The following is a 100,585-nucleotide window of genomic DNA, read 5'->3' on the forward strand; positions in this document are numbered from 1 at the left end:
TTTCCGTTCTCGGCACCGTTTCCGTTACCATTGCCGTTTCCGTTCTCGGCACCGTTTCCGTTACCATTGCCGTTTCCGTTCTCGGCACCGTTTCCATTGCCATTCCCGTTCCCTTTATCAGCGCCATTTCCATTCAGGCTGGCATTCCGAGCATTGGTTGCGGCGGCGAAGGCTGCGGCTGCCGCGTTGGCATTCGGTCCGCCAGCGTGCTCGTCTGAACTCCCCTCAGAAGCGGTGTTCGCCACAGAGTTTCCGAGCCCCTGATTGCCATTCGACCGGTCTTGCGCGGCTTCGACGCCAGCTTCGACAGGCTCAAGCAGGTTTTCCGAGGCTTCTGCGTAATCGATTGGAGGTACATTCAAGCCTTCGACACCGTTGGATGCGTCCTTCGGACCACGCACGGTGATTTCGTCAGGCGCACTGCGAACGATGGACGCCGTTTCGCCGGGGTGTACGTCTACAGAGTTACCTGCGCCTTGCGAGCGCACTTCTACCAAGCCATTTGACACGTGTACCCTACCGGCTTCCGGGCTGGCTGAGACCGTGAAGACCGTACCCTTCACCACAGCTGCGATGAGCGCAGTGTCAACGCGAAAGTGTTTCGACTTGCGGCGATCGACTTCATATGCAGCTGAACCAGCATCCTGACGGATACGGGTCATTGCGTCGGAGTTTTCCGACAGGACCAGCCGGCTCTCGGAGGCGATATTGATGCGCTGGTCATTTCGTACGAGTGTGGCCGTGCCTGTCTTGCCGGTCGTGACCAATGTTCCGGTGGGAAGCTCCATGCCCGACCGCGCCTTGGCGATAGCCGTTCCAGGCACCATGACGCGAACGACACCATGACTTTCCGCGAGTTGCCAGGAGTCTGAATCCGCACACGCGAACTGAAAACTTGCCGCTAGGCACGCGCTGAGAATACTGGCAACCAGAAATCGAAACATCTTATATAAACCCCATATATATCAGGGTATTATTAGACATCACGGCTCTAAATACCGAGTTAATATGAAACGCAGGTATTTAAGATGGCATTCACAAATTCCGAATAGGAACGAGTCTCATACTCTAATAAATGGAACACGGTCTTGCGAGCTGCGCGCACGAAAAATCTTCGCTTTCGCCTGCTCGCAGTTGCGTCGATGATAACGGTATCATCTGTAATGGCCAGTCCAGCACACGCGTTGTCGAGCTTGCTGCGGGGGCGTCTCGAAAGTCCGGAAAAAGTTGCGCCATCATGTCAGCTTGGCGACGAAGGATGCTTCACTCTTCTGGGTGTATCGGTCGTCGGTGCAGTAACGATTTCGCCTGAGCAACTGTCATTTTCTTACGACAAGCAGTTGGCCAAGCCGACTCAAATGTCAGATCTGGTGATCATCGCGGATCGTATTACCCAGGCCTACCGGGACGAAGGCTACTTCCTGTCGCAAGCGGTGGTTGACCGGCAGGCGCTCGAGGCGGGCATCGCCACGATCACGGTCATTGAAGGTCACATCTCACAGGTTGAGTTCGATGGCACACGTACTGACCTGGCGTCGCCCATCATGAAGGGCTTCACCGACGCACCGATTGCGCATCTCCCAGACCTTGACCGTCGACTGGCCCGGATCAAGGCGATCCGAGGCATGTCTGTCACCTCGCGTATCCGGCCCGACCCGGAGGATCCTTCCCGCCACGAATTGGTGCTGACGACAGATTTCGATCCGGTGGAAGGCTATGCAGGGCTGAGCAATCGGGGGTCTGAACGCGTTGGCCCATTGCAGGCATATGGAGGAGTGGCGTTCAACTCCGTCCTCGCAGATCGCGACCAATTCCGGCTGAACGTGTTCACAACGCCCGTTGACCCGGGCGAGTATGCCAGGGTGAGCGCCAATTATCGCTACTCGTTCCAGCCGGGCGACAGCCTGCTTTTTGGGGCCGCAACGGCTTTGTCGCAGGACGGGCACAATCCGAACAGTCCCGAAATTGGCGGAGAGTCCCTGTCACTCTGGATGAAGTATGAGCGTCCCCTCATTCAGCGGCGGACGCACCGTTTGTATGCGAGCGTGCAATTCGACGCGGCACATTTGGAGAATGACTGGACGTCAGGGGGCGGGTATCGAGACGAATTGCGAGTTGCACGTGTGGCGCTTCGCGGTCTCCAGACGGATGATGGATCAAAAACCTACTTTTTCGTCGAACTCTCATCCGGGTTGGACATTCTCGGCGCGTCTGGCGAGTCCGTTGAGTTCCGATCCCGCTACGATGCAGACGCGAGTTTTACCAAGCTCTACGCAAAGACATCCTACTATCACGACATTGGGAAGTATTTTGGCATCTACGCTTTGCTGTCGGGGCAGGTTTCCGATGGGCCATTGTTGTCCGCAGAGGAATTCTCTGTGGGCGGATCGGTAATGGGACGCGGGTACGGCTATGGTGAAATATCCGGTGATGAGGGCATCGCTGGCCTGTTGGAATTGCGCGCAGGCTTTTCGCCTGAGAGCGATCTGATCTCGTTTGCGCAAGGCTATGTTTCATACGACGCCGCGATGGTCTGGAATGACACGCCGACCGGGGTCCGACAGAAGGACATGGAGTCCGCTGCGCTGGGATTGCGGATCAACATTCTTGACCGACTATCGGCAGGAATCGAACTTGCCAAGCCTCTCACCCGTACGCCGTATGATGAAGACAACCGCGACTGGCAGCAGTTCTTCCAGATGTCGGTGACCTATTAGGCCAGCAGCCGGTCAACCCAGCACATAGTCGGCCTCAGCCACATAGCGGCTGGGTCCATCGCCCAAATGGCTCGAGTACAGATGGAAGCCCTCGGCCCAGAACACAGTGCTGCGATAGGCATGATGGCGTTCGACCCATGCCGCGGCTTCGTCGAGCAGAGTGCCGTGCAGGTAGGCGAGGGTAACGTGCGGCGTGAACGGGCGCCGGTCCGGCGCAAGGCCCAGGCGACGGGCGGCGCGTTCGCATTGCGCGGACAGCGCACGCAAGGCATCGCTCTCGCGCACTCGTGCCCAGACGGCGGAAGGTTCCCGCCGGCCGAACCATCCCATGCCTTCCAATGACACCTCGAACGGCGCACAGGATATCTCGACAAGCAATTCGTCGAGGTCGCGAGCGTCGGCGTGTGAGACGTCTCCAAAGAAACGTAATGTAATATGAAAATTCCGGGGCGGTCGCCAACGGGCACCGGACAGGCCGGTTTGCGTCTGGATCAGGCCCGGATGAATTTCTTCCGGAACAGGGAGGGCGGCAAACAAGCGATACATGGACCGGTTGAACAGGTTTCCGAAGCAAAAGAAAACCCGGTACAGCGACCGGGTTTTCAGAAACTTTTGCTTTTCGCCCAGTTCAGCTGGCGAGTGCGTCCAGCTTACCGAAGTGTTCTGCCAGCAAATAGTAGAACGTCACGCGTGACTTTGAGCCACCTTCGGCGCTCATCTGGTCGCAAACTGCCTTGATGGCTGCGTCCAGCTCGCCTTGAGTGTGCGGCAGACCCAGCTTGCCGCGGCACCACTTCTCGCGAATGCGATCAAGTTCAACAGAATCGCTGCAGGCGACAATGGAACTGTCCCGATTGCGCAAGGCAATCCCCAGTCGTCCCACGATCTTTTCTGCTGCGGCCTGATTGTAGCCTTTCGCATATTTCTTGATGTTTTCGGCATATTCAGATGCGTCTGCCATTTTTGTCCCCTTCATTCTTGGCGTCCCCACTGTTGGAATTACGCCAGAACACGAAAATTAACCTTGGGTAATTTCAAGTCAATCCATAAGACCTGTCTGATTGCAGCAGGAAAGGGCCTGATCCTTCTCCCAAATGAGTTTTCAGGACAACACATCGCGCCGGAGGTCAGGATTCATGGCAGGTTCTGCTAATTCGACATAGGCTCAGATGCCTGATCGCCTGCAGGCATTGCGAACGGAGGCGGTCGCATTTACCGCTGGTTTAACTTGCTAAACTTAACTGTCAGCACCATATTCGAAATCAGTTTGGCGGGTGATAAATCCCCGCCTTTCAACCAGAAAGGGTATTGCACCTATGAATGACTTCAATCGTGCCTATTCGCCGGGGCCATCGGGCCAGACGATGGACATGTCGGTCAATGAAGGTCTGCGCAGCTTCATGCTGGGCGTCTACAACAAGATGGCGCTTGGCCTGCTGCTGACCGCAGCATTGGCTTATGCCTTTGGCGCGCTGGTGCCGGAAAGCGTCACACTGACCCTCCTGACCCCACCAATCGGTCTTGTCATCATGTTTGCTCCATTGGCGATCCTGCTTCTGTCAGGCTTCGTCATGAAGAACCCGTCGCCCACAGCGGCGAACCTTGTTTATTGGTCGGTCGTCTCCCTGATCGGTGTCGGCATGGGCGCCATCGTGTATGTCTATGCCCGCCAGCCGGACGGCATGCTGATCGTGTCGAAGGCCTTCCTGACAACGGCCATCGCGTTCGGTGGCCTGTCGCTCTACGGGTATACCACAAAGCGCGACATGTCCGGTTGGGGCGTTTTCCTGATCATGGGCGTCGTTGGCATCATCGTCGCGTCAATCCTGAACATGCTGATCTTCCAGTCGAGCATGATGCACATGGTGATCTCGGTAGTCGGCCTTCTGGTGTTTGCTGGCCTGACCGCATATGACACCCAGCGCCTGAAGAACATGTATTTCCAGATTGCCGGCAATGCCCGGGCCATGGCGGTTGCCACAACCTTTGGTGCGCTCAGCCTTTACCTGGACTTTGTGAACATGTTCCAGTTCCTGCTGGCCATCATGTCGGGTCGCGACTAGCGTCGCTGGTTTGACAAGAGTAGACAAAGCCCCGCTCGCAAGGCGGGGCTTTCTTATGTGTGGTAGGCGGGGGGTGTCATCATGGCCATAGGTCCGACAATCGAGACCGAACGATTACTCCTGCGTCCGCCTCGCGCAGAAGACATCCCCGCGTGGAACGCCTTTCATGCCGATGAAGACGTGATGCGCCACCTCGGCGGCGTTCAGGGGCCGGAGCTGACTTGGCGATCAATATGCACAATGACCGGTGCGTGGACGATTGAGGGCTTCTCCATGTTTTCTGTGATCGAGAAATCTACTGGAGAATGGGTGGGCCGGCTCGGCCCTTGGAGACCAAACGGCTGGCCGGGTACGGAGATCGGCTGGGGACTCGTGCGGTCGTCCTGGGGCAGGGGATACGCGACCGAAGGCGCGACGGCGGCAATGGACTATGCGGTGGATATTCTGGGCTGGAGTGAGGTGATCCATACGATCCTGCCAGAGAACGCAGCTTCTGTTCGCGTAGCCGAGCGTCTGGGTAGCCGCTTCATGAGAAAACAGGAAACGCCGCCGCCGTTTGAGGGCATGATGTGGGATGTCTACGGCCAGACGGCCGATGAATGGCGGGCCCGCCGCAACTGATAACGACCGATCAAGCCTGTGTGAGGTGTGCCGTTTACGCCTCGCCACTGATCCTGCATGCGGGTAAGGCTGGTGCACAGACTTCAGAGGAGACGCCCCATGATCCGTACGCTTACTCTTGCCTCCGTGCTTGCCATGCTGCCAGCGGCGGCGAACGCCCAGGAGACGGCCGACACAATCACTGCCTCGCCGGATACGGCTGCCATGATGCAAGCACCTGAGATTGGTCTGGCGCTCGGTCAATCTGCGCCTTCGGTCAATCTGGTGAGACACACTGGAGAGGCTGCGAGCCTGTCTGAACTCATGGGAGAGAAGGGGATTGCGGTTGCCTTCGTGCGTTCTGCGGACTGGTGCCCTTACTGCCAAAAACAGCTGAAGCAGATTGATGATATCTCGGCCAACCTCAACGACCTGGGCTGGCCTCTTGTCGCAATTTCGTATGACGATCCCGAGATTCTGTCGAAGTTTGCCCGCAAGAACAGTCTTGGATTTGAACTCCTGTCCGATCCCGGTTCGGAAGCTATTTCGGCGTTTAATTTGCTGAATGAAGAGATGAAGCCTGGCTCGCGCTATTTCGGCATTCCCCACCCGGCGATCATGTTTATCGGCACAGATGAGACGGTCCGGGCAGTATTGCGCGAGGAAGGTTACAAGGACCGCCCATCGCTCGACCTTATCCTGCAGATTGCTGAACAACTTTAGGCAACGGGGCTATTCACTCTGCTCGAAGGACATGTAGTCTTGCGCTGCATAGATCATTGAGAGGCACAGCGGATGAGACAGATCAGGCATATTGCAGGATTATTGGCTGGCATGGCCATATTGGTCGGTGCGCCGTCCTTCGCGCAGGATGCCGATCTGTCGCCGGAAATCGCGGCAACGACGGATCAACTGATCGCGGATGCCCTGCTGGATGAGGTTGGCCTGCAATTTGTCGAAGACCTGACGACAGAAGTCGGGGCCCGCCTTGGCGGCTCGCCGGATGAGGCGCGGGCGCGTGTTTGGGCGATGAACGCGCTCAAGGAGCTGAATTTTGACCGCACGCGCGTTGAGGATTTCACGATCCCGTATTGGGCGCGGACCCGTGAATCGGCCCGCGTGATTGGCGCGAATGCGCAAGATCTCGTGATCACGGCGCTCGGCGGCAGTCGTGCGACGCCTGAAGGTGGACTGGAGGCTGATATCGTCCGGTTTGAAACCCTTTCCGATCTGAAGGCGGCTGATGCTGACAGCCTTGCGGGAAAAATCGCGTTTATTGATGAGCGCATGTACAAGACCCAAGATGGCTCGGGCTACGGGCTTGCCGTGCGCAAGCGGGGCGGGTGTGCCAATGCAGCCGCAGAGAAGGGGGCAGTTGCCTGCCTGATCCGTTCTGTCGGTACACAGCCACACCGCATGCCGCACACAGGTGGCATGTTCCGGGAAGGGGCGCTCGGCGCGCTCCCCGCAGCGGCCTTGTCTGGCCCTGACGCTGATCAGCTGACACGATTGTTGGACAGGGGCCCGGTCCGCGTGAATCTCGATATTGGCGTTGAGTATGCCGATGCTGCGCCGTCCGGAAATGTGATCGCTGAAGTCGAAGGATCTGATCTGGAAGACGAAATCATCCTGATCGGATGCCATCTCGACAGTTGGGATCTTGGTACCGGCGCACTGGATGATGGCGCGGGCTGCGGAATCGTCGTCGGGGCCGCCAAGCTGATTGCGGACTTGCCGGGAAAACCTCGCAGAACGATCCGTGTCGTTCTCTACGGCTCTGAGGAAGTCGGCCTGTTTGGAGCGAATGCTTACGCTCGGCAACATGGGGATGATCTCGACAAGCATATGCTTGCGGCTGAGAGCGATTTTGGCGCCGGCCGCATCTGGCGTTTCCAGACCAATTTTGGTGAGGCTGCAATATCCTATGCGGATGTCATGAAGCAGGTATTGACCCCACTGGGTGTGTCAGAAGGCGACAATGCAGCCGGCGGTGGGCCTGATATCGGCGTCCTCCGCAGGGCAGGGGTGCCTGTCGTAACGCCCGCGCAGGATGGCCGGGACTATTTTGACTACCATCACACCCCAGACGATACATTCGACAAGATTGATCCGGAGGCATTCCGTCAGAATGTTGCGGTGTACGCGGCGTTCACATACATTGCGGCCCAGACAGGATGGGATTTCCGGAAGTCGGAGCCGACATCGATGGGTTCGGACTGACGTCCTCGTATGTCGGCGTCTGAAAAAGTGGGGCCAGCCCTCGCGGCCGCGCTCGAGGGGCTGAAACTGGCCCACCGGGAACTGGATCATGTGGATCAGGATCCCGAACGTTGGCGCTGGGTTGCAGTTGGTCTCGTCACGGCGATTAATTGCGCGATCATTGCTGCCCTCTCCGGATATGAGACCGCTTTGGAGGAAGATACAGCTGATCTGAAAATGCCTGGAAGAGTTGCACCTCTGAAATTGTTGCTGCGACGCGCGCGATCAGATCGATATCTCCTGCCTCCGGAGCAGCTTCCCGCAACGTCGGGGCAGTCCGACGCCGTCCTTCGGCTCGCTGGATACCGGAACGAGGTCGTGCACGGCGTTCTTGCCGGACGGCCGAGCACAATTATTCGAGACGGGCAGATCGTCGTGGAGATGGTCACGCATCTGGTTTGCCTTGCTCCGGCCTTCGATAGGTCAAATCATGCTGTCTATTGCGCACTGATTTCTGATCAGGTTTCTGCGATCAGCGAGCGACTTGCCTTGATTGGTTAATATTGAAGTCATGACCGACTGCAATAAGGGAGAGATGAGCGCATTCTGGCGACCCCTGACGGTATCGATTGCGGCGTTTGTCTTGACGGCGGCAGCGCCGGATACGTTTTCGCGGGAAGAGTTGCAGGCACTCGAAGCTGAGCGGCAGGCCGCCGAGCAAAAGCTTGAAGCGCTGCAGGCCGCCGGTGAAAATACGCTGAGCGACATAAAGAATATCGACAGCCAGTTGATTTCGGCGGCTATGGAGTCCCAGCGCCGTGAAGAACAGGCTTCGAACGCCGAGAAATCCCTGATCGATCTTGGTGCGCGTCGAGTATCGGCGCAGATGAGCCTGCTCGAGAACCGCCAGGCTCTGGAAGACCTGCTTGCAGCGCTTGCCGCATCCAATCGCCGGAAGCCGCCTGCCTTGATCGTGTCCCCGAGCAAAGCGAACACGGCTGTGCGCCGGGCCATCCTGATGAGCGAGACAACTCCGCGCCTTGCGATGGAATCGGAAGAATTGTCGCGGGAAATCGATACGCTGAACGAGCTTGAGCGCCGTATCCGCGGCGAAAAAGCCAAACTCGACGCTGCCGAAGCGACACTAGCTTTGAAACAGGTCGAGATTGAGCGGCTCGCCGCTGCCAAGCGTGGGAATTTCGAGGATTTGTCCGGCGATATCGCGTTGTTGAAGGCACACGCGGCAGAGATTGGTGCCAGGGAAGAAGATTTGAGATCATTGCTGGCATCGCTCGAGGCTCAGGCGCCGTCTGCGCCCGGCGCCAAACCGGACCTCAGACCGCGCCTTGTGTCCAATTCGCCTTCGTCGAAACCGTCAGCCACGTCCGCTGTTGCGCGTACACCAGCTTCGCGACCACTGGGGCGTGCTGTCATCGGGGCGCTGAAGCCCCCCGTTGCAGGTTCGCTTGCGCGGGCCTTTGGCGAAAAGTTGCCCACTGGTGGCAAGTCGGAATGGGTCGCCTTTGCCACGCGGGCAAATGCCCAAGTGGTCGCACCGGTTGGCGGTACGGTTGAGTATGCGCGGCCATTTCGAACGTATGGATCAATGTTAATTTTGCGGACGAGTGACGGTTACCATGTTATTCTTACAGGCATGAGCCGGATCTATGTCACTGAAGGCCAAGGCGTTTCTGTGGGCGAGCCTGTTGGACGCATGCCTGATCGAGCCGAGCCGGTTCCCGAGCTGAATATGGAATTAAGGCTTGGCGACAAGGTTATGAATCCGGCAGACTGGCTGCCAGGCCGGAGCTAAGGTCAAAAGGATTATGGAGGACTGGAATATGCGTTCACTACTGACAGGGGCTGCCCTTGGTGTCGTTCTGGGTGGCGCGGCTGTCGGATTTTCCGCCTTCGCCTCTCCTGAGGACCGGGCTGAAGATCCGCGCATGGTCACCTACCAGCAGTTGGACCTGTTCGCAGAAATCCTCGCCCGCGCCCGCCAGGATTATGTAACGGAAGTCGACGAAAAGGCCGCCATGAAAGCCGCCATCAACGGCATGCTTACCTCACTCGACCCGCATTCGAGCTATCTCGATCCGGATGATTTTCGTTCGATGCAGGTTCAGACCAGCGGAGAATATGGTGGTCTCGGGATTGAAGTCACAATGGAAGATGGTTTCGTCAAAGTCATCTCTCCGATGGATGATACACCTGCGAGCCGTGCAGGTATCCAGCCGGGTGACCTGATCACATCCATCAATGGGAAGCCGATCATCGGCCAGACACTGAACGAAGCCGTCAAGGAAATGCGCGGCGAAAAGGGCACCGATATCGATGTCACGATCCTGCGCGAAGGCGAGGATCCCTTTGACGTCACTTTGACCCGGGAAGTAATTCAGCAGAAATCCGTTACCTGGAAAATGCAGGAAAGCGATATTGGATATATCCGTATTTCAACCTTCAACGAGCGCACGACTCTGCTGCTTGAAGAGGCAGTCGAAGGCATCGCCAAAGAAACCGGCTCGCGTCCACGCGGCTTGATTGTGGACTTGCGCAACAATGGCGGCGGTCTGCTGGATCAGGCTGTTTCGGTCTCCGACATGTTTCTCTCTGGCGGTGAGGTTGTGTCGACGCAGGGCCGACGCATTTCCGACATGGAGCGCTATAACGCCCGTTCCGGGGAAGTCTTTAAGGGCGTCCCGATGATCGTGCTGATCAATGGCGGCTCAGCCTCGGCTTCCGAGATTGTCGCTGGCGCTTTGCAGGATCGGCATCGGGCCACCGTTTTGGGTACGACCAGCTTTGGCAAGGGGTCGGTGCAAACCGTCATTCCACTTGGCGCAGATCGCGGCGCAGTCCGCCTGACGACGGCGCGCTATTACACGCCAGCGGGTCGCTCCATTCAGGCGCTCGGCATCGACCCGGACATCGAGATCACCCAGGCACGCCTGTCTGAAGAAGAGCTTGCCCAGATCAATCGCTGGTCCGAGGCCGACCTGCCGCACGCATTGGCCAATGAAGACGGTGAAGCGCGCAAAGATGTTTCCTTGCCTGATGAGCAGCCGCCTGAAGATTGGGATGGTGAGGATTTTCAGCTCAAGAGAGCGATTGAAATGCTCAAGGAAGGCACTGTCACGGCCAGTGCAATGAGGCGCGCAGGTTAACCGGATGTTTGCAACCTGTTAACCAGTTGGATGCAATTCTGATTGTTCAGAATTCTTTTAAACTGGTTTGACGAGGTCCATCGATGGCTAGCCGCAGGGATGCCGACCCATCTCCTTTGCGCACGGGTCTGACCCATGCTGCTATGAGCCTGCTTGTATTTGGTGGAGTGGGTGCCAGTCTTGGCGCCGCGATCCATTATTCCGGCAATCCCGCAGATTCCGGACCGAGCGAAGTGCTGGCCTTGTTTGAGACCAGCCAAGGGTCTACCGCCGCACTCAAATCCCGGCTGAAGGCGGAGACGCCCCAGGATCTGGGCGCGCGTGTTGTTTTGGCAGAAGATGATGCGGTTTCTGATCAGCCAAGCTTGGGCGTGGAATATGCTGAGGCTTCATCCCCCCGTCCGTCGGAAGTCCCGACCGGGCAGGGGGATGAAGAGTCCTCAGGTGAGGGCATTCGGATCAATGGAAAGCTGGTGCGTCCCGGCGAGTCCTATGGCGAGGTCACGCGTGTAGCGTCGCTCGATACAGCGCCTGTTCCGGGCCTGACGGAGCGGATCAACGGACTGTCCCTGCCGCGCATTTCTGCTGACGGCCAGGCACCGTCCGATGTGTATGCTCGCCCCTTTGCCAATCCCGGCAACCAGCCGATCGTGGCGGTCGTCATTGGCGGACTTGGCATCAATGCGACCCATACCAAGGCAGCAATCGAAGAGTTGCCGCCTGAAGTGACCCTGTCCTTCGCGCCAGACGCGGGCAATCTACAGTACTGGGTCAACAAGGCGCGCGAAAAAGGACACGAAGTCCTGATCGAAGTGCCAATGGAATCCTTCGAGTATGGTCGCATGAAGATGCATCCGCAAACCCTGTTGGCCGGCGACACCGGTGAACGCAATTTGCCGCGTCTCGAAAAGCTGCTCAGCCGGGCAAGCGGATATTTTGGGATCATCAATTATCAGGGTGCCAAATTCGCCGAAGATCCCGGCGCTGTCGGCCCCGTCCTTCAAGCCCTGCATGATCGCGGCATCGCCCTCGTCGAGGATGGCAGCTTCCAGACCGGGGCCTTCGACCGCGCCGCCGGACGCACACAAATGAAATTTGCACGCGCCGCAGCCACAATTGACGCAAAGCTGACCGCAGATGACATCCGGACCGAGTTGCTGGGCCTCGAAACGCTCGCGAAGGAAAACGGCGCGTCCATGGGAACTGGGTATGCCTTCCCGCTGACAATCGAGATCGCCAAGGACTGGACGAAGGACATGCAGAAACGTGGGGTCGTTCTGGCACCGGCGTCTGCCCTGATTTCGGTGTCTGCAAAAACTTCCCAACCGAAGCGCGTCCAGACTGGAAGCTTGTCTCAGGCTCCGGTAAACCCGGAAGGGTGACGATACACGCGCCCGATCCCGACCTCTACAGACCCAATGTCGGTCTCGCCCTGTTTTCAAAAGCAGGCTATGTTTTTATTGGGCGGCGCATCAATGGCCGGGGAGCGTTCCAATGGCAGATGCCGCAGGGTGGCATCGACAAGGGCGAGACGCCCTTGGTCGGCGCACTCCGCGAACTCGAAGAAGAAGTCGGCGTACCGGAAAAACTGGTGGATGTTCTCGAGGAGACGTCGGACTGGTTGTTCTACGATTTCCCACCTGATTTGAAGAAGCGTTTGCCCGGGCCTTATATTGGTCAGCGGCAGAAATGGTTCGCTTTCCGGTTCAAGGGGGCCGATAGCGATGTTCGCCTCGACCGGCATACGCCGGAATTCGATGCTTGGCGTTGGGCGCGGCTCGAGGAAGTTCCTTCGCTGGTCGTGCCGTTCAAGCGCATGGTGTATTCTGAAGTTTCCCAGCGGTTCACCAGTTGGGCCGAACCGGTCCCCGGCCACAAGGAAGTTCAGGGTTGAAACCCTCCAAGCAATAGAGGCGTAAACCGATGACAAAATCCTTGCTGATGATCCATGGGATCGGGTGTGGCGGTGAGGTCTGGGATCGGATGCGCGTGGGGTTCGAGGCGGCAGGCTGGAACTGCGACGCTCCAACACTGTTTCCGGACCAGCGGGTGCCTGACTCTCCTCCAGCTTCGCTGTCTGATCTCGGCCTGGATGACTATGTGAAATCCATGGCGGATACGGTTCGCCGGATTGAGAGTGAAACTGGCAGCCCGCCTGCCGTGATTGGCCATTCGATGGGGGGCTTGATTGCCCAATGCCTGGTCGAGCAGGGGCTCGTGAGTCAGGCGGTCTTCCTGACGCCGGCTCAGCCCAAGGATTGCAGCGCGGTGACCCTGTCGGTCGCCTATACATTTCTTAACATCCTTATCAGCCGGAATCGTTCGAAAGCTTACAAAGTTTGGGAGTCAGGATTTCGTTATGGCGTGCTCAACAAGGTGCCGTCGCGTCGTCATGCTGAGATCTACGCTGATGCGCTGTACGACTCCGGGAAGGTTTACGGCGACATCGCAGATGGAATCGAGATCGACGAGACCTTGTTTACAATTCCAACACTGACGATCGCTGCTGGTGCAGACCGTGCGACGCCTGCCAAGGCCGTCCGCAAGGTGGGGCAAAAATACGCAAAAAGCCCAGTAGCGGGTGACTTTCTGGAATATCCGAACAATGCCCATTGGATCGTGGATGAGCCGGGTACTGACAAGGTGGTTTCGGACATTGTTACCTGGCTTGCAAAGACGAGACCTGCTGCTTGAGGCGGTCATGAAAAGAGGCACCCGCCGATTGGCGAATGCCTCTAAACCCGTTTAGTCCTTCCAGCCGATCAGTCGGCGGCTGTGATTGTTGCCGTGCCGGATTGGCCCGCAGTGTTTGTAAAGCCAGTCGAGAAGCCGACATCTTCGCCCAGTTCGTCGAAGGTTGCACAAATATCACCTTCGGGTGTCTGGCCACAGATTGTCTTGGATTCTTCATCCATCGTGTACGGAATGGGATCGCCTCCATCCATGGAGGCCGTGCCGTTTTCGTAGAATACAACAAGGGCGGTCGTACCATCGCTGCTTGCGAATTCGACCGTGGTGGATTGTGCCATTGCAGGCAGAGCGAACAGCGTAATTGCCGCACTCGCCGCTAAAAAGAGTTTCATGGAAGTCTCCTCCGTCTTTCAGGTTTGTTCTTTTGCACTCTACCTCGGTTTCGAGGCTATCAATGCTGGGGACGGAGTCCATAAAAAACCCCGGCATTGAGGGCCGGGGTTGATCAATTCTGAGAGAAAGTCGGCTCAGCCCTTGCCGGCCATGCGCAGGAAGCGGTTGCGCAAATCGGCGTCCGATTTGAACACGCCTGTGAACTGCGTCGTGATCGTGCTGACATCCTTGTGGTGGACGCCCCGTGTCGACATGCATTCATGTACGGCGTCGATCAGGACCGCCGTGCCCATCGGGGCAAGGCTGTCGGTAATCGCATCACAGATTTGCGCGGTCATGGTTTCCTGCGTTTGCAGGCGCTTCGAGAAGATCTCTACGACGCGTGCCAGCTTGGAAATACCAACAACGGCTGCCGACGGCATGTAGGCGACATAGGCCTTGCCAAGGAAGGGCGCCATGTGGTGCTCGCAATGGCTCTCCACGTCGATGTTGCGCAGCATGACGATGTCATCATAGCCCTGCACGTCCTCAAAGGTACGCGACAGGTATTTGACGGGATCTTCCTCATAGCCGGAAAACCATTCCTTGTAGGCGTTGACAACGCGCTTTGGCGTGTCGAGCAGGCCTTCGCGACGCGGATCGTCGCCAGCCCACGCGATGAGCGTGCGCACGGCTTCTTCGGCCTCTTGAACGGTAGGGCGCTTGATGGGCTCTGCGCGTGCCTTGTCTTTATTGGGAGTGATGGCATCCATGGCCATGATTGAAGTTTCCTTCGACTGAGGGACGAGGGTCGAGCCGAGGCTTGGTCTGGGAAAGCGTAAAAATGCTCCCCTGCCCGGACTTAACGCCCGCCCGGAGTTGATACCCTCAGGGCGATATGAGGAACATAAGGGTGCGATGGCCTTGTTTCCAGCCCTTTCTACGCTGACGTCGCGCGACTGGATGACTCCATTCTTGGCTTTTCTGCGCGCCGATGATATCGCCGTCTACATGGAACGTGTTCGATTTTGTTGTCGTCCTGCCTGCCGGTGTTGCTGTTAACGCATCAACACGCCATTAGGGCTGGCCAGCTACCCGTAGCGCCAGCGACACGTCCAGACTTCCGAAATCGAGCCCAAAAACCATGACAATCCGCATCTACGACACCGCCGCGCGCAAGAGGCGCGTTTTCCAGCCGCAGGATCCGGCGCGCGTGACGATGTATGTCTGCGGCCCGACTGTCTACAATTACGCCCATATCGGCAATGCGCGTCCGCCCATTGCATTCGATGTGCTGCGGCGCCTGCTGATGAGGGTGTATGGTGAGGATGCGGTGATCTACGCGCGCAACATCACCGATATTGAAGACAAGATCATCAAGGCCAGCGTCAAGACCGGCGAACCGATTGAGATGATTACGAAGAAATTCGCCCAAATCTACAATGCCGACACGGCCGCACTGAACGTGCTCGCGCCCAGCATTGAGCCTTGGGCGACCGATCATGTCGGCGAAATGATCGAGATGATTGAGAAGCTCGTCCGCAAACGCTATGCCTATGTCGGCAAGGAAGGCGTCTGGTTCTCGGTCAATTCCATGCCGGATTATGGAAAGCTGTCTGGTCGCAAGCTCGAAGACAATGAAGCCGGCGCACGCGTTGCTGTCGACGAAGACAAACGCGACCCAGCCGACTTCGCGCTCTGGAAATTCGCCAAGGAAGGCGAACCAGAAGATGCGATCTGGGACAGCCCGTGGGGCAGGGGACGTCCCGGCTGGCATATCGAATGCTCGGCCATGGCCGCAAAGCATCTCGGCAAGACAATCGACATTCATGGTGGCGGGATTGATCTTCAGTTTCCGCATCATGAAAACGAAATTGCCCAGTCCGAATGCGCGCATGGCGAGATCATGGCGAACTATTGGATGCACAATGGCTTCCTGGATATGGGCGGCGAGAAGATGTCGAAATCGCTCGGCAATGTCGTTCTGGTGCACGAGCTATTGAAGCAATGGCATGGTGAGGTGCTGCGCTTTGCCATGCTGAGCGGGCATTACCGTGCGCCGCTCGACTGGACGGAAGACTTGCTGAAACAGGCCAAGACAACGCTCGACCGGATTTATGGCGCGTTGCGCCGTGTGTGGGACGCTGAAGGCGGTGAAGTCGATGACCGGGGCGTCTTCGACGCCCTTTGTGATGATCTGAATACACCCGAAGCGCTCGCTTCGCTCTCGCGTATTGCCGGCGAAGCGAACATGGCGGCGGACAAGGGAGATACGGATGCTATGGCGACGGCCCGCGCAAATTTGCTCGATGCCGGCGAAATGCTTGGGCTTCTGACCCTGACTCCCAAAGCCTGGGAACAGGGCGGGGATGATGATGGCAATGACCGCATAAATGGGCTTGTTCAGGCGCGTATCGATGCGCGTGCAGCCAAGGACTGGGCTGAGGCTGACCGCATTCGTGATCAACTTGCTGCCGAAGGTATTGAGATCATGGATGGGGCCGGTGGCTCGACTTGGCGACGTATCTGATTTTTCAGGCCGACTGCAATTGCCCCGATGACGGAAGCTTTAATTGACCTTAACAGGCCGCTCCTGTGTGTTCGGGCCACGGCCTGAGCGCCCCGTTTTCAATGCACGACACGCCTTTGCCGCCTGCCTCGCGTTCGCGCCTGAGTCAGGCGGCATTTTTTTGTCACCGTGCCTCAGCCTTGCGCCGTGCGCCAGCGAAGGCCATGTTTCAGGCGATGAGCGAACTGTACCATAATCGTGTTCTCGAACTCGCAGCGGACATCCAGCATGTGGGTGATCTGACAGATCCTGACGGGTCTGTCCTGAAGGTATCGCGTGTGTGCGGTTCGACCGTGAAGGTTGATCTGAAATTGGACGAAGCGGGCGCGCGCATCACGGCCATCGCAGTGGATCCAAAGGCTTGCGCTCTCGGCCAGGCGGCTACCTCGATCCTTACAGAACACGCCATTGGTGCAACGATCGAAGAGGTGATCACGGCACGGGACGCTTTGAAAGACATGCTGAAAGGCAATGGACCTCCGCCGGAAGGCCGCTTCTGGGAGCTGCGCCATCTGGAACCCGTGGCCGATTATCCCCCTCGCCATACGTCCACGCTGCTAGCTTTTGAAGCGGCGGTTGCTGCCATCGAGGAGGCATTGGCAAGCCGCGGTCTCGCGCGCGAGACGGCAGGCTGAGATGGCCGGTTTGCGGCGCCGGTCAGCGAATGGTCTGCTTTGGGTCTACAAGCATGGCCCAAGCCAGGTGTTCTACGCGTTCGGCGCGCGCTGCCAGCACACGCCCACCTGCAGTGAATATGGCGCCGAATGTGTTGCGCGGTTTGGATGGTGGCCGGGCATCTGGATGGCGCTGGCGCGTTTCATCCGGTGTCGACCGGGCGGCAGTCTCGGCAAGGACCCGGTGCCGGAAACCCTGCCAGATGTGCCGGTCTGGCAGCCTTGGCGGTATGGCGCATGGTCGGCGCGCAAGGCCATGGAACGAATTGAAAACCGCCCGTCGTCATGCCATATGAAACCCGATGAGTGATATTCGTTGCTTTCTCGGCCCCGTTGGCCTGACCACACGAACTCGCCGGGGTGCCTGACGCGCCCCTTGGCTGCGCCTTTGTGCGCGCCCGCTTCATGTACCCATAAACAGCCCAAAAGAAGCCCGGATAGGGTCCGAAAACCCCGCCACTGCGCGAGAAATGCGTATGGGGTGGGAAATCTGGTGAAGTCGCGTTAAGCAGACGCCGGATAAAGGGCCTGACCGGAACCGAATTTGCCGCGCTGTACAGAGCGCAAGAATGCACGAAAAGATTAGACCATGATCAAAGTATCCCTGCCAGACGGCTCCGTCCGCGAATATGAAGAGGGCGCTTCGTCCTTTGACGTCGCCAAATCGATTTCCAATTCCCTCGCCAAGAAGGCGCTCGCCGCCCGGGTGGACGGCGAGCTGAGAGATTTGATGCGCCCGCTCGACGGCGACGCAAAGGTCGAACTCGTTACGGCGAATGATGCCGAAGGCCTCGAACTGATACGCCACGACGCTGCCCACGTGCTGGCGCAGGCAGTGCAGGAACTCTATCCCGACGCGCAGGTCACGATTGGCCCAGTCATCGATGATGGCTTCTATTACGACTTTGCTCGCGAAGAGCCGTTCTCGACGGAAGATTTCGAGAAGATCGAAAAGAAAATGCGCGAGATTGTCGATGCGGACTATCCGATTGTCCGCGAGGTCTGGGACAAGGACCAGGCCATCGAGACGTTCAAGAAGATCGGCGAGGACTACAAGGCGCAGATCATCGACGACATCATCCCTCCGGGCGAAGCGATCACCGTCTACAAGCAAGGCGACTGGTTCGACCTTTGCCGCGGCCCGCACCTGCCCAGCACGGGCAAGTTGCCGAAGGCCTTCAAGCTGATGAAGCTGGCGGGCGCCTATTGGCGTGGCGACTCCAAGAACGAAATGCTTCAGCGCATGTACGGCACGGCTTGGGCCAATGAGAAAGACCTCAAGGCGCATCTGCTACGCCTCGAAGAGGCCGAAAAGCGTGACCATCGCAAACTCGCGACGCAGCTCGACCTGTTCCATCTCGACGGCCTGGCGGCGGCCGGGTCCATCTTCTGGCACCCGAAAGGCTACCAGATCTGGTTGCAGATCGAATCCTATATGCGCCGGCGTCTCGATGCGGCCGGCTATGAAGAGATCAAGACGCCGCAATTGATGGATTCGGTTCAGTGGGAGAAATCCGGTCACTGGGGCAAGTATCGCGAGAACATGTTCATCGTGCCGGACTTCATTCCTGAAGGTGATGAAGGCGTGGACATTTCGGTGCCTGACGATGCCAAACTGATGGCGTTGAAACCCATGAACTGTCCGGCGCATGTCGAAGTCTTCAAACAGGGCCAGAAATCCTATCGCGACCTGCCGCTGCGCTTGGCGGAATTCGGGTGTTGCCACCGCAACGAGCCGCATGGCGCGCTGCATGGCATCATGCGGGTCCGTCAATTCACGCAGGACGATGCGCACATCTTCTGCCGTGAAGACCAGATCGTCGAAGAGTCTATCCGCTTCTGTCGCCTGCTCGAAAACGTGTACCGGGATTTCGGCTTTGAGAATATCGCCGTGAAACTCTCCACACGTCCGGATGTCCGGGCCGGGGATGACGCAACCTGGGACCGGGCCGAGAAAGGCCTGCAGGACGCCGTTGATGCAGCGGGCCTGCCATGTGAGATCATGCCCGGGGAAGGGGCCTTCTACGGACCCAAGCTTGAATTCCAACTCACGGACGCGATCGGCCGGGTTTGGCAATGTGGTACGTTGCAGCTGGACTATGTTCTGCCAGAGCGTCTCGGCGCTGAATATACGGCGTCGGACGGTTCAAAGCAGCGCCCGGTCATGTTGCACCGCGCCATCCTTGGCTCGATGGAGCGCTATATCGGTATCTTGATCGAGGAGTTTTCCGGCGCTTTCCCTATGTGGCTGTCACCGGTGCAAGTTGTCGTTGCGGCGATCACAGACGCAGCGAACGAGTACGCTGAGGAAGCAGCGGCTGCTCTGCGCAAGGCCGGACTGCGCGTCGAGACCGATCTTCGCAATGAGAAGATTAACTACAAGGTTCGCGAGCATTCGGTTCAGAAAGTGCCAATCATTGCGGTGGTTGGTGGTCGTGAGGCTGAGGACCGTACACTGGCGTTGCGTCGGCTTGGCAGCAATGGTCAGCAAATGATCTCGCTGGAGGATGCCTGCCGCGATCTCGCCCAAGAAGCCCTCGCACCAGACCTGAAGTCCGACTAGTCCGGATCAACAGGTGACAGGTACTGCGGAACACGAAAAGATGCGCAGCATGAGCTACGCACCTTTTCTCGCCGCGGCCTTCCTGTTGTGGCCTTTGACCTCCATCGCAGGGACGCAAGGTAACGTCCTGCTGCTCGCGCTGGCTGCGATTCCTGCATTACTTGTTGCACGGCCCGGTATCCGTCCCGCCCACTACCTGCTGGCGGGCATGGCCTTTCTGGTCTGGGCCGTTGCGAGTGAGTCCTGGTCTCCGGTCTCGCGGGGAATCATCAGTGGGACATTGATGGGCGGCGACTTTGCCATTCGGTCCGCCGGGCTGCGCATCATATTGACGCTTTTCTTCACCACGCTCTTGATAGCCGGTGCATTGCGAACTGCGCCCGGGCGCGCACAGATCTCGTCCCGCCTGATATTGGGAAGCCTCTCCATACATGGTCTGCTGATCCTGCTCAGCCCGGTCTTCGCGACTTCAGTGATGCCCGTCTTCTACGGGGATGATCCGCTCAATCATTCCTCAGGCTTTCAGAACCTTGATCGGGGTGCGAACGCTTTTGCGCTCGTACTGCCTATACTTGTAGCATATGTTGGGGCCCGGCCAGGCTTGGCATGGAAGGGGCTCGCACTGATGATTGCGCTGGCCAGCCTTGTCAGCTTCGGCGTTCTCGGATCGTCAGCCGCCATGTTTGGCGCGGCTTTGACGCTCGTCGCTTTCGTTATTGTTCGGGTCTTCCCAAAGTATGGCCTGCGCGGCCTGTTCACGGCTGTCGCTGCCTATATTGCGCTAGCGCCGATCTTGATGAGTGGGCTGCTCTACATGCTGGAGCGAAGTGGTGTGAACTTGCCGGGGTCTTTCCAGTCTCGCGCCTGGTCGTGGGAAGTCGTGATCGGGAAGATTCAGGAGGCACCGCTGATGGGGCATGGTATCGAAGCATCAAAATCCTGGCAGGACACGTATGCAGCCTATCCGGAATGGATGGCGCAGTTGCCGGATTTCTGGGCGCGGTATCCGGTCGTTCCGGGACATCCGCACAATATGGCCTTGCAGATATGGGCCGAGACGGGCGCAGTTGGTGCATTTGTTGCGGCACTTGCCGTTCTGCTGATCGGATGGCGACTGCCAATTGGGCACAATTTACGCGCGGATATTCACTACGCGATTGGCGGCATGCTGGCGGCGGCGTTCTGCCTGTTCAGTTTTTCCTATAGTGTCTGGAATGAAGCTTTCTGGTCTACCTTGGCGCTCGCTGTCGTTGCGCTGATTGTTCTGTCTCGCCGTGTGAGAGGATCGCTTGGATGACTCTCCCGACAATTACGGCGATCGTTGTGACCTATCATACCGGCCCTCGCTTGCATGAATGTCTCTATGCCCTGAAGTCCGATCCGGACATTTCTGAAATTATCATTGTCGACAACGGAAATCGGCCAGAGGAACAGTCCTGGATCGATGAGTTCGAGGCAAATTCAGATAAAGTCCACATCGTCCGTGATGGCACGAATCCCGGTTTTGGGGCCGGGGTGAACAAGGGTGCGGCGGGGGCGCTCGGCAATCTGCTTCTCGTCATCAATCCGGATGCGGTTCTGCGCCGCGGTTCGCTTGCAAGACTTGTGGCGGCAATGGAGAAGCGTGCTGAACCCGTCCTGGTCGGCGGCAAGATTTTTGATATCCACGGTCGTGAGGAGCGAGGCGCACGACGCAACACGCTGACGCTCTTGCGTGCGATGGGGTTTGGGAAGTGGACGTTGGAAAATGACCCGCCGCCCCGAAACTCCATCGAAGTTGGTGCAGTGTCAGGTGCCTTTTTCATGATGGATCGTCAGGCCTTTCGCAAGATGGGAGGGTTCGACGAGGGCTATTTTCTGCACGTCGAAGATGTCGACCTTTGTCGCCGGGTCCTGAAGTCTGGCGGTAGCGTAGTCTATCAACCTCATGCGGGCGCGTTGCATTATGGGTCGACGTCGGACGTTCCCTCTGAGGCTGTGGTCGAGCACAAGGCGCGCAGCCTTGTGAAGTATTTCAGGAAATTTGCGAACGGCCCGTTGGAGCGTCTGATGGTGACGCTGATTTCACCAGTCATGGTGCGCGCCCTCAAGGCTCGTCGCTAGACGGTTGGACGCCAATCATGGGGGGCCATTTCAAACCCGCTAAATTCGAAGCCCGGGGCAACAATACAACTGACCAGTGTCCATGCGCCCAGCGTTTCCGCTGTCTGCCAGTGTTGCGAAGGGACGACAAGTTGCGGGCGATGCCCAGCCCGCAGGTCAGGACCGAGCGTCACCGCACTTGCCCCTTGGCCGTCGGGTGGCGATAGCGTGAGGGAAAGAGGGCCGCCCGCATGCCATAGCCAGAATTCGTCAGCATCTACCCTATGCCATGCCGAGACTTCGTCAGCTTGCAGCAGATAGTAGATCATCGTGGAACTGGCGCGGCTGCCGTCCGATGTCGGCGCGCGATACGTTTCCCGGAAGTGTCCTCCCTCTGGGTGAGGGGTCAGATCCAGCATGCGGATGATCTCTCGGGCGCCGAGATCTCCGGAAATACCCCGCATCAGAAGCGGTCCTTGCGTCCACGTATTTCGGCGAAGGTTTCGACGGTGTTGCCGGGATGACCCATCGCCGCCTGGAGTACAGGATCGTCGGCACGCAAGAATGGGTTCGTGGCAAGTTCTTTGTCCAACCTCGTTGGAACAGTTGGAAGGCCCTCTGCACGACGCTCGTCAATCCAGAGCGCGTAATCCGTCAGTGCTTTATTCTGCGGGTCGACCGTGACGGCAAACCTTGCATTGGCCTGTGTATATTCATGCGCGCAGTAGAGCTGGGTTTCTGGCGGCAGAGCTTTCAGCTTGGTCAGGCTGTTCCACATCATCTCCATCGTGCCTTCAAAAACACGGCCGCAACCTAGTGCAAAGACAGCGTCTCCGACAAATGCGACGTCTTGATCTGAGAAATGATAGGCGATGTGGCCTAGCGTATGCCCGGGCACATCCATCACGCGCGCGTTCGTACGCCCAAATTCGACGATATCGCCTTCGGATAGTTTCACATCAATGCCGGGAATTTTTTCCGCTTCACCGGCTGGTCCGTAAATGGTGCATCCCGTGACTTCCTTGATCCGCAAGTTCCCGCCCGCATGGTCGGGGTGCCAGTGCGTGTTCAGGATGTGCGTAACCGTCCAGCCTCTACGATCGGCCTCGGCAAGGTACTTTTCGGCATCCGGCGTATCGATTGCCGCAGTCTTTCCTGAGACAGGTTCATGAACCAGATAGCCGTAATTATCGTTCAGGCAGGGAAATTTGTGTATGTCGAGGGTGATTTTCGTCATTAGCGTCTCCTGCAGACCAGACTAGCACAGGCCACTTCATGCGTCAGGATGCCGTCACCTTGCAACGTTTCTATGCCTCGCCTTTGGGGCAGGCAGCGACGCGCATCCTGTCCGGCAAGCTGACGGATCTCTGGGGAGATGCGCGCGGCCTCTCTCTGCTGGGGCTGGGATACGCCATTCCGGTGCTCGAGGCCTTTGGTGCTGCGCCGGGGCGCAGCGTGGCAGGTATCCCGCTCGATCATGGACCCGTCTCATGGGACCCGTTCGGTCGCGGCAATGCGGCGGTCGCCATAGGCGATGTTCGGCTACCCTTTCCGGACGGCATGTTTGATCGTGTGATCGTGCTGCATGGGCTCGAGGAATCGGGCAATCCGCGCGCCTACTTGCGGGAAATCTGGCGGATAACGGCTCCGGAGGGGCGTATTGTATTGGCGGCGTCCAACCGGTCCGGCTTGTGGTCGCGCGCGACCAAGACGCCGTTTGGTCAGGGCCGCCCCTGGACACGCGCCCAGCTCATGAATCTGCTCTCGATCGGGCTGTTTCAGGTTACAGCGTCCAGTAGTGCGCTTTACATGCCGCCAATGGCGACACCTTTGGTGAGTTCGGCTGCCGAAGGCTGGGAAGTGATGGGCCGAATGCTTGCGCCGGGGCTTGGTGGTGTGGTGTTGGTGGAGGCAGTGAAACGCCTTTATGCCTCTCCTGGAGGCGGCGCTACAGCACCAGTGACCGAAAAAGTGCGTCTGGCGCGGCCTGCGACAAGCAATGGTCGCGAAAGCCATTGACGCCGCTACGCGCGCCTCGGTAGTTTAGAAACTCCTAATTCGCATTACAGATCAAAGGATTGCGTGCCATGAAACTCGTAACAGCCATCTTCAAGCCGAGCCGATTGGATGCGGTGATTGACGCGCTGTCCGAAGCTGGCGCGACAGGACTGACCGTATCGGAAGTGCGCGGCTATGGTCGCCAGCTTGGCAAAACCGAAGTTTATCGCGGCGCGGAATACGAAGTGCGCCTCCTGCCCAAGGTCAAAGTGGAAGTCGCCTGCCCTGACGCCTCGGCCGAGCGCTACGCCGAAGCGATAACGCAGGCTGCCAATACGGGCACAATCGGTGACGGCAAGATCTTCATCTATGATCTCGACAGCATTATCCGGATTCGCACCGGTGAGCGCGACGAACAGGCTGTGTCCGGCTAGTTCTGGTCTTCGGACTTGAAGCTTGCCTGTTCGGCGCCATGGTGGAGCTGAAGGTTCAGCAGCACGCCTTTTGCAACCGGTAACAACCACAAGCACAGTCCAATCACGGCCGCACATAGCGCGATGAAGGCAATGACCATCGGCACCAGGGGCAGCGGACTCATCGGCAACAGGAACAGAAACGGCGCCAGCAATAGCAGCACACCGAAACCTACGAAAAAGGCCGGGCCGTCTGCTGTATCGGCCGCCGTCATGTCCCGCCCGCAAACGGGGCAGGATTCGTTGAGCTTCAGGTAGGAGCTATACAATTTGCCTTCGCCGCACTGGCCGCATCGCTGACGGATACCGGAAATGATGGGGGAGGGGTTGCTCATGATTCTGGACCTCTTTGAGCCGGATGCGTGGTCAGACCTTTACCGGCACTTTCCATACCCATGTAAGGACCGCTTGGCTGGTGTCATCTGCGGTAGATGGTTGCAGGGGCATGAAGGCCTTGACGTTGGTCGCCGTATTCCGCACCAGAACGGGCGAAATCTGACTGCAGGAACACCATGACCGAACCCGTCTTCAACAAGATCGCCATTATTGGCGCCGGCCTCATCGGCGCGTCCATTGCGAGGGCGGCTGTGGAGTACGGCGCGGCTGGGACTGTGAGCCTTTATGATTCCAGCGAAGATGTGCGCCAGCGCGCCGCTGGAATTGCGTTGGGGGATGTCGCGGACAATCTTGCCACTGCCGTGGCAGAGGCAGATTGCGTGTTCCTTTGTGTCCCCGTCGGCGCCTTGCAGGCCGTTGCTGCAGACGCTGTGCCGCTGATGATGGCAGGAGCCGTCCTGACCGATGTGGGCTCAGTGAAAGGCCAAGCCACCGAAGCGCTTGCGGCCGCCGCCGATGGCCGCGTGCACATTATCCCGGGCCACCCCATTGCCGGTACGGAGCAATCCGGTCCGGAGGCGGGCTTTCCGACCCTGTTCCGGAATGCCTGGCACATTCTGACACCCCTGGCAGACGGGGACGACAATTACGGCGCTGCTGTATCGATGCTGGAGGCGTTCTGGACGCAACTTGGTGCAACGGTTGAAACGATGGACGCAGCGCGACACGACCGGGTCCTCGCGATCACTTCGCACCTGCCACACCTGATTGCGTTCAATATCGTTGCAACCGCGTTCGATATGGAGACCGTCGAGCAGGGTGAGGTCGTGAAGTATTCTGCTGGTGGTTTCAGGGATTTCACCCGTATCGCCGCCTCCGACCCTGTCATGTGGCGCGATGTTTTCCTGAACAACAAGGACGCCGTACTTGAGTGCCTTGGCCGGTTTTCCGAGGATCTTGCCGCGCTGCAACGCGCGATCCGTTGGGGCGACGGAGAAACGCTTTTCAACGAGTTCAATCGCGCCCGTTCAATCCGCAAGGCCATCATTGATGCGGGCCAGGATTCTGGGGCAGTTAACTTCGGGCGGAACCTGCCCAAGGGAGATGAGGATGAAGGCGCTTGAACTGACCGAGGAGCGTCGCGCGACGTTGCGTGGCCATTTGCAAACTCTGTTTGCAACCGAATTTGACGAGCGCCTCAGCGATTTTCGGGCAGATGACATCGTCGACCTGATGCTGACGACGCTCGGTCCGGCCGTCTACAATCAGGCTGTCGCAGATGTCCGCGCTCACCTGCAGGGCAAGCTGGAGGACCTCGACGGTGAAGTCTGGGTCGAGGAAGCTGGCTGACATGATGCTCACGCGCTTGTGTGTCGTGCGGGACTGAACCTTTCGGTATGGTCCCGCGTATGAACCGCATGACCCACACGATTTCCCGACGCTCGCTGCTCCTGTCCGGCGCCGCTTCACTGGGCCTTGCCGCCTGTTCCATCAATTCTACATCGGAAGCAGCAGACGCTGAAAACGCCGATAATGAGGAGCAATATGCTGATTCCGAATGGCGCCAGCTTACCGATGATGACTGGCGTGCGCGCCTGAGCGCGGTCGCCTACGGCGTTATGCGGGAAGAGGGTACCGAGCGTCCCTTTACATCGGACCTGAACAAGGAGGCCCGCACAGGTACCTATCATTGCGCCGGGTGTGACCTCGCCCTGTTTTCATCGGACACCAAATTTGATTCCGGCACGGGCTGGCCGAGCTTCTACGATGTCTTGCCGGGCGCCATGGGAACCAAACCTGATCGCAAGCTGATTTATGTGCGCACGGAATACCACTGCGCCCAATGCCTGGGCCATCAGGGGCATGTATTCGAGGATGGGCCGGAACCCACCGGCTTGCGGTATTGCAACAATGGCGTTGCGCTGACCTTCAAGCCGGCCTGATTCCGGATCACTCGATGATTTCCATGCCCTCGGGGATTACGAATGGCGTGGTAGCGACACCGACATTTCCGGCTTCAACTACCTCACCAGGACCGCCTTCCCGACGCTCATAAGCCTGAGCCAGCGAGAGATATGGCGGGACGTGAACCCAGCCCGCACCACCATCATTTTGTGTGATTTCGAAATGAAGGTGAAACGTTGTGGGCGTGCCGCCGAAATCATTCGAGACATACCCAATATGCTGGCCGGCCTCGACTGGGTCCCCCGCCTTTACCTGCAGCTTGTCCATGTTCATGTGCATGTATTTGAAGATACGTCCGCCTGCGCGCAGATTCACGCTGTAAGTGCCAACGTGTGAGATGACACCATCAGACACCGCGACAACCTTGTGCAGGGTGCGGTCACTGGCAGCTGTCCTGCGCAGTGTATTGCATTCCTGTGGTGTGCCGACCCGAATGTCCTGCCCCTGGTGGACCTTGGGTTGGGGGCAGTAAGGAGAGGTCCGATTGGCGCTGCGTACTTCGCAGAAATTGTCCCGCCATGGATAGGCGTAGTTGCGGGAATCGCACTGGTCGCCCCCCGCGACACCCCCGCCAAAGCTGAACACTTGGGACTGTAGGTAAGTTGGTGCATCCGCGATAGGAAATACAAGATCAGGTGCGTATGCAATCTGCTCCGGTGCACCTTGGCCTGAGCCAGGCAGAAGCGCTCCGGCTTCAAAATAGCTGAAGGTTGGTTCGACCGGCTCAATAGGGTCGGGCAGGCTGGCAGCGTCGTCGCCATCATCATCACTGATATCTTCAGCCGGAATATCTGTGTCATCAAGCGTGTCGCCCGGTGTTTCGGTATCCGTGTCCGTAGCGGTGTTAGCATCCATTTCAGGGTTGGTGTCCTGGTCCGAAGCGTCCTCATCTTCAGGAGTTGTCGCGGGATCGGTATCTGGTGTGTCGACGTCGGGAATGTCTTCGGTGGGGGTGTCGACATCAATCGGATCGGTAGCGGGGTTGTCGGCGTCTACTGGATCAGGTCCGTCCCCGAGATCATCCGTATCAGGCGAGTTGGCTGTATCTTCCGCATCATCCGCAGGGTCCGTTGGCGTGTCCTCACCGTCTGCCCCATAGGGATTGTCGACCGGCGCAGACGGCGGCGGAGGTCCGGGCGCTCCGGGCGGTACAGCAGGCCCCGCATCCGGCGTTGTCGGACTTGGTCCGCCATCTCCCGGAAATCTGACAAAGTCGCAGGCGGACAGCATGAGGGCTGCGCTCGCCAGCAGCAGCAATCGTGTTGGTTTCATCAACGCGTCCCCGCAATTACTAGCTTGTTGGTCACATCGAGAGCTTCTTGCTCCGTGATGCAGTCGGCTTCACCTCCCTTGATGGATTTGCATTCAAATTCCACGAGGTAGTCTGCGCCATAACGAGAGAACGAGACTTGTGCACCACTCATCGTTGGCGTGTAGGTCAGGACGGGCGTATCGTCTTGGGCATTGGTGGTATCAACTCCAATGACTTCATTCGTGCCATTGACGACAATGTCATAGTCTATGCCGGGATAGGCAGCGAAATAGCCGTCCGACATGGGCTGAAAGCGGATGCCACTCTCGGCGCCCTGTGGCACGACGATGCCGGTTGGAAGCAAGACCGGTACGGGCGGCGCGGTGCCGCCGGATTCCACCTGGAAACTCGTCTCGCGCTGCTCGCTGGGTGTGGCAGCAAGATCTGCTCGTGCAGCGTCCCAGTCGATTGTTGCAGTGCTGGCGACCATCACCGGACCGTCAGGTTGATCTGGAACGAGCGTAGCTTCTTCTGCAGGAGCAATTTCCGGCTCTTGGGTTTCAACCGGTGCTGGTTCGTCGCGGTCTCTCGCAATCAAGAAGTCGCATGCGGTAAGCGAGAGCGCGCACCCACCGACAATCAGGATGGTACGGATAGATGTCATTTGCGTTTGTCCTCTCCGGGATGAGCTACGAAGTCAGGGTCTGCATAGGCGACGCCATCAATTGACAATATCTGTTGGCGGATTTCTTCAATTCGCCCGCGTGTCGCCTCGACACCGGCGGGCAGTTGGTACACCAGATTGATTTCGCCGGAATAGCTGGCGCCCACGAGACGGAAATCCTTCAGGATGGGGATGTCTTCTACGAGATCCGAATATGCCGCATCAGCGGTCTCGCGATCGCGTTTGAAATTGCGCGCAATCGTATCAACTTCAGACCGCCCTTTGAGGCGGACGATAAAGGTGACTTCCGCACCGCTCGAACTGGACGAGCTGCTGCCACTGACGGCAGCAGGCTTGACCTGTTCTACACCCACGGTGCCGATTGGCGGACGTGGGTCGGTCGCCGCCTGTGTGGCGGGGCTGTCCTGTTCAGGCCGAGAGTGGGAGCTATTGCGGTCATCACTCCCCACGATAACCAACCCCACCGCGCTGGCCAGCAGGGTGACCCCTGCAAGGCCAAGCGGCCCGCCGAGATGGACGGGAGAAGGGCGCCGTTTTGGCATCAGTCTCCGCCACCGCCGGTCGGCCGTTCCGGTACCATGGCGAGGTCGAGCAAGCCTTGACCGCATGGACGTGTGCACATGTCGGGGCTTCCCTCAATCGGAGTGGTGCCCGGGTAGAGTGCACATGAGCCAGAGCATTGCATCGCAGATCGCGGGCTGGATGCAGCGAGCAGGGTGGCTTTCAGCTCTTCCGGCGTGGCGTCAGGATCGCGTGCCTTGAGGAGGGCAAGTGCTGCTGAGACATGCGGCGCTGCCATCGATGTGCCCTGTTCAAAAGCGTAGAAGCAGTCTTCGACGGCTTCACCCGTGACCGGGTCATAGCAATTCGTTGCAGCCTTGGTGGACAGGACGCCATCTGGACGACCGTCCCCATTGTCGTCCCGTGTCAGGTCTCCACCAGGGGCGAGGAGATCTACTTCCGGTCCGAAATTGGAATAGGGGGCTATATGTCCGCGGGCATCGCCGGCGGCGACTGTGATCACATTCGCGCAGCCACCCGGCGCATAATACTGCGTCGCAACGCGGGCATTGCCGGCTGCCGAGACGACCAGCACACCACGCTCAGTGACCGAATCAATCGCATCCTGCAGCGATGCAGGACAGTATTCGAACAGCCCGATGGAGAGGTTGACTACGTCAGCCGGATTGTCGTTCCAGATCTCGTTGCCTTCCTCATCCTCGGCCGGGATCAGGCCGCCTGCCCACCGGATGGCATCATTGATGTCGGAGAGACGCCCACCACATTTGCCGAGCGCGCGCACTGGAACGATTTTGACGTTCCACGCCCCGCCCGCGACCCCTGAGGCATTGTTGGTCGCGGCTGCGCCAATCGTTCCCGCCACATGTGTGCCGTGAAATGTGTCTTCTGCAAATGGGACCGACGGATCACAGAGATCGCCCGGATCGTTCGGATCGCCGTCACGGCCGTCGCCATCATTTCCCATACGTGGATCGGAGACCATATCCCAACCCGGTGCGATGTTGGGGGAATCCTTGATGTCGGGGTGTTCTAGTTGCAGGCCGGTGTCTACAACAGCCACGACAACATCTGCTGATCCATCTGTGCCCTGACGGGTCCAGAATTCTTGGAAGCTTGAGCCCCCTACGGACTCGCCTTCGCCTGTACCATTGTTCTGGAAATGCCATTGAAGTTCCCAAAGCGGGTCATTCGGGGTGATGGTTGTGTCGGTGATGACGTCCGGGGTCACATCGGTTCCGGTGGCCGGTGTGTCGGGGCGTGGTTTACGAGCGAACTGGTTTTCGAAAATATAGTCTTTCTCGACATATTCGAACTGACCAGACGCTTTCAGGTCTTTCACGATACATTCTGTCGCGAGCACCGGGCTCGACTGAACGGTGACCATATCAGGATTGTCTGGGCATTCGAGTTTCGCATCGACGGCGAGGAAATTCTGCATCGTGTTGCGAGGGGATCCGGCTGGCGTGAACCGAGTGGGGCTGCCACCATCCTCGCCGATTTGTATGACCATCTGCCCCTCGCGAGACAGGGCCACTTCGCCGCCCATTCCATACTTCGACAATGTGTCCAGCATTACGGAATTGGCATCGCGTTGCGCTGTAATGGCATCACGACTGATAACAGAACGACGCGCAAGCTTGCGCGCTGCGACTTTTTCCTGAACCGGTGCAGATTCCAAGGAACGGGGATTGAGGGACCGGGTGCGCGCCGTTGGCGATGGTTCTTTCGCGGCGGTCTGTTCCAGTTGCCTGGATGCCTTGTCAATTTCCTGCAGAGTTTTTTCTCGTGCTTTTGGGTCGAGCTTCACCTTGGGCATGACGCGTGCAGGCTGAACCGACAGGCTGCGTGACGGGGCAGGCGCAGAAGTGATCGGTGCGGTGGCATCGGACTCTGCAGCAGGGGCGCTTTCAGCCTCGACCGGGTCGTCGGAAAATTCGTCAAAGGCTTCCGGATCTTCCAGGAAGACTTCATCGTCTTCCACGACCGCCATGGCTTCAGCAGGGGGGATGTCCCGTGGCTTGGCAATGATCGATCCGACCGCAAACATCGGGCTCGCGCTTGCCGTTTCGAAATTCATGTCATTGCGCAGCGTACCGGCAATGGCTCGGTCCATGACGTCAGCTGCTTCCAGCGGTTTCGGAGCGTCCGGTTCAACAATGGTCCGACCGCTCAACTGGTCCATAGTTGCCTCGGCGAGATCACGAGCGCGTTCGAGCCTTGTGTCTTGCTGGTCGCATGAGGACAGCACGAGCAGGCTGGCCAAAGCAGTTCCGAGCGCGAGGCGGCCCGGCGTCGATATCAGTTTCCGCAGCATGTGAGATATCCCCGTGTGTTTCCCAAGATACTCCCAGCTCCTTAGATTAACCCTTTAGCAAGATTATGACGAGGGTGGGGCATTGTCCAATGCAAACGCTTTTCAACCTGACACTTGTTGACGTGAAATCGGAAGCCCGGCTTTCCTTACGGCACCATTTTCTTGTTGCTGGACATTTCCAGAAGACCGGCCGATGACATGAGAATGAGCGAGGGGCAGACGATTCCACCAGACGTGTCCAGACCGGACCGGCGCAACGCTTTCTTCCTGTTGTTCTTCTCATTGATGGCGATCGGGGCTGGCAATACGATGCTGATTGCCGCCGTATTGCCGCCACTGACGCGAGAGATTGGTCTTCCGGACTGGATGGCCGGGGCTATCTTTGGATTGTCGGCGCTGTGCTGGTCGTTGATGTCGCCGTTTTGGGGTGGTCGGTCCAACCGCTGGGGAAGGCGGCCTGTCGCCGCCTTGGGACTTGCGGGATATGGCATCTCCATGCTCCTGCTGTTCCTGACCGGCTGGCTTACCATGACTGGCGTACTGACCGGCACGTTCATGATGTTTGCCTGCCTTGCCATGTCGCGTTCGATTTTTGGGTTGCTGGGCTCTGGCACGAACCCGGCTGCGCAAGCTTATGTTGCTGATCGCACGAGTCAGGCCGAGCGACAGTCCGAAATCGCGTTCATCACATCGGGTTTCAGCGTTGGCACGGTGATTGGCCCCGCTTTTGCCGCGGCGCTGGTGGCAACGCTTGGCCTGCTGAGCCCCTTGCTACTGACGGCGGTTATTGCCTTTACCATGTCGGCCTTGATCTGGTTCCGCCTCCCGGAAGAGCGCGAGCCGGTAACGGATGCGACCCAGTTTGAAGAAATTCCCGGTGCGCGGGGTCTTTGGCGATCCGGGCCGGTATTGCCCTTCCTTGTGTTCGCCGTGTGCCTGTCGCTGACGACCGGTGTATTGACGCAGGTTTTTGTCTTTTCAGTAATGGACAAACTGGGCGTTTCCGGAAAGGAAGCGGCGCAATTTACCGGGCCGGCCTTTACCGTTGGCGCACTCGCCGTACTGCTGGCCCAGCTTGTGTTGATCCCTCGCCTCAAGCTCAAGAACAAGACACTCATGTGGGGAGGCTGCCTGCCTTTGCTGGCTGGGGCGTTGCTGATGGTCTTCGCAAATGACTATGCAAACTTGATCCTGGCGCAGTTCTGCATTGGCCTCGGGCAGGGGCTCGCGCGGCCGGGATTTTCAAGCGGGGCATCACTGGCCGTCTCACCTCAGCTTCAAGGCAACGTCGCAGGTCTCGTAATCTCGGCGAATGGAATGGGTTTCATCATCACGCCCTTCTTCGGCTTGTTCATCTATGAGTATGTGAACCCGCATCTTCCGTTCATATTCTGCGCGGGCCTGCTGAGTTTCATGATCCTGTATGCCCGGTTCGGGTTGAAGGATGGCGTCGGCGAACCGGATGAGGAAGCCGACGCAGTTTGATCAATTTGTGCCGGACGGGCTGGATGCGACACCAACATTCGCTTCGCCAGTGACCAATGCCAGGGCCTGCTTTGTCGGGTAGCCGTCCGCAACGAGGCCCCTGGATTTTTGGAATCCTTGCAACGCGCCCTTGGTCTTGCGACCGGGAATGCCGTCCACGCCGCCAGCGTCAAAACCCTGGGCGTTGAGCGCTGCCTGAAGGATCTTGATCTCGCTAACGGTGAGAGGTGTCAGATGTGTTGGCCAAGACGCGATGGGCCCATTCTGGCCTCCCATCGCATCGCCGGACAGGCCCACGGCGAACGCGTAGGAATCGGCATTGTTGTAGGTCTTGAACGCCTTGAAATTGTTGAACAGCAAGTATTTCGGGCCTTCCGCACCGGCTGGCAGCCAGAGTTCAGCATAATTGGCTCCGCCTGTTTCGAAGGTGCCGCCGCGTGCAGGTACCAGGCCTTCAGTTGCCCATGTTTCGATCCGGCGTTCATTGCCATCTGCCAGTCCGAAATCGAACCCGGTGCGGGCCAGCACTTCAATTCCCCAAGGCTGATTCAGTGTGTAGCCGGAATTTGCCAGATAATTGGCGGTCGAGGCGAGGGCATCAGCCTCACTCTCCCAGACATCCTTCTTGCCGTCGCCGTCAAAATCTTCGGCATAGGCGATGAAGGTCGATGGCATGAATTGGGTATGGCCCATCGCGCCGGCCCACCCGGCGATCAGGTCGTCGCGCTCTGCATCGCCTTGTTCGAGAATGTTGATCAGGGAGAGCAGTTCACGCTCAGCGAGGCTCTTGCGTCGACCTTCCACAGCCATGTTGGCCAGGACGTTTGGCGCGTCGAAATTGCCTTTCACGGCACCAAAGCTCGTTTCCATGCCCCAGATCGCGACGATGGCTTCGCGGTCTACGCCATAGGCGGCTTCAAGAGAGTCGAAAAGTGCCGGGTTTTCAGCAAGGCGCGAAGCACCTGTGCTTACGCGGCTATTGCTCATCGGCACGCGCAGATAATCCCAGATCGGCTTGGCGAATTCGGCTTGGTCTTCGATCCCTGTCTTAGCGGGTTGGAAAGACGATCCAAGCCAGAGTTCTAGCGGAGATATGTCGGTAAGGACAGATTTGACGACCTCGCGATCATGACCAGCGGCGAGTGCTTTTTCAGAGAACGCTACGCGCCAAATGTCCATTCCGGCATGGCCGGAGGAGGCGTAGGTGATCGCGCCTGTCTCGGGAGCGGGTACTGGCGCGGCGATCGGTGGAGGCGCAGCCTGGCCCGGACTATGGGCACAGGAGGCAACCAGCGCGGTCATCGCCGCAGCCGCGATGATATGTGAGCGCCGCAGCGCAATCTGTGCCATTCTTCCAGCTCCTGAAACCGCACGTTCATGACAGCGTGCAACCTTGACTCTTCTTACCGGATTCATTACCCGCTCCGCTTTCCAATTCCTTATGATCCACAGGCTAGGCCCATGAAAGTCCGCTCGTCTCTCAAATCGCTCAAGTCGCGCCACCGCGACTGTAAGATCGTGCGCCGCAAGGGCCGCGTTTACGTCATCAATAAAACTGACCCCCGCTTCAAAGCAAAGCAGGGCTGACGTGAACATGAACAGGCAATAAGGCGGCACTATGGCTGCTGAAATTGCCCTGTTCGACCTTGGGCATGTGGTCCTCGACTGGGACCCTGCACGACTTTACGCGAAGATCATCGATACGCCGCAGGAACGTCAAATGTTCCTGGCGGATATCTGTAACATGGCGTGGCATACACGGCATGATGCTGGTGCAAGCTTTGCCGAGAATGCCGTTGATTTGATCCGGCAATATCCTCAGTACGAAACTGAAATCCTCGCCTGGGGTCGGCGATGGATGGAAATGTTCGATGGCTATGTGGAAGGTACGGCCGAACTGATCCGGCGCCTGGATGCCCGCCAGGTGCCGCTCTATGCCCTGACGAACATGCCAGCCGATCCTTGGGACGAAATGCTCCAGGAGTTCGAGATCCTGCGACGGTTCCGCGATGTGATCGTGTCTGGCCGGATCGGCCTGATCAAGCCCGGCACCGAAATCTATCATGTCGCCCTGGAGGTCATGGACCATCCGGAGCCAGCAAACGTGCTGTTTATTGACAACAGCCTGCCCAATGTTGAAGCGGCTGACGCGCTTGGCTTCCGGACACATCATTTCAAGCATGCAGAGGGCCTGGAGACCGCTTTGTTGTGTGAAGGCCTGCTGTGACAGCAAGTTGTGGTTGCCCCGCCCGGCGCGCGGCATAATATCGGACTGATGATAAGAGCGCTCCTTCTGGCCGTCCTGTTCCTCGTGGGCGCGGCGCATGCGGAACCATCCGATGAGATGTTCGAGAAGCTGCGGACTGCGCCCAGTGACAGCGAAGCCAATGACGTGGCCATGGATATCTGGGCCTCCTGGATGGAATCCGGCTCACCGACGGTGGATGTCATCATGGAGCGGGGCGTCGATGCGCAGACCGCAGGAGATTTCGAGACGGCGCGCGCCTTCTTTGATCGGGCCATCCTGATCAAGCCAGACTATCCCGAGGCGTGGAACCGGCGAGCTGCCCTGTTCCTGATGGATGAAAATTACACCGAGGCATTGCGCGACCTGAACGAGACCTTGCAACTCGAGCCGCGCCATTTCGGCGCGTGGTCCGGGTTGGGCATGATGTTCGAAAGCATGGGATCTCCCAAGCATGCGCTCGAAGCCTATCGCGAGGCCATTGAAATCTATCCGCGCATGCAGCAGGCACTGGCCGCAGAAAAGCGGTTGTCCAAGCTTGCTGAGGGCCAGGGTCTTTGAGGGGCGTGATTACGGCAACAGCCCTCGGCATATGCGTGCTCGGTACGGGGGCTTGCGTGACCAGTGCAGCCTACAAGAACAAGGTGGAAGCCACCCACCCACCAATTGGCCGGCCCGTATCGGTAGGAACTGAGACTGTGCATGTCATTCAGCGTGGAGAGGCAGGTCCACCTGTCCTGATGATTCATGGTGCCAGTGCCAATGCTCGTGAGTTCACATGGACGCTCGCGCCTCGGCTGGAGGGCGCTTACCGCGTTCTGATGGCAGATCGGCCCGGGCACGGTTATTCCAGCCGCCCGGAAGACGCGCAGGATCTTGGCGTGCAAGCGACACAAATGGCGGGCGTGTTGGACCAACTCGCACCGGACGAAAAAGCCATTTTGGTCGGCCATTCCTTTGGTGGGGCCGTTGCCCTGCGCGTGGCGCTGGACCGGCCTGATCTTGTAAAAGGGCTCGTCCTGCTCGCGCCGGTGACCCATGATTGGGGCGGAGGCGGTCAGGCATGGTACAACTCGTTCGCTGCTCGGCCAGTCGTTGGTCCTGTGTTCAGCCAGCTCTTGCCATTGGTTGGCCCTGGCCAACTTGCCCGTGGGATTGACGGCGTCTTCGAGCCAGCACCTGTGCCGGACAATTACTCTGAAAATTCTGCCATCGGACTTCTGTTTCGCCCGCCAAACTTCCGGGCCAATGCCCGTGATGTGAAGGCGCTGGAAGATCAGCTGGCCGCGCAGTCCAGACGCTATGGTGAACTGGAAGTGCCAATCACGGTGTTCTCTGGCAGCGGCGATACCGTGATTTCCCCAAGACTTCATGTAGGTGAATTGAAGAAACAGGTGCCAGTGGATCTCGTGATCCTGCCGCATGAGGGGCACATGCCACACCATGGCGAAGGTGCAGCTGTTGCTGATGCCATTCGCCGTCTGGCCAGCGAGTGAAACTCCCGCTAAGACGCGCCTTCTTTTCCGATCCCGATTCCCAAGGAGCCTCTCATGGACGACGAAGCCTCGATCACCCATCTCACCGAAGCGACCCGCGAGAAACTCCGCCAGACCGTCGCCAAGATCGAGCGTCTGGAAGAGGAGAAGAAGGAAGTTGCCGAGCAGATCAAGGAAATCTACGCTGAGGCGAAGGCTTTCGGTTTTGATACCAAGGCACTGCGTCAGGTGATCAAGCTGCGCAAGGTCGACCGGGCCGAGCGCGAAGAGCAGGAAATGGTGCTCGACACCTACCTGCTGGCACTTGGCGAAGCCTGACCCGGTTTGCCTCCGGCACAATAATCACCATATTCTCTGCCAATGGGCCGAGATGTTGACGAACGCAAGAAACGCGCCGCGCTCCGTAAACTACGGAAGGCAGCGGCATTGGCTGAGCAGGGGCTTGGTCCGCCCCTGTCTGACTGGGAAAAGCAATTCCTTGAAGAGGTCGAGGAGCGCATCGAGACCTATGGGTCTGCGTTTGCAGATCCTTTGAAAGGGAGCGACGGCGAAGCCCTTTCCAGCCTGCAGCAGATGAAGCTGAAGGAAATTGACAAGAAAGCTCGTGGAAAGGCCAAGACTGGCTTCGGCGCAAAGAAGAAGCCCGGTGGCTTCAACAAGCGGCCGACGCCGCGAGTGCGCCAGTTGGATGATGATCTGACGGAAGACCCGGCCGCTCGACATTCTGAGCCGCCCACCCGGAGCTTGCCGAAATTGGTCCGTGCGTCGGAGTTGACGCCTGTGGAGCCCACCTCTCCTGTCCCGGGATCTCCCGAAGATGAACCGCCGAAGAAACGTCCCGCCTTCCGGGTCATTGAAGGTGGAAAGCAGACCGAGTAAACCCGAACACGAGTTTGATGCGTATAGTTTCCATATTCCCCGAATTGGAAGGACGACCCGCATGAAGACCGTTGTAATCACAGGTGCATCGACCGGTATTGGCGAAGCGACCGCGCTCTACCTCGCAAAGCATGGGTGGCGCGTCTATGCCGGGGTCAGAAAGCAGTCCGATGCCGATGCGCTATCCGCGAGCTCCGAAGGGGATATTCGCCCGCTTATTCTGGATGTGACGAGGCAGGAGCATTTGGAGACCGCTGTGCGGACTGTGTCCGAAACCCTGAAGGGCGAGACGCTCACGGGTTTGGTCAACAATGCGGGTATCGCAAATATGGGGCCGCTCGCGATTCAACCGCTTGATGATTTCAAGGCCCATTTCGAGGTCAATGTTTTCGGCCTGTTGCGCGCATCTCAAGCCTTCGCGCCACTTCTTGGGATGGACAAGACTCGCACCGGTGCTCCCGGTCGGATTGTCAACATCACCAGCGTGGGTGGTCGCATTTCGGCACCCTTCCTTGGGGCCTACACGGCCACTAAGCATGCCGTTGAAGCGATGACAGACACGTTGCGCCGGGAACTGGTGATCTTCGGCATTGATGCAATTGCCGTAGGGCCAGGATCAGTGAAAACGCCGATATGGGATAAGGCAGAGGAAGCCAATTCAGATGGCCCCTATTCTGGAAGTGCCTGGTCGGACGCGTTGAAGCAATTTGAGCAGGTGATGCTGAAGGGGGGGCGCGACGGCTTGCCGCCTGAACAAATTGCGAAAGTCATCGAAATTGCGTTGGAGGACGCCACTCCCAGGGCGCGCTATTCCCCTGTGCCGAACAAGCTGACGAATTGGTACATTCCGACGCTGCTGCCCAAGCGTGTTCTGGATGGGGTCTTCCGCAAGCGATTCGGCATGACGAAGCCCGGCAAGTAAATTTTCCTGCGGGCATTGACGAACCGCGGGGAAGGGGCGCGCATTCTCCTGAAAAATGAAAACGGGAGGAATACGCACATGGCCAATCTTGACGGCAAAGTCGCCATCATCACGGGAGGGGCGAGCGGCATCGGTCTTGCGGGAGTCGAGACGTTTGTTGCGGCTGGCGCGAAAGTTGTTGCTGGAGACATTCAGGACGAGAAGGGCATGGCGCTTCAGACGCGCTTTGGCGACGACAAGGTCCTGTTTGTCCATTGCGACGTGACGGACATGGCCGAACTGGAAGGTATCATGGGCAAGGCCGTCGACCATTTCGGACGGTTGGACATTCTCTGGAATAATGCGGGGCATGGTGGCACGCCGGATTCGGTGGAGGAACTGGATCTTGATGCCTATGACCAAACCATGTCTCTCCTTCTGAAACAGGTCTTTGCCGGAACCAAGTTTGCTGTTCCACACATGAAGGAAAATGGCGGCGCTATTATCAACACGTCTTCAATCAGCGCCGTATGCGCCGGATATGCGCCAATCACCTACTCTGTTGCCAAGAAGGGCGTAGCACATTTCTCTAAACTGGCGGCTGCAGAGCTCTCCAAGTATGGCATTCGCGTGAATGCGGTCCTGCCGGGCTTTATCGCGACCTCGATCTTCGGCGCGTCGCTCGGCTTGCCGCGCGAGCAGGCAGACCAGATGGCGGCCATGCTGGTCGAAGCAGGTGGCAGCATGCAGCCAGCTGGCCGGGTTGGCAAAGGTGAAGACATTGCCGAAATGGCAGCCTTCCTCGCCTCCGACGCAGCGAGCTTCATTACGGGCGGCGAATTCCTCGTGGATGGCGGCATGACGGTCGGTCCACGTCATTCTTGGGACGAGGCCGCCGGCGGTCCACTCCTGGATGCGCTTGGCATCACGCCGGAACAAGCCGAACAGATGCGGGAACAGATGAACAGCTAGGTCGTTGGTGAGGCGCTACGGGTCTTCCGTCAGCGCCTCAAGGCCTGGGATCAGCTTCACTTTTTGGAGCAAGGCAGGGAGTGTTTTTGCACGAGCGACCGGACGACCTCGCTCGTCGGCTATAACAAAGCCGGTTTTTGACTTAGTGAGCGGGAACCGGCGCCAATGTGCGCGGGTCCTGAATATCCAGACTTGGTCTGGTTCGCTTCCTGAAGCGGCCCAACCGGTCCACATGTGACCGGCCGGAAGTTCCCGCCACAGGCGATCAATCTCGTCAATTTCGGAAGGCGTAAAGCAGCCCATGGATTCTCGCCCCGATCAGACTCAGCAGACAGACCTAGAGGTGGGGCCCGCACCGCGCAATATTGAAGGCGCGCTCTGGATGCTGGCCTCCGGGGCCACCTTCACCGTGTTCCTCACGCTTTCCAAGGTCCAGTCTGCAACCTTCGATCCAGGCTTCCTTGCCTTCTGGCGCTCTGGCGTTGCGTTGATCGTCGTCATTCCGGTTATCCTGCAACAGGGCTGGAGTGTGATGAAAATTCACCAGCCGGGTCTTATCTTGCTGCGCAGCCTGTTCGGGACGCTTGGCTTTGCCCTCGGCTTCTATGCCGTGTCGGACGCGGTTGGCCTGCCGCTCTCCGAATTCAATGCGATCAGTTTTTCCCGGGCCATGTTCGTCACCTTTCTCGCGGCCTTCATCCTGAAGGAACGGGTCGGTGTGCATCGTTGGGGCGCCACAATCGCCGGATGTGTCGGGGTCATGATCATGATGCAGCCCCAACTCGGTATTAGTCTGGGCATGGTCCTCGCCGTATCGGCGGCGTTCTGTCTGGCTGGGGCGATCACACTTGTGAAATCTCTGACGCGCCTGCACAGGCCGGTGACCCTGTTAATCTGGGCAAACCTTCTGTCGTCGATCCTGTTATTGCCGCTCGCCATCCTGACGTGGCCGGACGTGGCGCCCTCTGTCATCGACTGGTCCTGGATCGGTCTGATGGGCGTATGCGGTGTGACCGGCCAGTACTTCTACATTCGCGGCATGAGCGTTGGCGATGCATCTTTCCTGTCGCCGATCGACTATATGCGTCTGCCGATGGCAGCACTGGTCGATTGGGGTCTGTTCCACATGCTGCCGGGCTTCTGGACCTGGGTGGGCACTGCAATCATCATTGGAGCCACCCTGTACATCACAATCCGGGAACAGCGCCTGCGCCGGCTGGCCGCGCCGCCGCTCTAGGTCAGGCGACTTCGGGTGAATGAACGGCGCCGCGGAACGTCGCGCCTGCCGCGATGAAGCTGAACAGCGCCATGATGGCAGAGACCACGCCATTCCAGCCCGCCATGGAAAGGCCGAGAATGTAGAAAGGCGCATCCGTGCAGGACGGCACATGCATCGGCTTGCTGAAGTCCTGAATCGCCATTGGATCGATCACCCCTTCACCGGAACAACCATCTGGTGGCGGCAGCAGGCCCCACTCGACACCGGAATGGTAGAAGGCAACCACAACACCGACGACAAAGACGAGTCCGATCATCATGTTGAGTGCGACCAGGAACCGGCGTTTCGGGATCCATCGCCAGAGCACAAGGCCCGTCAGCGTCATCGCGATCAGCGCCCAATAGACTTCCCGCTGCCGCAGGCAGAGTGGGCAGGGAGGCAGGCCGCCAAAAGTCTCAAACGCGTGGGCGGCTGCCAACATGAAGGCGGACACCGCCACGGCCACCGCGGGCCACTTCCAGTCTTTCAGGAGAGATCGCATGAAATCCATGCTTCAGCTAAAACCGGACTGCGTCGTGACCACAATGCGGCGCAAGGTCACTTTGCCGTTATTTATCATCCAAACAGGCTGACCGCACCGAGCATCACAGCGCCTATCAGACCGCTGACCCAGGCTGTTCCTATGATCAGGCCGCCAATCACCATCAAGCCGTCTTTCTGCATGAGACCAAAAGACGCTATGGCCACGGCAAAGCCCGGCACCGTGTTGGTCATCGGCAACGGCACGAGGATTGACGCGCAGAATATGCATAGAAACAGGCCAATGACGCGTTCCGACCGCTTGCCGGTAATGACGGTCAGGCGCGGGCGTACAATGTGCTCGATCCAGCCGAGCCATTTGCGGCCGCCAGACGCCATCTGGGTAAGGCCATTGCGATCAATGTGGCGATTGGCGAGCTTGTCCGGCATCCAGGGCTGCTCGCGGCCCATCGCCATTTGGGCCGCCAGGGCCATCATGGGCAAGGATACGACCTGCGGCACCCCATAAAGAAACGGAATGCAACAAGGCAGGGCAAGCAGGAACAGGCCAGCGCCAAATGCACTCTCATCCAGTTGATCAAAGATTTCCCGCAGCGAGAACCCGTTCTCGGGCGCACCTGCGGCAAGCGCTTCGATGGTCTGCAACAGGGTTTTTTCGGTCGGAATCTCGGTGGAAGACATGCCTAAGCTGTTAGATGTCTTTGATCGCTACGTCGAGTAGATTGACAGGAGGCCCAGCTATGCGGCAGGAGAAGCGCTCCCTGCAAAGGGCCTCTGTGGCGGAACTGGTAGACGCGACGGATTCAAAATCCGTTTCTGGTGACAGAGTGCCGGTTCGAGTCCGGCCAGAGGTACCAATTGCATAGGACGCGCGCTGATCCTTTCATGGGTAACTGGTCTGGCTTGCGAACATCACATTTTGACAGCGACCCTAAAATTTCTCTGTGAACGAAATTCGCTTGGTTCCAACGCAAGATGACGGGTGCTTACTCGACTGAGGGCGGTCCATCGCAAACCGTAGTAAATTCTACAGCATGCGGTCCTGATCCGGTGTTCGGCGCTTTGCTGAAACGATCGGATTCTGGGGCAATCAAAACATGAGCAACCTCGTCCCGCGCGAATGCCGATCTCTCGCCAGACCGCCTGATTAACCTGACGATCATCTGTTTTTGCAATCAATTGCAGACGCTGGATTAAACCTGAATCCAGCGTGGAGGACATGCGATCATGAAACTTGGAACGCTATTCTTGCGGCTCACACTGGAGCGCCGCGCGTGCGCCGCCACGTGCGAGCAAGCCGGCCTGAGAGTCGTGATACTTTCATGATCGAACTGGTGCTTCTCGACCAAACGATTCCTGCCGTGCCGTCGCCTGTTCAGACGGACCTTCGCAGCCTGTATGCGCAGGGCGTGGAAGCGAGGTTCGCCGGACGTTTCGACGAGGCTCTTGGAATGTTCGAAGCGTTGCTCGCCACAAATCCTGAAGACGTAGACTCCCGTTTGAACGCGGCACTCTGCCTGATCGCACTGGAACGCCTTGATGAGGCCGAAAGCGAACTCGAACACGTCATTGATCAAGCTCCCGACTATGTGGATGCCTATACCGCGCTGGCGCGCGTGCGCAGAATGAAGGGAGACGCACAAGGTTCCCATGAGTTTATCGACGCTGCAGAAACCTTGTCGTCCGATCATGCCGACTACGCTGCCATGCGCGAAAAGGCATCCCGGCAGGATCGCAATCGTATTACGACGAATTTGACAGCAAGCCGCAGCAGTTTGACGAAGGACTTGCCGGACTGGACCAGCCTGTCCCCGGCAGTGGCAGTCCGAGTATCAGATACGCTTACACTCAGTGCCTCCGCGCTATACGCCGAGCGCTTCGACCGCTCGAACACGAATGTGCACATCGGCGCCGCAAAGCGTACGGGGTTCGGGCATGTCCGAATGGAAATCGGGGGAGGGACCAACACGACCTTCCTGCCCAACACCACAGTTCTCGTTGGCGCAGGTGTTGCCACGCACTATCCGGGCCTGGAACTCCTGTCGGACATCAGAACTTCAGAATACCAGAGCGGCCGGGTGACGTCCTTTCTTCCGGGCGCCCAGTACACTTTCTCTGGCGAGGCTGCGGAGATTGAAGTGCGGTACATCAACGTGCGAGACGAGAACGACCAGCATCGCTCAGGCTATCGTATGCGCTCGACTTTCAGGCCGACAGGACCTTGGGCGGTGCATCTCTATTACGCCGACGCACCGGAAAGTTCTGATGGCGCAACAGTGGAAGTGCAGTCCTATGCGGCGGGACTGGAAATGCGCTTCGGTCGAACCACCGCGCTACGCCTGACGGCCGGCAAGGAACTTCGCACTGCCTACGATCGCACAGATATCTCCCTTTCGCTTGCGCGGAGTTTTTGAGGGTGAATTATCTCATCCTGATATGGCAGATTGCATGCGTATTGGTGCTTGCGTCCCTACTGTGGATGATCACGCTGATACTTCTTCGGATTATCCGTACGCACAGGCAGTCACTCTACACAAAGCAACGCCAACAGATTCTGGAGGCAATGGCGCAAATCCTGTGGGATGAAAAGGGTGAGGCCGCGATTCCCGACGAGACCCTCTGGAAATCCCCCATGGTGCCGGAAGTCTTTCTTGAATTCGTTGCGCTGGTTAGAGGCGAAGAGCGCGACCGTCTCGTCGCGCGGATGGTCAGGTACCGGGTGGACGATGAATTCCGCCGCCTCTTGCGACATCGGTTCAGATTTGTCCGGCACGCTGCCGTTGAGGCACTGGCCTATTTTCCCGGCCTGCCAACGGCCAAAGCCGTTGACTCGCTGGTGGAGCGGTCAGTAAACCGTGACCTTCGCATCGCTGGAATACGAACGCTGGTCGCCGTTGGTGCCTATCCAACAGTGCCGGATGTCATGCGTGAATTCTCGAAACTGAACGGCAGCACGCGTAGCCTGCAATCGGTCCTGTCGAAACTGGCACTGCACCGTTCACGGGACATCCTGGAATACCTCGGCCGGCCCGGAGTTCCGGACTTCGAACGCGCGGCCTTGTTGTCCGCCCTGGGCGGCAGTGCGGATTACTCAGTCCTTAATATTCTCGAAGCGGCGCTCTCCAGCGATGTGCCCCTGATCCGTGTCGCGGCACTCGACGGACTTGCAAGTCTGGAACACCCGGACGCTGCTCCGGCCATTGCCAGTTGCCTGAAGGATACCGACTGGAGTGTGCGCGCAGGCGCGGTGAAGGCGCTTTGTGAGATATCCCACGATACCTACGCGGCCCAGGTCGCAGACTTGCTTTCCGATCCCGTGTGGCTGGTCCAATTTGAAGCGGCGCAAGCTCTGGCCGACATGGGGGCGTCCGGTCGAGAGCTGCTGGAAGTGTCGGCAATATCAAAGGGCAATGAAAGTGCGAACCGTACCGCAGCCTTGGCGCTTGCGGAGCTGAGTGCGATGGAGGCTGTCCAATGATGGAATCCGTTTTCATCGTTGCGAAATATGTGGGGCTGGTGGTTATCTTTGCCGGTGTTGTCCAGTACACTAATTATTTCGTCCAATTGCTGTTAGCGGCGTTCCAGCTGGCGAAATCGGGGCGTGCCGCGAAGGCTGACGCCCTTTGGCGCCGCTACTCGGATTCGGCGCCGCCCATCGCGATTCTCGTGCCGGCTTATAACGAAGAGAAAACTATTGTCGAAAGCCTTTCATCGCTGATGGCTATTCAGTATCCGAATTATGAGGTCATCATCATCAATGACGGAAGTTCGGATGCCACGCTGGAGGTGCTGAAAGATGCGTTCAACCTTGTAGAAACTTCGCGCCTTTACTCCCCTTTGGCGCCGCACCAACCCATCAAGACGATTTACCGGTCCCAACATCAAAAGCGTCTTGTCGTGATCGACAAGGCAAATGGTGGAAAAGCCGATGCGCTTAACGCAGGTATCAACGTGTCCCGGGCACCTTTGTTTTGCTGCGTTGATGCAGATTCCGTTTTGGAGCCGGATGCGTTGTTGCGCACTGTGAAGCCGTTCATGGAAGACCCAGAGCGGACGATTGCGGTGGGGGGGACTGTCCGGATCGCCAATGGCAGTGTCATCCGGAACGGTCAGATACTGAAGGTGCAGTTGCCCAAGAAGATGCTCCCGCTCCTGCAGACGGTCGAATACCTGCGCGCCTTTCTGATGACCCGAATCGCTTGGAGCCGACTGAATACCGTGCTCATCATTTCAGGGGCCTTTGGCTTGTTCCGGCGCGACGCCGTCCTGAAGGTTGGCGGTTATAGTCTCGGGACGGTCGGTGAAGACATGGAGTTGGTGGTCAAACTGCACAGAACCCTCATAGAGCAAAAACAGGATTATCGTATCCGGTTCATCCCGGAGCCGGTCTGCTGGACCGAAGCGCCCGAGACGCTGAGCGTGCTCCGCAATCAACGGGCCCGTTGGCAACGCGGCACGCTGGAAACATTCGAGCGTCACGGCATGATGGCGCTCAATCCCCGCTACGGATTGGTGGGTGTCCTGGGTTTCGGAAATGTGCTGATCACAGACGTAATTGGACCAATCGTGGATGCTATCGGGTTCATCCTGTTTCCGATATTGGCATTTACGGGCTCGCTTCCACTCGACTACTTCCTCGCCTATATCGCAGTGACGTCAGGCTTTGGATTGGCCATTTCTGTGGGTTCTCTTGCATTGGAAGAAGCGCAGCTGCGCCGTGTGCCCAAGGCATCTGACCTGGCGCTCTTGACGGCAATTTGTGTGTTGGAAAATCTTGGATACCGCCAGCTGAACAGCTTGTGGCGCGTTCAGGGGTGGGTTCAATATCTCAAGAGAAGCGGCTCTTGGGGCGTGATGACCCGGAAGGGGTTCACGGCAAGTTGATCGCTTGGGGGAGGTCGCACCTGCAAGAGCTGCAAAATGACCCGAGATAGATCAAATTCAATATAGTTCGTTTGACGGATGTTTATCGTAATTTGGCACACTGAGCTGAGTAAAAACCTCGCTTGCAGAAGGACTCTTGCAAATGTCCAATAAAATTCTAGTCGCAGACGATGATCGCTTGTTGCGCGGACTGCTCGAGCACAAGCTCGCGGTTGCCGGATTTGAAGTCGATATCGCGGAAGACGGCGGTGCAGCCCTCGAACTCGCGCGCACCATGAAGTATGACCTGATGGTGCTTGATGCGATGATGCCAGTGATGGACGGGTTTGAAGTCCTGCGTCGACTGAAGAATGATCCCGATACGGCCAGCTTGCCGGTGGTGATGCTAACAGCTCGTCGTGGCGAGCATGATGTTCTGGATGCACTGGAGCGGGGTGCCGCTGAGTACCTGACCAAGCCTTTCATTCCGGACGAACTGGTTCTGCGTATCCGCAAGCGTATCAAGGACGAGCGCGCCCGTTTGGATGTGTCTGATCTCCAGCAGGAAGTTCCGACCGAACGCTTCGCGTAGGTCCGACGAACCGTCCCGAGCGAATGCTTACCGGTCCGTTGAAGGCATATTCATTGTAATTGAGAGTTCTGTGCCAGCTGCAGCAATGTAGACGGACCCCGGTGAAAAGCTGACGCCATCGGGGAACTGGGATTGGGGTATCCAGTCCGTATCCAGATCCAGGCGAAGACCCTGTATGGGCAATTCGCTGTCCACCGTGATAACCATCTCGTCTTCAAAGATGCGGGCGTCGACCGATACGCCATCGCGCATGGTCCACCAATCGCCAAATTGCTGCAGTGTCCCGAACCAGGCGAAACGCTTCAGTTCAGGAACCACGGCGTTGAGGAATTCGATTTTTTCTTTCGTGACGTTGGGATGGATCAGCACGACATAGCAGCCCCCATATTCGGCGAGCCGCTTGGCGAGGTCCACGGCCGGTTCCTCCCGCAAGTTCATGTGCGGTGGAATTTCGTCTTCGATGGCGATGGGGAACTGGAAAACGCCTGTTGCACTGTCGTAGCCCCTGCTGAAATTCATGCGGTAGGGCAAATGCGTCAGAACATTTCCCGATGTGGCACTGGAGGCGTATTTGTACCCGCTCGCGTCCAAGGCTTCAGGAAGGCGCGCCGGTGTGGCGAGGTAGCCTGGACGAAACGATACCACTTCTGTTTCCGTGACCTGTTCCAGCAGATACTTGCTCACGCGCAGTTCGCCCAGAATTGAAGCATTCCAGGTTCTGCCTTCATTCAATACGCGGGGCTGGTAGTCAGGAAAGCGCTCGGATCCCTCGCCAAGCGGCATGTCCGAAAAAGTCTTTGCATGCGTCACCGAATGGCTGGCGACCTCCATTCCGGACTCGTTTAGATGCTGAACAATGGGCAGCGTAAAATCATTGAAGAACGCCTTGTCGTTGTAGTCGTCGAAATACTTCGTCTGAATGAAGAAGGTTCCCGGAATTCCGAGCTCTGACAGGAGGTCGCTGAATGCCCTCGTATTGGTCATGGAGTTCGAATAATCGATGTCGAAGGATATGACGACGGCGAGATCTCGCCCTTCCGGCGCGGAGTGAAGCGTGATCGCGGCCGGTTCACTTTGAGTGTAGACGGATTTTATCCATCGCAACCATGTGTCGACAGATGGCTCATAGGCGTTCGCGTAATTTCTCGACACGCCACCATTGCGCCCGTTTGCGGACTTCAGGATGAAGAAGCCGAGATCAAAGCCGATAGCATAAGCTTGTCCACCCTGTTTGGAGGCGTGCGCCACCACAGCTGCGGATCCATCATCGTAGGTGGCCAGAATATTTGTCGCGCCAACGAACGCTTGGGTGCCGATGCGGTGTAGGTCCTTATCAGGGTTTCCAATCCTGACGGTCCTTTCTTCTGGCCGGTCGATAAAGGACAAGGAGGGTTGAGATCCGGAAAAGCGAATCTCCGAATAGTCACGGGATTCTTCGATGCGGTCGAAGCCAAACACGCCTTGCAATCCTCCGCCAAGGATTTGCGTCGCGATCAATGTGCCGCCGGATTCCACGTGCTGGGCGAGGGTCTCCAAGTCTTCGGCATCCAGCAGGCGACCTGAAATTGCTGGGTACGCGAGCACGACCTTGTGTTGGACAGCCGCTTTGGTGTTTCGCGTAATCAAGAAGGGGACACCGATGCTTTTCAACCCTTCAGCCAGTCCGAGCCAGGAGGAATCTTCATCGGTCAGCAGGATGGCGAGTCGCGATTCCGATCCATCGGCGTGAACTGACCAACTGGACGATTGACCATCCGCAATGATGCTATCTGCGGTGGGACCATTCAGACCTGCAAGTCCCTCAAGCGATGGGCGCCGCACATATGTGAGGATGCTTATGGTGATCGCCGCAATTATCAGGGCAGAAATCAGGACTGCGACGCGTTTGTTCCAGAACATCCATTTGTGCCTGTTGAGAGGGTTTCATCCCCAGAAACCGTGAAACCACCTATATTTCGTGAACGCGTTGAATAGTAAGTCCTAGTACTCGTATTTCTCGATGTGAGTCAGCTTGAGCGTATAGGCGGCGTCCGCCAGTTCGCTCTCCTGCGTCTCGGCGGTTAGGATGCCTTCAACCCAGACGGCCTGCGCCAGATCTTTCAACAGGATGGGCTCGTCCGTCGTTACGAATACGGTTTGATTTGGTGGCGGGGGTGGGGCGTGGATACAGGCGCCGAAATAGGGGACCATAAGGAATTCGGTCACTTCGGCTTTTGAGCCATATTCAAACGGCACGGTATAGCCCGGCAACCTGATCGATTTGCCGTTGAGTTCCTTGACGGTGTTGAACGTTCCGATCTGCACCATGGCGTCCGCAGCCGATCCTTCTGCTACGCCTCCGCCACCATAGAGCATCGACATCTGGCTCTGGTACATCTGGGCGAGACGTTCTTCTTCGCCTTCCGGCATCAAGTCTTCCCAGCCGATCTCGGTCACGCCGCGCGCTTTGGCCTCGGATTTTTTGCGGGCCTGATCTGCGGCGCGCGCGGCAATCGTTGCTTCGCGTTTGGCTTTGCGCTCAGCTTCGCTTTCGCCAATCTTGTCGCCAACTTGTGGGGTCGCTGCATCTGGTGCTGCTTCAGCAGGTGCGGGTTCGGCTGGCGTATCTGCTTCGCTGCAGGCTGCCAGTAAGCCTGTCATCAGGGCGGCGGTCAGGAGGGGAGAGAGTTTTTTCATGATGCCAATCTAGGATGCGCGAGGTGACCCCGCCAGTGGGTGTGAGCGGTTAGAGCCGAAGGGATAATCCATCGGCCAGCGACCTGCGGAACGCCATCCAGGCGGGTATCGCCCCGGCGACCAGGGCGGCGCCCGTGACCGCCAGCAGTGTATACAGGTCGTTCAGGCTGGGCCCGGTGCCAATTAGGGATATGCCGTAATGCGCTGAAACAAGCGGACCGATCACTGCCAGCAGCCCATGGATGAGAAGAATGCCTAGCAATGCGCCAAAGAGGCCCACCAACCCTGCTTCAAGCACCAACAGCGTGAAGATGTGACCGGGTCGAGCACCGACCGCACGAAGGATCGACATTTCGCGTCGCCGCTCGTTGAGGCTGGTGAGGATGGAGGTTAAAATCGAAACCACGCCCACCGCGATGACGAATATCGAGACGGCCAGCAATGCCCGTTCGGCAATTGCGGTCACACTCCATAGTTCCGCGAGCGCCTGTGATGGAATGATCGCCATCAATGGCTCGCCCTTGTTGGTGTTGATCTCGCGGCGTGTGGTCAAGATGGTGCCTTTACGTTTCAGGCCGAGATAGATCGCCGTGACAGTCTTGGGTGTGAGATCGAAGGACCGCACGGTCTCTTCGGAAATACTGTCGGCTAGCGGATTCTTTGCGCCGGTTTCCCAGCCGACATGGATGGCGGTGATGGCTTCCAGTGAGACATGTACCGTCTGGTCCACCGGCGTACCAGTCGGGGCAAGAATGCCAACAACCCGGAACGGGCGGTTTTCATGACTTGAGCCGAAGTCGGCTTGGCCCAGCCCATGCGACAGGACCAAGGGGCTATTGATCGAATACCCCAGTTCGCGAGCCACATCGGCGCCGATGACCGCATCGAACAGATCGTCAAACGGTTCGCCCTGCGCGATCATCAGGTCCTGATTGCGGCCAAACTTGTAGCGGTCAAAATATTCGGGCGTTGTGCCCATGACGCGGAATCCGCGATGGCTGTCTCCGAGGGAGATCGAAACAGCCCAGTCTATATCCGGCCGCGTGGCGATCTCCTGATAGGTCGGCCACGAAATTTCTGCTGTCGCGCTGCCCATTCGAAAGACCGAATAAAGCAGCAAGTTCACGCTGCCGGTAGGTGCGCCGACAATCAGTTCGGTGCCAGAGATAGTGTTGCCGAAGCCTTCGCGGGCGCCTGTGCGGGCTTTGTCTACGCCCAGAAAAAGTGCCACCGACAAGGCAACTGCCAACAGGGTGAGCAAAACAGATCCCTTGCGGTTCATGAGGCTCTGCCAGGCGAGAGACAGGATAGCGCTCATGCTGACACTCCCGCGCGATTTATCTCGCCGAGGTCTACCGCCCGGTCGAAATGTGTGGCGAGCCCGGCATCGTGGCTGACGAAGAGAAGTGCTGCGCCTGTGCGCCGCGCTTCCTCGCTCAGTAGATCAATGAATTGATCACGGGCATCCGCATCAAGCGCTGAGGTCGGTTCGTCAGCGATCACGATTTCGGGGCCGCCGATCAGGGCGCGTGCGGCAGCGACACGTTGCTGCTGACCGACAGAAAGGTCAGAGACGCGGCGTGCCAGTAGAGTCTCGTCCGTCAGGCCCAGCCGCGAAAGCAACCGTCGGGCTTCATCGTCTTCGTTACCGTTGATTGCTGCGCGGCGCTTGGGAGAGAAACGTAGAGGCAGCGTGACATTCCCGATGACGGAGAGATAAGGCACGAGATTGAACATCTGGAAAATCACACCGAGATGGTCCGCCCTCAGGCGGTCCCGCGCTGCGGGTTCCAAGGTCGCCAGATCCTGTCCGAGAACGATGACCTCACCAGAGCCCGCCTCCAGCACACCAGCGATGATGCCGAGAAGGGTGGATTTTCCAGAGCCGGATGCTCCGCGCAGAAACAAGCGCTCGCCCGCCTTCAATTGGAAGTCTGAAATGTCGAGGACCTCATTGCCTGGCGTCCAGGCAAAGGAAAGATTCGAAATAGAGACAATCGGTTCTGCCATGTCAGGATCCGAAGGGCAGGAAAGGGCTGTCCGGTGTGAGTGACGCAGAATTGGATTCCCCTTCTTCACCAAGATAGATGGCGTCGACTTCCTCAAAGGCGGGATAGTGTTCAAAGCCGGTGAACATGAGGCCATCCAGCTGGCTGGGGCGCTTGCAATCCCAGACTATGGACAGGGTGAGTGCAGCATGATCGCCCGATCGGCGCACTTCTGCAGAGCGCTCGACAAGGTCGCAGCGCGCATTGCCCATGAGTTCTGTCAGGCCCTCGGCATATTTTTCAAGCTCGGTGGATTTCTTCTTCGTTTTTTCCGATAGGCCGTAATTTACGAGCGGGGCGTCAACGGTGATCGTGACGAAACTGGTGTCGAGCGCAACGGCCAACTCTGCAGCGCCGTGTACATGGGCTTCGCCGCCAGCATATTCACCATGGTCCTCGTCATGACTATCATCGTCACGGTGCTCTGCCGTATGAGCCGAGTACTCCGTATCTGACGCAGGAGGAGTGGATTCGACCGTCGGTGGAGGCTCCACTGCAGCCGGTTCAGGTTCGTATGGCACTTCTGCGCTACAGGCGACGCACAGCGTCAAACCGGCACCCGCCAGAAGCATTTTTGCGCCACGGCCCCATGATCGGTCTATCATATCGCTCCCATTGCCCCGATTGGGGAATTCAGTGTTTTCGGAAAATCTGCTCGCAAGCTGAATAATGATACCATATAACACTTCTTCGCAAGGCCGCAGGACGCGGTTATAGACCGCACCTGACTGTTAACGGACCGGCTTACCGCTTTCCATGTTTGAATCCATGCAGGCCCCTTTGTTTTTCGGCTTGATCGCGGCCTTTGTGACCACGGTCGGCCTCATCGCTGTGGCGATGCGGGGCGATTGGAGTGCGCGGTTCTCTGCCGTCATGGGCCTCGCGGCGGCGGGCATGCTCGTCACGCTCAGCCTGTTGCACATTGCGCCGGAAGCCTTTGCCGAAAGTTCTCAGGCGCCATACTTCATGCTGGGCGGATTCCTTGGCGGGCTGATACTTAATTACGGCCTCAACACATTCTTCCCGGAAAGCGTGAATGGCGGCCGGATGGCGGCTGTCACCCCCATAATCGCGATTGCCATCCACTCCTTTATCGACGGCGTCATCTATTCGGTGACCTTTGCCGCGAGCTTTTCCGCAGGCGTCTATGCGGCGGTCTCGCTGATCCTGCATGAGTTTCCGGAAGGTGTGATCGCGTTCGCGATCCTGCGCAGGCACAATTTTTCGAACCGGCAATCCTTCCTGTGGGCCTTCTTGGCTGCGTCCGCCACGACCCCGCTGGGCGTGATTATGTCGTCGCCCTTCATGTATTTCCTGGGCAGCGAGGCGGTTGGCGCTTTGTTCGCGGCCTCCGCCGGCCTGCTCCTCTACGTTGCGACCGGCCCCTTGATGGCTCCGATGAAGGAGGAGCCGCCGCTGCGCAGCCTGTTGGCTCTGTCGGCTGGTGTCGCCATAGCGCTCGTGCTGTCCTTCCTGCCGGTACATGACCATGATGATGACCATCACGAGGCCATCCGTATGGAAGCGCCGCATCCGCTGCCGGACGAGATTTGATGCGGCATCGGCTCATCGCCTTTCTGGCATGCTGTCTGATAGCCTGCCTTGCTGTCACATCTGCGCCGCAAGCGGCGTTCGCCCACCCGGAAGACGAGCTTTGCCTGCCGGGGGGAGGGATGGACCCCGCTTTGTGCCGGGAGCTTCAGGAACTGGACAGGGCTGGTGACGCAACTGAAACAGGAGACGACGTTCCGGGCAGCGAGGTTGAACTCGACAGATCCGGGATCGAGACGGCGATCTTCTATGTTCGGATCGGATTCGAGCACATCCTGCCAATGGGGGTGGACCATATCCTGTTCGTCCTGGCGCTTTTCCTGTCCAGTCGGCGGATAAAGCCGCTGCTCTGGCAAATCTCTGCCTTCACGCTGGCGCACACATCCACGCTCGGCCTTGCGGCTGCCGGGGTGATCTCGCCTCCGGCAAGTATCGTCGAGCCACTGATTGCGCTGACAATCGCCTGGGCCGCGCTTGAGAACATCCTGTTCAAGGAACCAAGCGCCTGGCGTCCGGCACTCGTATTCGGCTTTGGCCTGATCCACGGCATGGGTTTCGCCGGTGCGTTTGGGGATCTTGGCCTGCCACCGGGGATCTTCTGGCCAGCTTTGATCGGATTCAATGTCGGCGTTGAGATCGGCCAGCTCGCCGTTATCGGCATGGCGCTTGCAGTGGCCGTTGTCATCAGGGGCGCCCTGAAGCAGGCCGGCCGGCCAGACCTCTACCGGCCAGTTCTGGTATGGCCGGTATCGGCGGCCATCGGAGCAATTGGGCTCTGGTGGGCAATCGAGCGGACCTTCCTTAACTCTTAGCCTGGCAAAGTGCGCTTCGACTCGGAACGGAACGCGCTCAATGGCCTCTCGCGACTGGATCAGACATCTCAGCTCGGCTCTGCTGGCTTCGGCACTGACGGGTTGGATTGGTTTTGCAGAATACGCATCGGCGTATGTGCCCCCTCCAGCGAACGTTGAAACGACCTCGCCGCGCTCACTTCTGAAGGAGCCTGGCCTTGCCCTGAGGCAGGTCTATGCTGAGGCAGCCGCATGGCGCGGTGCCGAAGCAAAGCAGGCGCGCAATGCCATGATCGCTGCCTGGCTTGGTGGACTGAACGATGCTGGTTTGGCGGACTATTCAGTACGCCATCTGGACAAGGGCTTGATCTATGCAATCCGTTTCCGAAACCCTGTTGTCGAGGATGACATCCATGCGCTTTGGGTTGCGGTGCCGGATGGTCCGGATCTGCCGTCGTCGGTCCTGCTACGCACACCTCATCGCGGCGCGGCTGACCTGACCATTCTGGAACTGCAGTCGTGTACCTCTCGTCGGACACTACAAGTATCCGATGACACCTTACTGACGGAGCAGGCTGAGGCCCGTGCAGTTTCTCAGCTTAGCGCCTATCTCGACACACCTGATCCGATGCCCATCACGGTATTGAGCGAAGCACGAGACATTTGTCGTCAGATTGCGCGAGTCTTGCCCACACCTGAGAAATAGTCCCAAAAGCTCAAGCCTGTTCAAGACGTTTTTCTGAGTCGCTCCGTGGCGGCTTCGTCGGCATCCCGCATCGTGAAGCGCTTCGTGAATTCAGTTACGCGCGGAGCGATCTCGGTCTGAAAGCGTCTGCCATTGAATACGCCGTAATGGCCAACGCCCGGCTGGATATAGTCGGTCTGCATGTCTTCCGGCAACTTCACACATAGGTCGTGTGCAGCCTGTGTTTGACCGATGCCGGAAATATCATCCTTCTCGCCTTCAACCGTCATCAGCGCGACATCGCGGATCAGTTCCGGTTTGACGAGATGTGTTCCGCGATAGCGATACATGCCGCGGGCCAGCTGGTGCTCCTGAAACACGCGTACGATTGTTTGCAGGTAGAATTCTTCCGTCAGGTCGAGCACCGACAGGTATTCATCGTAGAATTCCCGATGCTTGCCGACATTGTCGCCATCCCCTTCAACCAGATGATTGAAAAAGTTCCAGTGCGCATCGACATGGCGCGACCAGTTCATGTTCATGAAGGAAGCGAGCTGGACAAAGCCTGGATAGACTCTCCGGAACATGCCCGGGTAGGGGCCCGGCACAGTGTGGATCATGTTCTCTTCAAACCACGAAAGCGGTTTTTCCTCGGCCAGCACGTTCGGAACGGTCGGACTAAGCCGTGTGTCGATCGGCGACCCCATGAACGTCATGGAAGCGGGCCGGGCCGGGTCATCATCCTCGGCCATCATGGCGACAGCAGCAAGCACAGGCGGGCCTGGCTGACACACGCCAAGTACATGGGCGCCCGCGCCCAGATGAGTCAGCATCGATCGTATGTGATCAATATAATCGTCCAGATCGAACCGCCCCAACCAGACAGGTGCCATACGAGAGTCCTGCCAGTCAGTGATGTAGACATCATGGGTCGGCAGGAACGCCTCAACTGTCCCGCGCAGCAGAGTGGCATAATGGCCAGAGAGCGGGGCAGCTATCAGAAGACGGGGCTGAGGGCCGAGCTTTTCTGAATTCCGGGCGGCGGCAAGCGCTTCTGGATCCTTCTTGAAGTGGATCATGTTGCACCAAGGCGAGCGCCACGCCACAACAGGGGTCACATCAATGGGCGCGCTATTGATCCGCACCGTATCGATCCGCCATTCCGGTTTACCGTAATAGCGTGTTGCGCTTTCAAATACGTCCGCCATGGCGGACAGCGAGCGACCATAGTCGGTCTGCCCCATCAGGTTCAGCGGCGAACTCAGCGCTGCGCGACTGGCGCGCGCGGCAACCCGCATGGGTGCCATTGCCGCCCGGTTCATTTCGACAAGTGAGTACAGCATCAGCTACACACCTTTCATGTTGCGGTGCAGCATAGATGGCAATCCCTGTCAGGGCAAACATATTCGCCAGATAGGCGTGGGTCGGGACGGGAACATCATGGTTTCATTTTTCTGCAAAATTGATCGAATTCAGCAAGCTTCAGCTTAACCGGGACAAGGTAAATTGTCCCCGAAATGGAGTGATTGCCATGTTCCTCAAATGCCAACCCAATCCCCATCGTGGCGGTCGCATGACGCGGGCCATCATCTATGAGCAGGCTCCAGGCCAGCATTTCGCGATTGATGCGGAAATTCTGCACAAACAGCCGGAATTGCTCAATGATTTCGGCAGCTACATGCATACGCGCTTTCGTGTTCTGGACGCGTTGGCCTATTTCATCTGCCTTGCGGGTGTATTGGCATCTCTGGCCTTTGTCTGGTGGATGTTCCTGCCGGGCATTGCAATTTGCACCATGATGCTAGCTGTCAACAGGAAGGCCGCTGGCGAGATTGCGCTGCGAGCTGCCCGGAAATCGGCCGACAATTTCAGAAAACTGCACGAAATGGGCTGTCTCTGGCTCGTGTTCGCCTGATCCCCGCTAGATGCGGATCATGCCAAGTACGACTGATACAATCGCCACCAATGTAAACATCAGGGAAAGGCTGACCGAAATGGCGCGCTGACCCTTGCGGCTCGTGCGTTCGCCCTTTTGCTTTTTCCCAGGTGTCAGCATCCAGCGATTGGAGAAGAACCCGAAAGCGGCCAACAAGGCGGTGACGGCGGCTGCCCAGCTTGAGGCGAGCAGGAAGAACGCGCCGGAAGCGAGCATCATGCCGGCGATCGGCGTGGACGTCTGGAGCAGCAATTCCCGGACATGGCGATCGGCGCGCGATCCGTCCAGCTTGTCAAAGCTGCAATTGGGCGACGCAATGGCCGCGACCCAGGACGCGCCCACGGCCATCGCACCAGCGAGCAGACCAAGATGCGTGGCGGTGGTGGAGATTCCTTCGAACATGCGCTGCAATATGCGCCGGATTCGCGGGCTGGCCTAGAGAAAGCTTCGAGAGACGACGGCGGCGATCATCTTTTCATCGTCGGGCAGCTGGCCATCCAGTATCAGCATCGACAATCCATGCACGATCGACCAGGCCTGAAGGCGTTTGACCATCTGTAATTCGGGCGGCGTATCCTTCGGCAACACATCCCCCAACGTGTTGGACAACATAGCGAATGCGCCGGTCTCTTTCGCCTGATTTGGCTGAAGCACTTCGGCGCGAGGCGCTTTCGTCATCATCAGGCGAAACAGAGACGGATTGTCTATTGCAAACCGGACATAGGTTCGCCCCATGATTTCGAACGCATCAATGCCCGCTGGAGTTTTGGAAAGGGCATCCCGGAACGTATCAGACAGCTTCACGCTCCCAACTCCGCACAAAGCGCCTAGAAGCGCGGCCTTATTGGGAAAGTGTCGATAAACTGCCGTCGCTGAAACACCGACATTCCGGGCAATTTTTCTGAGGCTCACTTTCTCGGCCGGGCTGTTGCTGATCTGCGCCAATCCTTCTTCGATCAGGGCGGCCCTTAGATCACCATGGTGGTAGTTCCCGCCCTGAGCGTTCATGTTGACACTGTTATCATTCATCGGCATGTTATCAGTGTAAACATTGCGGCGCAGACAACAAGCCGCGAGGATGATCTCCATGCCCAGCCCTGTGAAAACAGCTATTCGGGGAGTCGTGACAAAAGGAGTCATGGCGGTGGCGGGATTCAACCGCAGCCGGCGCAAGGCAACACAGCCCAACGTCTTTCTTGAAGGCGTTCATACCCCGCTGACGGAAGAGATCACCGAAATTGATCCAAAGGTGACGGGGGCGATTCCCGCTGGTCTGAATGGCCTTTACGTCCGCAATGGCCCGAACCCCGTTTCACCGGTCAATCCAGCTGCACATCATTGGTTTGTAGGGGATGGCATGTTGCACGGTGTCCGCCTGCAGGATGGCAAGGCGCTTTGGTACCGCAATCGCTGGGTGAGGTCCAACAGTGTGAGTGATGCCCTAGGCGAGCCGCGTGCGCCCGGTCCGCGTCACCCCAGAATTGATGTGGCGAACACGAACATTGTTGGTCACGCAGGAAAGATCTGGGCGATTGTTGAAGCGGGTGGGTATCCCGTCGAAGTGTCCGAGGACCTGGAGACGCGTGCGCATTCGGATTTTGACGGGACGTTGGGTCAATCTTTTTCCGCGCATCCGCATTACGACCCCGACACAGGCGAGATGCACGCCATCTGCTACGAGTCGCAGCAAACCAATCTGCTTTGGCACAAGGTGCTGGGCGCTGATGGCCGCGTGCGCCGGGATGAGCCAATCCCTGTCGAGCATGGCCCAATGGTTCATGACTGCATGATCACCCCGAAATACGTGATCGTGATGGACCTTCCGGTGACGTTCTCCATGAGTGCCATCATCAGTGGCATGAGCTTTCCGTATCGGTGGAATGAGAACCACAAGGCGCGTATTGGTCTGTTACCGCGAGAGGGGAGTGCGGATGATATCATCTGGTGTGATGTCGATCCCTGTTACATCTTCCATCCTGCGAATGCCTATGAAACCGAGGACGGAAAAGTCGTGATGGACGCATGTGTTTATGATCACATGTTTGCCCCTGACAATACTGGCCCGGACGGCGTCCCGAAATTTGAATCCCTGAAGATTGATCCGGCGACGCGAACCGTGTCACGGCGTGTGATAGATGACCGCGCTCATGAGTTTCCGCGCTATGATGAGCGGCTGACCGGAAAACCCTATCGCTATGTTTACACAACGGCTGTCGCGGCAGACGGCTTCCTCACCGAAACACGCATCTTCAAGCATGACCTGACCAATGGCAGCTGCGAAGTTCGCGATTTTGGATCAGGACGGGTGCCGGGCGAATTCATTTTCATTCCTGCCAGCGAAACGGCCTCAGAGGATGAGGGCTGGCTGATGGGCTATGTGGTCGACACCAATGCGGGCCTATCCGAATTGGTCATTCTCGATGCCGCAAATTTCACCGCTCCGGCGGTTGCAACCGTGCACATTCCGCAACGCATTCCGCAGGGATTCCACGGTAATTTCATTCCAGTTGGCTGAGTGGGGGGACGAGGGGGCCGTCGATGACGGCCCCCTTCCACGTATCCTTAAAGGGCGGCCTCGTAGACCTTTGCATAATCATCCGCACTCATAGGCTTTGGATTGCCGAAATGGGCGAGGTCTTTAAGTGCATACTCAACCACGCCGGGGGCGTCGTCTGCCGACAATCCGATGGCGGACAGGGTGGCTGGGATGCCGATATCGGCATTCAGCTCTGCAATTGCGTCGCCAAGATCCGCGCCGGGTTTCAGACCCATGGCCTGACGAAGACGCACATATTTCTCATCGGCTGAACCCTCATGGAAGCGTAGGATATGCGGCAGGAAGATCGCGTTCAGCGTGCCGTGGTGCAGTCGCTTGTCATGCAGACGGCCCGCCGCGTGTGACAGGGCGTGGACCCCGCCAAGGCCTTTCACGAATGCCAGAGCGCCTTCATAACTTGCCATCATCATGTGCCAGCGGGCGTCCGCGTCCGAGCCATCCTTGACCGCCTTCTTCAGCCAGCCATTCCCGACAGCACGGAACACGCCCTCATACGCAATGCCTTCGGCAGGCGGATTCACGGTTGGGGACAGGACTGATTCAATGCAGTGTGTGACGGCGTCCATCCCAGTGGCGGCCGTCAGTCCGGCAGGAAGGCCAAGAGTCAGGTCCGGATCGCAAATGGCTGTGGCAGGGATCAGGTTTGGAGAGACGATGGTCTCCTTGCGGCCATTCTCCAGTACAAGGACCAGGCCGACTGAGACTTCTGAACCCGTACCGGATGTGGTCGGGATAGCGATCAGCGGCGGGATCTTGCCGATCTTCTTGGCACCGCCGGTGATGGCGGCATAATTTTCGAGCGGTTCATCATGACTGACCAGCAGGCCGATTCCCTTGGCATGGTCCATGGACGAGCCGCCGCCGAGTGCGATCAGGCCGTCGGCGCCGCATGCCTTGTAGGCGGCTGCTGCTTCCTTGGTCTGCTTCTCGGTCGGGTTCGGCACGGTCTCCGCGAACACGCCTGCCGCTGCAACGCCCAACGCATCTTCGACCTTCGCCAGAATGCCGGCGGCCTTGATGCCGGGGTCCGTCACAATGAAAGGCCGGGTCATGCCGAGCTTCTTCGCCGTACCGGCGAGCTGCTTCAAGGCACCTGAATCAAAGATGCAAGTGGTGAGATAATTTATGACGGGCATGGTGTGGTCCTCATTGGGATGGTTTCCTCACCCTCCATGTGCCCCAGCGGAAGCGCACAGTTCAAGCCTGACCGTGGGAGAACCGGGATGGTACGCCGCAGCAGGCGGATGGATATAGCTCGGACGGAAGCGCACCGAACCAAGATCTCAGGAAGTGCTCACCGGCGCAATTGGGAAGAATACCTAGTCGCGATGCCATGACGCGCGACACGCGCCCGCGCGTCAAAACGGGCAATTATCCTCATCAAATCATCGGAGTAGGCATTTGGCATCCGGCGCGAATTGGTGCGCCAAAACAGGAGTTAAACGACATGAAACAGCTTCTCCTTGCTACTCTGGTTGCCGGGGCAACTTGGGTCGGGACAGCACCTGCTGCCTTGGCAGACGAGAATCCCTGGATGGTCCGCGGACGCGTCATCGGGGTCCTGCCGGATGAGTCCGGCGATCTCTCCGTCGCAGGGTCGCGCCTTGCAGGGGATGTGGACATTTCAGACCAGTACGTGCCCGAATTGGACATTACTTACTTCTTCACGAAGAATATCGCTGCCGAGCTGATCCTTGGCGTGACGCCACATGACGTGAAAGCCACGGGCGTGACCGTTCCGGGCGCACTCGATAATGCAACGATCGATCTGGGCGATGTCACGCTGCTGCCACCCACTCTGACGGTGCAATACCACTTCGTGAATGACAGCCAGTGGAAGCCCTATGTCGGCGCAGGCGTCAATGCGACCTTCTTCTTCAACGAGGATGAAGGCCCTGTCGCAGACGGCATAGATTACGACACCAGTGTCGGTCTCGCGCTTCAGGCGGGCGTAGATTACGATCTTGATGGCGAGCCAGGTGGCTGGGCTGTCAACGCAGACATCAAGAAGATCTGGATAAATCCGGATGTGACTGTGGATTTCACCACGGCGCTTGGCGCAACAGTGGATGCTGATGTGGACATCAATCCACTCGTGGTGGGACTGGGGCTCGGGTATAAATTCTGAGCGCCATATCATGAGGGCAGGGCTTTGACCCATTGCGCCCTGTTCTCACTCTCTCCTGGGCCGTGCTATTTCCCGACAGCGCGGCCTTTTTTCCGCTTTCTGCAGAGCGGTCGTTGCACGCCCCGCCCGCGCGTATACAGAATGCCAGCATGGCTATTCTTTCTGTCAAAGATCTTCGTGTTTCCTTCGACACACCTGACGGTGTGGTTGAGGCTGTCAAAGGTATAAGTTTCGACGTCGCCAAGGGCGAATGCCTCGGCATTGTCGGCGAAAGCGGCTCCGGGAAGAGCCAGTCTGCGCTCTCGGCTCTGGGTCTGTTGGCGGGCAATGGCACTGCAACCGGCCGGATTGATTTCGATGGCACCAATATGCTGGAGGCTTCGGACGCAACACTTCGCAATATCCGTGGCGCGCGGATGTCGATGATTTTTCAGGACCCGCTGACCAGTTTGACGCCGCACATGACAGTCGGCGCGCAGATGCGCGAAGTGTTGGCGCTCCATAAGGGCCTCAAGGGCGAAGAAGCGGATCGCATATGCGTCGACTGGCTGGAGAATGTGCGCATTCCGGAAGCAGCCCGGCGCATGAACCAGTTTCCGCATGAGCTTTCAGGTGGCATGCGCCAGCGCGTCATGATTGCCATCGCCATGCTTTGCAATCCTGAACTGTTGCTCGCGGATGAGCCCACCACAGCGCTGGATGTGACCGTGCAGGCGCAGGTTCTGGAACTGATGGACGAGCTGAAACGCGAGACGGGTACCGGCATCGCGCTGATCACTCACAATATGGGTGTGGTCGCCCGCATGTGCGACCGCGTCATCGTCATGCGTCATGGCGAGATCGTCGAGCAGGGGAGCGTCGACGACATCTTCTACAAGCCTCAGGCCGACTATACGAAGATGCTGCTGAATGCTGTGCCGCGCATCGACGAACCAGATCGCCCCGGTCGACCCGTCCTGTCAGCGCCGCCGGCGCCTGAAACTGAGCCGGTTCTCAAGGTAGAGGACATGAAAATCCATTTCCCGATTGCGGTGAAGGGCGGTCTGTTTGGCAAGACGAAGCCGTTGAAAGCGGTGGATGGTGTTTCGTTCGATTTGAAACCGGGCGAGACGTTGGGAGTTGTCGGAGAATCCGGGTGTGGCAAGTCCACGCTCGCGCGCGGCGTGTTGAACCTCATCCCTCCAACCGATGGCACGGTTGCCTGGCTGGGGCGCGACATATCCAAGGCGAGCCGCAAGGAAATGAACGGCCTGCGCGACGATCTCCAGATCGTGTTCCAGGACCCGCTCGCCAGCCTTGACCCCCGCATGACCATCGGCGCTTCCATTGCCGAACCGTTGCAAGTTCACCAACCGCGCCTGTCGCGCGCGGATCGGGAAGCGAAAGTACGCGAAATCCTGCCGCGGGTCGGGCTCGACCCAAATCTGATCAACCGGTACCCGCATGAATTGTCTGGGGGCCAGAACCAGCGGGTTGGCATTGCCCGTGCCATGATCCTTCAGCCGAAACTGGTGATCTGTGATGAAGCGGTTTCGGCGCTTGATGTGTCTGTCCAGGCGCAAGTCGTGGATTTGCTGATCGAGCTGCAGAAAGAATTCGGCCTCGCCATGATCTTCATCAGCCACGATCTCGCCGTCGTGCGGCAGATCAGCCATCGGGTAATGGTGTTGTATCTTGGCCGCGTAGTAGAACTTGCCGGTCGCAATGCCATCTACACCGAAGCGCGCCACCCCTACACGAAAGCGCTGATTGCGGCTGTGCCAAACGCCGATCCGACCGGGGAGCGCACGCGGGAACGCTTGCGCCTGACGGGCGATCTTCCAAGTCCGCTCGACAGCCGTGCATCGCTCCGCTTCATGAAGTCCAAACTCATTGATGATGGGGACGCGGAACAGTACCAACCAAAACTGGTCGAGATTACTCCTGGCCACCTTGTGGCAGAGCATGACCCCGTGATGGGCGGCGCAGGATTGCGAGCCAGTTAAGCGCTGCAGGCAGGGCAGGGTGTGCGCTGTAAGCTTGGCTTAAGACGAATGTGTCATGGTGCAGGCTGAGTTAATGCCGGAGCCCGCGCGTCTTGCCCCAATTGATTGGTCTTGTCCTTGTGGTCATCCTCGTGATGGGCGGCCTCGTCCTCACGGGCGGACACGGTGCCATGCAGGCGCTGCCATTCGAACTGGCCCTGATTGGTGGCGCTGCGCTCGGCACCATTCTGATCGGTAATTCGCCGAAAGTTGCCAAGGAGGCTTTGGGTGGGTTCGTTCGCTCGTTTCAGGGCAGCCGTTGGCAGCGTGCCCAACACCGCGAATTGCTGGTTCTGCTGTCCAACTTGATGCGCAAGGTACGCCAAGGCGGGTTTGTCGCGATTGAATCGGATATCGAAGACCCGGATGCGTCGCCCTTGTTTGCTTTGTCCCCTGCGGTGCTTTCCGATCCTGCTGCGCGTGACATGATCTGCGATTCCTTTCGCCTGATGGCGCTCGACCTGTCAGACCCGGCACGGGCTGAGGCGCATATGGAGCAGTCTGTGGCCCTGCACGTTGACCAGCGCATGAAAGCAGTGAGTGCACTCAATACTGTAGCCGATGCTTTGCCAGCGCTCGGTATCGTGGCGGCTGTGCTGGGCATCATCAAGACGATGGGGTCGATTGATCAGTCGCCTGCAGTGCTTGGAATGATGATCGGGTCAGCCCTGCTGGGCACCTTTCTCGGTGTATTCTTGGCTTATGGCGTAGTTGGGCCTGTCGCCGCTCGCTTCGGACAGATTGTCGAAGATGAGGCCCAGCCTCTCGATGTGATCCGCACGGTGTTGTCTGCATTTGGCGGCGGGGTTCAGCCAGGCATTGCCGTAGAACTCGGCCGCACGGCCATTCCCGTAGATCAGCGCCCCGATGCGGAATCGGTTGAGCGGGCCCAGACGAGCGCCCGTTTTGCTGAACGCGCCGTCGCCTGAGACAGCCGCCATTCTGCGTTGACCCCGCAGGCATGAGGCCGCATCACCGATGAATGCCTGATATTCGTTTGGCCACGTTCAATTGCGAAAACCTGATGATGCGCTGCGATTTCGCGCGCTCAGGTCTCGCCAATGCGCGTCGCAAGCTGACCGATGTCGACGACGCCCTGGTTGCCGAGCAGGTGGATGCGGTTTTCGATGTCCTGTCGGAGGATGACCGCACCCTGACCGCGCAGGCTCTGGTCGCGACCAAGGCCGAAGTGTGCGCACTGCAGGAGGTCGAAAACCTCGTCACCTTGACCGCTTTTGACAATCGCTATGTCGGGCGCTGGGCCGGAAAGCCGTTTGGCGAACGTGTGCTGCACGAGGGGAATGACAGCCGCGGAATCGATGTGGGTCTGTTGTCGTCGCTTACGGTGGCATTCCAGCGCAGCCATGCGCGGGCGACCTTCGGACGGTTGGGCATTCACCCCCCCAAAGGGGCTTCCGTCAATGACTACGTCTTTCGCCGGGATTGTCTGGAAGTGGATGTGGAAAAAGACGGACGCCTTTTGACGCTTTTTGTCTGCCACTTCAAATCCATGCATGGTGGACGCAAGAGGACGGTTGCCATGCGTGAAGCTGAGGCTCAGGCTGTGCGCCGGATTGTCAGCCAGCGATTTGATGACCCGGCGAAAGCGGAATGGGTTATTTTGGGCGATTTCAATGACTATTGGGAAGTAGATGGCCGTCCGGCACGGCCGCATGGTCTGGGAGCGCTGGTAGGCGACGGGTTCGCCATCGATTTGGCCAGCCGCGCCATTGCAGACCCATATGACCGATGGACTCACCATTATAGCGGCGACGACACCTATGGCGCGCTGGATCACATCTTCCTGTCACCCAAGCTCGCCGCCTTGAATCCTGCTGCCAGAGTTGAGATTGTGCGGGCCGGATCGCCATATAGAGCCGCGAGATATGATGGGGCTCGCTTTCCCGGCGTCGGCTGGATTACGCCCAAAGCATCTGATCATTGTCCGATGGTGGCGACTTTAAAATTTGAAGGTCGCCCTGCGGCACCCTAATTTATGTTGGCTTTGGTAATGAAGGGGGCCGTCAGGCTGTGTCACGTTTTGATAATCTGATCGAGACTGTAGAGGCCTATCAGGCCCTCGCTGCCGAGAATTACGACCGAATCCGCACACTGGCGGAAGAAATCCGCAGCGGGTTTTGCGAATTTCTTGGCTCAACCGATGGCGTTTGTGTCCACCTCGTCCCGCCGGCCGGGGCCTACAAACCAAAGGCACATGGGGATGCAGCCTTTTCGATTCCGCCGCGAGGATTCCGTCTCCTGGGGCCGATATCGTTCGGCCTTGCCGTGCGCGTCACGCGCGATACGGACTGGCTGAGGCTGGTGATGCAGTGCCGCAAGATCGGCGACAAATTCAAAATTCAGATTGAGGACGGTTCAGTATACGAATTCAGCCTGCCGCTGAAAGACGCTGATCCTGAACCATTCTATGAACATCTTTACCAGCATATCCTGCTCTGGTTCTCCGACCATATCGAACGCTACAAGGAAGGCGACTATGGTACCCGCGAGATCGGATTTGACTTTGCTGATGACATAAACGCGGCTCAAGCCTAGTTTTCTGATCGCCCGACGGGCAGAATGCACCACGAAACGGGGCTTTTATGGACCAATTCAACTTTGCACTGGCATCCGCCGGATCCAGCGAGCTGATCTTCGCCTGCGCCCTGATCGGGGCGCTGGGAATTGGTGCGCAATGGGTCGCTTGGCGTATACAGGCCCCCGCCATTGTGCTGATGGCGTTGGCAGGCTTGGCGGTCGGTCCGTTGTGGACGGTTGTTTTCGGCGAGCCTCTGCTGAATCCTGAGAAAGTGTTCAATAGCGGCAGCAGCGAGTTGTTGCGTCCCATCGTGTCGCTGGCCGTCGCCGTGATCCTGTTTGAGGGCGGGCTCGTCCTGAAATTCGAGAACCTTCGTGATGCCGGTGCAGCTGTTCGGCGCATGGTATTCCTTGGTGGCCCGCTGGCTTGGGCGCTGGGCACTTTCGCAGCCCATTATGCCGCCGGTCTCGATTGGGGCAGTTCTGTTGTATTTGCTGGCGTGCTGGTGGTTACCGGGCCCACCGTGATCATGCCATTGTTGCGTCAGTCCAAACTCGGCGGGCGAACCGGCCAGTTCCTGAAGTGGGAAGGCATCGTCAACGATCCGGTTGGCGCGCTGTTTGCGGTGGCTGCTTTCGAAATCATTCGCGTGGCCGCCACGGGGGAGTCCATTCTCGGTAAGGGCGCCATGATCATCGTGGCCGCTGCACTGGGTGTCGGGCTGGGCTTCGCCTTCGGGTGGGCCATCGTGCGCGCCTTCCGTCAGGGGTGGACTCCGGAATACCTCAAGGCGCCGATCATCTTCGCGTCCATCATTCTCTGTTATGCGCTGGCAGAAATGATCGAAAAGGAAATCGGCCTCGTTGCCGTCACGGCCTATGGCATGACGCTGGCCAATTCGCGCCTTGCCGGGCTCGCGGAACTCCGAAAATTCAAGGAGGATATCGCCGTCTTGCTCGTTTCAGGCGTGTTTGTCATCCTGACGGCCAACCTTACGCCAGATGTCATTCGCCGCGCACTGACTTGGAATACGCTCGCCTTCCTGTTGGCGATGCTGTTCATCGTGCGGCCGCTTTCAGTGTGGATCGCCACATTCGGGACGTTGAAACGCAATGAAGCAATCCTGCTTGGCTGGATTGCGCCCCGCGGGATCGTGGCGGTTGCCGTTTCCAGCCTTTTTGCAACCCTGCTGGAGGATCTCGGGCGGCGCGGAGATTCCCGGTTCTATTTCTCAGGTGCAGAACAGATTACCCCGCTCGCCTTTGCCATGGTGTTCGTGACCGTGGTCCTCCACGGCTTTACGATCGGGCCAATGGCCCGGCGATTGGGACTCGCCCGCAAGGAGCGACCCGGCGTCTTGCTGGTAGGTGTGAACCCATGGAGTATCGATCTGGCGAAAGTGCTGAAGGATGTCGGTATCGAACCGATCCTTGCAGACAATAACTGGAGGCGCTTGCGACCTGCACGCGAGGCCGGGCTCAACACCTTCTTCGGCGAAGTCCTGTCAGAGGAAGCGGAGGTTCGGCTGGATCACGCCGCCTTTGACCAGGTCGTTGGCTTGTCTGCCAATGAGCCGTACAACGCGCTCGTTTCCGGACATTTTGCCCCTGAACTCGGCCGCCACAGGGTCTATCAATTGTCGGCACAGGATACCGAGGAAGAAGATCCCCGGGCCATTGGCATGGGCACCCGCGGGCGAACACTGATTCGTCGGGGCAGGGGCTATGACAGCCTGATCCGCGACCATTATCGCGGTTGGACCTTTGGCAAGACGAAGTTGACGGATGAATACGACCTTGAAGATTATCGCAAGGATCGACCGAAAGTGGACCTGATCGCTGAAATTCGCGCAGATGGCACGCTGATTTTCCTCGGGCCGAATCGGGAGGCCAAGGGCGGCGACGGGGTCACGTTGATCAGCTTTGGTCCGGCCCGCGATGTCGAAGTCGCGACTGAACCTGAAGAGGTCGCTGCCAGCTAGGCCGCACTATTCGCCGGCTGCCTGCAAGCCTGCGCCATGCTCACGCAGCCATGAGCGTTGCCGCTTCCAGTCGCTGCAACAGGTTGCAACATGCGCCCAGAACCGCGGGGAGTGGTTCATTTCCAGCAAATGTGCGCATTCATGGGCCGCCACGTAGTCAAGCACTTCAGAGGGCGCCATGATCAGGCGCCATGAGAACGACAATTTACCATCGGCCGTGCACGAGCCCCAACGCGAGCGGGTATCCTTCACTGAAATGCCATTGTACGCGACGCCCAACGTGGCGGCATGACGGTTTACTGAGCGGGTGATATCTGCCCGCGCCTGTTTCTTCAGGTAGCGGGTGACCCGCAAATGCAGTGTTTCCGGATCCCCGGGCGCGCAAAGTGTGTTCGGCTGACCGGTTATCATGCGGGGTACGCGGCCCGAGCCTTCTGCGGTCAGGCGGCAGGGAGCACCCCGATACGAAATCAGACTGTTTTCTTCAAAGCGAACAACTTCTGGAAGGTGTTGGAGGCGCGTTGAAATCCAGTCGATTCGCTCGGCTGCGAAGGCGGCGGCGTCCTTGATCTGCCGCCGCGATGGCGCAATCGCGACCGCTTCCCGGCGGCGTTCATCCAATCTCAAAATCAACCGCCGTGCCTTCGAATTCACTTCAAGGCGAACACGAATTTCGTCCCCGTCGGGGCCATTGAATGTCACGGTCTGGCCATTGTTGTATGCCATGTTAATAATCTCACTCTAGGTGACGGGCGCAAATGAAACGCTGGCATCAATCATTAAAGGGACCAAACATGAAATATCTGCTCACAGGCGTTGCCGCCATCGCCATGCTTACGGCTTGCGGAGACAAAGACAAGCCGGTTGATGGCGCTGGCTCAGAATACGCCACAGATGCCGCAAAGGACGTCAAGGCCCGCAAAGGTGATCCGGCAACCGCGCCACAGGCGCTTGCGGCTTTTGCTTTGGATGAAGCCGACGACAGCCGCATATCCTTCGGCAGCAGCACGCTGAACGGGGACAAGGCCGTATTCACTGACGTGACGCTTCTGGCAGGCGACGATGACGGGTCCGATGACGGGTCCGATGACGGGTCCGATGACGACGAAGATGGCACGCACCTGGATGGCGCCGATGTAAAAGCGAAAAAGCTGGAATTCGATGGTCTCGCCATGATTGACGGCAAAGCGAGCTTCTCGCGCATGGTCATGTCCGACATTTCGCTGGTTCCGACTGATCCCGAAGAAGCAGAAGATGGCAGCGCGTCCATTGGCTCCGTCGAACTGGTCAACCCTTCACCTGCACTGGCAGCATGGGTCGCGAGCGTGTTTGCGGATGCAGAACCTGCTGACATGCCGACAGGGGAGGCGCTCTCTTTCGATCTGTGGACCATGAACGACATGAACATGCAGATCGATGAAGACGATGGCGAAAGTGGCACCTTCCTCGTGGACACGGTTTCGGTCTCTGGGATGAAGAATCAGAAGGCTGCTCAGATGATGCTGAAGGGCCTGAAGTTCGACATGTTCGATCCTGAAGACGACATGACCGTCAAGGCCAATATCAGCAATGTGGATATCCGCGGGTTTGACTGGTCGGTGTTTGCGCCAGCTGAGGGCGACTCTCTGGAAGACAGCTTTGAGTCTGGTTTCATGGCCGGCATGAACCCGAAAGATCCGGCCAATCCCGGTTACAAGTCGATCAATCTGAAAGATCTGAACTTCGATGTTTCAGGCGTCAATTTCGACATGCCTTCGCTCGTCTCCAATGTCAGCCATGACAAGCAGGGCCGTGCCGTAAAAGTGATCACTGAGCCCGTCAAAATGGTTCTGAACGCTGGTGACGGTGAGCTTGGCCAGCAGTTGGGTACCCAGCTTGCGACGCTCGGGTACGAAAAGCTTGAGCTGACCATGGCCAGTGAACAGGCTTACGATCCTGATGCAGACGTGGTGACGCTGGAAAAAGGCAAGAATTACTGGGAGCTGAAAGATGGCTTCCGCCTGAATTTCGGCGCGAAGTATGAAGGTGCCAGCGCGATGGCGGCGGCTCAGGCTGAGCAGGATATGGACTCTGCAGATCCGGCGGCAATGCTGGGAGAAGTCATGGAGAAGCTTACGCTCCACTCCATCGACCTGTCCTTGGATGATGATGGCATTGTGGACCGTGCGTTCAATGCCTACGCAGCGCAGAGCGGTGAAGACCCGCAGCAGCTGCGCAATCAAACGGCTGGTCTGCTGGCCATGGCACCGATGATGGCGTCAGGTTCGGGGATCGACATGGAACTGGCAACTGAGGCATCTACGGCCCTGTCGAGCTTCATCACGGATCCGAAGACGCTAACCATTTCGTTGAACCCTGCGACACCGATCAAGATGTCGACATTTGCTGAGATGGAAGATCCGTCTACGCTGACTAAGTCGTCGCTCGGCTTCTCGGCTAGCAACGAATAGAGTCTACTGGAATCCGTTCCAAGCGCGCGCGTGCCGACTGGGCGCGCGCGCTTTTCTTTGTACTCAGGCCGGGGCATAGACTTTCCGCCATGAAAATTGCCTTTTTTGGAGATGTGGTCGGAAAGCCTGGCCGACAGGCTGTCCTGGACCATTTGCCGGGCCTGAAGGCGCGCATGCGTCTGGATTTTGCTGTAGTAAACGCTGAAAATGCGGCGGGAGGCTTCGGCCTGACAAGCGTCATTGCGGAGGAATTCTTTGCCGCAGGTGCTGATTGCCTGACTCTCGGTGATCATGCCTGGGATCAACGCGAGGCTTTGACCTATATCGAACGCGAGCCCCGTTTGTTGCGCCCCATAAATTACCCATCGGCTGCCGGCGCACCTGGCAAGGGAGCCAATCTGTTCAGCTTGCCGGATGGGCGTCGTGTCGGGGTCGTCCAGGTGCAGGGGAATGTGTTCATGCGCCAGACGCTGCCGTGTCCCTTTGCGGCCGTGGATGCGGCATTGGATTCCATGCCGCTTGGCGCTGTGGCGGATGCCATCATTGTGGACATGCATTGTGAAGCGACCAGTGAGAAAATGGCTATGGGCCATCACTGCGATGGGCGGGCAAGTCTCGTGGTTGGAAGTCACACCCATGTCCCCACAGCCGACACGATGATCCTTGAAGGCGGCACAGCTTATCAGACGGATGCCGGCATGTGCGGTGACTATGACAGCGTCATCGGCATGCAGAAGCAGATTTCCCTGTATCGCTTCCAGACACAATTGCCTGGAGAGCGTTACCAGCCCGCTTTGGGGGAGGGGACCTTGTGCGGAACCTATATTGAAACCGATGACGCCACAGGACTTGCCACAAGAATTGAAGCTATCCGCATTGGCGGCCGTTTGAGCGATTCTGTTCCGACCTGAGCGCTGCGCGGACGCACAGAGAGATTTCATTGATGAAAATTTTGGACACGGTCAGGCAGGATTTGCGCCTAAAAACCGCAGACCATCATGCGCGCGTGGACGAATTGATCAGCCGCCATGACCTCACTCGGCCGGAAGGGCTTGCCGCCTTTCTCGCGATCAATCATCTCGCCTATACGACGGTTGAGCGTCATTTGCGGCCGCATGGCAGGTTCACATTGCCATACTTGCCCCTTGAAGAAATAGAGGCTGATCTTGCCTCGCTCGGCGCCGGAATACCGACCTGGCAGGCAGAGCCCAGTATGGAAGCGGCGCATCCAGTTGGAATGATTTATGTTATCGCGGGTAGCCGCCTCGGTGGTACGGTTCTGCACAAACGATGGCAGCAGGCCGATGATTCGAATGTCCGGCTTGCAGGTCGCTTTTTGAGCCAGATGACAGACCGTTCTTGCTGGACAGATTTTCTTGTCCAGGTTTCAAACGCGCAAATTAGCCAATCGGAATTTATTGATATAGTAGAATCTGCGAAGGGCTGTTTCTCGATTTTTGAGGCGGCTTGCCAGGACGTGACCAGAAAGTTTGCCTATGATCCGCCACAGCCCCGAAACTGACGGGCCCGCGAGCGATGTTGACCTGACGAATTGCGACCGTGAACCCATTCACGTCATCGGGCGTGTACAGTCCTTTGGTGGCCTGATCTCCATGTCGTCAGACTGGATCGTGAATCATGCCTCGGTAAACGTCAAAGAGTTCATCGGAGCCGCAGCGGAAGAGCTGATAGGCAAGCCCCTGAGAGACTGTTTCTCGGAACAGGCCTTGCTGTTGATTCGATCCCGTATGCCCATGCTGGCGTCGCCGGATGCTGTTGAGCGCGTATTCGGTGTGGCATTGACCGGGGATGAGCGTTTGTTCGACCTCTCCATGCACCTGTCGGGGCGCTCGATCGTGATGGAGTTCGAGCCTCGGGACAATGCGCGCGATACCAACTATGTGAACTATGTTCGTCCCATGGTGGAGCGTATATCTCGCGCTGATACCTCGCAACAATTGTGCGATGAGGCGGCGCGTCAGTTGCGCAACCTGATTGGGTTTGACCGGATCATGGTTTACCGCTTTGCAGAGGATGATTCCGGCATAGTTGTATCTGAATCCGTCAAGCCGGGAATAGATAGTTTCAAGGGTTTACATTATCCGGCGTCTGACATTCCAAGGCAAGCGCGGGCACTCTACAAGCGCAACCTCCTGCGTATCATCGCGGATGTATCGGATTCGGGCGCGGAGATCATTCCTGCCATCAATCCTGAGGGTGTGCCGCTGGACTTGTCCATGAGTGGATTGCGGTCCGTCTCGCCCATCCATATGGAATATCTGGCAAATATGGGCGTTCAGGCATCGCTCTCCATTTCCATCCTGAAGCGGGGCAAGCTCTGGGGGCTTTTCGCCTGCCATCATGAGAGCCCGCGAGTGCTTGGCTATGAAGTTCGTACGGCCGCGGAACTGTTTGGGCAGCTATTCTCATTTGTATTGGACCAGAAGGAATCTGATGAGGGCAGGGATGAGCAGGAGCGTGCCCAGTCCCTGCATGACCAACTCATGGCTCAGCTTGCCGAAGATACGTCGATATCTGACAATTTTGATACCATAATCAACGGTATTGCGTCGGTCATTCCATATGACGGAGCCGTTGGGTGGGTTAATGGAGAATTCGAATCGATCGGGCATACGCCGAGCAAGGAGGAATTTCTTGGCTTGGTGAGCTTCCTGAACACGACGGCCGCCAGCCGGATTTATCACACAGACAGTGTTGTTAAAGCCTATCCCGCCGCTGCTGAGTTTGTGGATCGCGCTGCCGGTATGCTCGTCTTGCCCGTGTCGCGGGCGCCGAGAGACTACATTGTGCTGTTCCGCAGGGAGCTTGCAAAATCTGTCACATGGGCCGGGAATCCGGATAAACCCGTCGTTTCTGGTCCGAATGGCGACCGTCTCACCCCGCGCAAGAGTTTCGAGGCATGGCAGCAGATTGTGCGGAATACATCTGCCCCCTGGCAGCCCGCTGAAGTGCGCGCCGCTGAAGCGCTGCGGCTGACATTGCTCGAAGTCATATTCCGTATGTCGGACGCAACATTGCGCGAACGCGCTAAAGCGCAGGAGCATCAGGAACTTCTGATTGCCGAGCTTAATCACCGGGTGCGGAATATCTTGAGCTTGATTGGTGGGCTTGTTGAACAGAGCGGATCCGAGGCGCGCTCCATTTCTGAGTTTACGCATGTTGTGGGTGGTCGGATCCACGCACTCAGTCGTGCCCATGACTTGATCACGCGGCAGCAATGGGAGCCTGCTTCAGCACGAGAGCTGATACGCATCGAGGTGGAAGCCTATCTTGGGGCAAACGCCGAGAAGGTGAAGATTCAGGGGCCGGACGTCCATTTGCGACCAAAAGCCTTCACGGCCGTGTCGCTGGTCGTGCATGAATTGCTGACCAACTCGGCGAAATACGGGGCGCTTAGCAAAACAAATGGCGTCGTGCAGATTGGCTTCGCGCGGCTCTCGGACGGGGCCTTGTCAATATCGTGGCTGGAGACCGGTGGCCCGCCCATCCAGTCACCTCCTGTGCGCCGGGGCTTCGGGTCGACCATCATTGAGCGATCGATTCCGTATGAGCTGGGTGGTCGAGCCGAGATGAGGTTTGAGGTCACCGGTGTCTCAGCGGATTTCGAAATTCCCCCGGCACATGTCGATGGATTTTCCGATGCCTTGCATCCCGAGACCGGCAGCAAGACGGGTGAGCGCAAGCAGGCCAGCCTGTCAGGGCATGCGCTGGTACTGGAAGACAATTTGATCATTGCAATGGATGCGGAGGACATGCTTCGGTCGCTAGGTGCGACGGAAGTGTTCGTGGCGTCAAACGTGAAGGAAGCGCTCGGTTTCATCGAGAGCGAGACCCTTCAATTCGCCTTGTTGGATGTCAATCTTGGATCAGAGACCAGCGAACCGGTCGCCGAACAATTGCACGCACAAGGCATTTCCTTTGCATTTGCGACGGGATATGGAGATTCCATCGATTTGGCGAAGCGTTACTCATCCGCGCCAGTGGTCAAGAAGCCATACGATATCGACTCGATCAAGGCAGCTTTGCCAAATTGAACTCGCTTCCAGTACCTTCCGTGCGCTGATGGCACGGAAGGTCAGGAGGAAATCTATTTTTCCGGCTGAGGAGTGTAGCGCAAGTACGGCTTCACCGCCTTGTAGCCTTTCGGAAAGAGCCTGGCGATTTCGTTCGGGTCAGTCAGAGAAGGCACGATGATCACATCATCGCCGTCGTTCCAGTTCACTGGCGTCGCCACTTTGTGGCCGTCCGTAAGTTGAAGGCTGTCAATCAGGCGGAGGATCTCATCAAAGTTCCGACCTGCGCTTGGGGGATAGATGATCGAAGCGCGAATTTTCTTGTTGGGGTCGACGACATAAACTGCCCGAACCGTGACTTTGGCGTCCGCATTTGGGTGGATCATGTTGTACAGGGTTGCCACGCTGCGATCAGGATCGGCAATGATCGGAAATTGAACACTGGTATTCTGGGTTTCCTCGATATCAGCGATCCACTTCTTGTGGTCTTCGAGGCTGTCGACTGAAATGACGAGGGCTTTTGCGCCACGCTTGGCGAATTCATCTTTCAGTTTGGCTGTATAGCCGAGTTCGGTAGTGCAAACCGGCGTGAAATCTGCCGGGTGGGAGAAGAAGACGACCCAGTCATCGCCAGCCCATTCGTGGAAGCGTATGCGGCCTTCTGTTGTCTCGGCTTCAAAATCTGGGGCGACGTCGCCAATCAGAAGGCTCATATTACCATACTCCTGTCTCTTGATTTCTGACCAGAAAATGGTGCCTAAGAAGAAGCAATCCAATGCGCGGCACCTGAAGCTGTCGATAAGTTTTTCTAATGCCCGATCCGGGAAGAAGGAATTGGAATGAAGCGCCTGATCCTGATGCGACACGCCAAGACGGAGCCTTGGGGCGAAGGGGTAGACGATTTCAGCCGCGCTCTGACGTCAAGGGGCAAGGAGGACGCGCAGCGCATGGCCGAGGAACTGGTCGCGATGGGATGGTGTCCGGAGCGGATTTTGGTATCCAGCGCTCGCCGCGCCCGTGAAACCTGTTCTGAAGTTGCCAAGGTTGTGGAGGGCGAGAAAGTACGCCCGATGGAGTCTCTCTATTTGTCGGGTGTGCGCGGCTTGACTGAAGCTGTGCGGCACAATGATGGTGCCGGTACGCTCATGATCATTGGTCACAATCCGGGCCTGCACGACTTCTCGATGGAAATTCTTCGCGAAGCCGGAAGCCAGGACCATCAGGAATCGATCCGGTTAATCGAAAAATTCCCAACCAGTTGCTGTGCCTTGTTCGAGAGTGATGAGGATGAGGGGTTTGTGCCTGCCCATTTCCGACTTGCGCAGGTGCTGCGGGCAAAGGACTTCCGGGAAGCCGACGCGAATTCCTGACAAGAAAATGCCCTGCTGGTGAGAGCAGGGCAAGGATCCGGACCGGGCGGGCGTGTGTTTGGAGAGGCAGGAGGCCCGCCAGAGCCGAAGAAGATTAGTTGGATGCGTAGTGAACCTTGGTGAAGGTCGCGTCATCCACGAAGGCGACGACCTTTTTCATCATCGAGCGTTCGCACTTTTCGACCACATAGCCTTTCGCGAAGCGAAATGCGTCATGTTCGGCAGTGCAGCGCTGGTGAACATCCTGGCGGATGCGCTTGTATTCCGTGGTGGCGCCTTCAATGGTTTCCAGCTGAGTGCGGTTCAGGTCGACTTCCATCTGGAAGTCATCGGATGCGGCAAAGGCCGGTGCGGTGGCGATGGAAGCGGCAATGGCGATGGCTGTGATTGAGCGGATCATGGTGAAATTATCCTTCTTGGCTTGTGAGTGTGGGGGCGGGGGGAGGCCGGCGCCACGATCGGCAGGGGAACCGATTGTCGCGGCACCGGCTGGCGGGCTTAGTGTGCTTCGCGGCGGGCGAAGCGGCGGCGGCGGCGAACCAGAAGATTCTGACGATCCTCCGCTTTGACATCATTGGCCGGCCGGGTCCGGTGAGTTGCCTCTCCGGTCATGATGGAGAGGGCCATCACGTCATTCTTGGCGGGAGCGGCGATGTCGGTATGACGAGCGCGGGGGATCATGATTTTCAATTCCTTCTAGTTGTTTTTTGACTGTCCTTGGCGAGACCATCCCGCCGCCGACACAAACAATCTAGGTTGGAAATTATCGAAAATCAATAAGTTTTTATCGAAAAAAGATAAATACGAGCAATTTCAAGGCTCTGTTATTTGTTGAATATCGATATGGGTCGGCCAATTGCAAGTCAAGCCAAAGAAAAAATCTGGAGAACAATTAATGCAAAGGATTGTATTGCGCCGCCCACCAATCAGGCTTGGCTCTGCAAATCAAAGCTGAGCTGGATTGGGCGATGGCCTGAGCGCTTTGCTGTCATGTTGCGGCCGATAGTTGACCTTCTGATGCCCAGCGGCTTTCGGGCAATAGAATGAAAGGGCAATGGGCGAGACGCCCCATCAGGGGAAAGCCTGCGTTTTGCTTCTCGGGCGGCTGCGACATGGTCCACCAGCGGCATAGGGTAGGATTGTCCGAGAATGATGCCGTGCGCGGACAGGGCCGACTTGGGGGCTTCCCAGGGTGCATGCAGATATTGGTCCGGCAGTCCGGCGATCTCGGGGATCCATTTGCGGATGAACGCGCCGTTTGGGTCACGAGACAGAGATTGCCTGACGGGGTTGGGGATGTAAGGCGGAGCTTCTTTGGAGAGGCCGATGACTTGGCTGGCACTACCGTAGTACATCGCGGGAGCAAAATCGGTGCAGAGTTGCGCCAGGATTTGAGCCGGGCGAACCGGTCCCAGCCAGAGATGACATGTTGCAAAGGAAAGAAGCAGGCTCCTGAGGCTCGATTCCAGGTGCCCGGTAGCCTGAAGGCACCGCATACTTGCGTCCAATAGCGGAAACCCCGTTTTTCCATTTGTCCAGGCAGACAAACGAGGATCAGCCACACTGGCTTCTTCACGGTTATGAATGTCGACCGGGAGCAGGGACGTGTCGGTCAGACTGACTCGGGCAGATGCCTGAACACGTCGAGATCGCTTGGCGAGCTTTTCGGTGAAACGGTGAAGTGCCGTGGCAAAGGTCTCGTCCCCATCGGTGACCAGTGCCGCCTGGGCTTTCATGGCGGCTTGCCAGACTTCGCGTTCTGATACTGAGCCCATCGTCAAATGAGCGGACAGTCGCGATGCGGTCGCCTCACATGCCGCTATGGACAAGTTTGCCTTCCCAGCATTGCGACCACCGCCCGACAGGAACCACCGCAATTGAAGGATCGCATTGGTCCGCCCGCCCGTTTGTCGATCTGGGCATCCGTCTGATTCCAGACCGAAATCAGAAGCGATCGGCCAGCCTTCCGATGGAATTGACAGCGGAGGAAGAGCTGCGGGCGCTGTGATACGAGGCTTTCTCATATGTCTGTGCCACGCCGTATCCCAATCAGAATGCGGCGAATTCGAATGATGTATCCCGGTATGCTCTCTCAAGGGAATCCCGACCTTGAGCGCCCAAGTGCGAACCTGCCGGTCCTGTTCCGCCTCTGCAGGCGTATTGCTGAGAGAGTGGAAATGAAGGGAAGCGATGCCATGCTGGGCATGCAGGCGTGAGAGGACTTCCGTCACTACGCCGGATCTGAGGCAAAGCTGACTACCGCGTTGGCGCAGGGCGCGATCAAGATCAGCAAGAGATTCCACTGCAAACTCAAATTGGCGTGCCGACGTGTCGGCCCGTTGCCAATAACTTGGCTCGAATATGTAAAGCGGCACAATCTGTCCGCCCGCTGCGCAGGCAGAAGCAAGTGCGCCATGATCGTGGACACGAAGGTCCCGTCGAAACCAGATGATGTTGAGTTCAGCCATAGAACAAATATAGAACAAATTGTTCGAGAGTCTATATGTTTCTATCAATTGGAGAATTCGTTACGATCTCGAAACGAATTCAATTTGTGGCTTCTTGAGCTTCGTCCTCTTTGCTCATCAATGCATTTCATGGGTGGTGATGGGGCGTCCGCGCGGGAGAGATTTCCGCAGCATTTGTTTGATGACCTTGCTGAGCCTCCGCCAGACGTGCGTCTGGCGGAAAGGGCAGCGGAGGCATTCCCTTCCCGATTTCAGGGCATGTCTGCAAAGAAAGGACTTGACGAGGCACAGTCTCGTTTCGTCGGTCGGAGCGCGACCATATCTGGAATTTTGGGATTGTTTGCGCCCGGGTTGATCCTGACTGGGCTTGGGACGCTCAGCCTGGTCATCTTCGTTCTCATCAGTGCGTATAGACTCGCATTGGCAAGAAGATTGACGTCATCGCCCCATCAACTGTTGAGCTACCGCCACAGCATCTGAATGTCTGGCTTGGTCAGCGGTCGCGATGGTTGAAGGGCTTCGTGCAGACTTGGTTGGTGCTGATGCGCGAACCCGTCACTGCAGCACGTGAAATGGGGGCGCTGCGCTTTGTCTCTATGCAGCTGACGCTTGGCGCCTCCATTCTGTCTGCGCTCTTTCACCTTCCTTGGCTGGTCTGGTGCGTGGTCTGTATCGTGTCTCCGGATGCCAACTTAAGCCGCATCAGCTGGGCGATGCTTGCCGTTTCTTATGCCGCTGGTGCTGTGACCGCCCTCACAGTGCCGTCGGCTTCCTTCGCAATACGCATGCGAGACCTTATCACATTGCCATTTTATTGGCCGCTGCAGTTCTTCGCGATGGCGAGAGCCCTCTACAGCTTGGCGCGCAGACCACATTATTGGGTCAAAACGCCTCGAGAGGGCGTGCCTGGCGCGGGAGGCGCGCACCAATTCTAACGCTAGGTCAGTGCTTGGCGGTGCTATCTGATGGGCATATGGTTGGGCAAAGTTCTGTTGCCCCTTCAGGAGTCCGATATGGCGTATGATGAATCTGTCGATTTAGAGCAATTCCGTGCAGAAACGCGGGAATGGCTTGAGGAGAATTGTCCGCCGTCTATGCGCACGCCCATGAAGGATGACGAGATCGTCTGGGGCGGTAAGCGCGAAAAGTTCAAGAATCCCGAAGCAAAGCTCTGGTTGGAGCGTATGGGCGAGAAGGGGTGGACCTCTCCTGAATGGCCAGCGAAATATGGGGGCGGCGGACTGAGCCGCGCGCAGAATCGTGTGCTTCAGGAAGAGCTACGCCGCATCAAGGCGCGCCCGGCGCTGTTCTCCTTTGGCCTTTGGATGTTTGGCCCGGCCTTGCTTGAGTTTGGCAACGAGGAGCAGAAACTTCGTTTCATCCCGGACATCGTGAAAGGCAAGACGCGCTGGTGTCAGGGATATTCAGAGCCCGGCGCGGGGTCTGACCTTGCCGACCTTCAGACGCGTTGCGAAGACAAGGGCGATCACTACCTGATCAACGGACAGAAGGTATGGACATCTTACGCCGACAAGGCCGATTGGATCTTCTGTCTCGTTCGCACTGACACGAGCGTGAAGCATGAAGGCATCAGCTTCATTCTGTTCGACATGGAGAGCCCGGGCGTTGAGGCGCGTCCGATCCAGTTGATTTCGGGTGAAAGCCCATTCTGCGAAACCTTCTTTTCCGACGTCAAGGTGCCGAAGGATCAGTTGGTCGGCGACGTGAATGGGGGCTGGCAGATCGCCAAGCGGCTGCTTCAGTTCGAGCGCTCTTCCATCTCTGCTGGCGGATTTGGCGGCACGGGAGGCTCCGGCATTCTTGGGCCTGAAGAATATGCGAAGATGCATATCGGTACCGACAATGAGGGACGTCTCATCGATGGCGATCTACGCGGACGGATCACGGACCACAAGATGTATGCGAAGGCGTTCAATCTAACCGTCCAGCGCCAGGCCGAACAAGCCAAGGCTGGCCAGCAGGTGGGCCACACAGCTTCCATCCTGAAATATGGTGCTGCAAAGATGAATCAGGATCGTCACGAACTACTCGTCGAGGCGCTTGGAACTGAGGGTCTTGGCTGGGAAGGGGAGGGCTTTGACCCGTCTGCCAAAAAGGTTACGCGCCAATGGCTTCGCTCGAAAGGCAACTCAATCGAGGGCGGCACGAGCGAGATCAATCTCAACGTGATCTCGAAACGCGTACTGGGTCTCAAGGACCACAAATAAGCATGTCGTCCACGCAGATCATAATTCTGTTTCTTGGCACACCGTTCATGGCCGGAGTCCTGGCTCCGTTTTTCCGTGGGCGCTGGCTTATGCAGGTGGCTGTGTGGACACTTGCGCTGTTGTCGACCCTTGTCGTTGTCTACGTATGGGCAGGCATGGAGGCAGCGCGCCTCGAATTGACAAACATCCGGCTGGTTCTCGCTGCCAGCGCCCTTTGGAGTACGGCCGGTTTGGCCGGTCTGCTCGTGGGGCGCGAAGCGGAAAATGTCCGCCGTGATGCAATAAACACCAGGGAAAAACGCAAGGCTTCGGAGATATTCAGATGACGTTCCTTTTGACGGAAGACCAGGAAATGCTGCGCGACACCGCTATGGCGTTCGCGCGTGACGAAATGCCAGTGACTCGCCTGCGCCAACTGCGCGACAGTGGAGCAAATGGCGTAGACGCAGAGACACGACAGAAACTCGCCGAACTCGGCTTCTTTGGTGTGATCATTCCGGATGAGCCAGGTGGTGAACACTTCGGCCTGGTCGGACTTGGCCAGGTTCTGGAAGCGCAAGGCCGTACACTGGCGCCAACACCGGTTCTCCAGACAGCCCTGATCGCGGCCAGCGCCTTGCAGCTGGGCGGCAGCGCAGAACAGCAGGCGGAATGGTTGCCCAAGATTGCCGGGGGCGCAACCAGTTTTGCCTTGGCGCTCGACGAAACTGCGCATTTCAATCCGCTGGGCGTCGCCACCGAGGCGGAGAGCAATGGGCAAGGCTACACGTTGAACGGCATGAAGCGGTTTGTGCCGGACGCTCATCATGCCGAGATGCTGATTGTTGTGGCGCGTACCTTTGGCGAAGCAGGTGACCGTCACGGCCTTACGCTGTTCATGGTTCCGGCGGATGCAAAGGGCGTGTCTATCCAAGCGCTGAACTCCGTCGACTCTCACGGCGCGGCTCATGTCGTGCTGGAAGATGTGATGGTTCCGGCAACAGCTGTCATCGGCGCAGTGGACAAAGGCGCAGACGTATTGGAGCCGGTTCTGGACCGGGCGGCGATCGGCCAGGCGGCGGAAATGCTGGGAAGTGCAGATGCGGCGTTTGAGATGACATTGGAGTACCTCAACAACCGGAAACAGTTCGGCCAACTGATTGGATCGTTCCAATCATTGCAGCATCGTGCCGCAAAGATGTTTACTGAGCTGGAGCTGACGCGTTCCTGCATTGCGGCTGCGCTGGCGGCCGTTGATGACGGCAAGCCAAATATTGCGGAACTGGCAAGTCTGGCCAAGGCGCGCGCCGGCGAATTGATTCATCTCGTATCAAACGAGTGCGTGCAGATGCATGGGGGTATTGGCATGACGGATGATGCAGACCCTGGCCTCTACATGAAGCGGGCTCGCGTACAGGAAGCGCTCTATGGTTCTGCCAGCTGGCACAGGGATCGCTACGCGCGCCTTGCTGGATACTGATCCAGCATTCAACGCAAAAAAAGCCGGGAAGGTTACAACCTTCCCGGCTTTCTTTTTCTCCCGTGAGGGAAGCAGTGCTTAGCCCTTGAGGACCGAGCCCTTCTTGAGCGCCTTCGCGATCAGGTAATACATTACCGGACGATGCTTTGCGCGAACGGACTTTCCGTACTTTGCAACAGCATCCGCAATCGCGGCATCTGCTTTTGCGTCGTCAGTAACGCCAAGCTTCTTTGCGATAAAGCCCTTCTTGATGCGACCCAGCTCTTCCTTGTCGGAAGCAGCAACGGTTGCGGAATCGGCCTTGTAGATCGTCGGCCCACAGGCTTTGACGGCTGCATCCAGAAGCGCCATGTCAGAGCGTGTCTCACCAACCTTGTCTTTCAGGTCAGTGATGTACTTCTCCATCAGGACTTCCTTCGGTGAAGGTGCCTTGGCTGGTTTCGTTGTCTTGGGTGCAGCAGCTTTTTTTGGCGCCGCAGCTTTCTTGGCTTTGGTTGCTTTTGCCATGGGAGTGTCTCCTCAATGGGCCCGACGGACGGGCGTGTTTAAATTTACGCAGCTCACAACACGAATCAGTTTGAAACGCTGTTTGAACACTGACCCGTTTTTCCACAGCCTGCCAACCCCTTTTCGGTAGTGCAACAATATCCCGAAGTAGTGCGAGTACGGATTGAATGACCAATATGCCGTCTTGGGCGGTTCGCTGGAAGCGTATGGATACGATTGATTGACCTCTCTATGCGAGGAGTTCACACCCAATGGCGATACTGGCCGTGAAGTGAGGATAAAATGTTTCGTTACCTGCCTTGGCTCGCAACTGTTCTGCTGTTGGCGCTATGCCTTGTGTTTTGGCGACAGCACAGCTGGTTGATCTACCTCGCTGTCGCCTTGATCCCTTTGGCCCTGACAGGTCTGTATGATGTGCTTCAGCGTCGACACAGTCTTTGGCGAAACTTTCCGCTTTTCGCGCGCATTCGATGGGTCGCGGAGGAGTTGCGACCTTTCCTGCGTGCCTACATTGTCGAAAGTGAAACGGAGGGGCGTCCCTTCAATCATGAAGAGCGCACATTGGTGTATCGGCGTGCAAAGGATGTTTCGTCCGTTGAGCCGTTCGGCAGCCATCTTGATATCGACAAACCGCCTTATGAATGGCTGGCGCATTCCATAGCGGCGAAACATCCGGAAGAGGCAAACCCGCGTGTGCTGGTTGGCGCGCCGGAAACATCGCAGCCTTACTCGGCAAGCGTTTTCAATATCTCTGCAATGAGTTTTGGCTCACTCGGCGCGCACGCAATTGAAGCCTTGTCACAAGGCGCATCCTTGGGTGGCTTCTATCACGACACAGGAGAGGGTGGCGTGTCACGTTACCACCGTCAGGGCGGCGGCGATCTTGTCTGGGAACTGGGCTCTGGATATTTCGGGTGCCGCGCAGCTGACGGATCTTTTGATGCGGCCAAGTTCGCGGACACGGCCTCTGACCCACAGATCAAGATGATTGAAGTAAAGCTGAGCCAAGGCGCAAAGCCGGGGCATGGCGGCGTGTTGCCGGGAGAAAAGGTAACACATGAGATCGCCGAGGCGCGCGGGATCGCAGTTGGACAAACATGCGTTTCGCCGCCCGCGCATTCCTCCTTCTCGACGCCAATCGAGATGCTGGAATTTGTTGCGAGCCTGCGCGAGCTGTCAGGTGGCAAACCGGTCGGGATCAAGTTTGCTGTCGGCAATCGTTGGGAAACATTGGCCATCTGCAAAGCCATGTTGGAAACTGGGTTGCGGGTTGACTTCATGGTGGTCGATGGTGGGGAAGGGGGCACTGGCGCAGCGCCTGCTGAGTTTCTTGACCATGTCGGTGCACCCTTGAGACAGGCCCTGGTGCTGGCTCGCAACGCACTTGTGGGGACGGGTTTGAAGGGTGATGTGCGGCTTGCCTGTTCCGGTAAACAGATCAGCGCTTTCTCCCTTGCATCTTCCATGGCGCTGGGAGCTGACTGGGTGAATACGGCGCGTGGCTTCATGTTCTCGCTCGGCTGCATTCAGTCGCTGAACTGCCACAACAATACATGCCCGACCGGCATTGCGACATCCGACAAAGCGCGCCAGCGCGGATTGGTCGTGGCCGACAAGGCGATCCGCGTCAGGAACTACCAACGAAATACGGTCAAGGCATTGATGGAGGTTGTTGGTGCCGCAGGATGTGAACATCCGTCCGAGCTGACCCCGCGTCACGTGATGCATCGCGTGACCGAGGACATCGCCTACACCGCGGAACGCGCCTACCAGCTTGTGCGGGCCGGACAATTGTTGAATGCCCCGGATGAAACCCAACTTGCGCAAGAATGGCGCATGGCACAGGCCAACAGTTTCCTGCCAGCAAGCTAGTTCTGTGATTTGGCGGGAACCATCTCCGCGCTACTCAGATTTATGGTAGTGCTCACAAAGCGAGCAGGGTGGGGGTTTCTGCACTCAGGTACAGCGCTATGCCTTTGGCAGTGATGCGTCACGCGTTAGACGGGGTGAGACAGGATGGGCAATGACAGAACATAAAGTTTCAAAAGGCTCACGACTGATCGCAGTCTCAAACCGTACCGCGGCTGGACAGGAAAGCCGAGCCGGAGGGCTCGCAGTTGCGCTTTGGGATACGCTCGCCGACACACAGGGCCTCTGGATTGGCTGGAGCGGCCGTATTCTCGACTTTCCCAGCAACCGCGCGAAACGGTCTGCAGAGGACGGCGTTGAGTTCGCCTTGACTGACTATTCCCGCGACCAGTTTGACGGTTTCTATCTCGGTTATTCAAACAGTGTGCTCTGGCCGGTCATGCACAACCGGATTGATCTGGCCGTGTTCGATTCCGCGTATTATCGGTTCTATGTCGAGATCAATGAGAAGTTTGCGGAAATCGTACGGCACCAGGCAGATGAAGCCGACATTGTCTGGGTCCATGATTATCACTTCCTGCTGCTAGGCGACATCTTGCGGGAAGAGGGGTGGCAGGGAAAATGTGGTTTCTTCCTGCATATTCCCTTTCCCGCACCAGAAGTGTTCCGTGCCATTCCGGAACACCGCAAGTTGGCAAAGGGACTTTGTGCCTATGACGTGGTCGGCCTTCAGTGCCGCAAGGACCTCGCCAATCTCGCGCAATACCTCGAAGAAGAATTCGGGGCCGAGGAACAGCCGGATGGGAAGTTCAAAGTAGAGGGCCGCATTGTCCATCTGCTGCACTGTCCTATTGGCATTGATAGTGAGGGCTTTGCTGCGGCGGCAACCAAGGAGCCAGCAGACCGGGCGGCGACCCGCCTGTCACGTTTTCTAGGTGAACGCGACCTCGTCATCGGGGTTGACCGGATGGACTATTCAAAGGGTCTGCCGCAGCGGTTTGAAGGTATGGCCGACTTGTTCGACCGGTATCCGGAATTACACGGCAAGATTTCGTTCACTCAGATCGCACCGCCCTCACGGTCTGTCGTCGAGGAATACGCCCAGCTCCGTGAACAGCTTGATGCGCTGTCCGGACGGATCAATGGCGACTATGGCGACCTCGACTGGATGCCGATCAGATATCTGGCGCGCGGGTACGACCGCGAAGAAATCGCCGGGCTCTACCGTCTCGCAAAGGCCTGCTTGGTGACCCCCTTGCAGGACGGCATGAATCTTGTTGCGAAGGAGTTTGTCGCCGCGCAAGACCCTCAGGACCCGGGTGTTCTGATCCTGTCGCAATTTGCCGGTGCGGCAGAGCAGATGAAGGAGGCGATCATCATCAATCCATATGACAGCTCGGCCATCGCGGAAGCCGTTAAGCAGGCCATAGAGATGCCGCTCGACGAGCGGCAGGACCGTTGGCAGAAGCTCTTCGACAATATTGCCCAGCAGGACATCAACTGGTGGCGCCACCGCTTCATGACGGCGTTTGAGGGCGTGCCTGCATGAGTAATTCCTCTGTCATGCCGCCGGCGCTTGACCAGGGTGTCGCCTTGTTCCTGGATTTTGATGGAACGCTGTCTCCGCTTCAGGATGATCCAGATGCCGTGTTTCTGGCGTCAGGTCTGGATTCGGTTCTCATGCGCGTCTCTCAAAAGCTCGATGGTGCATTGGCAATTCTCTCTGGCCGTGACCTGACAGATTTGTCGAAACGTGTGCCCGATACGCTTTGGAGGTTCGGCAATCATGGCCTGAGATCAGCCGCGCCTGGCGCGGCAATGACCGAAGGTGTGCCGTCCGCGCCCAAGTCTCTGCTCTCCGGCATCTCATCCGTCGTGGACGTGCATGATGGTGTACGCTTGGAAGAGAAAGGGCCGGTTCTCGCAATCCACTATCGTGCGGCACCTGAAAAGAGTGAGCAACTCACTCACGAAATCAGTAGCGTAATTTCTCAGTACAAAGATTACTCGTTGCAATCGGGAAAGATGGTGCTTGAGGCAAAGCCGAGTGGGGCCAATAAGGGCGTTTGCCTTCAAGCTGCCATGGAGACTGCGCCGTTCGCTGGGCGCCTGCCGGTGATGATTGGCGACGACAAGACAGATGAAGACGCCTTCCTTGTGGCCAATAAGCTCGGTGGCTGGTCGATCAAGGTCGGAGAAGGCGAGAGCGCGGCAAACTATCGGCTGGCGTCTCATCGCGACGTCGCTACCTATCTGGAACAAGTGTTGGGAGAAGTATGAGTCTCGATCTGGGAATTGTTGGCAACGGAACCATTGCGGGCCTGATCAATGCGCGCGGTGACTATGAGTGGTTCTGCCTGCCACGCTTTGACGGGGAGCCCGTCTTCAACAAGCTTTTGGGCGGTGGCGGTTCATTCAGTGTGTGGATGGAGGGCCTGTCCAAGCGTACGCAGTCCTATGACCGGAACACCGCCATCCTGCGCACGCGTATGGAGTCTGAAGACGGCGCCATCCTGGAGATCGTCGACTTTGCTCCGAGGTTTGAACGCAAGGGTCGCACGTTCCGGCCCGTCAGTCTGGTGCGACGGTTTGAAGTTATCGCGGGCACGCCACAGCTGAAAATCTCCCTGACGCCGGAAACTGACTGGGGAGGGCGTCGGCTCAAGCCCATACGCGGTGTCAATCATGTGCGGTTCGTCGACGAAGAGTTTTCATTCCGAGTCACGACTGACGCGCCGGTTTCCTATATTCTCACCGAAACAAGCTTCGTTCTGGACAAGGATGTGACGTTTATTCTTGGGGCGGACGAATCGCTGACAGATTCCCCGAGTGTCATCGCACGCGACTGGGAGGAGCGCACGCGTCAGTATTGGGCGAAATGGGCGCGGAGCCTTGCCGTTCCGTTCGAGTGGCAGGATGAGGTTATCCGCGCGGCCATAACACTTAAACTGTGTGTGTTCGAAGAGACTGGCGGCATTGTGGCGGCGCTGACCACGTCCATTCCGGAACATGAAGGTTCTTCACGCAACTGGGATTATCGCTTTTGCTGGATCCGGGATGCCTATTTCACTGTGACAGCGCTGAACCGGCTCTCAGGCATGGGGACGCTGGAACACTATATGAGGTGGGTGCGGAATATTGTGGCCCATTCCAAAGGCGGTCACATCCAGCCCGTGTACGGGATCGGGCTCGAGGCAGACTTGACCGAAGACCTCGCACCGAACTTGCCGGGCTTCCGCGATTCAGGACCGGTGCGTCGGGGTAATCAGGCCGCCGAACATGTACAGCACGATGTTTACGGCCAGGTCGTACTCGGCGTCGCGCAATCCTTTTTCGATCACCGGCTGCTTGCGCAGCCCGGCATCGCCGAGTTTGAACAACTTGAGCCCGTGGGCGAGCGCGCATTCGCGGTCTATGACACACCGGATGCAGGCATCTGGGAGTTCCGGACCATTGCGCATGTCCACACATCGTCGGCGATCATGTGCTGGGCAGCATGCGATCGCCTGTCGCGTATTGCCGTGCGGCTCGAACTCGACAATCGCGCAGCCTACTGGCGTGAGCGGGCGGACATTATTCACGCCACCATTCTGGAGAAGGCCTGGAGTGCAGACGTCGGCGCGTTTACAGCGGCCTTTGGTGGTACCGACCTTGATGCCTCTGTCCTGCTGATGGCCGAGATCGGCTTTCTCCCGGCAAGCGATCCGCGTTATGTCGCAACCGTTGAGGCTGTCGACCGCGACCTTCGAATGGGAAACCATGTTTATCGCTACAAGGTCGAGGACGATTTCGGAAAACCGAAGACTGCCTTCACGGCGTGTACTTTCTGGTTCATTGATGCGCTCTACCGGGTGGGGCGCGTCGAGGAGGCGCGCGAAATCTTTGAAAGCGTGCTTGCCAGCCGCAATCATGTTGGATTGCTGTCGGAGGATGTTGATCCGGAGACCGGCGAGCTTTGGGGGAACTTTCCTCAAACCTACTGCATGGTCGGAATCATCAATTCTGCGGCCCTGCTGAGCAAGCCTTGGGCAGCGGTTACCTGATATTGCGCAGTTTGTACGAACGCAGGCTATTGATCATCATGATCGCTGACTGAGTTTGTTGAAACTATCCAGCGTTTGTGTGTTGCTGGGTCCATGGCTGATGGTGAGGACGTATTCGACGAGATGCATGGATTTGGCGAAGGCGTGCGAGCGCCTTATGCCGGATACAATGGCTGGTTTGACAACACGACCCCTTCGGCTCTGCTGAAGAAATCACGGGATGCGCAAACCTTCTTTCGGCGAACCGGTATCACCTTCAACGTTTATGGAAAATCTGAAGCTGACGAGCGGCTGATCCCGTTCGATCTGGTGCCGCGCATTATCGGCGCCAGCGAGTGGGCCTTGCTGGTTCGCGGCATCGAGCAACGGGTCAAGGCAATCAACGCTTTCCTGTACGATATCTATCACCGACAGGAGATCGTCCGCGCCGGTCGCTTGCCGGAACACCTTATCCGCGAGAATGACGCCTTTCTTCCGAAAATGATCGGCTTCGAGCCACCGGGAGGGATTTACACGCATATTGTCGGGATTGATCTGGTGCGCACCGGCCCCAACGAATTCTTTGTGCTGGAGGACAATGCCCGCACGCCCTCTGGCGTGTCCTATATGCTGGAAAACCGGGAGACCATGTTGAAGATGTTCCCGGAACTGTTTGCGCAGATGTCGGTGCAGCGTGTTTCGGGGTATCCGATGGCGCTGCGACGTTCGCTCGAACGGTCTGCACCGGCACAGGCCTCGGGCCGACCCACGGTGGCGATCCTCACGCCAGGTATCCATAATTCAGCCTATTTCGAGCATGCCTTCCTGGCGGACCAGATGGGCGTTGAGCTTGTCGAAGGTCATGACTTGCGCGTCGTTGATGGACGGGTCGCCATGCGAACCACGCAAGGCTACGAAACCATCGATGTGTTGTATCGACGAGTTGATGATGACTATCTCGATCCACTGAATTTCCACTCGGAATCCATGCTGGGCGTGGCGGGCATCTTTGATGTTTACCGGGCTGGGGGCATTACAATTGCCAATGCTCCGGGCACCGGCATTGCCGACGATAAGGCGATCTACTCATACATGCCGGACATCGTCGAATTCTATACGGGGCAAGCGCCGCTGCTGAAGAATGTGCCGACTTGGCGCTGTGCGGAGAAAGACTCCTTGTCCTATGTGCTGGAGAATCTGGAAGAACTCGTCGTCAAGGAAGTTCACGGCTCCGGAGGCTATGGCATGCTGGTCGGGCCCGCAGCGAGCAAGAAGGAAATCGCTGCCTTCCGAAAGAAGCTTCAAGCCAAGCCATCCAATTATATAGCCCAGCCCACATTGGCCCTTTCGACGGTGCCTGTGCTGACGAAAGCTGGCCTGTCACCTCGCCATGTCGACTTGCGCCCATTCGTACTTGTTTCATCTGATGGTGTTGAGGTGACGCCCGGCGGATTGACCCGCGTTGCCATGAAAAAGGGATCGCTTGTTGTGAACTCCAGCCAGGGCGGGGGCACCAAGGATACTTGGGTCCTGAAGGAGGGCTAAGTCATGCTGGGCAGGACTGCATCGGGTCTGTTCTGGATGGCCCGGCTTCTGGAAAGAGCCGAAAATACCAGCCGCCTTGTCGAGGCGGGCTTCCGCATGGCGCTCACCCGGACCCAACCGGGCGAGGAGGAGTGGCGATCTGTGCTCGTCACTGCGGGCTGTTGTGATGCCTATCTGGCGCGTCATGACACAATCACGGGCGACAAGGTTGCCGATTTCGCTCTGCGAGATCGCAGCAATCCGTCCAGCGTGATGTCAACGCTGCATGCGGCGCGAGAAAATGCCCGCATGACCCGCACCGCGCTGACGCGGGAAATGTGGGAAGCGATCAATGACTTCTGGATGGCCGTGCGCGATGCGTTGAAGCGTGCGCCATCCGAGACGGACCTGCCAGAAATCCTGACCATGATCCGCCAGCAGGGCGCGCAGGTAAGAGGCGCGACCACAGGCACTATGCTCCGCAATGACATCTATAATTTTATCCTGTTGGGCATCATGTTTGAGCGCGCTGACAATACGGCGCGCATTCTCGATACAAAATACTACGTCCTGCTACCGTCCAGCGCCTCGGTCGGCTCGTCGCTCGACAATGTGCAGTGGGAGATGATCCTGAGGTCGGCTTCGGCAGAGCGGTCTTTCCACTGGCTCAATGGCGGCAACATCACGCCGCGAGCGATAGCCGATTTCCTGATCTTCGACACACGTATGCCGCGCTCGCTGGCCTATTGTTACGACACGATCACTCACCAACTGGATTGTCTGTTCCGGCAATATGGCCAACGGCTGGGGACCCATGATCTTGCCGAGTCTCTTGAGGCGAGCTTGACGGCCACGACGATTGAGAGCGTGTTTGAAAACGGATTGCACGAATTCCTGTCGGACTTCCTGAGGCGGAATGCATCCCTCTCGGCGCAGATCGAAACAGATTTCAGGTTCGCGGAGTGATGAGATGCGACTGACCGTAGATCATTCATCGACCTACACATACGAACATGGCGTGTCCTATGCGCTCCAGCAGGTTCGCAAACGGCCGATCAGCCTTCCGTCGCAATCAATCCTGTCTTGGGACGTATCGATTGAAGGGGCGCACTGGGAAACAAGCTATACCGACCATCATGGAAATCTGGTGGATCTGATCCAGTTGGAGCCGGACGTCATGAGCGTGTCGGTAAGTGTAAAAGGTGAGGTCGAGACGCATGACACGTCCGGTGTCATGGGGGGGCACAGTCAGCTTGTGCCGCTCTGGCTTTACCAGCGACCGACCGAACTCACCATGCCGGCGAAAGGATTGCGGGCATTGGCGGGCAAGTTCAGTCGAAGCCCGTCACAAGATATTGGCGTCCTGCATGAGTTGATGGTGGAAATTGCGGACAAGGTTGCCTACCGGACCAATGAGACAGACTCGCGCACCACGGCAGAAGATGCGCTGCAGCAGGGGCAGGGGGTCTGTCAGGACCATGCGCATATATTCATCACGGTCGCGCGCCTGCTTGGCTATCCTGCGCGTTATGTCAGCGGATACCTGATGATGACGGACAGGGTGGACCAGGACGCCGGCCATGCCTGGGCGGAGGCTTGGGTCGATGGCCTTGGATGGACGGGGTTTGATGTTTCCAATGGTATTAGCCCGGATGCGCGCTACATACAGGTAGCGACTGGCTTGGATTACAGCGACGCGGCCCCCATCAGAGGTTTGGTCTATGGCGCGGGTGCGGAAAATCTCGTGGTTTCCATTCAAGTCCAGCAGTAAAGTTAGTCGAGATATTGATCGGAGAATCATCAAGTGACGTATTGCGTTGCGCTTCGGCTTGACCGGGGGCTCATCTTTATGTCGGACACTCGCACCAATGCGGGCATCGACAACATTTCGAAGTTTCAGAAGATGTTCACATGGGAGGTGCCCGGCGAGCGGGTCATCACCATTTTGACTGCGGGAAACCTCGCAACCACGCAGGCCGTGATCAGCCTGTTGGATGAGCGCCTGAAGGCGCCGGAAGAACGAAACCCCAGTATCATGGCAGCTGATACAATGTTTCAGGTTGCCAGATTGGTCGGAGACACGGTGAAGGAGGTCATCCGCACGCAGGGCGATGGAGGGCCGGAATCAGAGGCGGCTTTCGGCGCGACGCTCATCGTGGGGGGACAGATCTCCGGGATGGAGCCGCGTCTGTTCCTGGTCTATCCCGAAGGCAACTTCATTGAGGCCAGCGACGAAACGCCTTTCTTCCAGATTGGCGAGACCAAATATGGCAGACCGATCCTGCTGAGAGCTTTCAGCCCGGACATGACGTTCGAAGAAGCGGTAAAACTGCTCTACGTCTCATTTGACTCAACACTCAAGGCAAACCTCTCGGTGGGGATGCCGCTTGATCTGCAGACGATTGAAAAAGACATTTACAAAGTCACTGAGAAGCGACGCGTCGAAGAGAATGATCCCTATTTCACGGCGATCTCTTCGCGTTGGGGAGACGCGCTGAAACTGGCTTTCAACTCGCTGCCCGACTATGAATTCTGACTTGGCCTAAAAGGTCGGTTCCGGGACATGGTTGCGGTAGAGCCTCTTGGCGAGCTCGACACGGGCCAGTGCATCCAGGCCCTCAATGTCTGCCTTCAGAGTCGCGTTCAACAGGGGGCGAATGCCGATCCGGTTGGCGACCTGAATCGCCAGGCCGGGACGGGCATTGAGCTCCAGCAGGAGCGGCCCCTTGGTCTTGTCCAGTACGATGTCGGCGCCGAGATAGCCGAGCCCGGTTACATCATAGGCCTTTGCTGCCATTTCGAGCATTGTGTCCCAGTGTGGCACCGAGAAATTCCGCAGCGGGTTTGCCGTGTCAGGATGGATGTCAGTGGTTTTGCCATTCTGCATGCCGCTGAGTGTCTTGCCGGTCACAAGATCCAATCCGACACCAACGCCGCCCTTATGGAGGTTTGCCTTACCGTCAGATTCTGCGGTCGGCAGACGCACCATGGCCACGGCAGGAATGCCCCGCACGACAATGATCCGGATATCCGGTACGCCGCCGAATGAGATCGGATTGAAGATTTCGTCGAACTTCACCCGGTACTCAAACATCGCCACATCCGGTTGGCCGCTTAGGCTGTACATGCCCGACAGGATGTTATTGACGTGGAAACGGATGTCTTCGAGCAGGGCGCGCTGCCCATTGGAACGGCGCCAGCCGCCACGCATTGGCTCCATCAGCACTTGAATCCCATTTCCCTGAGAGCCATTGGCGGGCTTGATGACCACGCCATCCGGCTTGTCGAGATAGGATTCCAGATGGCGCATGTGGAACGGGTTGGCGATCACACCATAGAGTTCCGGTGTGGGAATATTGGCTGCGTTCGCAAGTCGCTTCGTCTCGCGCTTGTCATCAACCAGCCGGATCAGTCGCCTCGGATTGAGCTCATTGACGAGCCGGACATTCCGCTCGTTGATTCCGAGCAGTCCGGCACGTCGCAATGCCCGGTAGCGTCCGATCATTTCCGGTCATCCAGTTCACGGAAACGGATCAACTCGCTGAGGCGCAAGCCGGTATATTTCCCCATCAGCAGGCAGATCGCCATGATCACCAGAAGCAGTTCAGGGAAATTGAACATCAGATATTCGACATGCGTGTTGGTCATCACCAGATACGATGCTGCCGCCACCATGAGACTGCCAATGCCTTGCTTGATGGCCTCTGTAGCTGAGTATTCTTCCCATGCGATCGACATACGCTCGATCGTCATCGTCAGAATGACCATGGGGAACAGCGAGATCGATAGACCGATGCGCTGACCGTTATTCGCCATGATCTGGGCGATCACAGCCATACAGATAACAATGAACACAACCACCGTCGCCAATCGCGGCACCAGCAACAGCTTCAATTTCTCTAGATAGAAGCGCACAGCGAGGCCCAGCGCGATCAGTGCGGTGAACAGGATCACGCCATTCACAAGAGCGGTTTCACGGAACGCAATTCCGATCAGGACGGGCATGAACGTGCCGAGTGTCTGGAGCCCGATGAACTGACGCAGGAAGACCAGCATCAGAATGCCAACCGGGATGGTGACGAGCACCTGATAGACCAGCTGAGTGGTAATGGGCAGTCGGTTGAAGGAGAACCATTGCATGGCCGAGCCTTCTGCTTTGGCGACGCGCTGCATGACATCCGCCACGTCTGCGTTTACCGGCTGCAGGCTGACTTGCAGGTCCAGGTCCGAAATGCCTTCCGCGCGAATAAAATCATTCGTGCCATGCCAGATCGTGAAAAATTCTTCGGGGTCCGGGCCGGGGAAGTAGCGTCGATCGGCTCCATCGGCATGGTATTCAAGCCAGTGACGGATTTCGGCCCGTCGGCGTGCCTGGTCCATGTAAACACCATTAGCGACCCGCGCTGGAATTCCCTGACTTGTCAGCACATCACGTGCGAGCGCAAGGCGGGCGATCTGACGGGTGAGTGTGGGAGACAAGAGCGCTTCCACCTCATCGACATCGCCGTCCACGAATATCTCTTCCAACACCAGATCGGCGAGAGATTCATCGTCAGCGGATCGCCGGCGCAGATCTGTCGACCAGACCAGGAAGGCTTGCCGTTCAAGGTCATTCTCGGCTTCAGGCGCGGCGCGGCGCAGCTTGCGCTGCATGCTTTCCGGCAAGGGGCTAGCGAGCGTTTCGCCGAGCAGGCGCGCGCGGTAGCGGAGCACTTTCCGGTCATTCGGATAGCGGTAAGTCCAGATCGCGGTCCGGCCATCACCCTCGCGCGCATTCAGGCGCAGACCAAAGGCGCCGTTGTAGAATTGCTCCTGAGACACCCTGCGGTTTTCACTGTTCGATGGAATATAGGTTTCCAGTCGGACGGGTTGGTTGCTCGTGTCGAAATCGAGGTAGATTTCGAAATCCCATGTGGTCGTCCGTTCGCCGGGCGTCAGGGGATAGTCCAATTGCAGAACTTTGGTTGCGAATATGCCGAGGCCGATAGCGGCCAGAACCAGCGCAAGTAGTCGGGTATGTGTAAAACTATTCACTGTCGTCTTTTTCGCAGCTGCCTTCGGCGATGAATGTCGAAGAGGAATCAACAAGCACGCGGGATGCCATGAACTCGCGGCCTACCAGGAAGTCGTACTCGAAATCCTCGCGGTCAGCCAAATTGACTTCAGCGAGTCCACTGACGCCGCCGATGCAGAGCGGCAAGTGGATGACGGGACGCCGGATGGTTCCGCCGGTTTTCAGCTTGATCAGCGCGAAGCGACGGACATTCTGGTCATATCGCACTGTGCGACCATTCTTGCCGACCAGACGAAACCGGACCCAGTCATCCTTGCCAGATTTATTGTAGATATGGACGTCACGGGCAAAAACAGAGCTTGAATCAGCGCCGGTATCCAGCTTGCCCTTCATCTCCAGGCCGAGCTTGCCGACATAAACATTCTCGACATAGCCCATCACTGCCGGTTCGCTTGAGCGGTCGCGACTGTCCGCAATGGCGGAAACTATGGGCAGTGAAAGAACGGCCGTTGCGGCCAAGACGTGTCTCAGATACTTCACGAGAATTCGTTCCTCTTGCCTCAGGATCGGCATTTTTCGTCACCTAACATGCAAGGCATGCGGGCGATAGCTATCCGATCACTAGGTGGTCCCAAAACGGGACGCAAGGATGATTGAATAGTTCCCTTAACAGCCCGATTCCGCCTGAAAAACGTGATTTCGTGGCATTTCTATGGTGAATGCAGGGATCGTCTGTGGCCTTGCCTTTGCACCCAAATAGAATGGCGCTTGGCAGGTGTGCCATATCCCGACAAAAATTAACCAAGAATAGAATTTGAAAAAATATCTATTTCAGGTTGCGTTCATTGGCTGCTGCTTTACAGTAGTTTCTGGAGGGAGAGAGCTGAGTCTGTCTCACGGAACACAGTAGAGGGTTTTGACACGTCTTAGGAGGTGCGTTTCCTTTATCTGTGTTCAAATGTACGAGTCACGTCCGTCCTCGAAGAAATCGGGGTCAGCAAGCAGGAAGGCTTTATGAGTCTGTCGGTGGATCAGGTTCTGGACCGTGTTCGTGAGAATGTCGGGCTATTCGTTCGCGGCGGTTCCCTGCGAGCGGACGAGCAGGGCGCTCGTTCTGTCACACTTCCTGCAATTTATCCTGAATGGTTGGGGGATGCAGCCTTTGCGCAAGCGCATGGCGCGCGCTTCAACTATGTCGTCGGCGAAATGGCCCGCGGGATTGCGACGCCGAAGATGGTGATAGAAGCCGTTCGCGCGGGATGCGTTGGCTTCTACGGCAGCGCGGGGCTGAAACCTGAAACCATTGAAGAAGGCGTGCGCGAGATCAAGGCTGGTATCGCACCGGGGCAAACTGCTTGGGGCGCGAACCTGATCCACTCTCCGCAACAGCCGGGCTATGAAGCGCGCGTCGTCGATCTGTTTCTGGCAATGGGAGTCCGGCGGGTGTCGGCTTCAGCCTATATGAGGCTTTCGCCAGACATCGTCCGTTATACAGCGCTTGGTCTCACACGCAGCGCGGACGGCAAGGTCCAGCGCGCCAACCACGTATTTGCCAAGGTCTCTCGCGCGGAAGTTGCCACCCAGTTCATGCAGCCTGCGCCCGAAAAAATACTGAAAACGTTGGTTTCTGAAGGGAGCATTTCTGCCGAGCAGGCCGCCCTTGCTTCGAGAGTACCAATAGCGCTGGATATCACCGCTGAAGCTGACAGTGGCGGTCACACCGACAATCGTTCTGCCGCTCCGCTCTTTTCCTCGTTGTCCCTGGCGCGAGACCGTGTCGCTGCAGAAACAGGCATAGACGCAAATGCGATCCGTATCGGCCTGGGCGGGGGTATAGCGACGCCACATGGCGTGGCCGCAGCATTTCAGATGGGCGCAGCATATGTGTTGACTGGCTCCATCAATCAGGCCGCCGTAGAATCCGGCTTGTCTGAACCTGCGCGACAATTGCTGGCCAAGGCAGGGCCGGCTGATATCGGCATGGCTCCTGCGGCCGACATGTTTGAGCAAGGCGTCGAAGTGCAGGTGCTGAAGCGCGGTACGCTCTTCGCGATGCGGGCACGCAAGCTGCACGCGCTCTACAAGTCTGGTATGTCTTTTGAAACCATGGACCAGAAAGATCGCGACTGGCTGGAAGGCGTGCTCGGGGAATCCTTCCAGAGCGCTTGGGAGCAGACGCGGACCTTCATCACGGAGTCGAATCCAAAGGAGGCGGCCCGCGCCGAAACCGATGGCAACAAGCGGCTCGCGCTCGTTGCGCGTCGCTATTTGTTCATGGGGGCTCAATGGGCACGTGATGGTGCTCCTGACCGCGTTTCCGATTACCAGATCTGGTGCGGCCCGGCGCAGGGTGCGTTCAATGAATGGGTCGCTGGCACATTTCTGGAGCCCATCGAGAACCGCACAATCCGCCAGATCGCCCTGAACCTGATGGAGGGCGCGACGCGTCTGACACGCGCCGGACAGATGCGCGCCTGTGGGATTGGCGTGCCACCCTCAGCGTTCTCCTACACGCCTCGAAAGTTTCTCTGATACGATGAATGACAAGGCCAGCAGATCATGAGCTCAAAAGCTGCCACTCCGATTGCCATTGTGGGCATGGGCGCAATCTTCCCGGGCCGGGGAGACGTGACCGGCTTTTGGCGCGATATTTTCGAAGGGCGGGATTTGTTGTCCGACGTGCCAGCAAGCCATTGGCTCGTGGATGACTATTATGACTCCGACCCGCTGGCGAAGGACAAGACGTACGGTCGGCGCGGTGGGTTCATTGATCCAGTTGCCTTCGACCCCCTGACGTTCGGCATCCCGCCCAAAACGATGGAAGGGACCGACACTGCGCAATTGCTGGCACTGATCGCGGCCTATGCGACCTTACAGGATATCGAGCGGGACAGTGAAGGCCGGATCGACAAATCCCGCACCAGCGTGATCCTCGGCGTGGCGTCGGCGACAGAACTGACCGCTCATATGGCAGGCCGTCTGCAGCGCCCGGTCTGGGTCAATGCGATGCGCGAAGCAGGCATGCCAGAAAGCGAGGTTGTCGCACTCGCTGAGCGGATCGAGAACCATTATGTCGAATGGCAGGAGGCGACATTCCCCGGCTTGCTTGGGAACGTCGTGGCAGGGCGGATCGCCAACCGCTTTGACCTGGGCGGCAGCAACATGGTCACCGATGCCGCCTGCGCCTCCAGCCTGTCAGCCCTCAGCATCGCCCTGCACGAACTTCGCGCCGGAGACAGCGATACGGTCCTGACCGGAGGTGTCGACGCACTGAACGATATCCTGATGTATATGTGCTTCTCGAAAACACCGGCCCTGTCGCCGACGGGCGACTGCCGACCGTTTTCGAATAGTGCCGATGGTACGATGCTGGGGGAAGGTATTGGCATGCTGGCGCTGCGCCGGCTGGACGATGCCGAGCGCGACGGCAACACGATACATGCGGTAATTCGTGGATTGGGTGGCGGCTCGGACGGGAAGGGGACGGCGATCTATGCACCGGTTCCTGAGGGACAGGCCCGCGCGCTTAAACGTGCCTATGTTCAGGCCGGATATGGTCCGGAAGCTGTCGACTTGATGGAGGGGCATGGCACAGGCACCAAGGCTGGTGACAAGGCAGAACTGGACGGCCTGCATCTCGTGTTCGGTGAAGTCAAATCAGACGAACCATGGTGCGCGCTCGGATCCGTAAAATCACAAATGGGGCATTCCAAGGCGGCTGCTGGCGTTGCGAGTCTCGTCAAGACCGTCAACGCGCTCAGTCGTAAAGTCCTTCCGCCCACGATCAAGGTTGAGGAGCCCGCGGATGTCATCAAGGAAAGCAGTGCTTTTTACCTGAACACCGAACCCCGTCCCTGGATCACGACAAAGAAGCGACCGCGCCGGGCATCAGTCAGCTCATTCGGGTTTGGTGGAAGCAATTACCATGTGACCCTGGAAGAATATGTCGGCAAAACCGCAATACGACCGTACCGGGTCTTTCCGGCGGAACTTTTTCTGTTCAGCGCAGACACGCCCGGTGCCCTTGCGACAGCAATCGAGGCCAGCGCATCCGGCGTGGATGACGCATCGCTGGCGTACGCCGCTTCACAAACACATGCGGGCTTCGAATCGAAAGCTCCAGCACGGGCTGCGATCATTGCTGAAACCGCAGACGATCTCAAAACCAAGTCGGAGAGTCTCGCAAGCCAGATTCGGGCAGGGGAGGTAGGTATTCGTCCGTTCAAGGCCGATTGCTTTGTCTCATTCGATGCGCCTGTGGATGGCAAGATCGCCTTCATGTTCTCCGGTCAAGGCAGCCAATATGTCGGAATGGGCTCTGATCTGGCCATGGCGTTCCCGGAGGCTCGGGCAGTATGGGATCAGGCAGCCAGCCACAAGCGCACCGGCAAGCTGAGGCTCGACAAATTGTCCTTCCCGCCGGCGGCATTCGATCAGGTCGATTTCGGCGCGCAAACCCAGACTCTCACCGAGATGCAGCATGCCCAGCCGGCCATCGCAGCAGTGGCCTTGTCGCAACTGGGCCTTCTGTCACAACTCGGCTTGCAGGCAGACATGGCCGCAGGCCACAGCTTCGGCGAGATCATGGCGCTGCATCTGGCGGGCGTGATGGATTCCGATACGGCCCTCACGGTGGCTGCGGAGCGCGGTGCGCTCATGGCCAAGGCGGCGGGCAACACCAAGGGCGCCATGCTGGCAGTCCAGACCGATTCCGCGACAATAGCACCGGTATTGAGGAAGATCGGACAAGGCCTCGTCCTTGCCAATGACAATGGGCCGGACCAGGTCGTGCTGTCGGGTGCGCAAGACATTGTGGAACAGGCGCGAGTAGAGTGCGAAACCCTCGGCTTGAAGGCGCGGATGCTGCCGGTCGCAACCGCCTTCCATTCCGAGATCGTTGCCGAAGCGGTTCCGCCCTTCGCCAAAGTGCTCGCAAAGCAGAAATTACGCGTTCCGAAACTCGACGTCTTCGCGAACGCCACAGCGCAGAAATATGATGCCAAGGTCGCCGACCTTCCGGCCTTCATCTCTGACCAGCTGATCCAGCCGGTACGCTTCCGCGAACAGGTTGAGGCGATGTACGCGGCCGGTGCACGCGTGTTCGTGGAAGTCGGCCCGGGCGGCGTGGTCACCGGTCTGGTGGGCCATATCCTGGGGGAGCAACCGCATCTGGCCGTTTCACTGGATCACAAACGCCGCAATGGCGTGAACCAGTTCCTCCTGGCCATCGCCACCCTCGGCGTCTCGGGCATCGACCTCGACTATGCCGGCCTGTTCGCAGACCTTCCGGCCCAGCCGCCAAAGCCAGCGCCGTCCAAGCACGCCGTGAAGATTTCCGGCGGCAATTACAACAAGCCTTATCCTCCGGCGAATGGCGCGGCCGGCCGTGCCCTGCCGAATCCGGAAAAGCCGTCCGTGCAGGATCGCCCAGCCGCACAATTTCAATCCACCAGCAATCCCGTTCAGGCGCCATCTTCCCCGCGCCCGGAACACAAAGTCCTTCCAGAACAGACAGGCAGTCCCATGACCCAAGACACATCCTCAAAAGGCCCGGAATACGCCGTGCACTCCCATTCCACTGTGGCGCCAGATGCGACGGTCTCTGAGCGGATCATGCAGGAAGTGTCCCAGCGCCATGCCGACTACATGTCTGCCATGTCGACGGCCCATTCGGCTTTCCTGAACGTGGCCGCACAGATGGCGGGCCAGGTACCCCTCGAACCTGTGCGTACTCAGGTGCCCGTGGCCTTGCCAGCTCCTGCGCCAGCGGCTCAGGTTCAGCCGCAACCCCCGGCCATGGATGTGAAACCGAATGGCGCCTATCGTGAAGTAGAGCCCGCAGCCGCTCCCGCGCCGTTGGCGGTCCCTGTACCCGCAGCCCAACCGGCGCCCCAGCCACAAGCCTCCGTTCAGCCAGCTCCGATGGTGGCCCCGGCTCCAGTACCCTCTGCATCAGGGGGAGATTCCATCAGCCTGGTCCGCGGCATCATTGCCGAAAAGACCGGCTATCCCGAAGACATGCTCGAACCCGACATGGATATGGAAGGCGAACTCGGTGTCGACTCCATCAAGCAGGTCGAGATCCTGTCGACCCTGCGCGAACGCATGCCAAGCCTGCCGGAGATTGATCCGGAACAGCTCGTGGACTTGCGCACGATTGCCGCGATTGCGGGCATGATCGACGCGTCGGGTGTCGCCTCGGCGCCTGCGCCGGCAATGAGTGCGGCTCCGGCGACTGTGACGGCCTCGTCCAATGGCGGCGTAACGGCTGACACGGTCCGGGCCCTGATCGC

The 100,585-nt window shown here is 57.9% G+C and carries 100 protein-coding genes and 1 tRNA gene; 67 read left to right on the forward strand and 34 right to left on the reverse strand.

What is annotated here, in order from left to right; translation table 11 throughout:
• The coding region (locus B2344_RS05030) for a FecR family protein (protein ID WP_290484784.1) at window positions 1–827 on the reverse strand (827 nt) is incomplete at its 3' end.
• A gap of 336 nt (window positions 828–1,163) precedes the next feature.
• Between B2344_RS05030 and B2344_RS05035 the strand changes: the two genes are divergently transcribed.
• A complete protein-coding gene (locus tag B2344_RS05035; protein ID WP_290484785.1) occupies window positions 1,164–2,717 on the forward strand; it encodes a ShlB/FhaC/HecB family hemolysin secretion/activation protein in 1,554 nt (517 codons plus the stop codon).
• Window positions 2,718–2,729: 12 nt separating this feature from the next.
• On the opposite strand, the gene thpR is transcribed toward B2344_RS05035, so the two are convergent.
• Complete coding sequence (gene thpR, locus B2344_RS05040) at window positions 2,730–3,263, reverse strand: RNA 2',3'-cyclic phosphodiesterase (protein ID WP_290482957.1); 534 nt, start codon at window positions 3,261–3,263, stop codon at window positions 2,730–2,732.
• A gap of 82 nt (window positions 3,264–3,345) precedes the next feature.
• A complete protein-coding gene (locus tag B2344_RS05045; protein ID WP_206991514.1) occupies window positions 3,346–3,678 on the reverse strand; it encodes a DUF2853 family protein in 333 nt (110 codons plus the stop codon).
• 355 nt (window positions 3,679–4,033) lie between these two features.
• On the opposite strand from B2344_RS05045, the gene B2344_RS05050 reads away from it, so the two are divergent.
• The 10 genes from B2344_RS05050 to B2344_RS05095 all read left to right on the forward strand — a co-directional run bounded on the left by B2344_RS05050 (window position 4,034) and on the right by B2344_RS05095 (window position 13,437).
• The gene (locus B2344_RS05050) at window positions 4,034–4,780 is read left to right on the forward strand and encodes a Bax inhibitor-1/YccA family protein (protein ID WP_290482958.1); all 747 of its coding nucleotides are present in this window, start codon (window positions 4,034–4,036) and stop codon (window positions 4,778–4,780) included.
• A gap of 81 nt (window positions 4,781–4,861) precedes the next feature.
• Entirely contained in the window at window positions 4,862–5,401 is a 540-nt protein-coding gene (locus B2344_RS05055; RefSeq protein ID WP_206991512.1) for a GNAT family N-acetyltransferase, read from the forward strand.
• A 99-nt stretch (window positions 5,402–5,500) separates the two neighbouring features.
• Window positions 5,501–6,103 carry a peroxiredoxin family protein gene (locus B2344_RS05060; protein ID WP_290484786.1) on the forward strand — a complete coding sequence of 201 codons (603 nt, stop codon included), beginning with the start codon at window positions 5,501–5,503 and terminating at the stop codon, window positions 6,101–6,103.
• Window positions 6,104–6,214: 111 nt separating this feature from the next.
• The gene (locus B2344_RS05065) at window positions 6,215–7,600 is read left to right on the forward strand and encodes a M28 family peptidase (RefSeq protein ID WP_290482051.1); all 1,386 of its coding nucleotides are present in this window, start codon (window positions 6,215–6,217) and stop codon (window positions 7,598–7,600) included.
• A 9-nt stretch (window positions 7,601–7,609) separates the two neighbouring features.
• The gene (locus tag B2344_RS05070) at window positions 7,610–8,140 is read left to right on the forward strand and encodes a hypothetical protein (protein WP_290484787.1); all 531 of its coding nucleotides are present in this window, start codon (window positions 7,610–7,612) and stop codon (window positions 8,138–8,140) included.
• 10 nt (window positions 8,141–8,150) lie between these two features.
• Window positions 8,151–9,392, forward strand: a complete 1,242-nt coding sequence (locus tag B2344_RS05075; protein WP_290484788.1) for a murein hydrolase activator EnvC family protein — start codon at window positions 8,151–8,153, stop codon at window positions 9,390–9,392.
• Between the two features lie 28 nt (window positions 9,393–9,420).
• A complete protein-coding gene (locus B2344_RS05080; RefSeq protein ID WP_290482962.1) occupies window positions 9,421–10,743 on the forward strand; it encodes a S41 family peptidase in 1,323 nt (440 codons plus the stop codon).
• An 83-nt stretch (window positions 10,744–10,826) separates the two neighbouring features.
• Entirely contained in the window at window positions 10,827–12,125 is a 1,299-nt protein-coding gene (locus B2344_RS05085; RefSeq protein ID WP_290484789.1) for a divergent polysaccharide deacetylase family protein, read from the forward strand.
• 2 nt (window positions 12,126–12,127) lie between these two features.
• On the forward strand, window positions 12,128–12,637 hold the full coding sequence (locus B2344_RS05090) for an RNA pyrophosphohydrolase (RefSeq protein WP_206993284.1): 510 nt from the start codon (window positions 12,128–12,130) through the stop codon (window positions 12,635–12,637).
• Between the two features lie 29 nt (window positions 12,638–12,666).
• Entirely contained in the window at window positions 12,667–13,437 is a 771-nt protein-coding gene (locus B2344_RS05095) for an alpha/beta hydrolase (RefSeq protein WP_290482964.1), read from the forward strand.
• A gap of 68 nt (window positions 13,438–13,505) precedes the next feature.
• On the opposite strand, the gene B2344_RS05100 is transcribed toward B2344_RS05095, so the two are convergent.
• Both B2344_RS05100 and folE read right to left on the reverse strand, forming a co-directional pair.
• Window positions 13,506–13,826 carry a hypothetical protein gene (locus tag B2344_RS05100; RefSeq protein ID WP_206991504.1) on the reverse strand — a complete coding sequence of 107 codons (321 nt, stop codon included), beginning with the start codon at window positions 13,824–13,826 and terminating at the stop codon, window positions 13,506–13,508.
• A 135-nt stretch (window positions 13,827–13,961) separates the two neighbouring features.
• Window positions 13,962–14,579, reverse strand: coding sequence for a GTP cyclohydrolase I FolE (gene folE / locus B2344_RS05105; protein WP_034815219.1), 618 nt, complete (start codon window positions 14,577–14,579; stop codon window positions 13,962–13,964).
• Between the two features lie 371 nt (window positions 14,580–14,950).
• On the opposite strand from folE, the gene cysS reads away from it, so the two are divergent.
• The 6 genes from cysS (at window position 14,951) to B2344_RS05135 (ending at window position 21,715) form a co-directional block, all read left to right on the forward strand.
• Window positions 14,951–16,336 carry a cysteine--tRNA ligase gene (cysS, locus tag B2344_RS05110; RefSeq protein WP_290482232.1) on the forward strand — a complete coding sequence of 462 codons (1,386 nt, stop codon included), beginning with the start codon at window positions 14,951–14,953 and terminating at the stop codon, window positions 16,334–16,336.
• A gap of 215 nt (window positions 16,337–16,551) precedes the next feature.
• A complete protein-coding gene (locus B2344_RS05115; RefSeq protein ID WP_290482231.1) occupies window positions 16,552–17,010 on the forward strand; it encodes an iron-sulfur cluster assembly scaffold protein in 459 nt (152 codons plus the stop codon).
• A 1-nt stretch (window position 17,011) separates the two neighbouring features.
• The gene (gene yidD, locus B2344_RS05120) at window positions 17,012–17,359 is read left to right on the forward strand and encodes a membrane protein insertion efficiency factor YidD (protein ID WP_290482230.1); all 348 of its coding nucleotides are present in this window, start codon (window positions 17,012–17,014) and stop codon (window positions 17,357–17,359) included.
• Window positions 17,360–17,638: 279 nt separating this feature from the next.
• Complete coding sequence (thrS, locus tag B2344_RS05125; protein WP_290484790.1) at window positions 17,639–19,612, forward strand: threonine--tRNA ligase; 1,974 nt, start codon at window positions 17,639–17,641, stop codon at window positions 19,610–19,612.
• Window positions 19,613–19,661: 49 nt separating this feature from the next.
• A complete protein-coding gene (locus B2344_RS05130; protein ID WP_290484791.1) occupies window positions 19,662–20,909 on the forward strand; it encodes an O-antigen ligase family protein in 1,248 nt (415 codons plus the stop codon).
• The gene (locus B2344_RS05135; protein ID WP_206991498.1) at window positions 20,906–21,715 is read left to right on the forward strand and encodes a glycosyltransferase family 2 protein; all 810 of its coding nucleotides are present in this window, start codon (window positions 20,906–20,908) and stop codon (window positions 21,713–21,715) included. Before B2344_RS05130 ends, B2344_RS05135 begins: the two co-directional genes overlap by 4 nt.
• Here the strand turns inward: B2344_RS05135 and B2344_RS05140 are convergent.
• Together B2344_RS05140 and gloB are read right to left on the reverse strand one after the other, a co-directional pair.
• Window positions 21,712–22,158, reverse strand: coding sequence for a cupin domain-containing protein (locus B2344_RS05140; RefSeq protein WP_290480078.1), 447 nt, complete (start codon window positions 22,156–22,158; stop codon window positions 21,712–21,714). The genes B2344_RS05135 and B2344_RS05140 overlap by 4 nt on opposite strands.
• Window positions 22,158–22,931, reverse strand: coding sequence for a hydroxyacylglutathione hydrolase (gloB, locus tag B2344_RS05145; RefSeq protein ID WP_290482905.1), 774 nt, complete (start codon window positions 22,929–22,931; stop codon window positions 22,158–22,160). Before gloB ends, B2344_RS05140 begins: the two co-directional genes overlap by 1 nt.
• Before the next feature lie 38 nt (window positions 22,932–22,969).
• On the opposite strand from gloB, the gene B2344_RS05150 reads away from it, so the two are divergent.
• Window positions 22,970–23,713 carry a class I SAM-dependent methyltransferase gene (locus B2344_RS05150; RefSeq protein WP_290482904.1) on the forward strand — a complete coding sequence of 248 codons (744 nt, stop codon included), beginning with the start codon at window positions 22,970–22,972 and terminating at the stop codon, window positions 23,711–23,713.
• Window positions 23,714–23,781: 68 nt separating this feature from the next.
• Window positions 23,782–24,126 (forward strand): P-II family nitrogen regulator, encoded by a 345-nt coding sequence (locus tag B2344_RS05155; protein WP_034814880.1) that lies wholly within the window; start codon window positions 23,782–23,784, stop codon window positions 24,124–24,126.
• On the opposite strand, the gene B2344_RS05160 is transcribed toward B2344_RS05155, so the two are convergent.
• Window positions 24,123–24,500 (reverse strand): DUF983 domain-containing protein, encoded by a 378-nt coding sequence (locus B2344_RS05160; RefSeq protein ID WP_290482902.1) that lies wholly within the window; start codon window positions 24,498–24,500, stop codon window positions 24,123–24,125. The genes B2344_RS05155 and B2344_RS05160 overlap by 4 nt on opposite strands.
• A gap of 177 nt (window positions 24,501–24,677) precedes the next feature.
• On the opposite strand from B2344_RS05160, the gene B2344_RS05165 reads away from it, so the two are divergent.
• Genes B2344_RS05165 through msrB form a run of 3 tightly spaced genes read left to right on the forward strand, consistent with a single transcriptional unit; the run spans window position 24,678 to window position 26,444 of the window.
• On the forward strand, window positions 24,678–25,625 hold the full coding sequence (locus B2344_RS05165; protein WP_290484792.1) for a prephenate/arogenate dehydrogenase family protein: 948 nt from the start codon (window positions 24,678–24,680) through the stop codon (window positions 25,623–25,625).
• A complete protein-coding gene (locus B2344_RS05170) occupies window positions 25,612–25,851 on the forward strand; it encodes a DUF2164 domain-containing protein (protein WP_206991492.1) in 240 nt (79 codons plus the stop codon). The genes B2344_RS05165 and B2344_RS05170 overlap by 14 nt, the downstream gene beginning before the upstream one ends.
• 59 nt (window positions 25,852–25,910) lie before the next feature.
• Complete coding sequence (gene msrB, locus B2344_RS05175; protein WP_290497432.1) at window positions 25,911–26,444, forward strand: peptide-methionine (R)-S-oxide reductase MsrB; 534 nt, start codon at window positions 25,911–25,913, stop codon at window positions 26,442–26,444.
• Between the two features lie 7 nt (window positions 26,445–26,451).
• Here msrB and B2344_RS05180 read toward each other — a convergent pair whose 3' ends face one another.
• The 4 genes from B2344_RS05180 to B2344_RS05195 are packed head-to-tail and all read right to left on the reverse strand — an operon-like array spanning window position 26,452 to window position 31,239.
• On the reverse strand, window positions 26,452–27,738 hold the full coding sequence (locus tag B2344_RS05180; RefSeq protein WP_290480884.1) for a M23 family metallopeptidase: 1,287 nt from the start codon (window positions 27,736–27,738) through the stop codon (window positions 26,452–26,454).
• Window positions 27,738–28,382, reverse strand: a complete 645-nt coding sequence (locus B2344_RS05185; RefSeq protein WP_051607814.1) for a hypothetical protein — start codon at window positions 28,380–28,382, stop codon at window positions 27,738–27,740. Before B2344_RS05185 ends, B2344_RS05180 begins: the two co-directional genes overlap by 1 nt.
• The gene (locus tag B2344_RS05190) at window positions 28,379–28,945 is read right to left on the reverse strand and encodes a hypothetical protein (protein WP_290480072.1); all 567 of its coding nucleotides are present in this window, start codon (window positions 28,943–28,945) and stop codon (window positions 28,379–28,381) included. The genes B2344_RS05185 and B2344_RS05190 overlap by 4 nt, the downstream gene beginning before the upstream one ends.
• Window positions 28,945–31,239, reverse strand: coding sequence for a S8 family peptidase (locus B2344_RS05195; RefSeq protein WP_290484793.1), 2,295 nt, complete (start codon window positions 31,237–31,239; stop codon window positions 28,945–28,947). The genes B2344_RS05190 and B2344_RS05195 overlap by 1 nt, the downstream gene beginning before the upstream one ends.
• A 204-nt stretch (window positions 31,240–31,443) precedes the next feature.
• On the opposite strand from B2344_RS05195, the gene B2344_RS05200 reads away from it, so the two are divergent.
• Window positions 31,444–32,724 (forward strand): MFS transporter, encoded by a 1,281-nt coding sequence (locus tag B2344_RS05200; RefSeq protein WP_206991487.1) that lies wholly within the window; start codon window positions 31,444–31,446, stop codon window positions 32,722–32,724.
• Here the strand turns inward: B2344_RS05200 and B2344_RS05205 are convergent, their stop codons facing one another.
• Window positions 32,725–34,074, reverse strand: a complete 1,350-nt coding sequence (locus B2344_RS05205; protein WP_290484794.1) for a lytic murein transglycosylase — start codon at window positions 34,072–34,074, stop codon at window positions 32,725–32,727.
• Window positions 34,075–34,185: 111 nt separating this feature from the next.
• Here B2344_RS05205 and ykgO point away from each other — a divergent pair, with 111 nt between their 5' ends.
• From ykgO to B2344_RS05250, 9 genes are all read left to right on the forward strand, one after another.
• Window positions 34,186–34,311, forward strand: coding sequence for a type B 50S ribosomal protein L36 (ykgO, locus tag B2344_RS05210; protein ID WP_011648318.1), 126 nt, complete (start codon window positions 34,186–34,188; stop codon window positions 34,309–34,311).
• 31 nt (window positions 34,312–34,342) lie between these two features.
• Window positions 34,343–34,951: an HAD family hydrolase gene (locus B2344_RS05215; protein ID WP_206991486.1), complete on the forward strand. Its 609-nt coding sequence runs from the start codon at window positions 34,343–34,345 to the stop codon at window positions 34,949–34,951.
• 48 nt (window positions 34,952–34,999) lie between these two features.
• Window positions 35,000–35,530: a tetratricopeptide repeat protein gene (locus tag B2344_RS05220; RefSeq protein WP_206991485.1), complete on the forward strand. Its 531-nt coding sequence runs from the start codon at window positions 35,000–35,002 to the stop codon at window positions 35,528–35,530.
• Between the two features lie 5 nt (window positions 35,531–35,535).
• Entirely contained in the window at window positions 35,536–36,465 is a 930-nt protein-coding gene (locus B2344_RS05225; protein WP_290480068.1) for an alpha/beta fold hydrolase, read from the forward strand.
• 54 nt (window positions 36,466–36,519) lie between these two features.
• Window positions 36,520–36,783, forward strand: coding sequence for a DUF2312 domain-containing protein (locus B2344_RS05230; protein ID WP_034814889.1), 264 nt, complete (start codon window positions 36,520–36,522; stop codon window positions 36,781–36,783).
• A gap of 42 nt (window positions 36,784–36,825) precedes the next feature.
• A complete protein-coding gene (locus tag B2344_RS05235) occupies window positions 36,826–37,344 on the forward strand; it encodes a hypothetical protein (RefSeq protein WP_290482473.1) in 519 nt (172 codons plus the stop codon).
• A 61-nt stretch (window positions 37,345–37,405) separates the two neighbouring features.
• Complete coding sequence (locus tag B2344_RS05240; protein WP_290480066.1) at window positions 37,406–38,266, forward strand: SDR family oxidoreductase; 861 nt, start codon at window positions 37,406–37,408, stop codon at window positions 38,264–38,266.
• A gap of 78 nt (window positions 38,267–38,344) precedes the next feature.
• Window positions 38,345–39,217 carry an SDR family NAD(P)-dependent oxidoreductase gene (locus B2344_RS05245; RefSeq protein ID WP_034814892.1) on the forward strand — a complete coding sequence of 291 codons (873 nt, stop codon included), beginning with the start codon at window positions 38,345–38,347 and terminating at the stop codon, window positions 39,215–39,217.
• A 301-nt stretch (window positions 39,218–39,518) separates the two neighbouring features.
• Entirely contained in the window at window positions 39,519–40,454 is a 936-nt protein-coding gene (locus tag B2344_RS05250; RefSeq protein ID WP_290484795.1) for a DMT family transporter, read from the forward strand.
• Between the two features lies 1 nt (window position 40,455).
• On the opposite strand, the gene B2344_RS05255 is transcribed toward B2344_RS05250, so the two are convergent.
• The gene (locus B2344_RS05255) at window positions 40,456–40,977 is read right to left on the reverse strand and encodes a disulfide bond formation protein B (protein ID WP_290484796.1); all 522 of its coding nucleotides are present in this window, start codon (window positions 40,975–40,977) and stop codon (window positions 40,456–40,458) included.
• Between the two features lie 74 nt (window positions 40,978–41,051).
• Complete coding sequence (locus tag B2344_RS05260) at window positions 41,052–41,657, reverse strand: exopolysaccharide biosynthesis protein (protein ID WP_290481094.1); 606 nt, start codon at window positions 41,655–41,657, stop codon at window positions 41,052–41,054.
• An 89-nt stretch (window positions 41,658–41,746) separates the two neighbouring features.
• Here B2344_RS05260 and B2344_RS05265 point away from each other — a divergent pair.
• From B2344_RS05265 to B2344_RS05285, 5 genes are all read left to right on the forward strand, one after another.
• Window positions 41,747–41,833 (forward strand) — tRNA-Leu (locus tag B2344_RS05265).
• Between the two features lie 465 nt (window positions 41,834–42,298).
• Window positions 42,299–43,390, forward strand: a complete 1,092-nt coding sequence (locus B2344_RS05270) for a YaiO family outer membrane beta-barrel protein (RefSeq protein ID WP_290482472.1) — start codon at window positions 42,299–42,301, stop codon at window positions 43,388–43,390.
• 65 nt (window positions 43,391–43,455) lie between these two features.
• Window positions 43,456–44,454, forward strand: a complete 999-nt coding sequence (locus B2344_RS05275) for a HEAT repeat domain-containing protein (protein WP_290484797.1) — start codon at window positions 43,456–43,458, stop codon at window positions 44,452–44,454.
• Window positions 44,451–45,860: a glycosyltransferase family 2 protein gene (locus tag B2344_RS05280; protein ID WP_290482281.1), complete on the forward strand. Its 1,410-nt coding sequence runs from the start codon at window positions 44,451–44,453 to the stop codon at window positions 45,858–45,860. The genes B2344_RS05275 and B2344_RS05280 overlap by 4 nt, the downstream gene beginning before the upstream one ends.
• Window positions 45,861–46,002: 142 nt before the next feature.
• On the forward strand, window positions 46,003–46,431 hold the full coding sequence (locus B2344_RS05285) for a response regulator (protein ID WP_206991474.1): 429 nt from the start codon (window positions 46,003–46,005) through the stop codon (window positions 46,429–46,431).
• Window positions 46,432–46,458: 27 nt separating this feature from the next.
• On the opposite strand, the gene B2344_RS05290 is transcribed toward B2344_RS05285, so the two are convergent.
• From B2344_RS05290 to B2344_RS05310, 5 genes are all read right to left on the reverse strand, one after another.
• A complete protein-coding gene (locus tag B2344_RS05290; RefSeq protein WP_290484798.1) occupies window positions 46,459–48,330 on the reverse strand; it encodes a polysaccharide deacetylase family protein in 1,872 nt (623 codons plus the stop codon).
• Between the two features lie 81 nt (window positions 48,331–48,411).
• On the reverse strand, window positions 48,412–49,107 hold the full coding sequence (locus B2344_RS05295) for a DUF3299 domain-containing protein (RefSeq protein ID WP_290484799.1): 696 nt from the start codon (window positions 49,105–49,107) through the stop codon (window positions 48,412–48,414).
• Window positions 49,108–49,156: 49 nt separating this feature from the next.
• A complete protein-coding gene (locus tag B2344_RS05300) occupies window positions 49,157–50,425 on the reverse strand; it encodes an ABC transporter permease (protein ID WP_290484800.1) in 1,269 nt (422 codons plus the stop codon).
• Window positions 50,422–51,117 carry an ABC transporter ATP-binding protein gene (locus B2344_RS05305; protein WP_206991470.1) on the reverse strand — a complete coding sequence of 232 codons (696 nt, stop codon included), beginning with the start codon at window positions 51,115–51,117 and terminating at the stop codon, window positions 50,422–50,424. Before B2344_RS05305 ends, B2344_RS05300 begins: the two co-directional genes overlap by 4 nt.
• 1 nt (window position 51,118) lies before the next feature.
• Window positions 51,119–51,760 (reverse strand): ZrgA family zinc uptake protein, encoded by a 642-nt coding sequence (locus tag B2344_RS05310; protein WP_206991469.1) that lies wholly within the window; start codon window positions 51,758–51,760, stop codon window positions 51,119–51,121.
• Window positions 51,761–51,911: 151 nt separating this feature from the next.
• On the opposite strand from B2344_RS05310, the gene B2344_RS05315 reads away from it, so the two are divergent.
• From B2344_RS05315 to B2344_RS05325, 3 genes are read left to right on the forward strand one after another with little or no spacing between them, the layout of a single operon-like run.
• Window positions 51,912–52,709, forward strand: a complete 798-nt coding sequence (locus B2344_RS05315; RefSeq protein ID WP_206991468.1) for a ZIP family metal transporter — start codon at window positions 51,912–51,914, stop codon at window positions 52,707–52,709.
• On the forward strand, window positions 52,709–53,518 hold the full coding sequence (locus B2344_RS05320; protein WP_290482277.1) for a HupE/UreJ family protein: 810 nt from the start codon (window positions 52,709–52,711) through the stop codon (window positions 53,516–53,518). Before B2344_RS05315 ends, B2344_RS05320 begins: the two co-directional genes overlap by 1 nt.
• 40 nt (window positions 53,519–53,558) lie before the next feature.
• Complete coding sequence (locus B2344_RS05325; protein WP_206991466.1) at window positions 53,559–54,203, forward strand: hypothetical protein; 645 nt, start codon at window positions 53,559–53,561, stop codon at window positions 54,201–54,203.
• Window positions 54,204–54,223: 20 nt separating this feature from the next.
• On the opposite strand, the gene B2344_RS05330 is transcribed toward B2344_RS05325, so the two are convergent.
• Complete coding sequence (locus B2344_RS05330) at window positions 54,224–55,525, reverse strand: polyhydroxyalkanoate depolymerase (protein WP_206991465.1); 1,302 nt, start codon at window positions 55,523–55,525, stop codon at window positions 54,224–54,226.
• Between the two features lie 188 nt (window positions 55,526–55,713).
• Between B2344_RS05330 and B2344_RS05335 the strand changes: the two genes are divergently transcribed.
• Window positions 55,714–56,097: a hypothetical protein gene (locus B2344_RS05335; RefSeq protein ID WP_290484801.1), complete on the forward strand. Its 384-nt coding sequence runs from the start codon at window positions 55,714–55,716 to the stop codon at window positions 56,095–56,097.
• A gap of 6 nt (window positions 56,098–56,103) precedes the next feature.
• On the opposite strand, the gene B2344_RS05340 is transcribed toward B2344_RS05335, so the two are convergent.
• Both B2344_RS05340 and B2344_RS05345 read right to left on the reverse strand, forming a co-directional pair.
• Window positions 56,104–56,520 carry a hypothetical protein gene (locus B2344_RS05340; protein ID WP_290480052.1) on the reverse strand — a complete coding sequence of 139 codons (417 nt, stop codon included), beginning with the start codon at window positions 56,518–56,520 and terminating at the stop codon, window positions 56,104–56,106.
• 33 nt (window positions 56,521–56,553) lie between these two features.
• Window positions 56,554–57,147, reverse strand: coding sequence for a TetR/AcrR family transcriptional regulator (locus B2344_RS05345; RefSeq protein WP_206991462.1), 594 nt, complete (start codon window positions 57,145–57,147; stop codon window positions 56,554–56,556).
• 94 nt (window positions 57,148–57,241) lie between these two features.
• On the opposite strand from B2344_RS05345, the gene B2344_RS05350 reads away from it, so the two are divergent.
• Entirely contained in the window at window positions 57,242–58,633 is a 1,392-nt protein-coding gene (locus B2344_RS05350) for a carotenoid oxygenase family protein (RefSeq protein ID WP_290484802.1), read from the forward strand.
• Between the two features lie 47 nt (window positions 58,634–58,680).
• Here the strand turns inward: B2344_RS05350 and B2344_RS05355 are convergent, their stop codons facing one another.
• Window positions 58,681–59,811: an iron-containing alcohol dehydrogenase gene (locus B2344_RS05355; protein WP_206991460.1), complete on the reverse strand. Its 1,131-nt coding sequence runs from the start codon at window positions 59,809–59,811 to the stop codon at window positions 58,681–58,683.
• A gap of 311 nt (window positions 59,812–60,122) precedes the next feature.
• Here B2344_RS05355 and B2344_RS05360 point away from each other — a divergent pair, with 311 nt between their 5' ends.
• The 6 genes from B2344_RS05360 (at window position 60,123) to B2344_RS05385 (ending at window position 67,347) form a co-directional block, all read left to right on the forward strand.
• The gene (locus B2344_RS05360) at window positions 60,123–60,803 is read left to right on the forward strand and encodes an OmpW/AlkL family protein (RefSeq protein WP_290482275.1); all 681 of its coding nucleotides are present in this window, start codon (window positions 60,123–60,125) and stop codon (window positions 60,801–60,803) included.
• 149 nt (window positions 60,804–60,952) lie between these two features.
• Window positions 60,953–62,788 carry a dipeptide ABC transporter ATP-binding protein gene (locus tag B2344_RS05365; RefSeq protein WP_290482274.1) on the forward strand — a complete coding sequence of 612 codons (1,836 nt, stop codon included), beginning with the start codon at window positions 60,953–60,955 and terminating at the stop codon, window positions 62,786–62,788.
• 92 nt (window positions 62,789–62,880) lie between these two features.
• Window positions 62,881–63,756 (forward strand): flagellar motor stator protein MotA, encoded by an 876-nt coding sequence (motA, locus tag B2344_RS05370; protein WP_290484803.1) that lies wholly within the window; start codon window positions 62,881–62,883, stop codon window positions 63,754–63,756.
• Window positions 63,757–63,809: 53 nt separating this feature from the next.
• Complete coding sequence (locus B2344_RS05375; protein ID WP_290484804.1) at window positions 63,810–64,820, forward strand: endonuclease/exonuclease/phosphatase family protein; 1,011 nt, start codon at window positions 63,810–63,812, stop codon at window positions 64,818–64,820.
• Window positions 64,821–64,858: 38 nt separating this feature from the next.
• Window positions 64,859–65,383: a hypothetical protein gene (locus B2344_RS05380; RefSeq protein ID WP_206991457.1), complete on the forward strand. Its 525-nt coding sequence runs from the start codon at window positions 64,859–64,861 to the stop codon at window positions 65,381–65,383.
• 47 nt (window positions 65,384–65,430) lie between these two features.
• Window positions 65,431–67,347, forward strand: a complete 1,917-nt coding sequence (locus tag B2344_RS05385; RefSeq protein WP_290480046.1) for a cation:proton antiporter — start codon at window positions 65,431–65,433, stop codon at window positions 67,345–67,347.
• A gap of 6 nt (window positions 67,348–67,353) precedes the next feature.
• On the opposite strand, the gene B2344_RS05390 is transcribed toward B2344_RS05385, so the two are convergent.
• On the reverse strand, window positions 67,354–68,073 hold the full coding sequence (locus B2344_RS05390; protein ID WP_290484805.1) for a M48 family metallopeptidase: 720 nt from the start codon (window positions 68,071–68,073) through the stop codon (window positions 67,354–67,356).
• Between the two features lie 68 nt (window positions 68,074–68,141).
• Between B2344_RS05390 and B2344_RS05395 the strand changes: the two genes are divergently transcribed.
• Both B2344_RS05395 and B2344_RS05400 read left to right on the forward strand, forming a co-directional pair.
• Window positions 68,142–69,797 (forward strand): hypothetical protein, encoded by a 1,656-nt coding sequence (locus B2344_RS05395; protein ID WP_290484806.1) that lies wholly within the window; start codon window positions 68,142–68,144, stop codon window positions 69,795–69,797.
• Window positions 69,798–69,886: 89 nt separating this feature from the next.
• Entirely contained in the window at window positions 69,887–70,708 is an 822-nt protein-coding gene (locus B2344_RS05400) for a TIGR00282 family metallophosphoesterase (protein ID WP_290482270.1), read from the forward strand.
• A 68-nt stretch (window positions 70,709–70,776) separates the two neighbouring features.
• Here the strand turns inward: B2344_RS05400 and B2344_RS05405 are convergent, their stop codons facing one another.
• On the reverse strand, window positions 70,777–70,902 hold the full coding sequence (locus B2344_RS05405; RefSeq protein ID WP_290484807.1) for a hypothetical protein: 126 nt from the start codon (window positions 70,900–70,902) through the stop codon (window positions 70,777–70,779).
• A gap of 33 nt (window positions 70,903–70,935) precedes the next feature.
• Here B2344_RS05405 and B2344_RS05410 point away from each other — a divergent pair, with 33 nt between their 5' ends.
• Both B2344_RS05410 and B2344_RS05415 read left to right on the forward strand, forming a co-directional pair.
• Window positions 70,936–71,319 carry a biliverdin-producing heme oxygenase gene (locus B2344_RS05410; RefSeq protein ID WP_290484808.1) on the forward strand — a complete coding sequence of 128 codons (384 nt, stop codon included), beginning with the start codon at window positions 70,936–70,938 and terminating at the stop codon, window positions 71,317–71,319.
• Complete coding sequence (locus B2344_RS05415) at window positions 71,294–73,852, forward strand: HWE histidine kinase domain-containing protein (RefSeq protein ID WP_290484809.1); 2,559 nt, start codon at window positions 71,294–71,296, stop codon at window positions 73,850–73,852. Before B2344_RS05410 ends, B2344_RS05415 begins: the two co-directional genes overlap by 26 nt.
• Window positions 73,853–73,905: 53 nt before the next feature.
• Here the strand turns inward: B2344_RS05415 and B2344_RS05420 are convergent, their stop codons facing one another.
• Window positions 73,906–74,544 carry a peroxiredoxin gene (locus B2344_RS05420; protein ID WP_206991450.1) on the reverse strand — a complete coding sequence of 213 codons (639 nt, stop codon included), beginning with the start codon at window positions 74,542–74,544 and terminating at the stop codon, window positions 73,906–73,908.
• A gap of 126 nt (window positions 74,545–74,670) precedes the next feature.
• Between B2344_RS05420 and B2344_RS05425 the strand changes: the two genes are divergently transcribed.
• Entirely contained in the window at window positions 74,671–75,201 is a 531-nt protein-coding gene (locus tag B2344_RS05425) for a SixA phosphatase family protein (protein ID WP_290484810.1), read from the forward strand.
• A 94-nt stretch (window positions 75,202–75,295) separates the two neighbouring features.
• On the opposite strand, the gene B2344_RS05430 is transcribed toward B2344_RS05425, so the two are convergent.
• The 3 genes from B2344_RS05430 to B2344_RS05440 all read right to left on the reverse strand — a co-directional run bounded on the left by B2344_RS05430 (window position 75,296) and on the right by B2344_RS05440 (window position 77,669).
• Window positions 75,296–75,601: a UrcA family protein gene (locus B2344_RS05430; protein ID WP_290483689.1), complete on the reverse strand. Its 306-nt coding sequence runs from the start codon at window positions 75,599–75,601 to the stop codon at window positions 75,296–75,298.
• A 98-nt stretch (window positions 75,602–75,699) separates the two neighbouring features.
• A complete protein-coding gene (locus B2344_RS05435; RefSeq protein WP_290480039.1) occupies window positions 75,700–75,882 on the reverse strand; it encodes a hypothetical protein in 183 nt (60 codons plus the stop codon).
• Between the two features lie 245 nt (window positions 75,883–76,127).
• A complete protein-coding gene (locus B2344_RS05440; protein WP_290484811.1) occupies window positions 76,128–77,669 on the reverse strand; it encodes an FAD-binding domain-containing protein in 1,542 nt (513 codons plus the stop codon).
• 509 nt (window positions 77,670–78,178) lie between these two features.
• Between B2344_RS05440 and B2344_RS05445 the strand changes: the two genes are divergently transcribed.
• The 4 genes from B2344_RS05445 (at window position 78,179) to B2344_RS05460 (ending at window position 81,356) form a co-directional block, all read left to right on the forward strand.
• Window positions 78,179–78,604, forward strand: coding sequence for a hypothetical protein (locus tag B2344_RS05445; RefSeq protein WP_290484812.1), 426 nt, complete (start codon window positions 78,179–78,181; stop codon window positions 78,602–78,604).
• A gap of 78 nt (window positions 78,605–78,682) precedes the next feature.
• A complete protein-coding gene (locus B2344_RS05450) occupies window positions 78,683–79,897 on the forward strand; it encodes an acyl-CoA dehydrogenase family protein (RefSeq protein WP_206991444.1) in 1,215 nt (404 codons plus the stop codon).
• Between the two features lie 2 nt (window positions 79,898–79,899).
• Window positions 79,900–80,223 (forward strand): hypothetical protein, encoded by a 324-nt coding sequence (locus tag B2344_RS05455; protein WP_290484813.1) that lies wholly within the window; start codon window positions 79,900–79,902, stop codon window positions 80,221–80,223.
• Complete coding sequence (locus B2344_RS05460; RefSeq protein WP_206991442.1) at window positions 80,220–81,356, forward strand: acyl-CoA dehydrogenase family protein; 1,137 nt, start codon at window positions 80,220–80,222, stop codon at window positions 81,354–81,356. Before B2344_RS05455 ends, B2344_RS05460 begins: the two co-directional genes overlap by 4 nt.
• 78 nt (window positions 81,357–81,434) lie before the next feature.
• Here the strand turns inward: B2344_RS05460 and B2344_RS05465 are convergent, their stop codons facing one another.
• The gene (locus B2344_RS05465) at window positions 81,435–81,863 is read right to left on the reverse strand and encodes a DUF2853 family protein (protein WP_084333332.1); all 429 of its coding nucleotides are present in this window, start codon (window positions 81,861–81,863) and stop codon (window positions 81,435–81,437) included.
• 282 nt (window positions 81,864–82,145) lie between these two features.
• On the opposite strand from B2344_RS05465, the gene B2344_RS05470 reads away from it, so the two are divergent.
• From B2344_RS05470 to B2344_RS05505, 8 genes are all read left to right on the forward strand, one after another.
• Window positions 82,146–83,735, forward strand: a complete 1,590-nt coding sequence (locus B2344_RS05470) for an FMN-binding glutamate synthase family protein (RefSeq protein WP_290483006.1) — start codon at window positions 82,146–82,148, stop codon at window positions 83,733–83,735.
• A 151-nt stretch (window positions 83,736–83,886) separates the two neighbouring features.
• Window positions 83,887–85,281, forward strand: a complete 1,395-nt coding sequence (locus B2344_RS05475; RefSeq protein WP_290484814.1) for an alpha,alpha-trehalose-phosphate synthase (UDP-forming) — start codon at window positions 83,887–83,889, stop codon at window positions 85,279–85,281.
• Complete coding sequence (gene otsB / locus B2344_RS05480) at window positions 85,278–86,012, forward strand: trehalose-phosphatase (RefSeq protein ID WP_290483004.1); 735 nt, start codon at window positions 85,278–85,280, stop codon at window positions 86,010–86,012. The genes B2344_RS05475 and otsB overlap by 4 nt, the downstream gene beginning before the upstream one ends.
• A complete protein-coding gene (locus B2344_RS05485) occupies window positions 86,009–87,775 on the forward strand; it encodes a glycoside hydrolase family 15 protein (protein ID WP_290484815.1) in 1,767 nt (588 codons plus the stop codon). The genes otsB and B2344_RS05485 overlap by 4 nt, the downstream gene beginning before the upstream one ends.
• A 93-nt stretch (window positions 87,776–87,868) precedes the next feature.
• Entirely contained in the window at window positions 87,869–89,299 is a 1,431-nt protein-coding gene (locus tag B2344_RS05490) for a circularly permuted type 2 ATP-grasp protein (RefSeq protein ID WP_290484816.1), read from the forward strand.
• Between the two features lie 3 nt (window positions 89,300–89,302).
• Window positions 89,303–90,244, forward strand: coding sequence for an alpha-E domain-containing protein (locus B2344_RS05495; RefSeq protein ID WP_206991437.1), 942 nt, complete (start codon window positions 89,303–89,305; stop codon window positions 90,242–90,244).
• Window positions 90,245–90,248: 4 nt separating this feature from the next.
• Window positions 90,249–91,049, forward strand: a complete 801-nt coding sequence (locus tag B2344_RS05500; RefSeq protein ID WP_034814986.1) for a transglutaminase family protein — start codon at window positions 90,249–90,251, stop codon at window positions 91,047–91,049.
• Window positions 91,050–91,082: 33 nt separating this feature from the next.
• Entirely contained in the window at window positions 91,083–91,814 is a 732-nt protein-coding gene (locus tag B2344_RS05505) for a proteasome-type protease (protein ID WP_206991435.1), read from the forward strand.
• 6 nt (window positions 91,815–91,820) lie between these two features.
• On the opposite strand, the gene B2344_RS05510 is transcribed toward B2344_RS05505, so the two are convergent.
• The 3 genes from B2344_RS05510 to B2344_RS05520 are packed head-to-tail and all read right to left on the reverse strand — an operon-like array spanning window position 91,821 to window position 94,832.
• Window positions 91,821–92,783: an alpha-L-glutamate ligase-like protein gene (locus tag B2344_RS05510; protein WP_206991434.1), complete on the reverse strand. Its 963-nt coding sequence runs from the start codon at window positions 92,781–92,783 to the stop codon at window positions 91,821–91,823.
• Complete coding sequence (locus tag B2344_RS05515) at window positions 92,780–94,312, reverse strand: UUP1 family membrane protein (RefSeq protein WP_206991433.1); 1,533 nt, start codon at window positions 94,310–94,312, stop codon at window positions 92,780–92,782. The genes B2344_RS05510 and B2344_RS05515 overlap by 4 nt, the downstream gene beginning before the upstream one ends.
• A complete protein-coding gene (locus B2344_RS05520; RefSeq protein WP_290483003.1) occupies window positions 94,305–94,832 on the reverse strand; it encodes an ATP-dependent zinc protease in 528 nt (175 codons plus the stop codon). The genes B2344_RS05515 and B2344_RS05520 overlap by 8 nt, the downstream gene beginning before the upstream one ends.
• A 474-nt stretch (window positions 94,833–95,306) precedes the next feature.
• Here B2344_RS05520 and B2344_RS05525 point away from each other — a divergent pair, with 474 nt between their 5' ends.
• Together B2344_RS05525 and B2344_RS05530 are read left to right on the forward strand one after the other, a co-directional pair.
• Window positions 95,307–96,824: a PfaD family polyunsaturated fatty acid/polyketide biosynthesis protein gene (locus B2344_RS05525; RefSeq protein ID WP_290483002.1), complete on the forward strand. Its 1,518-nt coding sequence runs from the start codon at window positions 95,307–95,309 to the stop codon at window positions 96,822–96,824.
• Window positions 96,825–96,851: 27 nt separating this feature from the next.
• Window positions 96,852–100,585 (forward strand): beta-ketoacyl synthase N-terminal-like domain-containing protein (locus B2344_RS05530; protein ID WP_290484817.1); only part of this gene is annotated, 3,734 nt, incomplete at its 3' end.

The organism is Hyphomonas sp. UBA3195, from assembly GCF_002366485.1.
Taxonomy (GTDB): Bacteria; Pseudomonadota; Alphaproteobacteria; order Caulobacterales; family Hyphomonadaceae; genus Hyphomonas.

What these genes read in the sequence shown, in the direction of transcription:
- B2344_RS05035 (WP_290484785.1), top strand. Translation starts at nt 1,164, where the DNA reads ATGGCCAGTCCAGCACACGCGTTGTCGAGCTTGCTGCGGGGGCGTCTC.
- thpR (WP_290482957.1), bottom strand. Translation starts at nt 3,263, where the DNA reads ATGTATCGCTTGTTTGCCGCCCTCCCTGTTCCGGAAGAAATTCATCCG.
- B2344_RS05045 (WP_206991514.1), bottom strand. Translation starts at nt 3,678, where the DNA reads ATGGCAGACGCATCTGAATATGCCGAAAACATCAAGAAATATGCGAAA.
- B2344_RS05050 (WP_290482958.1), top strand. Translation starts at nt 4,034, where the DNA reads ATGAATGACTTCAATCGTGCCTATTCGCCGGGGCCATCGGGCCAGACG.
- B2344_RS05055 (WP_206991512.1), top strand. Translation starts at nt 4,862, where the DNA reads ATGGCCATAGGTCCGACAATCGAGACCGAACGATTACTCCTGCGTCCG.
- B2344_RS05060 (WP_290484786.1), top strand. Translation starts at nt 5,501, where the DNA reads ATGATCCGTACGCTTACTCTTGCCTCCGTGCTTGCCATGCTGCCAGCG.
- B2344_RS05065 (WP_290482051.1), top strand. Translation starts at nt 6,215, where the DNA reads ATGGCCATATTGGTCGGTGCGCCGTCCTTCGCGCAGGATGCCGATCTG.
- B2344_RS05070 (WP_290484787.1), top strand. Translation starts at nt 7,610, where the DNA reads ATGTCGGCGTCTGAAAAAGTGGGGCCAGCCCTCGCGGCCGCGCTCGAG.
- B2344_RS05075 (WP_290484788.1), top strand. Translation starts at nt 8,151, where the DNA reads ATGACCGACTGCAATAAGGGAGAGATGAGCGCATTCTGGCGACCCCTG.
- B2344_RS05080 (WP_290482962.1), top strand. Translation starts at nt 9,421, where the DNA reads ATGCGTTCACTACTGACAGGGGCTGCCCTTGGTGTCGTTCTGGGTGGC.
- B2344_RS05085 (WP_290484789.1), top strand. Translation starts at nt 10,827, where the DNA reads ATGGCTAGCCGCAGGGATGCCGACCCATCTCCTTTGCGCACGGGTCTG.
- B2344_RS05095 (WP_290482964.1), top strand. Translation starts at nt 12,667, where the DNA reads ATGACAAAATCCTTGCTGATGATCCATGGGATCGGGTGTGGCGGTGAG.
- B2344_RS05100 (WP_206991504.1), bottom strand. Translation starts at nt 13,826, where the DNA reads ATGAAACTCTTTTTAGCGGCGAGTGCGGCAATTACGCTGTTCGCTCTG.
- folE (WP_034815219.1), bottom strand. Translation starts at nt 14,579, where the DNA reads ATGGATGCCATCACTCCCAATAAAGACAAGGCACGCGCAGAGCCCATC.
- cysS (WP_290482232.1), top strand. Translation starts at nt 14,951, where the DNA reads ATGACAATCCGCATCTACGACACCGCCGCGCGCAAGAGGCGCGTTTTC.
- B2344_RS05115 (WP_290482231.1), top strand. Translation starts at nt 16,552, where the DNA reads ATGAGCGAACTGTACCATAATCGTGTTCTCGAACTCGCAGCGGACATC.
- yidD (WP_290482230.1), top strand. Translation starts at nt 17,012, where the DNA reads ATGGCCGGTTTGCGGCGCCGGTCAGCGAATGGTCTGCTTTGGGTCTAC.
- thrS (WP_290484790.1), top strand. Translation starts at nt 17,639, where the DNA reads ATGATCAAAGTATCCCTGCCAGACGGCTCCGTCCGCGAATATGAAGAG.
- B2344_RS05130 (WP_290484791.1), top strand. Translation starts at nt 19,662, where the DNA reads ATGAGCTACGCACCTTTTCTCGCCGCGGCCTTCCTGTTGTGGCCTTTG.
- B2344_RS05135 (WP_206991498.1), top strand. Translation starts at nt 20,906, where the DNA reads ATGACTCTCCCGACAATTACGGCGATCGTTGTGACCTATCATACCGGC.
- B2344_RS05140 (WP_290480078.1), bottom strand. Translation starts at nt 22,158, where the DNA reads ATGCGGGGTATTTCCGGAGATCTCGGCGCCCGAGAGATCATCCGCATG.
- gloB (WP_290482905.1), bottom strand. Translation starts at nt 22,931, where the DNA reads ATGACGAAAATCACCCTCGACATACACAAATTTCCCTGCCTGAACGAT.
- B2344_RS05150 (WP_290482904.1), top strand. Translation starts at nt 22,970, where the DNA reads ATGCGTCAGGATGCCGTCACCTTGCAACGTTTCTATGCCTCGCCTTTG.
- B2344_RS05155 (WP_034814880.1), top strand. Translation starts at nt 23,782, where the DNA reads ATGAAACTCGTAACAGCCATCTTCAAGCCGAGCCGATTGGATGCGGTG.
- B2344_RS05160 (WP_290482902.1), bottom strand. Translation starts at nt 24,500, where the DNA reads ATGAGCAACCCCTCCCCCATCATTTCCGGTATCCGTCAGCGATGCGGC.
- B2344_RS05165 (WP_290484792.1), top strand. Translation starts at nt 24,678, where the DNA reads ATGACCGAACCCGTCTTCAACAAGATCGCCATTATTGGCGCCGGCCTC.
- B2344_RS05170 (WP_206991492.1), top strand. Translation starts at nt 25,612, where the DNA reads ATGAAGGCGCTTGAACTGACCGAGGAGCGTCGCGCGACGTTGCGTGGC.
- msrB (WP_290497432.1), top strand. Translation starts at nt 25,911, where the DNA reads ATGAACCGCATGACCCACACGATTTCCCGACGCTCGCTGCTCCTGTCC.
- B2344_RS05180 (WP_290480884.1), bottom strand. Translation starts at nt 27,738, where the DNA reads ATGAAACCAACACGATTGCTGCTGCTGGCGAGCGCAGCCCTCATGCTG.
- B2344_RS05185 (WP_051607814.1), bottom strand. Translation starts at nt 28,382, where the DNA reads ATGACATCTATCCGTACCATCCTGATTGTCGGTGGGTGCGCGCTCTCG.
- B2344_RS05190 (WP_290480072.1), bottom strand. Translation starts at nt 28,945, where the DNA reads ATGCCAAAACGGCGCCCTTCTCCCGTCCATCTCGGCGGGCCGCTTGGC.
- B2344_RS05195 (WP_290484793.1), bottom strand. Translation starts at nt 31,239, where the DNA reads ATGCTGCGGAAACTGATATCGACGCCGGGCCGCCTCGCGCTCGGAACT.
- B2344_RS05200 (WP_206991487.1), top strand. Translation starts at nt 31,444, where the DNA reads ATGAGCGAGGGGCAGACGATTCCACCAGACGTGTCCAGACCGGACCGG.
- B2344_RS05205 (WP_290484794.1), bottom strand. Translation starts at nt 34,074, where the DNA reads ATGGCACAGATTGCGCTGCGGCGCTCACATATCATCGCGGCTGCGGCG.
- ykgO (WP_011648318.1), top strand. Translation starts at nt 34,186, where the DNA reads ATGAAAGTCCGCTCGTCTCTCAAATCGCTCAAGTCGCGCCACCGCGAC.
- B2344_RS05215 (WP_206991486.1), top strand. Translation starts at nt 34,343, where the DNA reads ATGGCTGCTGAAATTGCCCTGTTCGACCTTGGGCATGTGGTCCTCGAC.
- B2344_RS05220 (WP_206991485.1), top strand. Translation starts at nt 35,000, where the DNA reads ATGATAAGAGCGCTCCTTCTGGCCGTCCTGTTCCTCGTGGGCGCGGCG.
- B2344_RS05230 (WP_034814889.1), top strand. Translation starts at nt 36,520, where the DNA reads ATGGACGACGAAGCCTCGATCACCCATCTCACCGAAGCGACCCGCGAG.
- B2344_RS05235 (WP_290482473.1), top strand. Translation starts at nt 36,826, where the DNA reads ATGGGCCGAGATGTTGACGAACGCAAGAAACGCGCCGCGCTCCGTAAA.
- B2344_RS05240 (WP_290480066.1), top strand. Translation starts at nt 37,406, where the DNA reads ATGAAGACCGTTGTAATCACAGGTGCATCGACCGGTATTGGCGAAGCG.
- B2344_RS05245 (WP_034814892.1), top strand. Translation starts at nt 38,345, where the DNA reads ATGGCCAATCTTGACGGCAAAGTCGCCATCATCACGGGAGGGGCGAGC.
- B2344_RS05250 (WP_290484795.1), top strand. Translation starts at nt 39,519, where the DNA reads ATGGATTCTCGCCCCGATCAGACTCAGCAGACAGACCTAGAGGTGGGG.
- B2344_RS05255 (WP_290484796.1), bottom strand. Translation starts at nt 40,977, where the DNA reads ATGCGATCTCTCCTGAAAGACTGGAAGTGGCCCGCGGTGGCCGTGGCG.
- B2344_RS05260 (WP_290481094.1), bottom strand. Translation starts at nt 41,657, where the DNA reads ATGTCTTCCACCGAGATTCCGACCGAAAAAACCCTGTTGCAGACCATC.
- B2344_RS05270 (WP_290482472.1), top strand. Translation starts at nt 42,299, where the DNA reads ATGATCGAACTGGTGCTTCTCGACCAAACGATTCCTGCCGTGCCGTCG.
- B2344_RS05275 (WP_290484797.1), top strand. Translation starts at nt 43,456, where the DNA reads ATGATCACGCTGATACTTCTTCGGATTATCCGTACGCACAGGCAGTCA.
- B2344_RS05280 (WP_290482281.1), top strand. Translation starts at nt 44,451, where the DNA reads ATGATGGAATCCGTTTTCATCGTTGCGAAATATGTGGGGCTGGTGGTT.
- B2344_RS05285 (WP_206991474.1), top strand. Translation starts at nt 46,003, where the DNA reads ATGTCCAATAAAATTCTAGTCGCAGACGATGATCGCTTGTTGCGCGGA.
- B2344_RS05290 (WP_290484798.1), bottom strand. Translation starts at nt 48,330, where the DNA reads ATGTTCTGGAACAAACGCGTCGCAGTCCTGATTTCTGCCCTGATAATT.
- B2344_RS05295 (WP_290484799.1), bottom strand. Translation starts at nt 49,107, where the DNA reads ATGAAAAAACTCTCTCCCCTCCTGACCGCCGCCCTGATGACAGGCTTA.
- B2344_RS05300 (WP_290484800.1), bottom strand. Translation starts at nt 50,425, where the DNA reads ATGAGCGCTATCCTGTCTCTCGCCTGGCAGAGCCTCATGAACCGCAAG.
- B2344_RS05305 (WP_206991470.1), bottom strand. Translation starts at nt 51,117, where the DNA reads ATGGCAGAACCGATTGTCTCTATTTCGAATCTTTCCTTTGCCTGGACG.
- B2344_RS05310 (WP_206991469.1), bottom strand. Translation starts at nt 51,760, where the DNA reads ATGATAGACCGATCATGGGGCCGTGGCGCAAAAATGCTTCTGGCGGGT.
- B2344_RS05315 (WP_206991468.1), top strand. Translation starts at nt 51,912, where the DNA reads ATGTTTGAATCCATGCAGGCCCCTTTGTTTTTCGGCTTGATCGCGGCC.
- B2344_RS05320 (WP_290482277.1), top strand. Translation starts at nt 52,709, where the DNA reads ATGCGGCATCGGCTCATCGCCTTTCTGGCATGCTGTCTGATAGCCTGC.
- B2344_RS05325 (WP_206991466.1), top strand. Translation starts at nt 53,559, where the DNA reads ATGGCCTCTCGCGACTGGATCAGACATCTCAGCTCGGCTCTGCTGGCT.
- B2344_RS05330 (WP_206991465.1), bottom strand. Translation starts at nt 55,525, where the DNA reads ATGCTGTACTCACTTGTCGAAATGAACCGGGCGGCAATGGCACCCATG.
- B2344_RS05335 (WP_290484801.1), top strand. Translation starts at nt 55,714, where the DNA reads ATGTTCCTCAAATGCCAACCCAATCCCCATCGTGGCGGTCGCATGACG.
- B2344_RS05340 (WP_290480052.1), bottom strand. Translation starts at nt 56,520, where the DNA reads ATGTTCGAAGGAATCTCCACCACCGCCACGCATCTTGGTCTGCTCGCT.
- B2344_RS05345 (WP_206991462.1), bottom strand. Translation starts at nt 57,147, where the DNA reads ATGAATGATAACAGTGTCAACATGAACGCTCAGGGCGGGAACTACCAC.
- B2344_RS05355 (WP_206991460.1), bottom strand. Translation starts at nt 59,811, where the DNA reads ATGCCCGTCATAAATTATCTCACCACTTGCATCTTTGATTCAGGTGCC.
- B2344_RS05360 (WP_290482275.1), top strand. Translation starts at nt 60,123, where the DNA reads ATGAAACAGCTTCTCCTTGCTACTCTGGTTGCCGGGGCAACTTGGGTC.
- B2344_RS05365 (WP_290482274.1), top strand. Translation starts at nt 60,953, where the DNA reads ATGGCTATTCTTTCTGTCAAAGATCTTCGTGTTTCCTTCGACACACCT.
- B2344_RS05375 (WP_290484804.1), top strand. Translation starts at nt 63,810, where the DNA reads ATGCCTGATATTCGTTTGGCCACGTTCAATTGCGAAAACCTGATGATG.
- B2344_RS05385 (WP_290480046.1), top strand. Translation starts at nt 65,431, where the DNA reads ATGGACCAATTCAACTTTGCACTGGCATCCGCCGGATCCAGCGAGCTG.
- B2344_RS05390 (WP_290484805.1), bottom strand. Translation starts at nt 68,073, where the DNA reads ATGGCATACAACAATGGCCAGACCGTGACATTCAATGGCCCCGACGGG.
- B2344_RS05395 (WP_290484806.1), top strand. Translation starts at nt 68,142, where the DNA reads ATGAAATATCTGCTCACAGGCGTTGCCGCCATCGCCATGCTTACGGCT.
- B2344_RS05400 (WP_290482270.1), top strand. Translation starts at nt 69,887, where the DNA reads ATGAAAATTGCCTTTTTTGGAGATGTGGTCGGAAAGCCTGGCCGACAG.
- B2344_RS05405 (WP_290484807.1), bottom strand. Translation starts at nt 70,902, where the DNA reads ATGACGCTCAACCGTCGTATAGGCGAGATGATTGATCGCGAGAAAGGC.
- B2344_RS05415 (WP_290484809.1), top strand. Translation starts at nt 71,294, where the DNA reads ATGATCCGCCACAGCCCCGAAACTGACGGGCCCGCGAGCGATGTTGAC.
- B2344_RS05420 (WP_206991450.1), bottom strand. Translation starts at nt 74,544, where the DNA reads ATGAGCCTTCTGATTGGCGACGTCGCCCCAGATTTTGAAGCCGAGACA.
- B2344_RS05425 (WP_290484810.1), top strand. Translation starts at nt 74,671, where the DNA reads ATGAAGCGCCTGATCCTGATGCGACACGCCAAGACGGAGCCTTGGGGC.
- B2344_RS05430 (WP_290483689.1), bottom strand. Translation starts at nt 75,601, where the DNA reads ATGATCCGCTCAATCACAGCCATCGCCATTGCCGCTTCCATCGCCACC.
- B2344_RS05435 (WP_290480039.1), bottom strand. Translation starts at nt 75,882, where the DNA reads ATGATCCCCCGCGCTCGTCATACCGACATCGCCGCTCCCGCCAAGAAT.
- B2344_RS05440 (WP_290484811.1), bottom strand. Translation starts at nt 77,669, where the DNA reads ATGGCTGAACTCAACATCATCTGGTTTCGACGGGACCTTCGTGTCCAC.
- B2344_RS05450 (WP_206991444.1), top strand. Translation starts at nt 78,683, where the DNA reads ATGGCGTATGATGAATCTGTCGATTTAGAGCAATTCCGTGCAGAAACG.
- B2344_RS05455 (WP_290484813.1), top strand. Translation starts at nt 79,900, where the DNA reads ATGTCGTCCACGCAGATCATAATTCTGTTTCTTGGCACACCGTTCATG.
- B2344_RS05460 (WP_206991442.1), top strand. Translation starts at nt 80,220, where the DNA reads ATGACGTTCCTTTTGACGGAAGACCAGGAAATGCTGCGCGACACCGCT.
- B2344_RS05465 (WP_084333332.1), bottom strand. Translation starts at nt 81,863, where the DNA reads ATGGCAAAAGCAACCAAAGCCAAGAAAGCTGCGGCGCCAAAAAAAGCT.
- B2344_RS05470 (WP_290483006.1), top strand. Translation starts at nt 82,146, where the DNA reads ATGTTTCGTTACCTGCCTTGGCTCGCAACTGTTCTGCTGTTGGCGCTA.
- B2344_RS05475 (WP_290484814.1), top strand. Translation starts at nt 83,887, where the DNA reads ATGACAGAACATAAAGTTTCAAAAGGCTCACGACTGATCGCAGTCTCA.
- otsB (WP_290483004.1), top strand. Translation starts at nt 85,278, where the DNA reads ATGAGTAATTCCTCTGTCATGCCGCCGGCGCTTGACCAGGGTGTCGCC.
- B2344_RS05485 (WP_290484815.1), top strand. Translation starts at nt 86,009, where the DNA reads ATGAGTCTCGATCTGGGAATTGTTGGCAACGGAACCATTGCGGGCCTG.
- B2344_RS05490 (WP_290484816.1), top strand. Translation starts at nt 87,869, where the DNA reads ATGGCTGATGGTGAGGACGTATTCGACGAGATGCATGGATTTGGCGAA.
- B2344_RS05495 (WP_206991437.1), top strand. Translation starts at nt 89,303, where the DNA reads ATGCTGGGCAGGACTGCATCGGGTCTGTTCTGGATGGCCCGGCTTCTG.
- B2344_RS05500 (WP_034814986.1), top strand. Translation starts at nt 90,249, where the DNA reads ATGCGACTGACCGTAGATCATTCATCGACCTACACATACGAACATGGC.
- B2344_RS05510 (WP_206991434.1), bottom strand. Translation starts at nt 92,783, where the DNA reads ATGATCGGACGCTACCGGGCATTGCGACGTGCCGGACTGCTCGGAATC.
- B2344_RS05525 (WP_290483002.1), top strand. Translation starts at nt 95,307, where the DNA reads ATGAGTCTGTCGGTGGATCAGGTTCTGGACCGTGTTCGTGAGAATGTC.